The sequence below is a fragment of the Actinoplanes sp. NPDC089786 genome, assembly GCF_040684855.1.
Lineage (GTDB): Bacteria > Actinomycetota > Actinomycetes > Mycobacteriales > Micromonosporaceae > Actinoplanes.
Window position 1 is genome coordinate 283,846 of the sequence record NZ_JBFBGU010000001.1, and the last position, 114,489, is coordinate 398,334.

Genomic DNA, 114,489 nt, shown 5'->3' on the forward strand with positions numbered 1-114,489 from the left:
CCGGCATGGCCGCCCGCCTTGACCTGCGACGGCGCGTATCGGGCGGCAGTGGGCGCAACCAAACGCCCCGCCGGCATGGCCGCCCGCCTTGACCTACGACGGCGCGAATCCGGCGGCAGTGGGCGCAACCAGACGCTTGGCCGCCTGCTTTGGGCTTGCGACGGCGCGTTTCTGGCGGCAGCGGGCGCGACGAAACGCTTGGCCGCTTTCGCTCCTGACGGCGCGCGGCTGGCCGCCGTGGGGCGTAACTAAACGCCTGGCCGCCCCGCCGCAGCCTGCGACGGCGTGCGTCTGGCCGCAGCGGGCGCTACCAAAACCGGCGCATGGGCGACCTCGCGAGGAAAGCCCGACCCACCCGTTCCCCCGGATGCCGGCGCAACGGCCCGGCCCACCGACCAGCTCGCTGAGGCGGCGGCGACCATGTGCCCGGCGTACCCCTAAAGGTTTATGACCCGGCCGTGCGGAGGCGATTGAGCCAGGCTGAGCTGTCGGCGAAGTCGGCGTCGGTGAGGCCCGCCGTCGTGGGGAGGGGCTCGGCGGCCGCGGCCGAGGACCAGCGGTGGCGCGGGTAGCTGCCGAGGAAGCGGACGTCGGCGCAGATGCGGCGCAAGCCCTGGAGGGCCTCGCCCATGCGGGGCTCGGCGATGTGGCCGGTGCAGTCGAGGAAGAAGACGTAGGTGCCGAGTTGCTCGCCGGTGGGGCGGGACTCGATGCGGCTCAGGTTGATGCCGCGGACCGCCAGCTCGGTCAGGACGGCCAGGAGCGTGCCGACGCGGTCGTGGCTGATGGTCACGGCCAGGGAGGTGACGTCGTCGCCGGTTGGTGGTGCGGGCGCGGTGGGGCGGGTGAGCAGGGCGAAGCGGGTCACGGCGTCGGCCCGGTCGGCGATCTTGTCGGCCAGGACGGTCAGGTGGTTGCGGGGTACGCCGATGGGGGCGCAGATCGCCGCGTCGTGGTCGCCGGCGGCGGCGCTGATGGCGGCGGCCGCGTTGGACAGGACGTCGATGACCGTGGCGTCGGGCATGTTGGCCCGGAGCCAGTGGCGGCACTGGGCGGACGCCTGCGGGTGGGCGGCGACCGTGCGGATGTCGGACAGCGGGATCGGCCGGGGCGCGGCGAGCTGGAACTCGACCGGGATGACGACCTCGCGGGTGATCATCAGCGGGCTGCCGGCGGCGATCTCGTCGAGGGTGACCGTGACGGCGCCGCCGACCGAGTTCTCCAGCGGGACCAGGGCCGCGTCGGCCGTGCCGGTCCGCACCGCCTCCAGCGCCTCGGGCACGCTCCGGGCCGGTGTCCGCAGCCCGTGCTCGGCCGCGCTGATCGTCCGCAGGGCCTGCTCGGTGAAGGTGCCTTCGGGGCCGAGGTAGACGAAGCGGGTGGGAGGTGTGCCGGGCATGCCTGACAGCTTACGAGCCGCCGCAGGCCCGCGCCTTGATGCCCGTGGGGGCGCCGGTCTCGCTGCCGTCGCACACGTCGGCGCCGGCCGCCACGACGGTCAGGGACGACGCCTTGCCCTTGGTGAGCAGGAGCAGCGGGTCGACGTCGTCCTCGTCCTGGCCGACGATCCCGAGGATGGCGAACTGCCAGCTGTCGTCGCAGTAGGGGCCGTACCGCACCTCGAGCGGCTTGGTCGGGATGCCCGGTTTGCCCTTCACGGCCTTCAGGACCTGTTGCTTGCTCGGGGATCCGCCACACAATGGCGCCGGGGTGGGCGGTGGTGTGGTGGTCGGCGGCAGCGTCGTGGTGGGCGGGAAGGTGGGCTGGGTGGGGAAGGTGGGGTTCGTCGGGTACGGCGTCGTCGCGGGGAAGGACGGCACCGTCGCCGAGGAGGACGGGCCGCCGCTGTTACGCGTGGCCGGTGGGGCCGAGGGCAGCGGCTCGGGCGGCGCGCCGCAGGCATGAAGCAGCAGCGACCCGGCGGTCAGGGCCAGCAGCGCGTAAGCGGGACGCAACACGACGACCATGGTAGGGCGCGACGGCCGTCGATTGAATCATTCCGCGATGCGATGCCCGGCCCGGATGAGCGCGTTGCTGGCGTCGGCCAGCCGAACCGTGGGCACGAGCACATAATCGGTGTCGTAGGTCGAGAAGGTGACCACGCTGACCCGGGCCTCGGCCAGCGGCCCGACCAGCGACGCCAGCACCCCGACGAGCGCGAAGTCGAGCGGGCCGACCACGCGCAGGCAGCGCCACGGGGTCTCGGCGGACGCGTCCGGCGGCGCCAGGCCGGCCGGGCAGATGATCGAGGTCTCGTCCGGCGCCCAGGTCACCGAGACGACGCTCTTGTCGTTCGGCCCGCGGTTCAGCGAGGCGGGCAGCGGGGTTCCGGCGGGCAGCCGGCACACCGCGTACTCCCCGGGCAGCAGGTCAAGATCGAGCATTACCCGAGAGTACGGGCCGGGTCAGGGCAACGCGAACCAACTTCGGATCAATACCTGACCGGCGAGAAAAACGTGAGTGAGGCGACGACCTGGTCGTTGTCGACCAGCGGCGTCGCGATCGCGTCGACGGTGAGGTGGCCGTCGGCGCCGCCGGTCTGCACCCGCATCAGGCCGCGGGCCAGCCGCTTGCTCTTGATGGCCAGCAGCGGCGGGATCTTCTCGAGCTCGGGTTCGTCGAGCTCGCCGCCGCCCGCGGTGAAGTCGATCAGCCGCAGCGCCTCGCCGAGCAGGGCCCCGCCCACCGCGTCGGCCGGGCGACCCAGGCCGAGCAGCTCGGAGCACGAGGGCGAGAGGGCCCGGATGGTCTGCGCGACATCGATGACCAGGCACGGCTCTGCCGCGGTGGTGACCGTCGTGATCCAACGGTCGACATTGGCCATGAACTCGGACTCGGCCGGCGTACGCGCCTGCGGCACGAACGCCCCCGACAACGAGAGCTCGACGTGCGCCACCCGCACCTCCCTCACTCCACCGCCGTGGCGGCGGCCGGTGGAAAACCGGCCGCGCCGCGACTCGCAGCCCTACGGCTACGAACGGTACTCGGGAAGGAACGTTACCGGCGGCTCGCGCGCTTGTCAGCGGCGGTTTGTCCGTCGGGGTACCAGCGGTAGTCGCCGGCCGGGCGGTAGGGCGCGTTGGACCACGTCGCCGGGTGTTCGGCGACCGCGCGGAGCTTGGCCGCCGTGGCCGGCGAGATCCGTGAACCGCCGGCGATGAGCAGCCGGTCGAGCTCGCGGTGGGTCGCCACCAGGCAGTCCTTGGGCAGGCCGTGCACGCTGATCACACCGGAGCCGACGAACGCCAGCACCGGGGTGACCGGAATGGTCAGCCCGACGGCGGCGGACATCGCCCGGCCGGCGCGCTTGGCGTCACGGCGGGCCTCGGCCACGTAGGCCGGGCGCTTTCCGTTGATCTGCACCACGTCACCGGCGATCAGCACGCGGGCCCGGCCGTGATCGGCGACGGTCACCGCGTAGATGCCGCCCGGCCCGATGGCCAGGAAGCCCGCGCGGTCGTCGGCGGGGTCGGGCTCGTGGTAGCTCTGCGCGTAGTCGGTGCGCGGCCAGTCCACGATGTGCCACGTCGGACCGAGGCGATCGAGGCGGGTCAGCGCTCGCGCGCCGGCTGCTTCGATCCGGCGGGCTTCCTTGACCGCCCGACGGCGACGAGCCCACTCCACGGGGCTGGTGCGCTGCGGTTCGAGGCTGTTGGGGGGCGCCGACGTGGGTCTCTCGACCCGGGCGAGCGCCTTGGAAGGGGTGGTGACGGGCAACGCGGGACGTGCGGGGAAGACAGTCACTGGGACCTCCGGCAAAAGGTCTTTGGCTCTCTTCCAACTACCGTATGTGTCTGACCCCGTACGGAAGAAGACGTAGAGCCGTGAGGAAAGCGGAGTGAAGGGGGATGAATGCCACATTCACGCGCGGCCTCTTTGTGCGTATGGTGCATGCGCCCCTTGATCCTCCCAAGGCCGTCGGACGGGCCTCCACCAAGTTAGCCAAACCTTATCGTCGATGCACTACGCGCAGGTGATCTCTGCGCTAAGTCACAGTAGGGTTCGGGGCGTGGCGCCTTTTGTCGACAGTGAGGTCGGGCGGCTCGCGACGGTCATGCTGCACCGACCGGGTCCTGAGCTGGCCAGACTGACCCCGCGAAACAACGATTCCCTGCTCTTCGACGGCATCCCGTGGGTCGGCCGCGCGCAGGAGGAACACGACGCGTTCGCCGCGGCGCTGACCGGGCGCGGCGTCGAGGTGCTCTATCTCGGTCAGCTGCTGATCGAGACGCTGGCCGTGGCCCAGGCCCGCGACGAGCTGATCACCAGCGTGCTGCGCGACCGCCGGCTGGGCGACTCGCTGCGCGCCCGGGTGGCCGGGTACCTGGCCGATCAGGACGACGTGCGGCTGGCCGGCGTACTCATGTCGGGTCTGGCCCATGAGGAGATGAAACCCGGACCGGGTGGTCTGGTCTACCGGATGATGGACGCGCACGACTTCGTCATCGACCCGCTGCCCAACCTGCTCTTCACCCGCGACTCGTCGGTCTGGGTCCGCGACCAGGTCGCGGTGACCAGCCTGGCCATGCCCGCGCGGAACCGGGAGACCACGCTCACCCAGGCCATCTACCGTTACCACCCGCGCTTCGCCGGAACCCCACTGCTCTTCTCGCCCGAGCTGGAACACGTCGAGGGCGGCGACGTCCTGCTGATGGCGCCGGGCGTGCTGGCCGTCGGGGTGGGCGAACGGACCACTCCGGCCGGCGCCGAACGGCTGGCCCGGCGGGTGTTCGCGGCCGGGCTGGCGCACACCATCCTGGCCGTGCCGATCGCGCAGGAGCGCGCCACCATGCACCTGGACACCGTCTGCACGATGGTCGACGTGGACGCGGTGGTGATGTACCCGAACATCGCCAGCAGCCTGCAGGCGTGGACCGTGACGGTGAGCCCCGACGGCGAGCCCGACGTGACCGCGCCGCGGCCGTTCCTGACCGCGGCGGCCGAGGCGATGGGCATCGACGCGCTGCGGATCATCGACACCGGCCTCGACCCGGTCACCGCCGAACGGGAGCAGTGGGACGACGGGAACAACACGCTGGCGATCGCGCCGCGGCTCTGTGTGGCGTACGAGCGGAACGTGGAGACCAACGCTCAGCTCGAACGGGCCGGCATCGAGGTGATCGCGATCAGCGGTTCCGAGCTGGGCTCCGGGCGGGGCGGCCCGCGGTGCATGAGCTGCCCGATCGAGCGCGCTCCGCTCAGAGGGAATGCCCGATGACGTGGCTGACGATCAGCGCCGGCGTGTGGTCGGCCGGCCCGGGCTTGTCGGGAAAATCGAAAACCCCGAGTTCCAGCTGTACGGGGTAGTCCGGCGCTTGATCGACCCGGCGGACCTCGTCGCCATCCACGCTGAAGACCAGTGATCCGGGGCGCCAGTCGACCGCGTAGGTGTGGAACCCGGCGATGTCGATGCCCAGCTCCAGGGCCGACCACTCCTCGGTGAGGGCCGGGTCCCGGAACTTGTGCAGCCCGATGCCGATCGCGGTGGCGTCGCCGAACGCTTCCATCACGCAGATCTCGCCCGACCGGTGCGGCTCATCCTCGATGCCGGACATCCAGAACGCCACCATCGACCGCGGCGACACCTCGCCGCGCATCCGGATCTCGACGTGCCCGTAATGCGGGGTGTAGCCCCAGAACGTCGCCTGCTCCTCGGTTACCAACTGGTTGGTAACAAAGGGCTGGCCGCCGACCGTGCTGCCGACCGGGCCGGAGAAGTTCGCGGACTGGATGCAGGAGACGCGCAGCGGCGTCTCGTGGACGCCCTCGGCCCAGAGCCCCTGGGACGGCGGGATGCTCAGCCGCAGCTCGCCGTCGCGGACCTGGTAGGTCGCGGCCGAAGCCGCCCGGGAACTCCAGTGGGGCAGGTAGCAGGGTAGCCAGACCGACCGGTCCAGCTCCTCGCCCGCGAACTGCTCGTTCAGGTTCACCGCAGCGTCAGCTGACGCCCGATCAGGCCCTGCTTGGCGCGGCGGGACGCACTGTCCAGCGGACCGGTGTCGCCGAGCGTGTCGGCGTACCGCTTGGCGAAGTCGGCCAGCGGCGCCTCCCAGTCGGCCGCCTCGGGGTCGCGGGGCAGGTCCCAGACCGGCACCAGCACGCCGTGGGCCCGGAACATGCCGGCGAACTTGGTGCCCTCGCCGAGCAGCAGGTCACCGCTCGCGGAGAGCCGGGCCAGCGCGTCCAGCGCCGCGTCCTCGGGGTCGGCCAGCACCCAGCGGACGTGCGACTTCTCCGGCACCCGGCACCAGTACGCGGCATGCGCCGAGGTCATCCGCACGGTCGGGTAGATCGAGGCGTTGGCCCGCTCCAGCGACGCCTTCACGTTCGCGTCCTCGGCCTGGTCGGAGTCCAGCCAGTACTCGAAGCCGTCGTGCATGGTGACCTCGAGCGGGCCGTCGATCAGGATGTCCTGCAGCCGCGGGCCGGGGCCGGGCAGCGCCGGAACGGGCACGGTGTCGCCCGGTTCGGTTCGCAGCGCGCTGAGGATCGCCACGGCCAGGTCGCGGGAGACGTCACCGGACTGGACGTGGCGCTGGAGGCCGATGAACACCCGGCCGTCCTGGCGGGTCATCGCCGGCCAGGCCATCGGGAGCACCGTGGAGAGGGTGACCGGGCGGTCGCCGTACTCCTCGATGATCTCGGGTTTGAGCGTGAGCGGCGCGGACGCGGCCGGGACCAGCTCACGCAGCGCGATCCACTCGGCCTCGTCGGCGAGACCCTCGAACGGCCGCGCGACGAAGATGTCGCGAACCTTCTCGCGCTTCGGGCTGGTCTGCGGTGACTTCCGACGCTTGCTCATGGCAAGCCAGGGTAACGACCCGGTGGCCGGCCTCAGCCCCGGGGCAGTCGCACCTCGGCCACCGTGCCCCCGCCCCGGCGCGGGCGCAGCGAGACCCAGCCGTGCTGGCGCTCGACGATGCGGCGGACCAGGTAGAGGCCCAGGCCGGCGCCCGGGTGACGATGGCCCTGCTCGCGCACGTCGGCCTGCCAGTAGCGCTCGAAGGCCTGCTCGACGTGTTCGGGGCGGATGCCGGTGCCGCGGTCGGCCACCCGGAAGGTCACCGTCTCTTCGTCGGCCGAGGCGGCCAGCTCGATCGTGGAGCCGGGCGGGGCGTGCTTCTCGGCGTTGGTGGTCAGCTCGGTGAGGATGGTGGCCAGCGAGTCGCGGTCGCCGAACGCCTTGGGCAGCTCGGTCGGCAGCTCGCCGAGGACCACCCGGTCACGGAGCGAGCCGGGCAGCTCGTCGACCGCCGCCCGCAACGCCTCGACCAGGTCGAACGGGCCGGCCGGGTTGTCGCCCCCGGCACCGTCCTCACTGGTGGCGGAGAGCAGCCGGTCGACCAGGCGGGCGAGTTCGCCGGCCCGGGCCCCGATGATGCGTACGGCTTCCTGGCGCTCGCCCTCGGCCATCGAGCCCCAGTGGTTGGTCAGCGTGTCGGCATAACCCTTGATCACGGTCACCGGGGTGCGGAGCTCGTGGCTGGTCACCGCGACCCACAGGTCGCGGTCTTCCTGGCGCCCGTCGCCGTGCACCGGCAGCCCGGCGCGCAGGCTGTAGAGCCGGCCCACGTACGACGCCAGCAGCTCGAGCACCGCGTGGTGTTCCGGGGCGGGCTCGTGGTCGGCGCCGAAGTAGACGTGGAGCGACCCGATCACCGCGCCGGACGCCTCGCACCGGGCGCCGAGCATGTGGTGCAGGTCGCCGCCCTCGACCTGGCGGGCGAACTCGTCGTTCACGTCGGCCAGCGGGATCAGCAGGGTCCGGTCGCCGGTCTCGCGTTCCTCGCGTTGCACCCGGCGGCCCAGGGCATGAGCGCAGACGCCGGTGGCGGCGATCACCCGGCCGTGGTCGGCGGCGTATTCGGCGAAGCCGGCGCCCCGCCCGCCGAGCGCCTCCTCGGCCAGCCGCACGATCTGATGCAGCACGGGGAGGCCCGCCTCACCGGCACTGATCCGGTCGAGGACCGCGATCTGACCCCGGGTCAGCGCGGCGTAGTCGGGTCGTTCCGGCATGTCTGCGAGTCTGCCTCGCTTCCGTCTTTTTGGGCAGGGCGCTTCGGGCGGATCCCGGCGGGATTGCCCCGTCAGTGTCGGACGTCACACGTTCGTCGTTGTGAGATCACCCCAGGGCGGGACGATCCACGCCGAAAGTCCGTCAGATGACCCGGGACGGCTGTCCGTCCTCGCTTACCACCGGCTTACCGGTCGCGGCCCACATCTGCATGCCGCCGTCCAGGTTCCGGACGTTGTCGCGGCCGTTCTGGGCCAGGTAGGCCACCACGCGGGCGGAGCGGCCGCCGGACCGGCAGACCACCACGACGTCGCCGTCCGGCGGGATCTCGTCGAGCCGGGCCGGCACGTCCATCATCGGCAGGTGGTGGGCGCCGGGCGCGTGGCCGGCGATCCACTCGTCGTCCTCACGGACGTCGAGCAGGTAGGCGTCGTCAGGAACCTCGGCGGGAGAAACCTCGGGGATGTGCACGGGACAAGAGTATGCCTGGTTTCGGATTCGCTTCCGAGGCGCCGGAACCAGGTGGCGAATCGGGAACAGGCAACCTCACTTCTCGATCGCCACGACACCCGGGTGGTTGATGACGAACTGGCTGACCCGGTCCTGGCGTACCGCGGTGAACATCTGCTTGCTCAGCGGCGTGATCGTCTCCCGGCCGTTGGCGTTGCCGGCGAAGGTGCCGTTGTTGGTCCGCAGCAGCACCAGGTCCTCGGCGCCGATGCGACGCAGCGTGAAGACGAAGTCGGCCACCGGCACCCCCCCGGTGTCCAGCACGAACGCCTTGCCGGCCGCCTTGATCAGCCGGTTCACCTTCCTCGGGTTGGTCAGCACGCCGGCGCTCGCGGCCTTGGTCACGATCGCCTTGATCAGCTGCTGCTGGTGCCGCTGGCGGTCGTAGTCGCCGTTCTTCAGCCCGTACCGCTGCCGCGCGTAGTCGAGCGCCTGCCAGCCGGCCATCGTCCGGCACCCGACCGGGTAGATCACCGGCCGGGTGGCCCGGCCGGTCCGCCGGGCGTCGGCCCGGTACATCGGCTCCTTGCCCACCAGCACCATGTGCTTGCTGGTCACCCGCTGGTCGACGCACATGCGTACGCCGCCGAGCGCCTCGACCACGCCCTTGAAGCCGTGGAAGTCGATGATCGCGGCGCCGTCGAAGCTGATCCCGGTGGCCGCCTTCAGGGTCTGGGCCATCAGCTGGGCGCCGCCGGCATAGCCGCCGCCGTTCTGCGCGCCGTGGAAGAACGCCTCGGTCGCCTTGGCCTTGCCGCCCGGCCACCGGCTCTTGGCGAACGGCGGCACCGTCACCTCGGTGTCCCGTGGGATCGACAGCAGGTAGGCCTGGTCGTGGCGGGCCGGGATGTGCAGCACGATGATCGTGTCGGCGTGCAGGTCGTCGGGCGCCCACCGGGCCCGCGCGTCCACGCCCATCAGCAGCAGGTCGATCGGGCCCTTGAGGTCGTGCCCGCCCTCGGCGACCGTCTTCTTGGTCGTGCCGAGCAGGTTGGTCTGGGTCACCGCGGTCGTCGCGGTGCTGATCAGCGCCCGCCCGGCGGCCAGCCCCGCGCCGCTGGCCAGCACCAGCACCATGCCGACGGCCAGCGCCAGCCTGGCCCAGAGCGGCGAGCGGCGGCGAACGGTCATGGCACTCCTTCAGGACACGACGAAGCGGGCCGGTGAGTGAGTGCTCACCGGCCCGCCGCGCTGCTGTGTCGCTAGGAGATCAGCCGCCCGCCGAGTCCGATGACTTCTTGGGCTGGTTGGCCGTCATCCACTCAGTCATCTTGTCGGCAACAACGGCCTGGTACAAAGCCGCCTGCTGCTCTTTGTCCTGGACCACGACCGATTGTCCGGCGATGGTCTGGCTGCCCTTGTTCGGGCTGGTGATGAAGGTGAGGTTCTCGCCACGCACGTTGCGGAACTGCACGGCCATGTCGGTGAGCGAGAAGTTGTCGTCCACCGTGACCGCCGCCGTGACCGACTTGAGGAAGTCGTTCAGCTTGGTCGGGTTGGCCAGCGTGCCGCTGCTCGCCGCCTTGTCCATCAGCGCCCGGAGGAACTCCTGCTGGTGGCGCATCCGGTCGAAGTCGCCGCGGGGGAACTGCTTGCGCTGCCGGATCCAGTCCAGGGCCTGGGCGCCGTTCATGTGCATGGTGCCCTTCTTGAACTTGCGGAACGGCTTGTGGATCGAGGTGATCGCGTAGTCCACCGGCAGGTCGACGCCGCCGAGCGCGTCGGTGACCTCCTTGAAGCCGCCGAAGTCGATCGCCATCACGTTGTCGATGTGCACGTCGGTCAGGCACTCGACGGTACGGACGGCGCGGGGCAGGCCACCGAAGGCGAACGCCGCGTTGATCTTGTTGCGGGTGCCCGACTCGCACTTCGCGTTGTTCGCCGACGGGATCTGCACGTACAGGTCACGCGGGACCGAGATCAGCTGGGCGGATTTGTGGTCCTCGGGGATGTGCATGACGATCAGCGTGTCCGCCCGCCAGGAACTGGCCTTGCCGTCGTCGGTGTCCGGGTCACGCGAGTCGCTGCCCACGAGCAGGATGTTCAGCGCGCCCTCGACCTCCTTGGCCGGGCGGCCGTCGGTGATGTCCTCGAAGGCGTTGGTCCGCTTCAGGTCCTTGTCCAGGCCGGAGGCGTAGCCGTAGAGCGAGATGCCGGCGATCAGGCCGCCGATCACCACGACGGCGCCGACGACCAGGGCGATGCGGCCCCAGCGCGGCTTGCGGCGTCCCTTGTAGGGCGCGCCGGCCGGGCGTAGGGGCGGCGGACCGCCGGGGGCGCCGCCGGACGCGGTGCGCGGCGGCCAGTCATCGTTGTGCGCCTGCCCACGGCGGTAATCGCTGGGCACTCCGGCGCGACCGGCGGGCCGGTTGGCCTCACCCGGGCCGGGCACCGAGGCCCGACCGGAGGAGGACCGGCCGTACTTAGATGTGGGGGCAGACATGTACCCAGGTTACGTACCCGACTCCACGCAACGCTCGCATCGACACCGTGACGGCACGAAGGAAGGAGACATTACTCTCCGTGTTTCGTTCATCGCTGAGATGAATTGCTCAGGGTGCGGAAATACTCGATCGTCCGGCTCAGGCCGTCCTCCGGGCCGATCTGCGGCTCGTAGCCGAGCTTCTTGCGGGCCAGGGTGAGATCGGGGCGGCGCTTCTCCGGGTCGTCCGGCGCCCGCTCGACCAGCTCGATCGACGACTCGCTGCCGGCCAGCCGGACGATCAGCCGCGCGAGGTCGAGCATGGTGATCTCGTGCTCGGTGCCGCAGTTGATCGGGCCGGTCTCGGGCGAGTCGAGCAGCAGCAGGATGCCGCGGACGAGATCGTCGACGTACGTGATGGAACGGGTCTGTGAACCGGTCCCCTGGACGGTCAGCGGGGTGCCTCGGAGGGCCTGGTCGATGAAGGTGGGGATGGCCCGGCCGTCGTCCGGCCGCATGCGCGGGCCGTACGTGTTGAAGATGCGCACGATGGCCGTGTCGAGGCCGTGGAACCGGTGGTAGGCCATGGTGGCCGCCTCGGAGAACCGCTTCGATTCGTCGTAGACGCTGCGGATGCCGTTCGGGTTGACGTTGCCCCAGTACGACTCCGGCTGCGGGTGGACCAGCGGGTCGCCGTACGCCTCCGAGGTCGACGCCATCAGGAAGCGCGCCGCGTCCTCGACGGCCCGGTCGAGCAGGGCCATCGTGCCGATCGAGCCGACCTTGAGGATCTCCATCGGCAGCTTCGCGAAGTCGGTCGGGCTGGCCGGCGAGGCCATGTGCAGGATGGCGTCGAAGCGGCCGGGCAGCGCCGGCAAGCCCTCGGTCAGGTCGGCCTCGATCAGCGTGAACCGCGGCTCGTCGGCCAGGTGGGCGACGTTGTCGCGGGAGCCGGTGATGAAGTTGTCGATCGCCACGACCTCGCAACCGCGGGCGATAAGCGCATCAACCGTGTGTGACGGGACAAACCCGGCGCCTCCGCTGACCAGGATCCGATGTCCATCGCCGTACCGTTGCGTGACAACCATGGTGGTAACTCTACGAGAGAGGGACCGGGTGGCGGCCCGGTCCCTCTCCCTTCGGTGACGAGCTGGGGTCAGTGCGCCCCGTGACCGGTCAGTGACCGGACCTCGAGCTCGGCGTACTTCTTGACGTCGGTCTCCTTCGACACGATCGTGCCGATGAAGCCGCACAGGAAGCCGATCGGGATCGAGATGATGCCCGGGTTGGACAGCGGGAAGAAGTGCCAGTCGCTGTCCGGGAACATCGCCGTCGCCGAACCGGACACCACCGGCGAGAAGAACACCAGGAACACCGAGGCGATCAGGCCGCCGTAGATGGACCAGAGCGCGCCCGAGGTGTTGAACCGCTTCCAGAACAGGCTGTAGAGGATGGCCGGCAGGTTCGCCGACGCGGCCACCGCGAACGCCAGCGCCACCAGGAAGGCGACGTTCAGGCTCTGCGCGAAGATCGACAGGGCGATCGCGATGGCGCCGATGATCAGGGCCGCGATCCGGGCGACCCGGACCTCGTCCCGCTCCGAGGCGGCGCCGCGCTTGATCACGCTGGCGTAGAAGTCGTGCGCCACCGAGGACGACGACGCCAGGGTGAGCCCGGCCACCACCGCGAGGATGGTCGCGAAGGCCACCGCGGCGATCACCGCCAGCAGCACCGATCCGCCGGTGTCACCGCCGAAGAAGTCGACACCGAGCTTCTGCGCCAGCTGGGGCGCGGCGGTGTTGCCGGCCTTGTCCTGCGCGGTGATCGCCTTGCCGCCGACCAGCGCCGCCGCGCCGAAGCCCAGCGCCAGCGTGAACAGGTAGAACACGCCGATGATGCCGATCGCCCAGAGCACGCTCTTACGCGCAATCCGGCTGGTCGGGACGGTGTAGAAGCGGGTCAGGATGTGGGGCAGACCGGCCGTGCCGAGCACCAGCGCGATGCCCAGCGAGAGCAGGTCCATCTTGCTGTAGAACGTCTTGGCCGCGTCGCCCGCGGTTTCGACGCCGTACCGCAGCCCCGGATTGAGGAACGCGTCGCCCTTGCCGGACTGCGCGGCGGCGTCACCGAGCAGCGCGGACAGGTTGAACTTGTAGTGCGCCAGCACCAGGATCACCATCAGCAGCGCGCCGGTCATCAGCAGGAACGCCTTGACGATCTGGACGTACGTGGTGCCCTTCATGCCGCCGACCGTCACGTAGACGATCATCAGCGCCCCGACCAGGATGATCGTGGCGATCTTGGCGGTGTTCGCGTCCATGCCCAGGAACGTGGTGCCCGGCCCGATGCCGAGCAGCAGGCTGACCAGCGCGCCCGCGCCGACCATCTGGGCGATCAGGTAGAAGATCGAGACCACCACGGTGGAGACGCTGGCCGCGGTACGCACCGGGCGCTGCCGCATCCGGAAGGCCAGCACGTCGGCCATCGTGTACCGGCCCGAGTTGCGCAGGAACTCGGCGACCAGCAGCAGCGCCACCAGCCACGCGACCAGGAACCCGATGGAGTAGAGGAAGCCGTCGTAGCCGTTCAGCGCGATGATGCCGGCGATGCCCAGGAAGGACGCCGCGGACATGTAGTCGCCGCCGATCGCCATGCCGTTCTGGAAGCCGGTGAACGTCCGGCCGCCGGCGTAGAAGTCGGTGGCGGTCTTGGTCTGCCGGCTGGCCCAGATCGTGATGCCCAGCGTGATGGCGACGAAGATCAGGAACAGCGTGATGGTCAGCGTGCGCGAGGTCGAGGTCGACGCCTCGGCCGCGAGGTAGGACAGGCCGTGCGGTTTCATCTACTTCGACCCCCCTTCGTCGGTGAGCCGGGCGGCGATCTGGTCGGCGATCGGGTCCACCTTGCGGGCCGCGAATCGCGAGTAGAACCAGGCGATCAGGAACGTCGTAACGAACTGCAGGAGTCCGAAGAGGAGCGCGACGTTGATGTTGCCGATCAGCTTCACGCTCATGAAGCCACGTGCATATGCCGAGAGCAGGACGTACAGGGCGTACCAGAGGAAGAACGCGACGGTCATCGGGAAGATGAAGCCGCGCAGTGTCTTCCTCAGGCCCGCGAACTCCTCGGAGTTCTGCATGGCGAGATATCGCTCGGCGGAAGCCGCATCGGATGCGGCCGAGTCGGGCGCGTCTGTGGTCACCGGTTTCACCACCTTCATGGGGCAGGCAAGTCGGCCCGCTGGCGTGGCGGGCTTCCGGGGCACCGTACGAAGGGGTGAGGCGTGTCACTCCCCGGGTGGTCGGCGGGTGCGCCGAGCGGCCCGGTCAGTGCGCCAAGCGGTGGTAGCGGCCACGGTGGTGGAGCAGCGGCGGCGCGGGTTCGCCGAGGTGGACGGTCGCGATGGTGGCCTCGATGAGCAGGGCCCAGCCGTACGGGCGGTGGGCGTCGAGCGTGCAGCCGGCCCAGGTGGCCGCGCCCGCCGGGACCGGGCCGAACTCCGTCTCGGTCCACGCACCGGTCACGAACAGGCCGCCCGGCGCGGGCATCAGGCCGGCGAACCGGTCGGCCAGCTGCTGGTCGGCGTCGGTCAGCGCGGTCACGGCGAAACGTCCTTCCTCCGCGACGGCGTCCCAGAAGTCGCTCTCCTCGTCGATCAGCCCGAGCACCCGGCCGGGGTCGCCGTCGGCCACCAGCATCGAGCTGACCGTCAGGCCGGCCGGGCCCGGGGTCGTCCACAGGCTCACGGCCGCGCCGAACCGGCCCCGGAGCCGGCGGATCGGCGACTTCTCCGAGGCGACCGGCGCGAAGGGGTCGCCGGTGTGGATCTCGGCGCCCGGCTGGAAGGGGTTCACGGCGCCATTATCGCTGCGTGACGGCCGACAGCAGTTCGGGCATCCGCCGGTCGAGCAGGTTTCCGGCGAGGCGGGAGCCGACCACGTACGCGAGCCCGCCGTAGATCAGCCCGACCGGCAGGCCGAGCCACTGCCACACGTCGCCGATCAGGTAGCCGGCCAGCAGCATCGGCAGCGTCCCGACGATCGCGCCGAGCAGGACACCCATCGCGAGCAGGCCCTTGGCCGGACCGCCGCCGGACGACATCGCGAACGGGTTCGAGGTGCTCGGCAGCGCGTACGCGGCCCGGACCGAGACCGGAAGAACAACACCCAGCCCGATGCCGTACGCGGCCAGCAGCGTGCCGAGCCGGGCGGCGATGTCCTCCGGATGCCCGGCGGCCAGCGACACCACGGTCGCAACCATGATCAGCAGCGGCACCACGAACAGTGAGAACGCGGCCGCCCGGGACTGGATCTCGGTGCGGCCGGGCACCCCGGCCACGACGTTCGCGGCGTACGCGTTGCCCTCGAAGCCGAACTGGTTGGCCAGGCTGATCGCGCCCAGCGCGCCGACGAACAGCACGGTGAAGCCGCCGCCGCCGTTGATCGACATCGACACCGGCAGGAAGACGCCCACCACGCCGAGCGTGATCAGGCTGGCCCGCCGCCGCGTCTCCCGCCACCAGTAGCGCATCTCCCGGGACACCAGCGCCCCGAACCGGTTCTGGGGCAGCCCGCGCACCATCAGCCGGGCGACCGCCGACCGCGAGCCCGAGGCCTTGGCCGTCCGCTGCCCGCCCGACGCCGCGCCGAGCATCGCCCGCTCGACCGTCGACGACCACCAGGCCAGCAGGCCAGCGATCGAGGCCACGACGATCACCAGCTTGATCGGCACGGTCCAGGCCCGGCCCGCCGCGACATCGGTGCCCAGCGAGTACGCGGCACCGAGCGGCGTCCAGCCGATGACGGTCGCGACCTGGGCCACGCGGTCCCAGTCGGCCCGTTCCGCCCCGGCCAGGACGCCGAGCTGCAGCGGCCCGAGCAGCGCGGCGGTCACCGTGAGCAGGATGGTGGCCAGGTCACGCGCCCGCCGGGAGCGCAGCGCGGTGGAGAACGCGCTGGTCACGGCCCGGCTGACCGCGACGCAGAGGAGCAGGCCGAGGACCACGCCGACGAGTTGGACGACCGCGGCGACCGGCCCGCCGAGCAGGCCCGCCGACCACACCATGCCGCCGGTGGCCAGCAGCGTGGTGATCGCCGGGATGCCGGTGGTGGCCGCCGCGAACAGGCCGGTGATCAGCGTCCGCCGGCTCAGCGGCAGCAGCGCGAACCGGGCCGGGTCGAGCGACTCGTCCACGCCGAAGAAGATCAGTGGCAGGAACAGCCAGCCGAACAGCAGCAGCGCGCCGGCCAGCGGCAGCATGATCTCGGCGACCCGCCGGTCGTCGAGCAGGCCGGGCACCGCCAGCAGCAGGAACCCGCCGACGGCGCCGCCGACGCCGAACAGGATGCCGACCGCGAACAGCACCACCCGGCCGGTGCTGCCCCGCAGGCCGTTGCCCAGGATGCGGAGCTTGAGCCGGACGAAGGTGGCCGGCGAGACGGCCGGCGCGGTCGTCACAGCCACGCCAGTTCCGAGCCGGTCGACGTACGCCCGCCGACGACCTGCACGAAGACATCTTCCAGAGACCGGTCGCCGCGCACCTCGGCCAGCGTCCCGCCGACCCGGATCCGCCCGTCGGCCAGGATCGCGACGTGGCTGCAGAGCTTCTCCACGACCTCCATCACATGGCTGGAGAAGACCACGGTGCCGCCGCCGGTCACGTACCGCTGCAGGATGTCGCGGATCAGCGCGGCCGACACCGGGTCGACGGCCTCGAACGGCTCGTCCAGCACCAGCAGCCGCGGGCCGTGCAGCAGCGCGCAGGCCAGGCCGATCTTCTTCTTCATGCCGGCCGAGTAGTCGACCACCAGGGTGCGGTTGTCGACGCCCAGCTCGAGCACGTCGAGCAGCTCGCGGGCACGCTGGTCGATCACGTCCGGCGCCATGCCGCGCAGCAGCCCGTTGTAGGCCAGCAGCTCGGCCCCGTTCAGCCGGTCGAAGAGCCGGGTGCCGTCCGGCAGCACACCGAGGCGCGCCTTGGCCGCCGCCGGGTCGGCCCATACGTCGTACCCGAGGATGGTGGCCTGACCCGCGTCGGGCCGCAGCAGGCCGACGGCCATCGACAACGTCGTGGTCTTGCCGGCGCCGTTGGGGCCGAGCACCCCGTAGAACGACCCGGCCGGCACGTCGAGGTCGACGCCGGCCACGGCCACCTTGGTGTCGAAGCGTTTGACCAGCCCACGCAGGGACATCGCCACGTCGTCATCGGGGGTTCGCTGCAGCGGCACGGTCATCCGCAGAACCTACCCATAGAGAACGGCCCGGAACCAGGGCAGGCTGGTCCGGGCCGTCCACGAACAGTGGTAGCCCAAGGCGGTATCCGGGGCCCGAATACCGCTCGGGGCTACCACTGCCCCCGAGTGACCTATTTCAAATTCGCCCGCGGTTGAGGCGCCCCGAAAGCGAATCTGAAATAAGTCGTCAGCCCACCCGCTCGATCACGGCGCGGCGGATGAGGAACTTGCCGGGCTCGCGCACCTGCTCGAAGGCGGCGTTGTTGAGCAGCACGCAGCTGCCCGACGTGGTCTCCACCTTGACCGTGATGCTCTTGTTGTTGTCGAGGTTGGTGACCTTCAGCGTGGTGCCGAGCGGGAAGGTGCCGCTGGACGCGAACGCTTGGCCGCCCTCGCCGGAGAGGGTCACGGTCGAGCCCTTGCAGACGACCTCGCCGGTGCCGCCGGCCTCTTCCGCGGGCGGGGCTTCTTCCGCCGGCGGGGCTTCCTCGGCGGGCGGGGCTTCCTGCGCCGGAGGAGCCGCGGGCGGCTGGGCCGCCACGTCCCCGGTGCAGCCGGCGACGGCTCGGCGCTGGTTGATCAGGTCGACCACGGCCTGCCGGTTGGCGATCCGCGCGTCGGACAGCGCGTCGGGGTTGGCCTTCTGGCCGGCGATGAAGTCCAGGTTGTTCCGCAGAGCCTGATCCAGGCCGGCGCAGTTCTCACGGGGGGCCTCGGCGGCGCTGCTCAGCCCGGTGCCGAGAGCGATCGCGCCGCCGGTGACGGCCAGAGCGACCAGCCCGATGATGACCTTGCGCGCCTTCATGTATTGCTCCTCTTCGTCTGGCTTCCACCGCCGATGACTACGGGTGACGGAGGCCGAAGAGTTCACCGCTCAGGAAAGAAAGTTTAGAGACGGAGTGACTCCGGAGCGTGAAGGCGGAGCATGGTCGCGCCGACATCCCGGGGGATCCGCCGGCTGGTGGCGAGCGAGCCGACCACCATCACCGCGAACGCCAGCGGCACCGTCCAGGCGGCCGGCTGCCCGATCAGCTGCGCCGGCCAGCCGGTCAGCGGCGGGCCGAGCACGGTGACCAGCACGGCGGCCATCGCGGCGCCGCCACCGGCCAGCACGCCCGCGGCGGCGCCGACGTCGGTCAGCCCGCGCCACCAGATGCCCAGCACCAGCAGGGGGCAGAAGCTGGACGCGGCCACCGCGAAGGCCAGCCCGACCACCCGGGACACGTCCATGGTGGCGACCGAGACGGCCAGCACGATCGGCAGGGCGGCGGCCAGCACCGTGGCCACCCGGAAGTCGCGGACCGAACCGCCCCGCTCGGCCCGCAGCACGTCGGTGAAGACCACCCCGGCCACGCTGGTCAGGATGCCCGACGAGGTGGACAGGAACGCCGCCAGCGCGCCCGCCGCGACCAGCGCGCCGAGCAGCCGGCCCAGGTGGCCGCCGCCGAGCGCCGCCTCGGGCAGCACCAGCACGACCGCGTCGGTCTGCCCGGTCATCAGCAGATGGGGCGCCCAGATCCGGCCGAGCACGCCGTACAGCGTGGGGAACAGATAGAACAGCCCGACCAGGCCGAGCACGACCAGCGTGGTCCGCCGGGCGCTGGCGCCGTCCGGGTTGGTGTAGAAGCGGACCAGCACATGGGGCAGCCCCATGGTGCCCAGGAACGTGGCCAGGATCAGCGAGTACGTCGCGAACAGGCTCCCGTCGCCGCCCGGCAGCAGCCAGTCCGGGCCGCGCCGGTCGTCGACCGTGCTCACGTCGGGCACCGGCGCCCCGGCCGGATAGGTGCGTTCGGCGCCCGCCTCGACCTCGTCCACTGTCCCGTCCGGCAGGGTCAGCCGGGCCGCGTCGTCGAAGGTCACGGTGGTGGTCACCGGGAAGACCGGCCCGCTGGGTGGGTCGATCGCCGGTCGCCCGGCCGCCTGCCATTGCAGGGCCAGGAAGATGACGGGTACGGCCAGAGCCGTCAGCTTGAGCCAGTACTGGAACGCCTGCACGAAGGTGATCGCCCGCATCCCGCCCAGGGCCACGTTCGCGGTGACCACCAGACCCACGAGCAGGGCGCCCCACGCGTACGAGCCCCCGGCCACCGTGGTGAACGTCAGCCCGGCGCCCTGCAGCTGGGGCACCAGGTAGAGGCAGCCGATGAAGATCACGAAGATGGTGGCCAGCCGGCGCAGCAGCGGCGACCGCAGGCGTACCTCGCAGAAGTCGGGCAGCGTGAAGGCGCCCGAGCGACGCAGCGGCGCGGCCACGAAGAGCAGCAGCGCGAGGTAGCCGGCGGCGAACCCGACCGGATACCAGAGCACGTCCACGCCGTACCGCAGAATCAGGCCGGCCACCCCGAGGAAGCTCGCCGCCGACAGGTATTCGCCACTGATCGCGGCCGCGTTCCAGGCGGGGCTCACCGAGCGGGAGGCGACCAGGAAGTCCGAGGTGGTCCGGGCGAAACGCAGGCCGTACGCGCCGATCGCCACGGTCGCCAAGATCACGACGGCCAGGCTGGGTACGACGTAAGGGTTCACTCCGGCCGCCTGATCACGGCCGTGAAGTCCTGTTCGTTCCGCTCCGCCCAGCGCACGTAGACCCAACCGACCGCGAACAGGAACGGGAACGACAGCACCCCGAGCAGCAGCCACGGAAGGTTGACGCCGAGGATCCGGATCGAGCCGACCGCCGGGGCGACCGCGAACAGCAGCGGCAGCGCCCCCAGCCCGGTCACCACCACCAGGGCCATCCGCAGCGCCAGCGCCAGCTGGGCCCGGACCAGGCCGCGGACCAGCGCCTCGCCGACCGGCGTCTGCTCGGCCAGGTCGGCGCGCGCCGGATCGGCGGCGGTCCGACGCCCGGCGACCTCGCCGAGCACCACCCGGACCCGCCGGCCCTCCTCATTCGCGCCGCTCATGCCCGGGAGTCTTATGGGCTCCCGGGCAATGTCAAGCGAACCTACCCGTACGGACCTGCAGCCGGGCACCCGGAGGGAAACGCGATCGGGTCGGTGGCGAGCAGCCGCCGTGCCTCGGACTCGCCGTAGCTCCAGGTGCTCCAGGAGGTGTCGCCTTCCTTCAGCCGCTGCTGGATGAAGAAGAGCGTGCAGTCGCGCATCTTCCCGTCGAGCCGGTTGAGCGCGGGCACCGCGTCCGGCGACAGCGTCCCGAGGTATTCGCTGTCGATCCGGCCGGTCCGCTCGTACCGGGCCACGCCGCTGTCGGCGACCATCCGGTCCGGGTTGGCGATGGCCAGGCCCAGCAGGGTCAGCACGCCGGCCGCGATCGCCACCCGGGGCAGCCACGCCGCCCGCAGCCGGAGGCCGGCCGCCAGCACCAGCACGAAGACCAGGCCCAGCCAGGCCTCGCAGAGAAAGACCAGCAGGCGCAGGCGGGTCAGGCCGTACGTGTCGGCGTAGACGGTCATCCGGTGCAGCGCCGACGCCACGATCACCAGGGTCAGCACGGACAGCGCGCCCATGATGCCGCGGATCAGCATGCGGTCGAGCGGGTGGTCGCGGGGCGCCCAGCGGGCGGCGACACCGAGGACGGCCAGCGTCAGCCCGGTCACGATCAGCAGCTGCCAGAAACCGCCGCGGGCGTACTCGGCATAGGTCAGCCCCTCGGTGTCCAGCACGTGCGCGCTCCCTCCGAAGAGGACGGTGAGCTGCACGGCGACGAAGCCGAGGAACAGCAGTGCGAGCAGGCCCAGGGGTACGGCCCACTCCCAGCGATTCACCTTCCGCGCCGGTCCACCGTCCACAGTGGCAAGATCCGGCGGCGTGGCCCGCAGGTAGGCGGCGCCACCGAGCACGCCGCCGGCCACCACGAAGACGAAGACGGCCCGGAAGGTCGTACCGCCGTTGATCTCCGGAACCAGCGACTCCAGCAACCGCGCGAACGTGGCGTCGGCCGAGGCGAACAGCGCCCCGAACAGCAGGAGCAGGAACACACTGGTGATCACGGTCGCGGCGACCCGCATGCCGGAGCCCCCCGCGGCCCGGCGGCGGATCGAGGCCAGGCCGCGAGTCACCCACGGCAGCGCCCGGAACGGCGCCCCGAGAAACATCAGGTAGCCCATCGCCACCGCGCGGAACGACCGCCCGTTGCTCAGCGCCAGCGCGCCGGTCACCAGCGCGGTCAACGCGGCCAGCGCGAACAGCCACGGCGCGGACCGCAGCGTGCCGACACCCAGCAGGGCGACCGTGGCGGCGGCCCAGGCGTACCGGGCCGGATCGGCGGCGCGGCGGCGGACGGTCAGATCGGGCCAGGGCACCGTGGTGCCCGGCGCGGGCAGGCGCCGGATCCCGGCCAGGGCCGCGGTTCCGGCGACGCCGGCGACCAGCCAGCCGAGCCCGCCGCCGGTGATGCTGACCGAGGCCACCAGGGCGGCCAGGATCAGCACACCGGCCGTGGCCGGCGTGGCCGGACGGCCGGGACCCGGCCAGACGCCGCGGCCGAACATCCCGGTCCGCTGCCACGGCCCGGACACCAGCGCGATCACGGCCGGCGCCTGCTTCGGCACGCCGGCCGGCCGGTCCGGTCGATCGGGCTGGTCCGGCCGCGGCTGTCCGGCCGGCGGCGTCCACGGCTGCGGCGTCCGGGCCGGCGCCTTCGGTTCGGGTGTCACGTCTAGCTCATCTCCTCGGTCCTGAGTGCGGTGCCCCTGACGTGCCGTTCTCCGGTCCTTTGCTCTGCGCACCTATGGGCAACACTGGTCGTGCGCCTAGTGGTCGTGGTGTCTGCTCTGCGCACGTATGCGTACGTCTGGTCGTGCGCCTACTGGTCGTGGCGTCTGCTCTGCGCACCTATACGCACCACCCGGCGGTCAGGCGGAGGTCGTGGCCAAGGGCAGGGTGACGTGCACCTGGCAGCCCGGCGCCCCGGCCGGCGCCGGTTCGGCGATCGCGATCGTGCCCCGGTGCAGCTGGACCACCCAGCGGGCGATGGCCAGGCCCAGCCCGGTCCCGCCGCCGGTCGCCCGCTCGCCCCGGGTGAAGCGTTCGAACAGCCGCTCGCGGTCGGCCGCCGGGATGCCATCGCCGTCGTCGGCGACCACGATCAGCAGGTGGTCGCCCTGCTGCTCGGCGGTGACCCGGACGGTGCCGCCGGCCGGGCTGTGCCGGGTCGCGTTGTCCAGCAGGTTGGCGAAGACCTGGTGCAGGCGGCCGCGGTCGCCGGGCAGCACCACGTCGGCCGCGTCGAGCGAGAACGTGACGTCGTGGCCGGCGCCCTCGGCGGTCACCGTGGCCTCGCGGATCACGTCGTCGAGGAACGGGCGTACCCGGATCGGGACCTTGTCGAGGGTCAGCACGCCGGCGTCGACCCGGGACAGGTCGAGCAGCTCGGCGACCAGCCGGCCGAGGCGCTCGGTCTGGGCCAGGGCGGTCTTCATCACGTGCGGCTCGGCCTCGGCCACACCGTCGACGATGTTCTCCAGAACGGCCTGAAGAGCGGTGATCGGCGTACGCAACTCGTGCGAGACGTTGGCGATCAGCTCGCGCCGCTGCCGGTCGGCCGCCGCCAGGTCGGCCGCCATCATGTTGAACGCCACGGCCAGCTGGCCCACCTCGTCGCGGGAGGTGGCCCGGACCCGGCGGGTGTAGTCGCCCTGGGCCATCGCCTTGGCGGCCGCGGTCATCTCGCGCAAGGGCGAGGTGAGCCCGCGGGCCAGCAGCTGGAGGGCGCCGAGCGCGACGACGAAGGCGGTGACCGTGGTCCAGGGCGGCAGCCAGCCGATCCCGATGCGGAAGTAGGTCATGGCGGCGAGCAACGCGCCGAGCAGGATCAGCCCGATCTTGATCTTGATGGACCGGACCGGGTCGAGTGGGCGCGGCAGGGCCAGGTGGCGGAAGCTCAGCATCGCGGGGCCTCCAGCGCGTACCCGACGCCGTGCACCGTGCGGATCAGGTCGGCGCCCAGCTTGCGCCGCAGGCCCTTGATGTGGCTGTCCACGGTGCGGGTGCCGGAGGCGTCGGCCCAGCCCCAGACCTCGGCCAGCAGCCGTTCCCGGGGCAGCACCGCCCGCGGCCGCTCGGCCAGGTGGAGCAGCAGGTCGAACTCGGTCGGGGTGAGCTGAGCCTCGACCCCCGACCGGAGCACCCGGCGCTCGGCCCGGTTGATCTCCAGGTCGCCCACCCGGAGAAAGTCCTGGTCGGGGTCGACGGCGGCGGTTTTGGTGGCCCGCCGGACCAGGGCGTGCACCCGGGCGGCCAGCTCACGCATCGAGAACGGCTTGGTCAGGTAGTCGTCGGCGCCGACCGCGAGGCCGACCAGCATGTCGTTCTCGTCGTCGCGGGCGGTCAGCATGAGGATCGGCACCGGGCGCTCGGCCTGGAGCCGGCGGCACACCTCGAGGCCGTCGAAGCCGGGCAGCATGACGTCGAGCACGACCGCGTCCGGCGGCGTCCGGCGGGCGGCGGCCACCGCGGCCGGGCCGTCGCCGGCCAGTTCGACCACGAAACCCTCGGCGCGGAGCCGGGCCGCGACGGACTCGGCGATGGTCGGCTCGTCCTCGACCACGAGGACGCGCCGTTCGATGGCTGCGTTCACAACCCCATCTCCTATCTGACGAGCCGGGTCGGCGTCCCCCGTGAAGCGCCGATCTGGCCCACATCGGGGACCCTAACGAGCCCGCGTGCACGAGAAGGGGGCGGTTTGTGAAGGATCTGTGCAGATCCACCTGCCCTGTGGATAACTGTGTGGATAACGCGCCACGCCTGTGGACAACGCTGTGGATTCAGCGGGTCCAGTCGTGTTTGGCCGCGCGGATCAGCCGGTCCTTGAGCTCGCGGGTGTGCCGGCGGCTGACCGGCAGCTCGGCGCCGTCCACCGCGACCACGTAGCCCGACTGGGTCAGCCGCAGCTCGGAGACCAGGCGCAACTGCACCAGGTAGCTGCGGTGGATCCGGACGAACCCGGCGTCGGCCCAGCGGTCGGCCAGCGTGGCCAGCGAGACCCGGACCAGGTGCGAGGCGTCCGTGGTGTGCAGCCGGGCGTAGTCGCCCTGGGCCTCCACCCAGCGCACCGACGACCGGGGCAGCATCCGGGTGGTGCCGGCCAGCTCGACCGGGATGGCCGGTTCTTCCTCACGCTTGGTGGCCGGGGCCGGGGTGGCGCGCAGGCCGGCCACCCGGCGCAGCGACTCGGCCAGCCGCTCGGCCCGCACCGGTTTGCGGACGTAGTCGGTGACGCCCAGGTCGAAGGCGTCGACCGCGCCGTCGTCGTACGCGGTCACGAAGACGATGGCCGGCGGGTGCGCGAACCGGCGCAGGATCCGGGCCAGCTCCATGCCGTCCAGGCCGGGCATCCGGATGTCCAGGAAGACCGCGTCGACCTCGGTGTCGCGGAGCACGCGCAGCGCCTCGGTGGCGTCACCGGCCCGGTGCACGTGTGCAACCCGGTCGTCGGCGTTCAGCAGGTAGGCGAGCTCGTCCAGGGCCGGCGGCTCATCGTCGACCGCCAAGACCACCAACGCCGTGCTCACGCGCGTACCCCCGGATGGAATTTAGGCACTCGCATGCTCACCTTGGTCCCCTCGCCCGGGGCGGTCTCCACCACCAGCCCGAAGTGGTCGCCGAACACGCTGCGCAGCCGCTCGTCGACGTTCGTCAGGCCGACATGCTGGCCGTCGTCGGTCTCCGGCCGGCCCGGCGCGAACACCTCGGGATCCATGCCGACCCCGTCGTCCTCGACCGTGATGTGGCATTCGGCGCCCGCGTCGCGCGCCTCGATGCTCACCATACCGACGCCGGGCTTCCGGGACAGACCGTGCCGTACGGCGTTCTCCACCAGCGGCTGCAGGCACAGGAACGGCAGGCTGACCGGCAGCACCTCGGGCGCGATCTGCAGCCGCACCTGGAGCCGGTCGCCGAACCGGGCGCGCTCGATGGTCAGGTAGCGGTCGATCGAGCGCAGCTCCTCGGCCAGCGTGGTGAAGTCGCCGTGGGCGCGGAACGAGTAGCGGGTGAACTCGGCGAACTCCAGGATCAGCTCGCGGGCCCGCTCCGGGTCGGTGCGGACGAAGGATGCGATCGCGGTCAGCGCGTTGTAGATGAAGTGTGGGCTGATCTGGGCCCGGAGCGCCCGCACCTCGGCCCGGGCCAGCCGTTCCCGGGACGAGTCGAGCTCGGCCAGCGCCAGCTGCGACCCGGCCCAGCGCGCCGCCTCCTGGGTGGCCTGCACCAGCCCGGGCGCCGGTTGATCGTCGGCGATGGCCACCAGCGCCGCCGTGGCCAGCCCGTCCGCCCCGGTCAGCGGCACCACGACGGCCCCGCGCACAACACAGTCCATCCGATCACACGGCAGATCAGAGCCATTGAGTACGACGGGCCGGCTCGCCTGCACGGCCCGCTGCCCCGCCGCCGCGAACTGGCCGGCGTGGTGGCTGCCGCGCCCGTCGAAGGCCAGGCAGCGGTCGGCCTCGGCGATGGTCAGCCCGACCGCCCCGACCAGCGTGCGCAGGTGGCGGACGGCCTTGCCGGCCGAGCTCGGGGTGAGCCCGCCCCGCAACGGCTCGGCGGCCTGGGCCGCGGTGTGCAGCACGTCGTAGGTGGCCCGCTGCATGGCCGTGGCGATCCGGCGCCGGCCGCGCAGGCGCAGCACCGCGACGACCGCCCCGGCGAGCGCGGCCACCGCGGCCAGCACCGCCAGCACGGTCGGAAGATCGGGCCTCACCCGCGGCATCCTGCCATGCCCGGGTCGGGGCGACGCGTGGCCTAGTAGGCGCCCTTGCGCTTGAGGACGACCCAGATGGTGCGCCAGAGGATGCCAAGGTCGTAGGTCAGTGACCAGTTGTCGACGTAGTACAGGTCGAGCCGGACCGCCTCGTCCCAGGAGAGGTCGGAGCGGCCGCTGACCTGCCACAGGCCGGTGATGCCGGGGCGGACCAGCAGGCGGCGGCGGACGTCGCCCAGGTAGTCGCCGTCGTCGGCGGGCAGCGGGCGCGGGCCGACCAGCGACATCTCGCCCCGGAGCACGTTGATCAGCTGCGGCAGCTCGTCCAGCGAACTGCCCCGCAGCTTCTGGCCGAAGGAGAAGATCCGCGGGTCGTTCTTCATCTTGAAGAGCATCCCGTCGGAGTCGTTCAGCTCCTCCAGCGTGGCCTTGCGCTCCTCGGCGTCCACGTACATGGTCCGGAACTTCCAGACCCGGAAGGTACGGCCCTCGTGGCCGACCCGGGGCTGCCGGAAGAACACCGGGCCGGGGTCGGAGAGCCGGATGCCGATCGCGATCAGCAGCAGCAGCGGGCTGAGCGCGACCAGGCCGAGGAAGGCGGCGACCCGGTCGAGCAGGTTCTTGGCCAGCCAGGCCGGCCCGGAGAGGGTCGGCTCCTCGACATGCAGCAGGGGCAGGCCCTCGATCGGGCGGATGTGCACACGCGGGCCGGCGATGTCGGTGAGCTGGGGCGCGACCACCAGGTCGACGCCGGTGCCCTCGAGCTGCCAGGCCAGCCGGCGCAGCTCGCCCGGTTCGGCGCTGGCCGAGCCGCAGACCGCGATGGTGTCGGCCCCGACCTCGCGGACGAGGGACAGGACGTCGCGCCCGGCGTACACCGGGACCGGGGTTTCGATGCCCCGGACCGAGGCCAGGCCGTCGGTGATGTGGATCGCCACCGGGATCAGACCGGCGGCCGGGCTGCGGGTCACCGCGGTGTAGACCTCGAGCGCCTCGGGCAGCGTGCCGACCAGGACCATCCGGTGGGCGCCGTGCCCGGTGCGGCGGCGGGCGAAGTGCAGGACCTGCCGGGCGAAATAGCGGCCGAGCAGGATGAACACCAGGGCGCCGCCGGAGACCAGCGCGACCGTTCCCCGGGACAGCGAGACCTTGTTGGCGAACGCGGCCACGGAGACGCTGGCCACGATCACCACGAACGAGCGGAAGACCCGCTTGAACTCCTCGCTGCCCAGGCCCAGATAGCGCCGGTCGTAGCTGCCGCCGCTCCAGAGCACGAACACCCAGGCCACCGGCAGGGCGCCGTACGCCATCGCGGTGAAGATCTCGGGCTGGTTCTGGAAACCGGCGTTGGCCTGCTCCAGCGTCGAGGTGGCGATGTAACTGGCCAGCACGGCGGACAGGAAGTCGAGGACGATCAGAACCGCGGTGTACGGCCGGTGCCAACGGGAGACCCGGCGGTGACTGCGGGTCCACGCGCTTCGGGGTACGCCGTTGCTCGGCGGTGGTTCCTGCCACTCGAAGCTGTCGTACGGCATGTTGCTCCGGCTGTTACTGGTCGCCGGTCGCGAGAGGCTCGTGGTCACCTCGCCTACGTCCTCCCGCATTCCGACCGCCCGACGTTATTACGCACTGCCACGGCCAATGGTCACCGACGATGACTGCCGGTCTGCTTCGCGCCGTGGGCGAAGCGTGGGACCGGGCCACTATACCGATGGATCGGGGCGGGAGAAGCGGACGTTACGCCCGCAATGCCTCTCTACACCCCGCGTTACCTGATCAACTTGGAAAGCCGCCGGTCGGCAAGGGGTTTGCCGCCGGTCTGACAGGTCGGGCAGTACTGCAGGCTCTTGTCGGCGAAGGAGACCTCACGCACGGTGTCGCCGCAGACCGGACAGGGCAGTCCGGTGCGGGCGTGCACCCGCATGCCGGCCCGCTTCTCGCCCTTGAGCTCGGCCGCCTTCATGCCGACCGACCGGGCCACCGCGTCGGTCTCCACCTGGCGTGTCGCCTCGTAGAGCGCGGTCATCTGTTCCTCGGTGAGCTTCCCGGTCAGCGCGAAGGGCGAGATCTTGGCGGTGTGCAGGATCTCGTCGGAGTACGCGTTGCCGATGCCGGCCAGCACCTCCTGGTCGGTCAGCACGCCCTTGACCTGCCCGTTCCGGCCGCGGATCCGCTCGGCGAACTCGTCCCGCGTGACGGCCAGCGCGTCGGGGCCGAGTCGCGCCACGCCCGGCACCTCGCCCGGGTCGCGTACCAGGTAGGCGGCCAGGGACTTCTGGGTGCCGGCCTCGGTCAGATCAAACCCGGACCCGTCGTCCAGCCGTACGCGCACCGCGATCGGCCCGCTGCCCGGTTTGAGCGGCGTGGCCGATTTGAAGGCCTCCCGATAGTGCAGCCAGCCCGCCCGGGCCAGGTGCACGACCAGGTGGATCTGGTCCTTCTCCTCGCGGGGGCCGAGCCCGATGTCGAGGAACTTGCCGTGTCGCCCGGCGCTGGTGACCTCGAGGCCGGCGATGGCGGTGGGTGGCGGGTCGAAGGTCTTCAGCGCGCTGAAGGAGGACACCTCGAACCGTTCGACCGTGTGGCCGACCGCGCGCTCTCGCAGGTACGCACCGAGCGCCTCGACCTCGGGAAGTTCTGGCACAAGCTCCACGGTAGCCTCCCTGAGCGTGAAGGTCGTGGTTGCGCACAACCGTTATCGCGAGGCGATGCCCTCCGGGGAGAACGTCATCGTGGACACCGAGATCGCCCAGCTGGGAGCGGCCGGTGTCGACGTGGTGCCGTTCCAGCGCAGCTCGGACGACATCGGCGAGCTGCCGCTGGTCCAGAAGGCGCTGCTGCCGCTGTCGCCGATCTACGGCTTCTCGTCGCAGCGTGACCTGGCGGCGCTGCTGGCGGCGGAGCGGCCGGACGTCGTGCACCTGCACAACCCGTACCCGCTGATCTCGCCCTGGATCGTGCGAACGGCGCACAAGCACGGGGTGCCGGTGGTGCAGACCGTGCACAACTACCGGCAGGTGTGCTCGCCGGGGCTGTACTTCCGGGACGGGCACAACTGTTACGAATGCCGCGGCAAGCTGATCGGCTATCCCGCGGTCGTGCACAAGTGCTACCGCGGGTCGAGCGCGCAGAGCGCCCTGATGGCGACCACGCTCGCGGTCCATCGGCCGACGTGGCGCTCGGTCGACCGGTTCATCGCGCTGACCGACAGGATCGCCGAGCATCTGTCCTCGTACGGCATCCCCGACGACCGCATCGTGATCAAGCCCAACGGCCTGCCCGACCCGGGTACGCCGGCCCCGCTGGGTGACGGCTTCCTGTACGCCGCTCGGCTGTCCCCCGAGAAGGGACTGGCGCTGCTGCTGGACGCGTGGCAGCGGCATCCGGACGGGTCGCTGGGCATGCTGCGGATCGCCGGTGACGGTGAGTTGCGCCCGCTGGCCGAGGCCGCGGCGGCGTCCCGGTCGGACGTCGAGTACCTCGGGGTGCTGGACCGGGCCGGGATGGCCGCGGCACGGCGGGCCGCGTCGGTGGCGGTCGTCGTCCCGACCTGGGAAGACGTGCTGCCGACGGTCGTCCTGGAGGCGATCTCGCACGGGCGGCCGGTGCTGGGCACGGCGGTCGGCGGGATCCCGTACCTGCTGGGTGACGATGCCGGGTGGACGGTTCCACCGGACGCCGCGGCGCTGGCCGCGGCGCTGCCCACGGCTCGGGCCGGCGCCGGCGCACTGTCCGAATCGGCCAGAAAGCGGTGGGTGAGCCACTTTCATCCGGATGTGCTGACCGCTCGATTGATCGATGTCTACAACGACTTCACAGGAAAATCACATTCCTTGCCTAGGTAGATATCGATCCACTTGGGGAATGCTGGGTCGGGTGACGGAAACCCCCACCTCCAAGGTCAAGATCCCTCGCCGGAACCTGCTGCTCGGCGTCGGTGGTGGCGTCGTGCTCGCCGCCGCGGCCGGTGGCGCCGGCTACGCCATCGGACACTCCGGTGACGCCGAGCCCACCCAGCCCGCCGCCGACCCGGTGGCGGCCCAGCCGAAGTACCGTTCGCGCCCCGATCTGCGCACCCTGCCGGACGTGACGATCACCGTCCCGGCCAACGCGACCGCACCCGGGTACATCTTCCTGACACCGGCCTCCGGCGCCGGCCTGTGGGGACCGCTGATCGTCGACGACAAGGGCTCGCCGGTCTGGTTCCGCAAGGTCCCCGACCCGGCCACCGTCGCCATCGACTTCAAGGTCCAGCAGTACCGCAACAAGCCGGTCCTGACCTGGTGGGAGGGCACCATCGGCGGCACCGGCGGCCAGGGTGTCGGCCAGGGCGAGTTCGTCATCGCCGACGAGAACTACCGCGAGATCACCCGGGTCCGCGCGGCCGGCACCGAGCAGGCCGACCAGCACGACTTCGTGATCACCCCGCGCAACACCGCGCTGTTCTGGGTGTACGACCCGATCCCGATGGACCTGACGGCCATGGGCGGCCCGGCCGACGGCGTGCTGCACGACGGCGTCATCCAGGAGATCGACATCGCCACCGGCAAGCGCCTCTTCGAGTGGCGCGCCCGCGACCACGTCGACCTGGACGAGTCCCACGCCCCGCTGCCCCAGGGCGACTCGGCCCACCTGCCCTGGGACTACTTCCACCCCAACTCGGTCGGCCTGGACGCCGACGGTCACCTGATCATCTCGGCCCGGCACACCTGGACCTGCTACAAGATCAACAAGGAGACCGGCGAGGTGATCTGGCGCCTGGGCGGCAAGAAGAGCACCTTCATCATCGACGAGCAGACCAGGTTCTCCTGGCAGCACGACTTCCGTCGCCGCCGGGACGGCTCGTATGGCATGTTCGACAACGGCGCCGGCGTCACCAAGGAACGCCCCTACTCACGCGGCCTGATCCTCAAGCTGGACGAGGCGGCCAAGACCGCGACCTTCGTCCGCGAGTTCGTCCACCCCGACAAGATCTCCGCACCCACCCAGGGCAGCTTCCGCGAGCTGGCCGACGGCGGCAACTTCATCGGCTGGGGCCAGATGCCCCACTTCACCGAGTTCACCGCCGACGGCAAGGTGCGGCTCAACGGCCACCTCCCGCTGGACAACCAGTCCTACCGCGCCTACAAGGCCGAGTGGGCCGGCGCGCCCCTCGACCAGCCGGCCCTGGGCCTGTCCGTCGAGAACGGCGGCGTGACCGTCAGCGTCAGCTGGAACGGCAACACCAAGGTGGCCAAGTGGCGGGCCCGCTCGGGCAGTCAGCCCAAGGCGCTGACGGCCACCACGGCCGAGGTCGCCCGAACCGGTTTCGAGACCAGGCTGACCATTCAGGGCACCCCGGAATACGTGGTGGCCGACGCCCTGGACACCAACGGCAAGGTCCTGGGCACCAGCTCCGCCATTCCCGTCCGCGTCTGACCGAACGCCCGCCGAGTGTTTACTCTCTGCCTCAGGAAGGCGACTTCCGATCCCGCCTTGGGCCCCGCGCGAGCGGGGCCTTCGTGCGTCAGTCGGCGGTTCCGGCGGGGACCACCCACACGACCGGCTGGCCGGTGATGGCCGCGATCATGTCGAAGTCGCCGTCGTAATGCATCACGGTCGCGCCGTGGCGCTCGGCGGTCGCCGCGATCAGCAGGTCAGCCATGGAGAGGGCGCGATGGATCCCCTTACCCACGGCTTGGAGCTGGATGTCCGCCGCGCGGTCCCAGGTTTCGTCCGGCATCGCGAGCCAGTCGAAGCCGCGGAGGAGATACCGCGCCCGTTGAGCCTCTTCCGCGGTGCGGGCGCTGTGGACCACCTCGATCTCCACGGCGGTGCACACGGCCAGCAGCCCTCGATCGGAAAGCTCGTCGAGAACGGAAGCGACGGGCGGCTTCGGCCATCGAGCCATGGCCGACTTGTCCAGCAGGAAGCGGCGTTGTGTCACGTGGCGTCCGGAGCTCCGGTCAGATCGGGCAATCCGCCGGCCTTGAGCCAGTCGGCGAAATCACGCCTCTTCTCGCGGTTGACCAAGGCCTGAAGAGCCGCATTCACCGTTGCCCGCTTCGTCTTGGTGCCGAGGATCTCCGCTGCTTCGGAGAGCAGATCGTCGTCAACGTCGAGGATCGTTCGTGCCATCGTCTCGACCTCCTTCGCGAGAGTCCCGGCCGATGATATCAAAACTTCGATGAGTTGATATCAAGACTTCCGGCCCGAGATGATCACCGCCTGAGGGCCTCGCGGCCGGAGAAGGCGATGCTGGCGGCCAGGAACGCCCCGTTGACCAGGGTGAACAGCCCGACCAGCCAGATCGTCCACTGTGGCGCGACGGTGAGCACCGCCCCGGCCAGCGCCACCACGAACCCGTAGTCGCGGACCAGCTTCACCAGCCGCACCGGCATCGAGGTGCTGGGGACCATGCTGGCCGCGGACGGACCGGCCTGCATCACCGAGGTGACCAGGTTGACCATCCAGGTTCCGGCGAACGCCGCCAGGAGCCAGGCCGGCGTGGACGGCACCTGGGCCTCGGCCACCGAGGCCAGCGCGGCCACCAGCGCGATCTGCGCCGCCACGTCACAGAGCACATCGATGCGGGCGCCCGCCGCGCTGGTCTGGCCGGTCACCCGGGCCAGCTGGCCGTCGGAGCAGTCCAGCGCGTACGCGATCTGCCACCCGACCAGCGCGAGCAATCCGAACGGCCAGGCCCAGAAGCGCCCGTCGGCCACCGGCTCGGCCGTCGCCACCACCGCGACCGAGACCAGGCAGCCCAGCCCGAGGTTGGCCACCGTGAGCACGGTCGGCGCGATCCGATGCTTGTTCGCGAACACCGCGATGCGGGCGCCGACCTGCTGGGCGACCAGCTCGCTGAAGAGTCCTCCGCCGCGGTTGACCCGATAGAAGTCGGCCGCGGTCGGCTCAGCAGGCGGCGACGGCGGCGTCATACTCGGCCAGTTTCTCGGCGATCTCATGCGGCTTCATCTCGAGGTGTTCGAGGATGGTGTAGCGGTCCGGCCGGGTCCGCGGCGCGAACTCCACGACGCGCACGAACTGCTCCTCGTCAAGACCAACATCGGCCGGTGTACGCGGAAGCTGATGCCGGGACAGGCACGCGGACATCTCGGTGAAGCGGCGCGTGTCCCCGCGCAGGAACGTGCAGAACAGGGCGCCCAGCCCGGCCAGCTCGCCGTGGGACGCCGTGCCGGGGTAGAGCGCGTCGGTGGCGTGCATGATCTCGTGGCAGCCGCCACTGGACGGGCGGCTGCTCCCGCACACCGCCATGGCCAGCCCGCTGGAGATCAGCGCCTCGGCGAGGACCGTCAGGAACCCGTCGTCGTTCATGTCGCCGGGGTGCGTCAGGACCGCTTCCGCGCCCATCCGGGCGAGCGACGCCGCCAGGCCGTCGACCGGCTCGTTGCGGACCTGCCGGGCCAGCTCCCAGTCGGCCAGCGCGCTGATGTTGCTGATCACGTCGCCGATGCCGCCGCGGTTGACGCGTTCCGGGCCGTTCTCGACGAAGTCCAGGTCGACCACGACGGCGATCGGGATGTGTACGCCGTACGACCCCTTGATCCCGTCGTTGATCAGGCTGGCCACTGGGGACGCGACGCCGTCGTTGGCGAGGCTGGTGGCCACCGACACCATCGGGATGGCCCAGCGGGTGGCCGCGTACTTGGCGGTGTCGACCGTGGCGCCGCCGCCGATGCCGACCACCGCGTCGTAGTGCCGTGAACGCAGCTTCGCGGCCAGTTCGAGCGCGGCGTCGAGGGTGCCGCCGGAGGTGGTGTAGACGTCGGCCGCGCCCAGCTGCGGCCGGATCAGGTCGATGACCCGCTCGCCCAGCCCGGGCCCGACCACCACCGCCACGTCGCCGCCGGCCGAGATCCGCCCGTCGGACAGGATCCGGCCGAGGTTGGCCACGGCGCCCCGGCGCACCTCGATGTGCAGCGGCGCCTGGACCGTGCGTGCTAGTAGCGGCATGCGATCTCCCGCGCCTTGGCCAGGTCGTCGTGGTTGTCGACCTCGACCCAGGGCACGTCGCCGATCGCCGCCATCCGGATCTCGCCGCCTCGGTTCACGTACTCCTGGTACCCGTCCTCGTAGTAGAGATTCGGGTCGCGTTCCCAGGTCGTCCGGAGCGCGTCGGCCAGGTCGGCGGCCACCGAGGCCTCGATGACGGTCGCGCCGATGTACTCGCCGTGTGCCTCGGCCGGATCCATCAGTTTCGTGATCCTGGCCAACCGGCCATCCGGCGTGAACGTCGTCTTCATCTCCTCGTCACCCAGCTTCTTGAGGCTGTCGACGGCGAGCAGAATTTGGGGTCCACGGTTCGCCAGCAGGGTCTCCTCGACGCTGACCGGGTGCACGGTGTCGCCGTTGACCAGGAGCGCGCCCTGAGCGAAATGCTCACGGGCGAGCCACAGGGAGTAGGCGTTGTTCCACTCCTCGGCCTTGTCGTTGTGCACAAGGGTGAGGGTGACGCCGTACTTCTCCTCGAAAGTGGCTTTCCGCTGCTCGACGGCGGACGACTGGTAACCGACCACTACGGTTACGTCGTTGAGCCCAGCAGCGGCGAGGTTGCGCAGCGAGATGTCCATGATCGTCGTCTCGCCGTCGACCGGCACGAGTGCCTTGGGCAACGTGTCGGTGTAGGGGCGTAGCCGACGGCCGGCGCCGGCCGCCAGAATGAGACCGATCATGTGGGTCCTTCCGGGCAGAGGGGTGCCGTCCGAGAATAGCCGCGGCTCGTAAGCTTGTGAGCATGACCGCTGAGCAGCTGATCTCGTTCGCCCGTGGCGCCCCGTCCCTGGACATCATCGATGTGCAGGGCCTCAAGGACGCGGCTGCGCGCGCTTTCGACGCCGATCCGGCCGGCATGACCGCGTACGGCACCTCCGTCGGCTACGTTCCGCTGCGCAAGTGGATCGCCGAGAAGCACGGCGTCTCGCCCGACCAGGTGATCGTCACCAACGGCTCGCTCCAGGCCGACGCGTTCCTCTTCAACCACCTGGTGAAGCCGGGCGACGACGTGGTGGTGGAGAGCCCCACCTACGACCGCACCCTGCTGAGCCTGCAGAACCTGGGCGCCAAGGTGCACCAGGTGACGCTGGAGCCGGACGGCATCGACGTCGCCGAGCTGCGCGCGCTGCTGGAGTCCGGCGTACGCCCCAAGCTGGCGCACATCATCCCGAACTACCAGAACCCGGCCGGTGTCACGCTTTCCGCCGAAAAGCGCCGCGACCTGCTGGCTCTCGCCGCCCAGTACGAGTTCCTGATCTTCGAGGACGACCCGTACGTCGACATCCGCTTCCGCGGCGACGCCCTGCCGTCGATGCTGTCGCAGGACACCGGCAACGTGGTCGTGCACGCCTCCAGCTTCACCAAGACGGTCTGTCCGGGTGTCCGCGTCGGCTACCTGGTCGGCCCGGCGGCGCTGATCGACGCGATCGCCAAGAAGGCCACCAACCTCTACATCTCGCCCGGCATGGTGTCCGAGGCGATCGTGCACCAGTTCTGCGTCTCCGGTGACATCGACCGCTCGATCTCCACGGTCAGCAAGGCCCTCGGCGAGCGGGCCCGGGTCCTGGGCGAGGCGCTGCGCAAGCACATCCCCGGCGCCACCTTCGTCGAGCCGGACGGCGGCTACTTCCTCTGGGTCGACCTGCCCGACTCGGTCGATGTAGAGCTGCTGTTCCCGGCCGCGATGAAGAAGGGGGTGGCGATCGTGAAGGGCACCGACTTCTTCGTCGACGGCGGCCGGCACTCGATGCGGCTGGCGTTCTCGGCCGTGACGGTCGATCAGATCGAGGAGGGCGTACGCCGGATCGCGGTCGCGATGGAGGAACTGGCGGCCTGATACGTAAGTGTCGGGTTTCTGACACAGAGACGGTTTCCGCTGCGCGGCCGAAAAGGCAGACAATGCGCAGCGGACCTACCCCCCGCCCCGGCGGCGGGCGGGCCGACCGTGGCACTCCACCCCCTCCAGCCGCGGCCGGCCCGCCCGGCGCCACCACCTTGGGGAGGTCTTCATGAGCGAGAACAGCCTGAACCGCTCGCTGTCCCGCGCCTGGACGGCGCCGGTCCGAGCCATGAACCGCTTCCTCGGTACGTCCGACAGCCCGCGCCGCGCCCCGGCCCGCTCGGGCGAGTACGGCAGCTCGGTGATCGACTGCGGGCTCTACATCGACGGCAAGCGCGAGCCCGGCGAGTTCACCCCCGACGAGGCGCTGCGGGAGGCGTGCGAGCGGGACAACGCGTTCGTCTGGCTGGGTCTGCACGAGCCGTCCGAGGCCGAGATGATCGACATCGCACAGACGTACGGGCTGCACGAGCTGTCGGTCGAGGACGCCGTCAAGGCCGAGCAGCGGCCCAAGCTGGAGCAGTTCGGCGCGGTCCAGTTCCTGGTCCTGCGTACCGCCCGCTACGTGCCGCACAGCGAGCTGACCGAGACGTCCCAGGTGGTCGAGACCGGCCACATGATGATCTTCATCGGCGAGCGCTTCGTGATCACCGTCCGGCACGGCGACGCGTCCGAGCTCGCCCCGGTCCGCGCCAACCTCGAGACCGAACGTCCCCAGCTGCTCGAACAAGGGCCCTGGGCGGTCGCGTACGCCGTGACCGACCGCGTCGTCGACCTGTACGTCGAGGTGGCCGACCAGGTCGAGGTCGATCTCGACACGATCGAGGAGAGCGTGTTCTCGCGGGACAGCGGCTCCCGCATCCAGCACATCTACCAGATGAAGCGCGAGCTGGTGGAGTTCCGCCGGGCGGTGGTGCCGCTCCAGCGCCCGCTGGCCACCATCACCGCGCCCCAGAACCGCCTGGTGCCCAAGGAGATCCGGCGCTACTTCCGCGACGTTCAAGACCATCTGACGCGTACGGTCGAGCAGGTCTCCTCGTACGACGACCTGCTGAACTCGATCCTCCAGGCCCGCCTGGCCCAGGTGACCGTCGACCAGAACAACGACATGCGCAAGATCGCCGCCTGGGCCGGCATCTCGGCGGTATGGACCGCGATCGCCGGCGTCTACGGCATGAACTTCGCGCACATGCCCGAGACCCAGTGGCTCTACGGCTATCCGGTGATGCTGACGCTGATGGTGTCGATATCGGTGCTGCTCTACCGCGCTTTCCGCAAGAACGGCTGGCTGTAGCCCACCGGCGTGGGCGCCGCCCCCCATCGACCCATCGATACTTCTAGAGTGTCGGGGTGCCGTCGCGTCAGGACCAGCTCCACTCGTACCAGTACTCGCTTCAGCGGGTGGTGGCGGCGCTGGTCACCCACGACCCCGACCCACACCGCTCGCCCCTGCGCCGGGCCGGCACCACCGCGCTCGTCAGCCTGGTGATCGCCGCCCTCGCGGTCGGCGCCGCCGCCATCTACGGCCTGCTCACCGGCAACACCACCGCCAACATGAAGGACGAGTCGGTGGTGTACATGGAGAAGGGGTCCGGCGCCCGGTATGTCTACCTGGCCTCGGACAACAGGCTCCACCCGGTGCTCAACTACGCCTCCGGCCTGCTGGTCGCCAACGCGCAGGCGCCGCGAATGGTGACCGCTTCGCGTGAGCGGCTGGCCTCGGTCCCGCTCGGCGACCCGCTCGGCATCCCCGACGCGCCCGACTCCCTGCCGGTCAAGAAAGACCTGGTCACCGGCGACTGGACGGTCTGTTCGGCGCCGCCCGCGGTCACCTCCGGCGCGACCCAGCCGCAGAGCACGCTGATCATCGGCGCGCGGGCCACCGGGGGCACCATCCTGGCCGCCCCCGACGCGCCCAGGGGCCTGCTGGCCCGTGACACGGCCAAGCCCAACCGCACCTATCTGCTCTTCGGCAACCGCCGCTTCCCGATCCCGGCCAGCCGCGAGACGGCCAGCCTGCGGGCGCTGGGCTGGAACGCGCAGCAGCCGTACCCGGTCTCGGCCGGCTTCATCAACGCCGTGCCGGTCGGCCCCGACCTCCAGGCGCCCCGGATCGACAACCTGGGCGCCCCGTCCGGCGTGGCTGGTTTCCGGATCGGCCAGCTGCTCACCGACGGCAAGCAGTGGTCGGTGGCGGTCGCCGACGGCGCCGCCGCGCTGACCGACGTGCAGGCCCGGCTGCTCCAGGCCGACCGGCAGATCCCGCCGGCGATCAACCTGGGCACCGCCTTCAACAACGTGCAGGGGTCCAAGCTGCGGCTGGCCGGGGGTGAGGGGTTGCCGGCCACCGTTCCCGAGCTGACCGAGCCGCGCGAGCGGGCCTGCATGACCCTGCCGGTCGGCAAGGAATCCCAGGCCGGGCTGCGGATCGACCCGACAGTCCCGACCGGCGCGCAGATGCGCGGCGCGTCGGCCGCGCCGGGTGGGGTGCAGGCCGATTTTGTGTACGTCCCTCGCGGCAAGGGCGCGCTGGTGGTGGCCGCGGCCTCGCCGAACGCGCCGGCCGGGACCGGAACGGTGAGCATCGTCACCGACACCGCGACCCGGTACCCGATCGCCGGCCGTGACCTGCTCGGCCGCCTCGGCTACGGCGGCGTGAACCCGCAGCAGGTGTCCTCGCAGATGATCGCGATGCTGCCGCAGGGCCCGTCGCTCGACGCGGCGAAGGCCCGCCAGGCCGTCACGACCGGGTGACGCACATGCGCATATGGGCTCAGAGACGTCTCCGAGCCCATATGCGCATCAATGCTGTTACCGGGGTTCAGAGCTTCTGCCGGGCGACCGTCGGGTTGTCCGCGATCGTCGACGGGGCGGTCTCGGACGCCGGCGGCAGCGGCTCGAACGCCGCGTCGTCAGCACCCTCGGGCTCGGTCGTGACCGGGCTCGGGTCGTACTCGTCCCACTGCGCCTGCTGACGCCGGCGCAGCACGTACGCGGCGCCGACACCGACGGCCGCGCCGATCAGCGCGATGCCGAACAGCTTGCTCTTCCGCCCGGAGCTCTGCTGGCGGCCGAGCACCTTGTTGGCCCGCTTCTCCAGCTTGCGCGCCTTCTTCTTGCTGACCTTGGCCTGTTTGCGCCCGGTCTTCGCGGTCTCCCGCTTGGCCTGCAGCACGTTGTCCGCGACGGCCGTAGCCAGCGGCGTGATCGTCGCGACCGCGCTGCCCCAGCCGCTGCTGGCGGCGTCACGGGCCTGGCTGACGGCCGGTTGTACGCGATCCCGCGCGGCGTTGAGCTTGGGGCCCACCGTCGAGCTGGTCTCCTGCGCGGCGATCGTGGCCGCCCGCTTGAAGTGATCCACGCTCTGGCCGAGCTCGTTCTTCAACTTCGCGCTACGCCGCTTCCGGCGCATGGTTGCGAACACCAGTGCCCACCTCCCTGTGGTCTCTCCCACGTCATCGTGCCCTGCCGGGTACCCCCGCGCTGCCGGAATCAGGCACATGGGGGAGGATCCGAACTGTTATTGAACTTGTCTCCGATGACGGGAGTACCCGTGGCAGAGAAGCTTTACGCCACCCTGCACACCAATCACGGCCCGATCCGAGTGCAGCTCTTCCCGGATCACGCGCCCGCCACGGTGCGGAACTTCGTCGAACTGGCCGAGGGCACCAAGGAGTGGACCGACCCGCGGACCGGTCAGAAGGGCAGCGGGCCGTACTACGACAACACCATCTCGCACCGGGTGATCGCCGGGTTCATGGTCCAGATGGGCGACCCGACCGGCACCGGTCGCGGCGGCCCGGGCTTTCAGTTCGCCGACGAGTTCCACCCCGACCTCCAGTTCGACCGGCCGTACATCCTGGCCATGGCGAACGCCGGACCGGGCACCAACGGCTCGCAGTTCTTCATCACGGTCGGACCGACCCCGCACCTGAACCGCCGGCACACGATCTTCGGGTCCGTGGCCGACGACCAGAGCGCCAAGGTCGTCGACTCGATCGCCGCCACGCCGACCGGCCCGGGCGACCGCCCGCGTGAGGACGTCGTGATCCAGCGCGTCGAGATCGAGCGGGTCACCGAGTAATCAGGGACCGGCCTCCAGGTACCTTTGATTCATGAGTGAGTCTCCCGTGACGGTTCCGGTGTGCTATCGCCATCCGTCGAAGGAGACCTACATCAAGTGCACCCGCTGTGACCGGCCGATCTGCCCCGACTGCATGAACGAGGCGTCGGTCGGTCACCAGTGCCCCGAGTGCGTGGCCGAGGGCCGGAAGACCCAGCGGTCGGCCCGCACGGCGTTCGGCGGGTCGGTGGCCGGCCGCGTCGGCACGGTCACCCGCTGGCTGATCGGCATCAACGTCGCCGCGATGATCCTCTCGGTGGTCAGCGGCGGCATGGGCGCGCTGGCCGGCGGCGGCTGGGGCGGCCTGCTCGGCAACCAGACGCCGCTCACGCTGCGCGGCGGGGTGATCGCCCTCATCTCGTACGGTCCGGGCGGCGACGTGCACGGTGTCGCCGCCGGCGAGTGGTGGCGGCTGATCACCGCGATGTTCCTGCACTACGGCGTGCTCCACCTGCTGATGAACATGTACGCCCTGTGGATCCTGGGCCGCGAGCTCGAGGCGTCCCTGGGCCGGATCCGCTACATCGGGCTCTACCTGCTGGCCGGCCTCGGCGGCAACGTGGCGTCGTACCTGTTCGACCCGCAGAGCATCTCGGTCGGCGCGTCCACCGCGGTGTTCGGCCTGATGGCCGCGATCTTCGTGATCCTCAAGCGACTCAACCGCAGCGTGGCGCCGATCGCCCCGATCATCGTGATCAACCTGGTCTTCACCTTCGTGATCTCCAACGTGTCGGTCGCCGGGCACCTCGGCGGCCTGATCGTCGGCGCGCTGGCGGCCGGCGTCCTGGCCTACGCCCCGAAGCAGCGCCGCACCATGTTCCAGGCGATCGGCTGCGGCATCATCGTGGCCGTCCTGGTCGGCGCGGTGATCGTCCGGACGCTCGGCTACTACACCTAGGCCGCGTCCTCGTCCTGCTCCGCGGCCTTCGCGTTCTCGGCGCGTAGCTGCTCGAGCTCGGCCAGCACGTCATGCGGGTCGGCGCCCAGGTCGTGCATGGAATAGAGATACAGCGCCTCCTCGGCGTCGATCTCCAGCATCTCGGTGGTGAGCCCGAGGCGTTCGCGGCGATCCAGGCGTACCCGATCGATCTGGGCCCAGGGCAACCAGCGACGGCGCGCGAACCCGTCGATCACCGTGACCCCCTCGGCATCCGCCGCCAGGCGGATCGGCGCCACCAGATCGCGCAGCGCCCACAGCGCCAGCCCGATGGTGACCGCGCCGGCCAGCACCCACTGAACCGCGTCGTCCCGGCCGAAGGCGGTGACCAGCACCACCACGGCAACCGCACCCAGGCCCTTCGTCACCGGCAGGACCGGCTTGATCCGCCACGGCTGTCCAGACATGTGCCCACTATGGCAGGCACGCGTAACGTCGACAGCATGCGCGATGCGGTGATCGTCGGTGCGGTCCGGACCCCGGTCGGCAAGCGGAACGGTGGCCTCTCCGGCATCCACCCGGTCGACCTGTCCGCCCACGTGCTGCGGGCCCTGGCCGAGCGGTCCGGGTTCGCGCCGGCCCAGGTCGACGACGTGGTCTGGGGCACCGTGTCACAGACCGGCGAGCAGTCCTGGAACGTCGGCCGCAACGCGGTGCTGGCGGCCGGCTGGCCCGAGTCGGTGCCCGGCACCACGCTCGACCGGCAGTGCGGTTCCAGCCAGCAGGCGCTGCATTTCGCGGCCGCCACGGTGCTGTCCGGCCAGGCCGACCTGGTGGTGGCGGGCGGGGTCGAGTCGATGAGCCGGGTGCCGATGGGCTCGTCCGCGCAGGGCGCCGACCCGTACGGTTCGGCGATTCTCGCCCGATATGGGACCAATACCTTCAATCAGGGCGTCGGGGCCGAGATGATGGCGGCGCGGTGGGGCTTCTCGCGTACGCAGCTCGACGAGTACGCGCTGGCCAGCCACGCTAAGGCCGCCGCCGCGCAGGATGCCGGCGACTTCGAGCTGGAGATCGCCGACCTGCCCGACTGCGCCGAGGACGAGGGCATCCGCCGCGACACCACGCTGTCCGTCCTGGCCGGTCTGAAGACCCCGTTCCAGGCCGACGGCGTGGTCACGGCCGGTTCCGCGTCGCAGATCTCGGACGGCGCGGCGGCCCTCGCGGTCACCACGTCCCGCTGGGCGTCGGCGCACGGCCTGACCCCGCTCGCCCGGGTGCACACCGCGGTCCTCGCCGCCGCCGACCCGGTCATCATGCTGACCGCGCCCATCCCGGCCACCGCGAAGGCGCTGGCCAAGGCCGGGCTCAAGGTGGGCGACATCGGGGTGTACGAGGTGAATGAGGCGTTCGCCCCGGTACCCCTGGCGTGGCTGGCCGAAACCGGCGCCGAACCCGACCGGCTGAACCCGCGCGGCGGGGCGATCGCTCTGGGTCACCCGCTCGGGGCATCCGGGGCCCGCCTGATGACCACCATGCTTCACCACATGCGGGCCCGTGACCTGCGGTTCGGCCTCCAGGTGATGTGCGAGGGCGGCGGAATGGCCAACGCCACCATCGTCGAGTTGTTGTAATCCGATATTCACGGCGTCGTGGCCGATGCCTAGCCGTTCGGCCACCGTTAGTAGCCGTATGGACGTCTTCTCCCGTACGTTCCTCCCGGCGGCCGCCGAGGCCGGCATCCCCCTCCCCACCGTGAGCCGGCACCTGCCGGTCTTCCGCCGGTGCGTCGACGCCGACGACTCCACGGTGCTGGTGACCCGGGTCCGCCCGGCCTCCCACCTCGGCGGCGACTTCCTGCTGCTGCTCACCACCCGGCGCCTGGTCGTCACCCGTGAGACGAAGGTGCTGCACCGCCTCCAGCTGCACCTGAACGCCAACCTCCGGCACCTCAGCCACGTCACGTGGTGCACCGACCCCCGCGACTCGACGATGGAGATGTGCGCGACCGCGGTCGACGGGGTGCGCGAGTGTTTCCGCATGCGCGTGGACGACCCCGGCCACCGCGAGACCCTGCTGAAGAGCGTCTTCACCGACCGCCGCCGCAACGTCTCCCTGGCCGCCTGATCTCTTCAGTAACGTTCATGGCGTGGAGAACGCCGCGCAGACCCTGCACCGCCTGACGTCGTACGAGCCCGGTCGAGAGTGGACCGACCCGATCGCCGACCCGCGCATCGTCCAGGACTTCTCGCCCAACGACTTCTCCCGGCTGCCATGGTTCTTCAAGCGCTTCTCCCCCGAGCTGCCGCGCCTCCCGCTGCCGCCGTCCCTGCCGCCGACGTCATCGCCGGCCCTCGACGTCCTGGCCGGCGTCCCCGCTCCCGCCCTGCCCCTCGACCTGGCACAACTCGGCCGGATCCTCTTCCTGGCCGCCGGCGTGGTCCGGACCACGGAACGCCCGCCGCACGGCACCTGGTACTTCCGGGCGGCCGGCTCGGCCGGGGCGCGGTTCCCCCTGGAGCTCTACGTCGCGGTACCCGCCGGCTCAGGCTCCCTGCCCCCCGGCGTCCACTGGTACGACCCCGCCGCGCACGCCCTGGTCACCGTGGGCCCGCCACCAACCGGCGACGCCCCCGCGATCATCACCACCGGCGTCCCGTGGCGAACGGGCTGGCGCTACCGCGAACGCGGCTACCGCCACGTCTACTGGGACGCCGGCACGATGCTGTCCCAGCTGTTGACCGCCGCGGCGGCCGCCGGCCTTTCCGCCGACCTGTACACGACGTTCGCCGACCGCACGGTGGCGTCGCTGGTGGGCGCCGACGGGGTGCACGAGTGGCCGGTCGCGGTCGTCGCCCTGGGCGGCGCGCCCGCCCTGATCCCCGGCGCCCCCGCCGCGCCCGGCGACGTCGACGCCGCCCCCATGGAGTTCCCCCTGGTCACCGCCACTCAGCACGCCGGCGACGACCTGGTCCTGGGCGCCCCCTGGCCCTCTCCTTCGCCGTCACCTGTGCCGTCGACCGATTCCCGCACGATCGACGAAATCATCCTGGCCCGGGGTTCCACCCGTCGCATGAACCCGTCGTCCGGCGTCCCGCTGACCACCCTGACCACGTCGATGCAGCTGGCCCTGCGAGGCATCAACATCCCCCATTTCGTCGCCGCGCATGCCGTCGACGACCTGGCGCCGGCCCTGTACCGCTGGCCCGACCTGTCCACACCCATCCGCTCAGGCAGCCAGCGCGAGGATCTCTATCGCATAGCGTTGGATCAGGGCCTGGCCCGCGACGCCGCCTTCGTGGCGATCGCCGCCGCCGACCTCACGCAGCTGGGGCCGCATTCCTACCGAGAGGCCCAGTTGGCGTCCGGCCTGGTCGAGGGCCGCCTACACCTCCTGGCGTACGCCTTGGGCGCCGGCGCTTCCGGAATGACCTTCATGGACAGCGAGATCCCCACGTATCTGGCCGCGCCCCTCGAGGCCCTGATCTTCACCTGCGTGGGAATCCCCGACTACAAGCCGTCGGTCGGCGGCACGCCTGGCGCCCCCGTCGAAGTCCGCCGAGTAGCCCCGCGGGACTAGCTCTCCCCTCTGGTCGGGATGGCCGGGCGTCAGTCGTGGTTCCACATCCGCAAGCACGCCGGCGTCCTTCTCCTGCTGGCGTCGTTCATGCTGGCGTCGTTCATGCTGGTCGAGGCGGGCGCGGCGCGGGCCGCTGGTTCCCTGGACGGCCGCGACGAGAAGAGCTGGCTTCTCTGAAGCAGGCAGGTTTCCGCAGCGAAGACCTAATTCAGCAGGGGTGGCTGCGATGGTCGGCGAACGACAATGCGTTCTGCGTCGACAACGGATTCCTCGAGCCGAAGTCTGAGGTCCGCACGTTGCCTGCTAGACCCTGCTTGAATCGATGTTCAACTGCTGCTCGGCAATCGGAGTGGAAGACTCACAGAACTCGCAAGGACCGGTTCTATGACTTCGTCTTGCTGATCGCGAAGGACTATTTGCAACATTCGGCGCCGCGACAGGTGGTCCTGGCAGTCGTCGGACCACCTATCGCGGCAGGGATCAGATTCACTTGGCGAGCCGACGCGACCATGCCGCCGGGCCCTGTCTCAGGCCGTGGTCTGGCGGTGGCGGCGGTACTGCAGGACCAGGGCGACCGCGACGCCGATGGTGACGACGCCGATGATGACGCTGACGACCGTGAGGCCGGCGACCGAGGTGGCGCCGTTGGCGATGGCGAGGACCACGAGGGCGATCCAGAGGGCGGGGCGGATGTCGGACTTGCGGGTCTCGTTGTTTGTCATGCCTCAAATCTAGGAATCCGAAGCGTCCGCGACGATCCAGCGGGCTGCCCAGCCGGGGGTACAGCTAGCTGTACCTGTCTTCCGTGCCGGGAGATCGACGAGACCCGGCGCTGACCTTTTTGCGCAGGTTAACGCCGGTTTCCGTCGTTCGATCTGGCGAGGGCGTGGGGATTCGAACCCACGGAGACGCGGAACGCCTCACGTAAGTGAAGACGATCGCAAGAAAGCCCGTGACTAGCGACGCAGGAACCCCCCACCAATGGTGCTCGAAGCGTAACGACGCCACATGCAGCCCATGAATCCGGCACTTTGTTGCAAATTCCGGCAACGATCGGCAGGCGGGCGAGCTGCAGCGCCCCGGCGAGCCAGGCACTGACAATTGAGTGCCTGCCGTAGGAGCGGCACCCCTACTCTCGCTGGGTGAGCGATAGCGATGACTACGTGAGGCTGCGAGAAACCTTCAACGAGGACGCTGAACGGTATGACCGTGCGCGGCCCCGGTACCCGGCACAGATGTTCGATGATCTCGCTGCGGTCGGAGTAGCACCCGGTGCAAGGGTGTTGGAGATCGGCTGTGGCACTGGGCAGGCGACCGTGCCGCTGGCGGAACGGGGCTACCGGATCGTGGCCGTCGAGTTGGGCCCAGACATGGCTGCTGTGGCTCGGCGAAACCTTGCCGGCTCCGACTCGGTGGAGGTCGTGACGGCAGCGTTCGAGGAGTGGCCCTTGCCGGCGGAACCGTTCGACCTGGTCTTCTCCGCGACGGCGTTTCACTGGATCGATCCGGCCGTGCGGGTGTCGAAGTCTGCTGACGCCTTGCGTCCCGGTGGTCTGCTGGCCACCGTGGGAACCCACCACATCGCCGGTGGCACCTGGACCGAGGCGTTCTTCGTTGAGATTCAGAAGCTTTACGAGCGCTTCGATCCGTCGACCCCACCGGCCCTGCGTCTCGAAGGTGCTCAAGACATTCCGGAGGACGATCGGGAGCTGACCTCGTCGGAGCGGTTCGGGCCTGCGAGCTTCTACCGATACGAGTGGGAGTTGCCGTACTCGACAGCGGACTACCTGGATCTGCTGTTGACCTACTCCGGCCACCGTGCCTTGCCGGCCGCGCAGCAGAGCGCATTGCTGAACTCCATCGCGCGGCTCATAGACGTCAACTACGGGGGCCAAGTCGTCAAGCGCTACCTGACTGAGCTTAGGCTGGCCGAACTCGTCCGGTAATCGCTTCTATCGGCAGCGGTCGTCGGATTCAGCAGAGTGCACGTGCACTCGGCCGAGTCCTGTTTGAACGGCAACAAAGACGCACTCGGCGAAGGTAGGGGACAGGCTCAGATGCTGATCCAACCGCCCAACTCTGGGCCGCATCTGGGCAGCGGCGTCAGCCCGAGCGAGATCACGTGAGACCGAGTGAGATCGACACCGATTCGCCAAGATACCCCTCCGGCCAGCGTTCGCGCTGGTCAGAGGGGCCTTTCGCGTGCTTGGAGCGGAGGGCGTGGGATTCGAACCCACGGAGACGCGGAACGCCTCACCGGTTTTCAAGACCGGCGCCATCGGCCACTAGGCGAGCCCTCCCGGACAACCCGTTCAGTTTGCCAGACCGGGGCGGCTCGTCGGCAAACCGGGCGGCTGGACGCCCGGCGCGGCAGACTGGGCGGCATGCACGCCATTGTGATCGAGCCGCCGGATGGGCTTGCCTGGACCTCGGTGGATGAGCCCGTGGCCGGTGAGGGTGAGGTGATCGTCGATGTTGTGGCGGCCGCCGTCAATCGGGCGGATGTGATGCAGCGGCAGGGGCACTATCCGCCGCCGGCGGGAGCCCCTCCGTACCCGGGGCTGGAATGCTCGGGGGTGATCAGCGCGGTCGGCGCGGGGGTGCTGGACCACAACGTGGGGGAGCGGGTTTGTGCTCTTCTTGCTGGTGGCGGGTATGCCGAGCGGGTGGCGGTGCCGGCGGGGCAGCTGCTGCCGGTGCCGCAAGGGATGTCGGTGCAGCAGGCGGCGGCGTTGCCTGAGGTGGCGTGCACCGTGTTCTCCAACGTGGGGCGGTTGCGGCGGGACTCCGTTTTCCTCGTGCACGGGGGTGGGGGCGGGATCGGGACGTTCGCGGTGCAGTACGGCAAGGCGCTCGGCGCCACCGTTGTGGTCACCGCGCGGGCGGGCAAGCATGAGGCGCTGCGCAAGCTCGGCGCCGACCTGACCATTGACTACACGAGCGACGACTTTGTGGCCGCGACCAGGGACTTCACCGGTGGGCGGGGGGCCGATGTGATCCTCGACATCATCGGCGCGAAGTATCTCGAGCGGAATCTGGACGTGCTGGCCACCGGTGGGCGGCTGGCGGTGATCGGGCTGCAGGGCGGCCGCAAGGCCGAGATCGACCTCAACCAGCTCATGCGCAAGCGCGGGTCGATCTCGGCGACGACCTTGCGCGCGCGGCCGGTCGCCGAAAAGACCAAGATCGTTGCGGGGGTACGGGATCAGGTGTGGCCGCTCGTCGACGCCGGCCAGATCAAACCGATCGTCGACACCACGATGCCGATGTCCGAGGCGATCGAGGCGCACCGCCGCATGGAGGCCAGCGACCACCTCGGCAAGATTCTGCTACTCACGTAAGTCCTGATTCATGACCCGGCCAGGGCTGCGGCGTGGCCCAGAGCGCGCCGGACGGCAGCCGCGAAACACCGACATACAACACCGGTATGACGGCGCTCCGCGGCCGACGCCAGCCACACTCTGGACCGCGCCTCGCACTTGGCCGGGTCATGAATCAGGACTTAAGAGTTTTCTCGGTCCGGGGCCGTTCTGGGCGAGCTGGTCGGCGGGGTTGATGAGCTGGCAGCGCTTCAGCGAGAGGCAACCGCAGCCGATGCAGCCGGTCAGCTGGTCGCGGAGGCGTTCCATCAGGGCGATCCGGTCCTCCAGCCGGCGGCGCCAGCGGGCGGACAGGCGGGCCCAGTCGGCCTTGGTCGGCGTGCGGTTCTCGGGGAGCGCCGAGAGGGCGTCGCGGATCTCGTCGAGGGACACCCCGACCTGCTGCGCGATCTTGATGAAGGCCACCCGGCGCAACTCGCCGCGCTGGTAGCGGCGCTGGTTGCCGCCCGTACGCGTGGACCTGATCAGCCCTTCCTTCTCGTAGAAGCGCAGAGCCGAGGCGGCCACCCCGGCGCGGGCGGCGAAGTCACCGATCGTGAGCGAGTCCACATCCAGAGCCTTGCCTTGAAGTTCACTTTAACTTGCACTCTATCGGGCATGACCGGCTCACTTCTGACCAGAGTCACCGGCGACGAGAAGCACCTGCCGTCGGCCAACTCGACCTACGACGTGCTGTGGGTGCTGTATGACCGCATCCTGCGCATCACCCCGGAAACCGCCGACGCCCCGGACCGCGACCGGTTCCTGCTGTCCAAGGGGCACGGGCCGGCCGCCTACTACGCCGTGCTCGCCGCCAAGGGCTTCTTCCCGCCGGCCTGGCTGGACGGCATCGGCACCCGGATGAACCACCTCGGCGGCCACCCGGACCGCGTGCTGGTGCCCGGCGTCGAGGTCGGCACCGGCTCGCTCGGCCACGGCCTCGGCCTGGGTGTCGGCACCGCGCTCGGCCTGCGCGCGCAGGGCTTTCTCGACACCCGCGTGTTCGTCCTGCTCGGTGACGCGGAGCTCGACGAAGGATCAAACCATGAGGCCATCGCGTACGCCGCGGCGACGACGCTGCCGATGACGGCGATCGTCATCGACAACCAGTCGGCCTCGCACGGCTGGCTCGGCGGGATCGCCGCCCGGTTCATCGGTTGGACCACGTCCATCGTGGACGGCCGTGATCACGACGCCATCGAACTGGCCCTGGCCAACCGGGACCGCGACCGCCCGCACGTGGTCGTGGCGACGGTCGAGAAGAAGGAGTACTGACCGCCATGAGGGAGACCTTTGTTGCCACGACGACCGCTCTGCTGGAGGAGGACCCGCGCACCGCCGTCGTCCTCGCCGACATCTCGGCCGACGCGTTCCGGCCGGCCATGCGGCGCCACCCCGACCGGGTGTTGAACGTGGGCATCCGCGAGCAGCTGATGACCGGGGTGGCCGGCGGCCTGGCGCTGACCGGGATGCGGCCGTACGTGCACTCGTACGCGCCGTTCCTGATCGACCGCGCGTACGAGCAGATCAAGCTCGACCTGGGCCACCAGGACGCCGGCGCCGTCCTGGTCAGCATCGGCGCCTCCTACGACGCGTCGGTCGAGGGCTACACCCACCAGTCGCCCGGCGACGTCGAGCTGCTCGACACCCTCGACGGCTGGACCGTGCACGTGCCCGGCCACCCGGACGAGGTCCCGTCCCTGCTGCGGGCGGCGGCCCTCCACGACGACCGGGTGTACGTGCGGCTTTCGAGCCAGGAGAACAGCCGCGGGTACGACACCGGCCCGGTGTTGCAGGAGCTGCGGTCCGGCTGGGCCGGCGCTCCGGTGGTGGTGGCCGTCGGCCCGATGCTCGACCCGGTGCTGGAGGCGACGGCCGACCTGGACGTCACCGTGGCGTACACCCTGACGCCCCGCCCGCTGGACACGGCGGGCCTGCGCCGCCTGGTGAGCCGCGACGTGGTGATGGTCGAGCCCTACCTGCGGGGCACGTCGAGCCGCCAGGTGGCCGACGCCCTGCGCGACATCCCGCACCGCTCCCTGCACCTGGGCGTGGGGCGCACGGAGATCCGCCACTACGGCACCCCGGCCGACCACGCCCACACGCACGGGCTCGACGCGAAGAGCCTGCACGCCTCGATCACCCAGTTCCTGCGCGCCTGAGGAGCGCCTACGCTGCCCGGGTGGATCTCGACGGGCTGTGGAGCAGCGACCGGGCGCGCCAGAACACCGCCTACGAGCAGGTGATGGCCGCCACCGCGGAGCCGGTGCCGTGGGCCGGGGACGTCTGGGACGACGTGGTCGCCCATCTGGCCGGCACGGACAACCACGATCGGGCGATCGCCGCTCAGCTGCTCGGGAACCTCGCCGCTCACGACACCGGCGGGCGGATCGAGCGGGATCTGCCCGCCCTGATGGCCGTCACGCGTGACGAACGGTTCGTCACCGCTCGTCATGCGCTCAAGTCGGTGTGGCGGGCCGGGCTTTCCGGCGACAAGGCGCGGGCCACCGTCGTCGGGGCTCTGGCGGCCCGCTATCGCGAGGCGGAGGGCGAGAAGAACGGCACGCTCGTCCGCCATGACATTGTGGAGAGCCTGCGACATCTGCGCGACGCCACACAGGACGATGCGATCGAGGCCGTCGCCCGCGAGTTGATCGCGCTCGAGCCGGATCCCAAGTACCGCAAGAAGTATGCGCGGCACTGGCCGGTCAGCAGAGGCTGAAACCGTTGCCCGGGCGCACCCAGACGCAGGAGTCGACCGGGCGGCCGGCGGCGTTCCGCAGGCTGGCCGTGTCGCGGTCGTTGTTCCAGATGTAGGCCCGGGACTGCCAGTAACGATGCAGCGCGGTGGACGTGCCGGGTCCGGTGTGGACGATGATGCGGGTCCGGGCGGGCAGCGTGAAGGCGCCGAAGCTGTAGACGTGGGCGGCGTTGTCACGCAACGTCCAGCCCTTCAGGCTGATCGGCGCCTTCGTCGTGTTGGTCAGCTGGATGTACTCGGCGTTGAGGCTGGCCGCCGACCGGGTGTCGGCGCCGGGTGAGTCGTACTGGGCGCGGGTGATCTGCACCTGGGGCACGGCGGCGGCGTTGGCCACCGGGACGGTCAGGGCGACGACCGCGATGGCCGAGGCGGCGACGACGAGGGCGGCGGGGATACGCATGCCCGGTACAACCGATCGGCGGCCGTACGCGCACCGGGCCGAACAGCCAGACCGCTCCGTCCGGCCGGGCGAGCTTTCGTCCTGAAGGTGGGGGCGGGGCGAGCTATCGTCCTGAAGGTGGAGTCGGTGTGGGACTACCCGCGGCCGCCGCGGGTCGAGCGCAGCGCCCGGCGGGTGCGAATCGTGCACGCCGGCCTGACCGTGGCCGACACCGACCGCGCCCTGCGGGTGCTCGAGACCTCCCACCCGCCGGTGTACTACCTGCCGCGCGACACGGTGTGGGGCGTCGAGAGCGTCAGCGGGCGTTCGTTCTGCGAGTTCAAGGGGTACGCCGGCTACTGGGATCTGGTCATCGGCGACGTGCGGGTGTCCCGGGCGGCCTGGTCGTACGCGAAACCCAGCGCCGGATACGAAGAACTGACCGGAATGCTCGCGTTCTACCCGGGTCTGGTGGACGAGTGCACGCTCGACGGCGAGCGTGTCCGCGCTCAGCCGGGTGACTTCTACGGCGGCTGGATCACGGCCGACATCAGCGGGCCGTTCAAGGGCGGGCCGGGCACATCAGGCTGGTGAGCCGGAAGAATTTCGCGCGAATCGCCGGGTAGAAAATTCCGATCCGACACATGTGCAATGCAATTATGTGTTGGCATGGTCGACGGAATTACCCATATCGCCCGGGTTCCCATCGCCGTTTCGTTCGCGGGGCGGCAAAGGCAAAAATGGGATTCGCGTGAGTGCACCGGGCCAAGTACGGAGGCCGAACTGTCCCGTCCGTCCACGCGTCGCGCGTTGACCGCCGGCGCCATTGTGCTGGCCGTTATCGCGCCGGTTGCCGAGTCTGCCGACCGGCCCGCCGACGCCGGAGCCAACCCGCCCAGTGTCGCCCCGTCGACCCCGGCGGAAACGCCCGATTTCGACCCGACTGTCACGCTCGGCAAGCGGACGGAGCGCGCCTATACCCGTGAGGCGCGTCCCGCGCGTGCGTCCCGGGCCCGCCGGGTCGTGCCCAAGCGACCGGCCATCCGGCGAGTGCCCGCGCAACGGGCCCTGGTCAAGGCCAACGCGCAGGTCAAAGCCCAGGTCAGAGCCCATGTCAAGCCGCGCGTGGCCAAGGCCAAGCCGGTCCGCCGCGAGGCTCTGAAACTGAAGCCGCGCCGGATCAAGGCCCGCACTTTCTCGGTCATTCGCCCGGGCATGGGCGCGGTCATCGCGTTCGCCCGGTCGCAGGTCGGAAAGGGATATGCGAGCGGCGCCGAAGGGCCGAGCTACTTCGACTGCTCCGGTTTCACCAAGAGGGCATACGCCCGGGCCGGAATCAGCCTCCCGCATTCGTCCGGCGCTCAGGCGGCCCGGGCCCAGTCCATTCCACGGTCGGCCGCACGCCCGGGTGATCTGGTCGTCGGACCGGGGCACGTCGGCGTCTACATGGGCGGCGGCATGATGATCGACGCGGGCAACCGGCGCACCGGAGTGGTGTACCGCCGGCTCTACGCCGGATTACACGTCGAGCGCCTCTGAGGGGAGGAGCGCGGCGAAAGCGCGGCCAAGCGCGGTGAGGCGCGAAAGGCGAGAATCGAAGGCGAAACCCGCTCGCGGCCGTTCGCGTGGTCACGCGAGAATCGGGACATGCTGACCGACCATTGGCCGATAGCGGGCCTGCGCCTCACCACGCCGCGCCTGGAACTGCGGGTGCCCGATCTGGACGACCTGGCCGAGCTCGGCGACGTGGCCGCGGCCGGCGTCCACGATCCGGCGGTGCAGCCGTTCTCGACGCCGTGGACCGAGGCGGAGCCGGCGATGGTCGCGCTCGGCACGATCCAGTTCCAGTGGGGCGGCTGGGCCCGCTGGTCGCCGGACGACTGGAACCTGCAGTTCGTGGTGGTCGCGGACGGCCGGGTGATCGGCTCCCAGGCGATCAGCGGCAAGCAGTTCGCGGTGCTGCGTGAGGTCGCGAGCGGCTCGTGGCTGGGCCTCGAGTTCCAGCGGCGGGGGTACGGCACCGAGATGCGCGCCGCCGTCCTCGACCTCGCCTTCGCGGGGCTGGGCGCCGAGTTCGCCGTCTCGCAGGCGTTCGAGCACAACGCGGCGTCGTACGGGGTGTCGAAACGGCTCGGCTACGCCGACGACGGGATCGAGCGGCACGTGGTGCGGGGCAAGCCGATGGTGGGCCGGCGGGTGCGGCTCGACCGCCGGTCGTGGGCGGCCGCGCGCAGCGTACCCGTCGAGATCGTCGGTCTTGACCCTTGCCGAGCGCTGCTGGGGGTCAGCGAGGGAGCTTGACGCGGACCGTGGTGCCGAGGCCGGGCTCGCTGTGCACGCGGATGGTGCCGTGGTGCGCGTCGATGATCGAGCGGACGATGGCCAGCCCGAGGCCCGGACCCTGGGCGGCCATCTGGTCGGCCGCGGCGCTGCGGTAGAAGCGGTCGAAGACGTGTGGCAGGTCGTGGGGCGGGATGCCGACCCCGGTGTCGGTGATGATCAGCTCGGGTTCGTCGTCGGCCCGCGCGTCGACCGAGATCTCGCCGCCCTCGGCGGTGAACTTGATCGCGTTCACCACCAGGTGGTTGAGGGCGTGGCTGAGCCGCTTGGCGTCGCCGCGGGCCGGCACCGGGCTCTCGGTGCGGTCGGTCAGCTTGACCTCCTTGTGCTCGGCGAGCGGCCGGCAGCCGGAGGTGACGTGGTGGGCGATCTCGGCCAGGTCGACCTCGGCCAGGTCGAGTTCCAGGCCCTCGTCGGTGAGCCGGGCCACCAGCAGCAGGTCGTCGATCAGCCGGAGCAGGCGGTCGGAGTTGCGCTGCATGACGGAGAGGAAGCGCCGCGAGGTCTCCCCGTCGAACTCGTCCTCCAGCAACATCTCCAGATAGCCGCGGATCGAGGACAGCGGCGTACGCAGCTCGTGACTGACCGTGGCGAGGAACGAGTCCTTCATCCGGTCGAGCTGACGCAGCCGGTCGGCGATCGCGCCGGCGTGCCGGGCGTACCGGCGTAGCTCGAGCTGCACCGAGGCGTGCCGGGCCAGGCTGCGCAGGGCCCGGCGCTGGGCCGGGGTGAGTTCCCGGGGCACGTGGTCGACGACACAGACCGTGCCCACCGAGTGGGTGCCGTCGAGCACCACCGGCGCGCCCGCGTAGAACCGGATGCCGCCGTCTCCGAGCACCATGGGGTTGTCGGAGAACCGCTGGTCGTGGGTGGCGTCCGGGATCTCGAACAGCTCGTGCCCGTGGATCGCGTGCGCGCAGAACGACAGGTCGCGGTGGGTCTGCTCGATGGTCAGGCCGATCTTGGCCTTGAACCACTGCCGGTCGGTGTCGACCAGGCTGACCAGGCCGGCCGGGGTGCCGCAGATCTCCGAGGCGAGCAGCGCGATGTCGTCGAAGTCTTCCTCGGGGGCGGTGTCGAGCACCTGAGCGTCGTGGAGCGCCGCCAGCCGGGCGGGTTCGTCCTCGGGCAGAGGTGCTCTCACGAGTCGATGCTCTCTCGATCCTTCCCGGATCGGGCGCGAATGGGTGATGAGAGCGGACAGCAGTCGGCGCCCGTCCTGACGGAGCGGGCGCCGGCGTTGCTGACCACCGGAGTGGTCCATCGCCACCGGGCGCGGGGATCTCGGCCGCTCGCACCCGGTCGGATGTCTGACGATAGTGTCGCCGGGCCGCCGGAATGTGGCGCGCACCACGTGTGCGTCTCCGAGCTGGGGACACAAAAAAGCCCGGTGCCGCGTACGGCGCCGGGCTTCCTCGACGGACGGTGGTCACCGCGGGGTGCGGGCCACCACGAAGACCGACTGGCCGAACGGCGGCTTCATGACGCTCTCGGCCGCCTTGGTGACCGGCAGCACCACGCTGTCGTAGATCTTCACCATCGGCCCCTCCTTGGGGGCGAGCTTGAAGATGCTGGTGGCGCCGTAGTAGCCGATCAGGCCCAGCGCGTTGGCGTAGTGCAGCTTCTCGATCTCGAGGCCGGCCTCGGTCATCGCGGCCCGCATCGTCTTCTTCGTGTAGCGCCGGATGTGGCCGGTCGCGATGTCGACCTGGCTCATCGCGAACATGAAGGCCGGCACGATCAGGATGACGCGGCCGCCGGGGCGAACCAGATCGGCCATGCTGCGCAGGGCGCCGACGTGGTCCTCGATGTGCTCCAGCACGTTGTACGACACGGCGGCGCTGTATTCGCCGTTCGCCTCGGGGCTGGGCAGCAGCATCTGCCGCACGTCGATGTTGGGGTGGTCGGCCAGGCGCTCCTTGAGCTGCACCAGCCGATCGGGGTCGGCCTCGGTGGCGGTGAACCGCGGAAGGTGCTCCGACCACTCCAGCGCGTAGTCGCCGAGGCCGCTGCCGATCTCGATCGGGTTGTCGCCGAGGTACGGGAGAGCCAGCTCGACGAACCAGCGCCGGTGGTTCACGGCCGTCGCGAGGCCCTCGAGGACCTCGGACTGGATCCGCTGGTCTCCGGTGATGTCTGCCATAAGTAAAGTTCCCTCGTCTTGCCTATCCGAGCTGACAGCGGGACTGACCGAGTTAACCATCCGGCGTCCAGTGGCGAAAGTTGAGCGGGGGAGGGCCACTCATTTTTTGCCTGATTGAGACATTGCCTCGCGGGTACGCGGTGAGTTGGACGCGATGTCACATATCGGCTCGATCACGCATCGGCCGCCCGACACTGCAACGTTACCAACCTCGGTTAGGGTGGCCGATGCTATGACGATTACGGGTATTGACTCGAGCGGTCAGTCAGCCGGCGGGAGTGCCATGCGGCCCCGCGATGTTGCCGAGTCCGGCGACATCGATGTGGAACTCCGGAGCCTCGGCGTCGATGTGTCCGGTCCCACGATCGCGGTCATACCCGCAGCTGAGCCCGAGGCCGAGCCTGCGGCTCGCCCGCGCTTCTGGCGGACTCTCACCTGGCGGGACGTCCTCGCCATATGCAGTTTGGTTGGGGTAGCGCTCTTCATCACGGCGCCGTTGTGGCTCAATCTTGATCATCAGTTGCGTGATGATCCACAAGATCAAGCGTTCTTCGAGATGATGCTGGCGCACGGTGCTCGCGTCGTTACGGATGGCGCTTATCCGTTCTTCTCCGATCGCATGAATTACCCCGACGGGGTGAACATGATGGCCAACACCTCGGTGTTGGCCGTTTCGCTGCCGATGACGCCGATCACTCTTCTGTTCGGCCCACATGTGGCCTTCAACTTATTTCTTACGCTCGCGTTGGCAGTTACCGGCATCTCGTGGTATCTGGTGCTTTCGCGCGTGTTCGTGGCGTCCCGGCTGGCCGCCTGGGTGGGCGCGCTGTTCTGCACCTTCGCGCCGAGCATGATCTCGCACGCCGGCGGTCACCCGAACATCGTCTCGCAATTCCTGGTGCCCTTGATCATCTGGCGCTGCCTCGCGCTGCGGACGCCGGGCAAGGCCCTCCGCAACGGGTTGATCCTGGGCGGGCTGCTGATCTGGCAGGCGTTCATCAACCTCGAGATCCTCTTCATGACCGCGGTCGGCCTCGGCATCTTCAGCGCGGTGATGGCGATCTCCCGGCGGCGTACCCACCCCGGTGAGGTGGCCACCTTCCTGCGCGGGCTCGGCGTCACCGCGATCGTCACGCTGGGTGCGCTGGCCTACCCGTTGGCCGTGCAGTTCTTCGGGCCGCAGAGCTACCACGGCCTGCCGCAGTTCGTCCGCAACTTCGGCGCCGACCTCGGCTCGTTCACCTCGTACGCGACCCGGTCGGTGGCCGGCAACGAGCTGACCGCCGAGCGGCTGGCCCAGAACCCGGCCGAGGAGAACGCGTTCTTCGGCTGGGGCCTGGTCATCCTCTTCCTCGGCCTGCTGGTCTGGCTGCGGCGCAACGTCGCCGTGGTCGCCCTGGGCAGCATCGGCCTGCTGTTCGCGGCCATGTCGCTCGGCCCGCGGATCTACCTGAACGGCATCAACACCGGCGTCCCGGGCATCTGGGCCGTGCTGCACAGCGTCCCGGTGCTCAACTCGGCGGTGCCCACCCGCTGGGCGATGGCGATCGCCCCGGTGGTCGGCATCGTGCTGGCGATCGGCTGCCAGAAGGCGATCGACCTGGTCCGCTCCCAGCCGTCGGCGCGTGGCCCGGTCCGGGTGGCGATGATCACCTCGGTGGCGATGGCCCTGGTGCCGCTGGTGCCGACCCCGGTCCGCAGCGCCCCGATGACCCCGGTCCCCGAGTTCGTCACCTCCGGCGCCTGGAAGCAGTACGCCGACGACAACCACACCGTGGTGACGCTGCCGCTGCCCGACTCGGGCTACCCCGAGCCGCTGCGCTGGACCGCGTACACCGGCCTGGACATGCGCATCTCCGGCACCTACGCGCTGCTGCCCAACCAGAACCCGCTCGACCCGACCGACCGCACCGCGCTGTTCTCGCCGCCGTGGCGGCCGACCAGCGGCCTGATGGCCTCGATCCAGCAGGGCAACCCGACCCCCGAGATCACCGACACCCGGCGCGAGATGACGCTGGCCGACCTGCGCTACTGGAAGGCGGGCGTGATCGTCCTCCAGCCGCAGACGCGCGACGTCGAGATGCTGCGGGCGATGACCGACCTGCTCGGCTTCGAGCCGACCTGGCAGGGCGGCGTCTGGACCTGGAACGTGCGCAGCCTGGTGGACAACCCGAACGCGGTCCTGACCGGCCCGGTGATCAGCTAGCCACCGGTTCAGCCGGCCCGGTTCAGCCGGCCCGGTTCAGCCGGCGACGTTGCGGGCGGCCGACTTCACGCGGTACATCGCGGCGTCCGCCTCGCGCAGCAGATGGTCGGGGTCGGACGCGGTCGGCGTGGAGAGCGCGACCCCGATGCTGACCCCGACCTGCACGTCCCGGCCGTCGATCACGAACGGCTTGGTCAGGGCGGCGCGGATCGCGTCGCAGACGGCCTGCGGGCCGTCCGGCACGGTCACCCCGTCGAGGAGTACGACGAACTCGTCGCCGCCGAGCCGGGCCACCGTGTCCGACTCCCGGAGCAGCCCGGTGAGCCGGGTGGCCACCTCGACCAGCATCTGGTCGCCGGCCGCGTGCCCGAGTGAGTCGTTGACCGCCTTGAACCCGTCCAGGTCGAGCAGCAGCACCGCGAACCGGTGGCCGGCCTGCCGGGACACCCGCAGCCCGGCCTGCCGCAGCCGGTCGGCCAGCAGCACCCGGTTGGGCAACCCGGTCAGGTAGTCGTGCAGGGCGGCGTTACGCAGCCGCTCCTCCTGCTCGCGCAGCGCCTTGACCATCGTGACGTGGTCGAGCGCGGCGGCCAGCAGCGAGCCGGAGTGGTTCATCATCTCGCGGCCGGGCGGGGTGCTGGCCTGGATCCGGCCGACCGCCGAGAGCAGCCCCCAGTTGTGCGACTCGCTCTTCACCGGCACCACGAAGACGATGTCGCCGGCCGGGCCGTCGGCCAGGTCGAAGAGGCTCCGCGGCGGGAACTGGCTGACCGGCATCGAGGTGCCCACCACGCCGGCCGGCGCTCCACCGGCGCCGAGCCGGAATTCGCCGACCAGGTCCAGGTGGTCGCCGGCGGACCAGAATCCCAGCACGCCGCCGACCGCCGTGGTGCGGTCCAGCCAGGTGAGCGATCGGGGATCCCGCTCGCCGCGGGTGCCGAGCAGTTCGATGCTCAGCTCGTACTGGATATTGAGGGTGGTCTGAAGGTAGTGGACGTCGCCGAAGAGCTCACGGGTGTGCGGCTCGGAGACCGGTAGCCCGTCGCTGGGGCAGCCGCAGGAGTCGCGGCGGACGAACACGGTCGGCACCTCGCGCAGCTCACGAGGCTTGTCCGGATCGTCGGCGAGCTCCCGGGCGAGCGCGTGGGCGGCCGCGCCGACCTGGTCCAGCGGCTGCCGCACGGTCGACAGCGCCGGATAGAGGTACATCCCGTCCGGGATGTCGTCGAAGCCGATGACGGCCAGCTCACCGGGCAGCTCGTAGCCGGCGGCGGCCAGCCGGCGGAACAGCCCGATCGCGTTCCGGTCGGTGCCCAGCACGATCGCGGTGGCCGGCATCTCCGCCTGGATGAGCAGGTCGGCCACGTCCTCGCCGCCGGTCTCGTGGTTGTCCTGGAGGTCGAAGAGCAGGTCGGCGCGCGGCGTGAGCCCGTGCGCGAACAGGGCCTCGCGGTAGCCCTCGTGGCGTTCCCGCACGTCGAAGTGGCTGAGGTTGCCGGCGAAGGCGATCCGCTCATGGCCGTGGGTGATGAGGTGGGTGACGGCTTCGCGTACGCCGGACCGGTTGTCGGCCACCACCGACGAGCTGTCGCCGTCGATCTCGTGGCCGATCAGCACGACCGGCTTCCCGGCCCGGCGGGCGGCCAGCGCGTACTCGGTGTGCACCGCCCCCGGGAGGATGATCAGCCCGGCGACGTGATCCCAGGCCACCGGCCGGTGGAAATCGGGCAGCCCGCTGTGGTCGGCGCTGTGCGAGCCCGGGTCGAGCGTCTGGATGGCGATGACCGCGTCGCCCCGGGCGGCGGCGGCCGCGTTGACTCCCGCGATGATCGCGCCGTAGTAGTCGCCGCCGACGAAGGGCGAGAGGACCGCGAACGTACGCTCCGTCATTCGCGTGTCACTCCTTGTTCCCGTCGCCGCCCGAGTTGATCTACCGGTCCAGGGCAGCATAAGCAGATCAACGCCCGGTTCTCCGCCGCCTGCGCCCATCCGGCCCGCCTGACCGGTTCGGTGAATCCCTCCTGTAGTCGATTCGTCAGATTTTCGAGGGAGATGAGGGATCTTGCGGAACCGGAGTGGCGGGAACGTCAGATAGTGCACCGAAGAGTGACAGATGGTCCGAAGTAGAGCACGCTGCGTTGTCGGAGGTGGTGTACAGATGCGGCGAATCGGATGGATCAGCGTGCTCGTCGGCGTACTCCTCGGGGGTTCCGCCTGTTCTTCTGGTCAGAGCGCCGGGGAGGCCGCGCCGCCGGTCCATCAGCACTCCGGATCGGCCGCTCCGGCGGCGCCGCTCCGGGCCGGCGAGCGCTTCGTCGACGTCTCGATGCCGGCCGCCTACGCCCCGGCCGCGCCGCACGGGGGCACCGACGACTACCGCTGCTTCCTCGTCGACCCGGGCATCAGCGGCGAATCCTTCCTGACCGGCAGCCAGTTCCTGCCGCAGAACGCCGCCGTCGTACACCACGCGATCTTCTTCCGGATCACCCCCGACCAGGCCGCCGAGGCCGAGCAGATGGACGCGGGCACGCCGGGCGAGGGCTGGACCTGCTTCGGGAACGCGGGCATCGCCGAGACCGCGGCCTGGGTGGCGTCCTGGGCGCCGGGCGCGGACGAGACGCTGCTGCGGCCGGACATCGGCTACCCGATGGCCGCCGGGAGCAAGCTGGTCATGCAGGTGCACTACAACCTGCTGGTGGCCAAGCCGGGCGACACCGACCGCTCCGGCGTACGGCTGAGGCTCACCGACCGGGCCGGGACCACGCCACTGAGCACCTCGCTGCTGCCGGCGCCGATCGAGCTGGCCTGCGCGCCGGGCGAGAAGGGGGCGCTCTGCGACCGGTCGGCGGCGGTGAAGGACGTGGCCGCGCGCTTCGGCGACGACGCCCGGGGCCGGGTGGAGGCCCTGAACCAACGCTGCAACCAGGGCCGGGTGCCGGTCGCCTCGACCGAGACCCGCTGTGACTTCCCGGTGCCGTCGGCGGCCACGGTCTATGCGCTGGGCGGGCACATGCACCTGCTGGGCCGGTCGATCAAGGTCGAGCTCAACCCCGGTTCCGCTTCCGGGAAAACGCTGCTGGACGTCCCGTCGTACAACTTCGACGAGCAGGGGATCGAACCGCTGGCCGAGCCGGTCTCGGTGAAGCCGGGCGACACCCTGCGGGTCACCTGCACGCACGACGTGGGATTGCGGCAGAAGCTGCCCCAGCTGCGGAACCAGCCGCCGCGCTACGTGGTGTGGGGCGAGGGGACCAGCGACGAGATGTGCCTCGGTGTGGTGGTGTTGTCGCGCCAAGGCCTGACTACTTGATGCAGCAGCCCTTGCAGACCTTGGGCTGCGGGAGGGTGAAGGCCAGGCAGCAGGTCTTGCGCTGGACGTCGAGGGCGCCGTTGGGCCCGTCGACCAGCTCGATCAGGTCGTCGACGCCGAGCGCGGCCAGCAGCGTGTCGATCGTGTCGGTGGACCGGCCGGGCAGCACGTCGGCCGAGCGGAGAACCGCGTACGCGATGCCGGAGGCCAGCGAGCCGAGCAGCGTGCGGCGGCCCAGCCGGACACGGTCGTGGATGGCGTCGAGCAGCGGGTCGAGGTGATGGTCGAGCAGCGACGCGCGGAACTCGGCACGCAGCGCCGCCTCGTTCGGCACCACCTTGACCTGCGGCAGGCCGCTCAGCGCCAGCGGGTCGGTGGCCAGCACCGCGATCGGGATGTCGGCCCGCAGGCCCAGCGTGACCAGGGGACGCGGGTCGTCGAAGTGCATCAGGACGTTGCGCGCGGTGAGCAGCGGCACCCGCCGCGCCGAGGCGTACCCGAGGACCGCCGGAAGAGCGAGCCAATAGGTGTACGCCTTCCAGGCCAGCGCCGCGGCGGCATGGGGCTGGGCGTTCCACCGCCGGCGGGACGCCTCGAGCAGCGCGTCGAGGCTGGCGCCCTGCAGATCGGCGGTCGGCCGCCAGCCGGCCGGGTCGGTGACCAGCAGGTCGGGGGCGAGGCCGGGCAGCTGGGTGCTGGTGCCGAACATGGCCCGCAGGGTGTCGGTGACGGGCGCCAGAGGCTGGGGCATCGCGAGTGCTGCCGTCACGTATCCCTTGCCTCCCCGGATCGGCGTTGACCGTACCTTGTTAAGGCTAACCTAACCACGGTAACCCCGGATAACCCACACCGCCCCCCAACAGGTGTTATTCCTCCGAATACCTGACGCGACGGTGTCCTGACGGACCGTTGCCACGTTGCCGGATTCGTCAAGGTATCTGTCGGCAACGCGCTACTAGCCCCTTGTTGACACCGGGAGCCAGCGACACTGAATTTCCCGTCGCGAAGGGGACATCCGTGATGACCACCTCGCCCGTCGAGCGGGCTGCCGACCAGTTCGTCACGGCCCTTGCTCAATGGCGTTCCGAGCGGGGCATGACGAAGAAGCAGCTCGCCGCACGCATGGGCTTCGATCCGTCGTACGTCAGCCACGTGGAGGGTCGCCGGCACAAGCCCACCGAAGACTTCGCCCGGCGCGCCGAGGCCGTGCTTTCCGCGGGCGGTGCGATCTGGCAGAAATTCCAGGAGTACGACGAGCTTCGCCACGCCCGGGGCGCGGCGGCTCATCGTGACCCGCCGGTGCCGGCGCAGTGGATGCCGCCCGGCACCGGGCTGATCGTCGAGCGGGAGGACGCCGAGCTCCGGTACTCCGACGGCGCCTACCGATGCGTGATCCGCCGGGCGCTCTACAACGCGGGCAACGAGCCGGTCACCCGGTACCTGATGAAGATCTCGGTCGACCGCTACCCGAACGACCCCACCGGCTCCAACCAGCACCACCGGCAGCACCCGCTGACCTGGGAGGAACTGGACATCGAGGCGGTGGCCGGCGAGGGCGAGGCCGCCGAGCCCATGCAGCGGCGGCTCAAGCTCGACCGGGACGCGTCCAAGGAGGTGTGGTTGCTGTTCGCCAACGAGCATGGCCAGTTCCCCCTCTATCCCGGCGAACGGACCACCATCACCTACGGCTACACCGTCGGCGAGGAGAAGTGGGGCCAGTGGTTCCAGCGCGCCATGCGGCTGCCGACCCGGCACCTCACCGTGCGGCTCGACTTCCCGGTGCATTTCGATCCGCAGGTGTGGGGCCTGGAGACATCCCTTGCCGCTGAGGTACCCGTGCGGACGCCGGCCGAACGTCACAACGAGCACGGCCGGGCGGTTTTCGAGTGGTCCACCGACCAGCCGCTGCTCAACGCCCGGTACCGGCTGGAGTGGCGGTTCCGCGGGGCAGGCGCGCCGATCTACGAGGAGGTCGCCCCGATCAACGGCTCCGCCCTGCCGGCCATCGAGCCCCGCGCCTCACACCGGATGCGTGGCATCGGCATCGTCCAGCGTGGCGCCGACCTGTTGCGGCAGCGCTCCCGGCACTTCCAGCTGCCGCGGGAGGAGGGCGACGCCAAGGACGCGGTCACCGCCCTGCTCTCCGCGCTCCACCGCCTCGAGGCCCTGCACGACTTCAGCCGGGGCGTCGGACTGGCCGCGCCGCAGATCGGGCTGTCCGTGGCCGCGGCGGTGGTCAGGCCGCCGGAGCGCGACGCCGAGCCGGTGGTGCTGCTCAATCCGCGGGTGGTCGGCGAGTCGGGCGACCGCGACGAGCAGTACGAAGGCTGCCTGTCGTTCTTCGACTACCGCGGCCTGGTGGTGCGGCCGCTGCGGATCGAGGTGGAGCACGCCCGGTTCGACGGCACGCGGGTGATCACGTCGTTCGAGCAGGCGATGGCCCGGCTGGTCAACCACGAGATCGACCACCTCGACGGCAAGCTGTACGTCGACCGGATGGCGGCCGACGCCACGCTGGTTCCGGTGTCCGAGTACCAGCAGGCCGGGCGGCCGTTCAGTTGAACGCGTCGTACTTTATGCGGATCGACGGGACCTGCTGCTCGGCCAGCGTCTTCAGGGTGGCCTTGACCATGGCGCCGGAGCCGGACACGAAGAAGTCGTGCTCGTTCCAGGGCCCGTACCGGGCCACCACATCCGAGATGTTGCCCTGCTCTCCGGGGAACGTCGGGTCGTCACTGCAGGCGGTGACCACGGAGAGCCACGGATAGCGGGCGGCCAGGCGGTTGAGCTCGGCCAGGTCGTACAGGTCGTCGCGGGTACGCGCCCCGAAGAAGACGTGCACCCAGCGGGTCCGGTTGTAGCGGGTCAGCTCCTCCAGCATCGACTTGACCGGGGCCAGGCCGGTGCCGCCGGCCACGAACACCGCGTCCCGGGTGGAGCGGCGGTCCAGGCTCATCGAGCCCATCGGCGCGGCCAGCTTCACCATGTCGCCGACCTGCAGGCGCCGGACCAGCGCGGACGACACCCAGCCGGCGCCGACCGCGCGTACATGGAATTCCAGGGTGTTGTCCCGCCGCGGCGCGTTGGCGATCGAATACGTCCGCCAGAGGCGCGGCTGGGAGCGCGGGTACTCCAGGCTCACGTACTGCCCCGCGCGGAAGTCGAGCGGTTGCATCGGCAGCACGGTGAAGACGGCCATGTCCGTGGCCCGGCGCTCATGCGAGACCACTTCGCCGTACCAGTACGCCGGGAGGCTGTCCGCCTCGGCGCCGGCCAGCATCTTCGCCGCGATCGCCGCGTACGCGTCCGCCCAGGCCTGGTCGAACTCGACACTCCACTGCTCCCCGGCGTAGTGCCGCATCGCCTCGATCAGCGCCCCGCCCACCACCTCGTAGTGTTCTGGTTCCACGTGAAACTTGCGGTGGTCGCGCCCCAGGTCACGGAGGTACTGGTCGAACTTCTCCGGATCCTCCAGCGTCTGCACGGCGGTGACGAGCGCGTTGAGCAACCGCGATCGCTGGACGTCCATGTGCACCGGGAACAGATCCCGCAGGTCCGGGTGCGAGAGGAAGATCCGCGCGTAGAAGTAGCCGGCGACCTTGTCCTGATGCTCCTCGACGAGGCTCCAACTCTCCTTGAGCAAGCGCGCGAGGTCTCCCATGTGACTCAGGGTGGGCAGCGCAGTCGGATTTACGACGCACCATCAGTGCGATTGACCACCCTTATCGTTGTGCGGGTGACCAGCGACGTCGAACGCTCCAGCCGCACCTCGCCCGGGATCGAGATCCTTCTCGTCCTGCTGCTCTCCCTCGGCGCGAGCGCCGTCTATGCCGTGGTGTCCCTCATCGCCAAACTGACCGCCGGTCCGCTCTCCGCCTCGAAGGCCACGCTCAACCCCTCGCAGTCGCCGCGGCCGTACCTCGACCTGACGTACCAGCTGCTGGGGATCTTCTTCGCGCTGGTGCCGGTGCTGCTGGCGCTGTATCTGCTGGGGTCACGGCGCTCGTCGCTCGGCCAGCCGTTGGTGCGGCCCGGCTTCGACGGGGGCTGGGGGGTGGGGTTGGCCGCGCTGATCGGGATTCCCGGGCTTCTGCTGGTGTACGCCGCGGCGCAGCTCGGATTGAACGCCCAGATCGTGCCGGCCGCCCTGCAGCCGGTGTGGTGGGCGGTGCCGGTGCTGGTCCTGAAAGCCGTGGAGAACGCGGTGCTCGAGGAGGTGATCGTGGTCGGGTATCTGGTCACCCGGCTGCAGGGGCTTCAGTGGCGGCTGGTGGCGATCGTCGGGGCTTCGGCGGTGCTGCGCGGGTCGTACCACCTGTATCAGGGGTTCGGCGCCTTCGTGGGGAACGCGATCATGGGGGTCTTGTTCGCGCTGTTCTTCGTACGGTTCAAGCGGGTCATGCCGTTGATCGTGGCGCATTCGCTGCTGGATATTGTCGCGTTCGTCGGCTACACGCTGTTGCCAGAGTCTTGGTTGAGCTGGCTCTGAGCGGGCCGCCCACCTCTCCCCTGCCGCTTTTGTGATCACCGATTGCATCCGGGCCTGCCGCATACGCTGCGTCGCCTCGACCGCAACCGTCGGCCCGGCCGGCCGTTCGGTGAGCTGTTCAGCCGGCGCTGGACTCCTGGTTCAGGCGGCTGTAGAAGCGGGTTGCCCGGGCGCTGACCGTGCGGACGCCGGAGCGGCTGGTGATGATCGCGGAGAGCACGGTCACGCCTGGGAAGAGGCGGTTGATGCCCCGGACCAGGGCCCATGCGCCCGCCTGGGCGGAAGCCATCCGGGCCAGGCGCCAGACGGCGTCGGTAAGGCGGGTCTCCTCCTCGTAGGCCGGCTGCTCGGCCGAGGTCAGGGCGGCCTCGGCGTCCTCCGGGGTGGCGTGCACCTGGGTGAGGACGAGCAGGTCGACGGCGCGATCGCGATCGGTCGGGTCGATCCGGTAGGCGGCGGCCACGTGCAGAATCAGCTCCGCGTACGTCAGCGCGTTGGAACTGAGCAGGGCGACCGGGACGTAGGAGCCCGCGGCGGCGGCGAAGACACTGCCCACGCCGCCGAAGCGGATGAACTGGCGTTCGGCCAGTCGGGCCAGGCCGGCGTCGGTGGCGTGGGGGTAGCGCTCGCGCAGGCGGCGGGCCCAGTCGGCGGCCCGGGGGCCGATGGTCTGTACGGCCGCCAAGGCCAGCAGCTCGGGGGCATGACCTGGGTTGGCCACCAGTTGGGCCCAAGGTTCGGTGCGGGTCTTCGGGGCTTCGTGCTGTGCGGCCTCTGGCGTTGCGGGCTTCGGTGCCTGCAGCTCTGCCTTCGGGGCTGCGGGCACCGGGTCGGACGGTGACTTCTGGGACGGGGCGGCGGTGGTCACCGGAGGCGGGGTCTCCTTGGCGGGGGTTGGCTTGGTGCCTTCCGTGGCGGGGCCTTTGTCGATCGGCTCGCCGCCGGGGACTGCCGGTTTCGTTGATGGGGTTGCTTTGCTGGGGCGCTGGGTGGGGGCTGGTGGTTTGGCGGGTGTCCGCTCGGTGACCTTCGTGGGTTCGGCCGCTGAGCTGGGCACTGCCGGTTCGGTCGCCCTAGCCGACGCGGGTGCGGTTGCCTTAGTTGGCGCCGCGGCCGTTGGGGTGGTGAGGGCTGGAGTCGTGGGCTCGGCGGGGGCTGGTTGCGCTGGGGGTTTGGTGGTTTTGGCTCGGGGGGCTGACTTTGCGGCCTTGGCTGGGGTGGCCTTCTTGGCGGCCTTGGCGGGGGGCCTCTTCGCCGGGGTGGTTGCCCTGGGTGGGCGCTGGGCGGGAGGTGTGGAGGCCGGCGGTTGTCCGGTGGTCGCTTCGGGCTTGACAGGAGGTGTGGAGGCCGGCGGTTGCCCGGGGGGCGTCTCGGGTGCGGCGGGAGGTGGGGAAGCCTGGGGGTGGCCGGGGGTGGCTTTGGGCTCGGCGGGAGTTGGGGATTGCGTGGCCTTGCGGGCGGTGGACTTGCGGCGCCCAGCTGAAGGCGGCTGTGGGGCTGGGTTGCGAGCAGGTTCTGTGGGCGTACCCGAATCAGTTTTTGGGTCTTGATCTTCCGCCTGATTCGGGACGGGGCTCTTCGGGCGGCGGGGGCGCACGGTGGGCTCGGGCGTCGGCGGCTGGAACGTGACCTGCGGAGGGGCAGCCTTCTCCGCCCGACGACGACCCGATGGGGCCTGGTCGGGGGCGCTGAACTCCGCGTCGGCCGAGCGCTTACGAGGCTGCTCATCCTCCATCCGCGAGAGCCTAACCGGACCTCGCGGTTTTCACCCGGTACGAACCGCTCCCGCAACGCCCCATACCTCTTTGCTCGCCGCCAAGAGGGTCCGGTATCCTCGTCGTTCGACGGCTACGCGCCGTCGAGGAGACTTCGCCTAGTCTGGTCTATGGCGCCGCACTGCTAATGCGGTTGGGGTTTTATAGCCCCTCCCGGGTTCGAATCCCGGAGTCTCCGCTCGACGTCCAACGCCGGTGAGCTGCCCCGCAGCCACCGGCGTTCTGCGTCTGAACCGGGCGGATTCAGACGGTCGTAGCATTTGATCTTGGGGGTTCGGTGGGACAGGTTCCCGCCGTGCGTGTGATGCTGACGCTGCCGGAACGCGAAGAAATATCCCGCGGACTCGCGGAAGGCTTGCTGTATAGGGAGCCCTTTCCAACCTGATCTTGCAGGTCGGCGAGGGTAGGTGGGGGCGGAGGTCGATGCGGGAGAGGCTCCCGGTAAGACAGCAATCGACCTAAACCCGGTGCCGTCAGATCAGACCTTGGCGGTGCGGACCTCGCCGGAGCGGTGCAGCAGGAAGCCGGCGACCACACCGGCGGCCGTCAGCGCGGCGAACAGGACCACGGTCATCACGGCGGAGAGGTCGAGCAAGGCGATCAGCATGGCCAGCGGTGTGCCGGCACCCGGCCACAGCACCGCCCCGCGGACCCGGCCGCCCAGTTGGGCCTGCATGACCGCGGCGCTGAGCAGGTAGCCGGCGGTGGCGATGCCCAGCACCCACCGAGTCCCGGCCGTCAGGTGGTCGTCAGCGCCGTGCAGGACGGCGTGTTCCAGCCCGACCGCCACGGCCGCCAGCGAGATCGCCAGGGGCAGGTGGATGTAGACGTAGAAGTCGTGCACGCCGTGCTTGGTGACCTCGTCCCCCTCCTCCGTCAGGCGCCGCTTGGCCGCACCGCCGGAAAGGTCGAAGTAGATCCACCACAGCGCCGCCGCGACCACGAAGGCCGCCGTCGCGGTGACCACCACGGCCGGCTTCCACTCGCCGTCGTGCAGGCCGGTCACGACCGCCGCGACGGACTCACCGAGGACCAGGATGACGAACAGGCCGAAGCGCTCCGGCAGGTGTTCCAGGTGCAGCGGGACGGCGTCCTTGAGCCGGGCGGCCGCGGTGGGCCACATCAGGTCGACGAGTACGCCCGCACCCCACAGCCAGTACCGGGCCGGTTCCGCGACGGCCAGCGACACGAGCCAGACCACCGCGCCGAGCGAGTGGCCGATCAGGTACAGCCGGGCGGTCGCACGGGCGTCCGGCACGTGCCGCCAGGCGCGCACGTAGCCGGCGATCAGCGCCAGCCGGATGATCACGTAGCCGATGGCGAACCAGCGCCCTTCCGGCCCGTCGATCTTATCGACGCCGGCCGCCATCGCCACCACGCCGACCATGGCGACCAGGGTGAGCAGCCGAAAAATCGCGTCGTCGGTGTCGAACCGATTGGCGTAGAGAGTCGTGCTGGCCCAGGCCCACCAGCCGATAGTGAGAACGGCGCAGAACACCAGCGCGCCGTGCCACGTCTCGTCCTTCGCGAGCACGTCCGCGCAGCGCGCCACGAACAGCACGAAGGCCAAGTCGAAGAAGAGTTCCAGGCGGGTCGCGGACCGATCCGACTCCTGATTCAGGTCGGGCGGCCGGACCGCCTCGACCTGCTCCGCCTCTTCCTCGTCCAACCGTTCCTGGTCATTGGACACTTGCTCTCCCCGGCCGATGGTGCGGTGCTGCCGGTCAGCACTACCCCCGCAACCCAAGACCACACGGGAGAGCCACACCGGATCGGACGCCGCGCAGGGTGCCCCGGCAGGCCCATCGGTGAACGCCAGCAGGCTAACGAAGAGGATGCGGCCGCCACCGAGACCGCCCACCAACTAATTGCGCTGCGGCCTCGCTATAGAGATTGAGCGGTACCCCGATTCAACTGCCGGCATCCGGACTATCACCCGGTCGGGCGGCACATTCTCGTGCCGCGATCCGCGCGTCACGGATCGTCAACTCCAACGCCGCTAGCCGACGCACGCACAGCTGGCGCGATGTCTCGCCGAATCCCTGAGTTCGAAGTCAGATCGACGGGCCAGGGTAGAAGGAGCGTCGCGTGCGTAGGGTTGTTTCAGTTGAACTGGTCAGGCGTCGTCGTGGTTGATCTCGATCCGGCGAAGTGACGGCACGAGGGAAGCCAGGAGCATCACCGTTGCCGCAACTGTGCCACCGATGACGGCGACGGCTGTGGTGCCGAACGCCGCCGCGAGAAGCGGAGCGGACATTTGACCGAGTGGGAAGGACAGAGTCCCCCAGAACTCGTCGTGTGCGCCGACCCGGGAGAGCAGGCGCTCGGGGATGTGGGTGTAATTGACGGTCTCCCAGACCACGGTGAAGAACTCGGTGGCGACCCCGGTTAACAGTGCCGCCCCAGCGAGCCAGAACGTGTTCGCGCCGGCGCCGAGCAGAACGAGTGGGAGAGCCGCCAGCGCCATCAAGGACAAGGCCGGCATCATTGGCCGTCTCGTCAATGTCACCTTCACCAGCACCACGCTGGCGAGCAGTGCGCCGATGCCCTGGGCGCTCAGCACGAGGCCCCAGCCCGCGGCGCCGATGGTGTCGTTGGCTATCACGGGGCCGAGGATCTGCCAGACGCCCCTGTTGGTGGCATTGAAAATGGCGAAGGCCACGGTCACGGACCAGATCCACTGCTGAGATTTGAAGTATCTCCAGCCTTCCGCCATGTCGGCGAGCATCGTCGGGCTGTCCTTGGCGCGCGGTCGCCGATCGGGCAGTGAGATGCGGGCGAAGCAGGCGGCCGCCAGCAGGAACGAGGCGGCGTCCGCGGCGATCGCCCAACCGCCGCCGATCGATGCGGTCAGCAGACCGGCGGTGGCCGGGCCGAGGATCCGGTTGGTGTTTCTGGCGGAGGCCAACAGGGAGCTGGCCCGCTGAAGGCCGCGCCCAGCTACGAGGTTCGAGACGATGCCACGCAGCGCGGGAATGGTCAGTCCCTGGAAAACGCCGTTGGAGGCGGCTAAGGGCAGCAGCAGTACCGGGTGTTGATGGGTGAGAAGCAGGACTGCGACGCCGGCCTGGGTGAGCCCCGCGCCAAGACTGGTGAGGCTCAGCACGGCATCGCGGCGGTACCGGTCGGCGATACCGCCGCCGAACAGCATCGTCGCGGCCATCGCCACCATTGCAGTGGCGGTGACCGCGGACAGCCAGGCCGCGCTGTCGGTGATCTCCAGGACCCCGAAGGCCAGGGCGACGGGCGACATGAAACTGCCTGCCATGGAAATCGAACGGCCAGTGAAAACCACCGGAAGGCAGGAGAGCGGAGAGGCCCGCCAGAGGCAGGACCGGGTGTCGTTATCGCGTCGCTTATGGGCGCCTCAGAGCCCTGGTCCTGGAACAATTCCGGCTTGGGCGCGAGGCGTCACCCTGCCAGCGCAGACGCAATGCAACAAGTTCCTGCGCGAGGCGATTGCAGGCCATTGCCGCGACATCGTTCAGTCGGACCAGCCGTAAGCATGCCTCGTGGTGCGTCGCTCTTCTGCCGCGTCGAGGACGTTGGCGCTCTTTCCGGCGGTGACACACGCTGGTTGCGGGAAGTCCGCTGCTACCAGCCCTCGACCGTCTCACGCCGATTGTCAGTCGTGGTCGGCTTCTACCGGGTATGCGTCATCGACCAGTTCCGGGCCCACTCGCCGGCCGACTATGTGCGGCGCCCGCCCACGCCGACCGACTCACCCACGCTTGGGCTGGGCCATCTACAGTTCGAGGCCCTGCTCACGGCCGCACGGCTCTCGGCCAACCGCAACGACTTCGCGTTGATCGCGATGCTCGGCCTGATCGGCCTGCGGATCTTCGAAGCCTGCGGTGCGAACATCGCCGACCTCGGCGAGGAGCACGGCCATCGTGCCCTGAAGATTCGCGCCAAGGGCGACAAGACGGTGCTGGTCCCGCTGCCTCCTGCGGTTGCTCGGGCGATCGAGCATGCCACCGAGCGCCGCGAGCAGGGGCCGATCCTGCGCAACAGCCTCCGGTACCTGAACCGCCGAGGCCTGCCAGCTCCGGGATTACCCGGGCGGCGAAACGGCCCATCAGCGGCGCGACTGAGCCCGTACAAGGTATACGGGTCTGACCGACCACACGACCCGCAACGGGAACGCAACCAAGGCCGCGACCGCTTCGCACCCTGGCCCGTGGACTCTCGACAACGTCACTGATGTCGTGCGCCCAAAGGACAGAGGTTTGAGGATGACCGCCTCCGCGGTGACTGGAACCCCGGCGATCCAGCCGGGCAAGGCCGCGCCGACACCTCACCGACCCCTCTGGTCCGACCGGTGGTGCCGTTTCGCATTCGTCGCGGCCGGCGCGTGGCTGCTGTGCTACGCCGTTCTGACCTGGGCCGGTCAGGCCAACGAGGCCTTCGGTATGTTCGTGGGCGATGGTCTCTATCTTGTGCCCATCGTGGTGTCGGTCCCCGTCGCCTTCGCCGCGTCCCGGCGGGTGCCCGGTCGGCACGCGACCATGTGGCGCATCCTGACCGTGGCCCTGCTGGCGCAATTGGCGGGTGAGACCCTTTGGGCCGGCTACGACTACCTGACCCCGGACGGCGCGCCGTCGCCGTCATTCGCCGACCTCTTCTACCTCGTGGCTTCGGTGCTCACCGTGGTCGCCGTCGTGGTCGGCTTCGGCGACGCCGGCCTGCTCCGGCACCTGCGCGGATCGCTCGACACCGCGCTGATCGTCCTCAGCATCGGCGGTCTGGGCTGGCACGCGCTCATCACACCTCAGGCCAGTGTCAATACGAGCCCGGGCGACCTGGTCAACCTGAGCTATCCCCTGCTCGACGTCGTGACCCTGAGCAGCATCGTGATCGTCGGCATGGGCGGCTACCGGCGTCTGCCGGCTGCGATGCGTCTCGTGACCCTGGCCGTCGGACTCAATGTCGTCAGTGACATGGGCTACACCTATCTGACCATCTTCAGCTCCTACGACCCGGCCAGCTGGATCAACGTCGCGTTCCAGGCGGCCAACACGATCTTCCCCGTGGCGGCCGTCGTGGCGATGCGGCGCCGAGAACCACCGGCCCAGCGGCTCCTCTTCGACCGGGGACTGGCGCTGATGCCGATCGCACTGTCCATGACGGCCACCATCCTGCTCGTCGCCTTCGACAAGAACCACTCCGGCCAGGTCACCAACGCCACGTTGGCAGTCGGCGGCATGCTGTTCGCGATGGTTCTCCTGCGTCAGTACCTGTTCGTCAAGGATCGCGGGACCCTGGCCGAGGATCTGCACGCCGCGGTCCAGGAACAACGGCGCCTGGCCGTCACCGACGGACTCACCGGCCTCTACAACCGCAGGCATCTGACCGCCACGGTCGACGAGGCCGATGCCGAGAGCGTCGGCTCGAACTCGACGGCCTTCATGGTCATCGACATCGACCACTTCAAATCAATTAACGACACATACGGCCACCTCGCCGGCGATGACGTCCTCCGGGGCGTCGCCGCTCGGCTGTCCGCGGCGTCCCGCGAGCACGACCTGGTCGCCCGCTACGGCGGGGAGGAATTCGTCATCCTCCTGCCCGACACCGATGAACCGACGATCCGGAAGGTGGCCGAACGTCTGCGTCGTGCGATCGGCGACGAGCCGTTCCGCACTCCGTCCGGCCGGGCGATCACGGTCACCACCTCCATCGGGGTGGCGCTGGCAACAGGGCCGGATCGGCTGAACAACCTCATGGAACGCGCGGACCGCGCCCTGTACCAATCCAAGCGTGCCGGGCGTGACCGCGTGACCGGCCCGTGGACGCCCCCCGAGGCGGCGGAACGCTCGGAACCGGCCCTGAGCGCGCCGGCGGAGCACCTCCACCCCGGCTGAACATCTTGCTCGCCGGCCCGTTTCTCGGTCACAGATGCGCTTCAGGGAGGACGCACTCACGTGCCGCAGATCACGCGCGGTCCCTTACGGTGGGCAGCCGCTCCAAGTGAGGCCCGAAGCCCGTCCCCGCCATCCGCCGCACCTGGTTGTGTTCGACATGTTCCGCGACGCCTGCGGCAGGGAGCTGATCTCGTTGCCGCTGACCAGCCGCCGCCGGCGGCTGCGACGGCTGCTCGCCACCGCGCCACCGACCCTGACGCTTTGCCCGCAAACCGCCGCGCACCAGCGGCGCCGCCCGTGTTCACGATGCGGACTTTCACGACGGATCAGCGCCACGTCCGCGGCCGGGCCGGTCTGCGATACCTGCTACGCGATGGATCCCGCCCGGCGCGAGGTGTGCGTGACGTGTGGCAACCGCGAGAGGGTGGGCCACCGGCGACCCGACGGCACAGTCGTGTGCGGCGACTGCCACCGCAAGCCGGTACATCGGTGCACCGAATGCGACGTCGCATCGACCTCGCCGTACCGCAGCCTGAACGGTCCGGTGTGCACGGACTGCTGAGCTCGAGGATCTTGGGCTGTTCGGCGGTGATGTCGATGTCGGCCTCGGCCATGGCGGCGACCGCGACGGGGTTGATCGTCTCGGCGGGTTGCGGGTGCTTCGCCGAGGAATCGGTCAGCCGGCCCGGTAGATCGCCGCGCCGCTCGTCCGCGCAGGCCGCGTGGCCAAGGGGCGCAGGACCGGGTGAGGATTTGCACGCTTATTCGAGATGCCGGGACTACTCGCAGCACGTACCGTTGACGTCGGTGTGCCGGGAAGTCTGGTCGGCAATGTCTTTGCCGACCCCTTTTCGGAGGTTCCATGTCCGCGTCACCAAAGTCCTCGTTCCGCCTGCTCAGCCGAGGAAGCTGGCCAGAGGCCCGCCGGGTCGGTGATGTGCTGCGCACCGAGACGGTCGGCGGTGTGCTGCTGCTGGTGGCGGCGGTGCTGGCGATCGTCTGGGCGAACTCGCCTTGGGGTGAGGCGTACCGGTCGCTGGGTGCGGTGCGGGTGGGCCCGTCGGCGTGGCATCTGGACCTGAGCCTGGCGACGTGGGCGGCCGACGGGCTGCTGGCGATCTTCTTCTTCGTGGCCGGCCTGGAGCTCAAGCGGGAGTTCGTCGCCGGGGACCTTCGTGACGTGCGTCGGGCGGCGCCCGGTGAGCCGGGTGTGCCGGCTGTGCTGGGCTTGCCGATCCCGATGTACGTCCCGACCCGGGCCTTCCCGTGGCCGGGGCAGCAATTCGCCCCGTCGCTGCCGCGATTGTTCAACCGTGCCACGTTCGCGGGGATGAAGGCTCCGGCGGTCATGTTCGGCCGCACCGTCGACCGCTGGCGCGCGGGGCTGGGCCTGCCGCGACGCCGGGGCCGGCATGATCCTCTCCGGAGCCCGGACGGCGGGCGGGCGACGGTGCTGCACGGGATCAGCCCGTCGGTGCTGCCTCGGCCTGACGACTGGCCGGCCGCGGCGTGGATGACCGGGTACTGGTTCTTGGACTCGTCGGCCGGTGACTCGTCGCTCGCGCCTCAGGTCAGGGAGTTGCTCGTCGCGGATCCGGCGCCGGTGTACGTCGGATTCGGCAGCATGGCCGGTCCCGACCCGGCCGCCGCCACCGGTGTCGTGCTGGAGGCGCTGCGGCTGGCCGGGGTGCGGGCAGTCATCGGGACCGGCTGGGGCGGCTTGCCGGAGACCGCGGCGCAGGGCCATGTGTTCGCCTCGGAGTTGCCGCACGATGTGGTGTTCCCGCGTTGCTCGGTGATCGTGCATCACGGCGGCGCCGGGACGACCGCGGCGGCGGCGCGGGCCGGGCGGTCGCAGGTGATCTGCCCGTTTGTCGCCGATCAGCCGTTCTGGGGCCGACGTATGCAGCACCTCGGGGTAGCGCCGGCGCCGATCGATCAGCGGCGGCTCACTGCCGAGTCCTTGGCCGCGGCGATCCGGCGAGCCCTCACGCCGTCGATGGCCGGGACCGCGGGGCGGATCGGGGAGCGGATCCGGTCCGAGGACGGCATCACCACGGCGGCCACCGCACTGGAGGACATCGTCATCCGCTCCGGCCGCTGACGATGCCGCCGGGCGCGGCCACGGCCGAGGGACGACGCAGGAGCCAGACGGCGGTGACGGCCACCCAGCCGAAGCCGGCCAGCAGCGAGAGGTGCTCGAGCAGACCGGCCGGGGCGGGTTGCCACACGCCGAGGGTGTCGAGCCGGTAGGCGATGCCGGCGGCGAACGCGAACACGATGACCAGGATCCCGCCGGCCTTCAGCAGCCTCGCGTTGCGCCGGTTGGTCTCGGCGGCGCGCCGGGCCAGGATGAGTGCGGCTGCGCTGAGCCCGGCGAACAATGCCAGCCCGGCGACCTGGTGGACGCCTCCGGTGGCGGTGAGTCCTTCCGGCTCGCCGGGCGGATAACCGAGGGCGGGATCGGTGGGCACGAACCCGGCCACCAGCAGCCCTGCCGCCGCTGTGGCGGTCAGGATCGGTGCCCACCGGGCCGCGAGTCCTGGATGCAGCACCCGGCGAAGCCCGGCGGCGAACAAGGCCAGCAGGGTCCCGCCGAGGGCGAAGTTGATCGTCTGCAGCCAGCCACGGTCACCGGTGCCGAGCTGGCTGGCGCCGTGATGCCACAGGCTGTACCCGGCCCGGGTGGCCCCGTCGATCCACAACACCACCGGAACGAGGACACCGGCGGCGACCCCGGCGCGCAGCTGCCACGTAAAGGACATGGGAAGCCTCCGCTCTCCGCAGCGTCCGCCGCGGGCCGACCAGACTTCCCGGCTCACCCCTGATAGATACAGTGACTTTAGTACGACCTGAAATCTATGAAAAGAGGGGACCGTCGTGGGCCATGCCGAGGATGAAGGGCGGCTGGCGTGGGCCGAGCAGGTGGCCATGTACCTGGCCCGCGACGGCGTCCCACCGATCGCCGGACGCATCCTCGGCTGGCTGATGATCTGCGAGCCGGCCGAGCAGACCGCCGCGCAGATCAGCTCCGCCATCAAGGCCAGCCGGGCCTCGCTGACGATGAACCTGCGCCTGCTCACCGGCATGGGGTTTCTGACCTGGCGCACCAAGCCGGGTGAGCGCACCATGTACTACCGCATGGCTGACGACGCGTGGCAGGCCGTGGTCCGCAAGCAGATCGACGGCATCGCCGCGTTCCTCGAGATCACCGACCGCGGTGTTGCTCTGCTCGACGGCGACGCGGAGCGTGCCGGGCGCATCCGTCAGGCCCAGGCTGTCTTCACCTGGATGGCGACGGTGTTCCGCGACGCTCCACCGATCACGGAACAGCCCCTGCGGTCGTAGGGGCGTTCGGCGCGGTCCGGTGTGACGCGTTGAGAAATGGCCTTCCCTGCGGATGTCCGCGGGAGTACGGTGACGCCAGGTGTGCCGGGAAGTCTGGTCGGCGGTCATGTCCGCTTGCGACCAGAGAGGCATCCGCCATGGGCGACGTCGTGCTGCGCACCACTGGGCTCACCAAACGATTCCGGCGGCTGACCGCCGTCGATGACTTGACGCTCGAGGTCACGGCCGGTGAGGTGTTCGGGTTCCTCGGCCCGAACGGCGCCGGCAAGTCCACCACCATCCGCATGCTGCTGGGCCTGGCCAAACCCAGCGCCGGGCATGCCACCATCGCCGGCGTCGACGCCGCCGATGTGCGTCGCGCGCATCGATCGCTGGCCTATGTGCCCGCCGACGTCGCGTTGTGGCCCCAGCTGACCGGCGCCGAGATCCTGCACCTGCTCGCCCGCACCGGGTCCGGTGTGGACCTGGACTACCGCGAAGAGCTGGTCGATCGGTTCGCGCTCGACCTCTCGAAACCGGCTCGTACCTACTCGACCGGAAACCGGCAGAAAGTCGCTCTGGTCGCGGCGTTCGCCACCCGCGCCCCGGCACTGGTCCTGGACGAACCGACCAGCGGCCTGGACCCGCTGATGGAACGCGAGTTCCGCACTGCGGTGGCCGCCGCCCGCGAGCGAGGCCAGAGCGTCTTCCTCAGTTCCCATCAGCTCGCCGAGGTGGAGGCGATCTGCGACCGTGTGGGCATTCTGCGCGCCGGGCGGCTGGTCGATCTGGCCTCCATCGCGAAGCTGCGTACCCTGCACCGCACCGAGGTGACCGTCACCTGCACCGGCGCCCCACCCACCCTGGCCGATGTTCCCGGTGTGGACGCGGTGGAGATCCTTCCCGGCGACAGCGCGGGTGCGATGCGGATGAGGTTCGCGCTCAGCGGTCCGCCCGCCCCTGCGCTCAAAGCGCTCGCCGATGCTGATGTCGCTGCTCTGGTCGTGCGGGAGCCGAGCCTGGAGGAGATCTTCCTCGACTACTACGGCGCTGAGGCCGGCCGATGACCGCGACGCCGATCGCCGCTGACGCCGGGGCGCGGCGGGCCACGACCGGTCTGGCGGTGCGGCAGATCCGTCTCGGCGCGCTGCTGCTGCTGGCTGTCGCAGCGGGCGCGCCGGCGATGGTGGCCGGAACCTACGAGCGGGTGACCAGTGACCCGGCCGCGCTGGCCGGGCTCGGTGCGCTGGCCGGTAACGCCGCGATCCGTACGATCTTCGGCGAGCCGATTGCCCTCGACGAGGCCGGTGGGTTCACCGTGTGGCGTCTGGGCACCGTGCTCGGCGCGATCCTCGCCGTGTGGGCCGTGGTGGCCACCACCCGGGTCACTCGCGGCGAGGAGGACCACGGCCGCTGGGATGTTCTGCTGGCCGGCCGGCTGCCGTTGCGTCAGGTGCTGTTCCGCCATCTGATGGTGATCGCGTCCGTCCCGGTCGTGGCCGGCGCCGCGATCATGGTGGTGCTGCTGGTGTTCGGCGGATCGGATTCCGCCGGTGCGGTGGTGCACGGTGCCGGTATGGCTCTGCTCGGGCTGTTCGCCGCCGCCCTTGCCGCACTCACCGCCCAGATCTTCTCGGCCCGGACGGCCGCGACCGGTACGGCGATAGCCATTCTGGGTGCCGGGCTGCTCGCCCGGATGGCCGCTGACGGGGTTCCCGCGCTGGGCAGGCTGCGGTGGCTGTCGCCGTTCGGTCTGCTGGAGATCAGTTCCGCGTACGACCGTAACCGGGTTTCGCCGTTGCTGGTGCTGGCGGCCGCGACTGCCCTGCTCTATGTCGCGGTGGCCGTGGTGTGTGGCCGCCGCGATGTCGGTGGTGGCCTGCTGCCGGCTGCGGCCGGGCGCCGCCCCCGCCTCGGGCTGCTCGACACGGTGGAGGCTTTCGCGGTCCGCCGGCTGCTCGGGCCGCTGGCCGCCTGGTCCGCCGGGATCGGTGCCTACTTCCTGGTCATCGGGTTGACTTCGATGTCGCTGACCGGGTTCCTCTCCGACAACCGGGTGTTCGCCGACCGCGCTGCCCAAGCCGGGTTCGTCGGGCTGGCCACGGTGCAGGGGTTCGTCGCCGCCCTGTTCGCGCTGCTGGCGATGCCGGTGGGGGCGTTCACCGCGGTCCGGCTCGGCGCGTTCATGGCGGCCGAGTCCGACCGGCGGCTCACCCTTGTGGCCGCGCAGCCGCTGAGCCGGCTGCGGCTGCTCGGGGCCGAGACCGCGGCCACGCTCGCCGGTGCGATGCTGCTGCTGGCCGTCGCTGCGGTCGGCGCTTGGGCGGGCGTCAGCATCGTGGGCGGTGATCTCACCCTGACCGCGGCGCTGGCCGGAACCTTCAACGCGCTGCCGATCGTGCTGCTGTGCCTGGGTGCGGCACTGCTGGCCGCTGGCCTCAGACCTTCTGCGGTCATCCACATCGGCCCTGTCCCGGCGACCGGCGGGTTCCTGCTCAAGGTCATCGCCGACAGCAGTGGCGCACCGGCCTGGGTCAGTGATCTGTCCCCGTACCGGCACACGGCTGCGGTACCGCTGGTCGGTGCCGACTGGCCCGGCGTGCTGGTCATGGGCGCCGTGGCCGTGGTGTTGGCCACGGCCGGAACGTCCGCCTACCTGCGCCGGGACCTGACCGGCTGACAGCCGATCCGCCCGGTTCGGCATCACAAACCTTCCCCTTCCCGAGGACCATCGTCTTCAAGGAGTCCACATGGGCGCATCCCATCCGGCGGCGATCGAGGTCTCCGCCCTGACCAAGCACTTCGGCCGGGCCACGGCACTGGACGGTCTCGACCTCGAGGTGGCAGCCGGCGAGGTGCACGGCTTCCTCGGCCCTAACGGCAGTGGCAAGACCACCACCATCCGGGTGTTGCTGGGTCTGCTGCGGGCCGACTCCGGTACGGTCCGGCTGCTCGGCGGCGACCCGTGGAAGGACGCGGTCGCGCTGCACGCCCGGCTGGCGTACGTGCCGGGTGACGTCACCCTCTGGCCGGGCGTCACCGGGGGAGAGGTCATCGACCTGCTCAGCCGCATGCGCGGCAAACTCGACCGGCGCCGCCGCGACGACCTGCTCGAACGCTTCAACCTGGATCCCAGCAAGAAGGCCCGCACCTACTCCAAGGGCAACCGGCAGAAGGTCGCGTTGATCGCCGCGCTCGCCTCCGACGCCGAACTGCTGCTGCTCGACGAACCGACCTCGGGACTCGACCCGCTGATGGAATCGGTGTTCCAGCAGTGCATCACCGAGGTTCGCGGGCAGGGCCGCACCGTACTGCTGTCGAGCCACATCCTGGCCGAGGTCGAGGCTCTGTGCGACCGGGTCAGCATCATCCGTCAGGGCCGCACCGTAGAGTCGGGCACCCTGGCCGAGCTGCGTCACCTGACCCGCACCTCGATCACCGTCGAGACGGCCGCGCCGCTCAACGGCCTCGGCGCCCTGCCCGGAGTGCACGACCTGGTGGCCGGCGACCATCACGCCCGCTTCGACGTCGACGCCGCGCGGCTGGACGATGTGATCCGCTGGCTCGCCCCGCTCGGGGTGCGCAGCCTCACCAGCACCCCGCCGACGTTGGAGGACATGTTCCTGCGCCACTACGGCGACGACACCCCGGCCGGGAGCGTGGCGTCATGACCGGGACCGGGACCCTGCTGCGGTTCATGCTGCGCCGGGAACGCCGCGCCCTGCCCTGGTGGCTGCTCGGCACGGCGTTGCTGCTGCTCGTGCAGTCGGCCCAGAGCCAGAACCTGTACGACACTCCGCAGGACCTCGCCAACCTGCGGCAGACCATCGGCGGCAACACCGCGGTCATCGCCATGAGCGGGCCCACCGCGCTGCTGGAGAGCATCGGCGGGGAGGTCGTCTTCGAGATCCTCGGCTTTCTGGCGATCATTGTCGCGCTGATGAACATGTTCCTGGTCGGCCGGCAGACCCGCGCCGACGAGGAGACCGGACGCGCCGAGCTGATCCGGTCCGCCCGGGTCGGCCGCCGCGCCCCGCTGATCGCCGCGCTCGCACTGGCCGGGCTGGCCGACCTGACCGCCGGCGCGCTGGTGTTCGCCGTGGCCGCGGGGACCGGTCTGCCGATCGGTGGCTCGGCGCTGCTGGGCGCCGCGGTGACCGCGGTGGGTGTCACGTTCGCCGCGCTGACCGCGGTGGCGGCCCAGCTGTTCGAGAACGCCCGAGCCGTGTACGGCAGTGTTGGAACGGTCCTCGGGGCCGCCTACCTGCTGCGCGCCGCCGGAGACGCCGGCGACAACGGGTTGTCCTGGCTGTCACCGATCGGCTGGGCGCAGCAGACCCTGCCCTACGTCGCGAACCGGTGGTGGCCGCTGCTGGTGCCGCTGTGCCTGACCGTGGTGCTGCTGGCCGCCGCGACCGTGCTGCTGGACCGGCGGGACCTCGGCGCCGGACTGGTCCCGGCCCGGCCCGGCCGGCCCACCGCCTCCCGGGCGCTACGCGGCCCGTTCGGCCTGGCCTGGCGGCTGCAGCGCACCGCCCTGATCAGCTGGGTGGCCGGGCTCGCGCTGCTCGGCGCGGCCTACGGATCCCTGGGCAACAGCATCGAACAGTACGTGCGCGACAACCCAGAGATCGCCGACTTCCTGCCCGGCGGCGCGGCCGGCATCGCCGACGCGTACCTCGCCCTGACCGTCACGATGGCGGCGCTGCTCGCCGCCGCGTACGGCGTCACCAGCGTTCTGCGGGTGCGGGCCGAGGAGACCTCCGGCCACGCGGAACCGGTGCTGGCCACCGCGACCAGCCGGCTGACCTGGCTGGCCGGGCAGCTGAGCGTCACGCTGGCCGGGACGGCGATGGCCCTGCTGGCAATCGGACTCGGCGAAGGAGCGGCGTACGCGCTCACGGTCTCCGACCCCGGCCAGATCCCCCGGCTGACCGGCACCGCCCTCGCCTACCTTCCCGCAGTATGGGTGGTCGCCGCGGGCGCCGTGCTGGCCGTCGGCTGGCTACCGCGAACGGCGGCCGCGCTGGCCTGGACGCTGATGGGCTACTGCGCGGTCGTCGCGTTGTTCGCCGACTCCTTCGACCTGCCCGGCTGGGCCCAGCGAGCCTCGCCGCTGGCCCACACCCCACGGGTGCCGGCCGAGCAGCTCACCCTGACCCCTCTGATCACACTGGGCGCGATCGCCGCGACGCTGCTGGCACTGGGTTACACCGGACTGCGCCGCCGGGACATCAGCACCTGACGCGACAGCCGGAACTCGATCGAAAACGGCAAAGGACTCTCCCGTGATTCGACCGTAACGTCCCGTCGCCGAGTCGCTCGACGCCCGCAACGCGGCGCCCGGCGAATCAGATGCACTCTTGGGGTGAAGGTCGTGGTCTGGTGGCCTGGTGCTCCGATGGTGATCGGACGTCGGAGCACGGTGCAGCATCGTGCGACATCAACCGGCACGCAGGCCCCACTCGGTGGCATGCTAGAGTCGTTTCTCGCGGGTCCGGGAGTAACGAAACCCCTGGACCAGCGGATACGCAACCGCGACCCCGTGGACACATCAGCACGCGCGGTTACGGAGAGTGGTTGCGCAAGCGCCCGTAGCTCAATGGATAGAGCATCTGACTACGGATCAGAAGGTTAGGGGTTCGAGTCCCTTCGGGCGCGCCACCGAGCAGGGAATATAGCCAATTGGCTATATCCCCTTTTTGATGTGGGGTTACTGTGGGTCACGGCTGCGCCTCACGTTCGGGCCGTGTTTATGCAGCTCAGGCACCGTATTGCCAGTTGCTCCCCGCTCCGGACGATTGCGGAACGTAGGATCACCATCGGAGCACCACGATCCCGAGAAGTGGGATGCCTTCGCTCGAGGATGAGACGAGGACTGCAGCGCGACGGGCGTTTCCACAGTTCGGAGCTTTGACTGCTCCGGGCGGCGGAACGGATTCGAGCGCCCCGCCATCTGATTCGCATCAGATGCCCGGGTCCACATAAGACGTCGGTACCGCCGGGCATCCGGGCCTGAAGTTCGATCCCCTTCCGGGCGTGCGCGTTAAGCAGGGATATAGCCGAAGGGCTATATCAGGTGCTTTCGCGTGGGTCGTGTTCGCACAGCTCAACGGCCATGAGGTCAGCGATTCCCCGTTCCGGACGGTTACCGAACGGCGTATCACCATCGGAGCACCATGGTCCTGAAAGATGGGACACCTTCGTTCGAAGATGAGACGCAACAAGGGCGCGGTGGGAGCACGCCATCGCGAAAGCTCGCCGTCTCGCCGTCGAGGAGCACCGCAAGGCGACATTCGCCACCGCGTTGCAACAGTGGCGGAACGCCGCGGACATGCGGGCGTTCCGCGACGCCCTCGAACACGCCTCCGCCGCCGGTGAGACGGCCGGCACCGGCGAGTTCGCCGCCTGGTTGACCTGGGCACGCGCTCGCGCCGACAAGATCGATCCAACGGTCGGTACGCCTACGCTCACAAGTATCGACTTCACCATCGAGCCGAGCCCGGACGATCTACGCCCACACTTGAACGGATGGAGCCCGCACCGCCCTGCGAAGGAATAGCGTACGGCGTGCTGCGGTCGGCCGACACGGGACGGATGGCGTGGCCACCAGAGGACGGCGGACAGTTGGCGCATCTCGTGTGCAACAGATTGCATACGAGATGCAACGGAGGTACTGTTGGCGCGGAGGTGGTGACCATGGCGTCGCAGACTGTTGGCTTTGCGGTCGCGGATGAGGACCGTGAACGCCTGGATCGGCTCGTGGAGCACTTCGGCGGCGGAAACCGGTCGGCCTATCTGCGAGCAACATTGAAGGTCATGGAGTCGTTGCGCCGAGCTGGGCGTCTCCGGGAGCTCCAGGCAAGCAACCATCGTCGGCTTGCGGAGCAGGGGACTGCGGCCGAAGAGTTGCCTGAGCTCATCCGCCAGGCGTACAAGGAGTCGCAGGAGTGACCCTTCCGGGCCCTGTGGCCACTCCAGTCGTCTTCGACGTCAACGTGCTTGTGCAGGCGATCGCGACGGGAAATAGTCCGTACATTTCGTGGCCCTCGCCTCCACCGACGTCGGGCAACCCGTTCGCTGATTGTCTGGGGATCATCAACGATGCGGCAGAATTCGCGCTTTGGCTCTCGCCGCACATCCTCGACAACACGGTCCGCGTCCTTGGTGCCGTCGTCGGCACGCCCAAGGACGAGTCAGAGGACTACCGAGACATCCTGGTCGAGATGGCGGATGCCTCCGGGGGCGGGGTTCTGAGTCCGCCCCGCACCGTCCACGACTGCCGCGACCATGAGGACAATCTCGTCCTGGATCTGGCCTCGGAGGTCGGTGCCCTCCTGATCGTTTCGGAGGATGTCGATTTAACGGCGATGTCCCCGTGGCGCGGGGTACCGGTCCTGCGCGCCCGTGAGTTCACCGCTCGGGTAGACGGTATGCGCAGGCACAGCCGGCGGCGCTGAGGCGCCACGGCCAGATGTCAGGTATTGAGATCCGCTGGTTCCAGGCGTTTCAGCAGACTGGGCGCGCGGGCATGCGTAGCTCGGCCAGCTGTTGCCCGTACCCCTTCGGGTGAGACGGCCTTGCGGTTGATCACCCGGTCGCGGCGTGACGATGCGTCCGAGCGTACGGACGGTGCGGCGGAACTCCTACTCATGTTCGAGGGGTACGGCGAGGTAGTGGTCGCCGACGAGGCTCCAAAGGCGGCGGAGTTTCGGGTCGCGGGCGATGAGGGTTGCGAGTGGTGCGTCGGCGCATTCGATGAGCCGTACGGGGCCGTGATCGCGGATCTTGGTGGCTCGGGCGGTCACGTCGTCGACGAGAACGGTCAACGTCGCGGGGAGGTCGTGGGTTGCCCGGTCGGTGAGGAAGGTGACGAACTGGTTGAGTTGTCGCCCGGAGTCGACCGCGGCGAGCAATGTGTCGGCGCGTACGGTCCAGACCCGGTTGCTGGTGTTGGGCGTGGGCCTCAAGGACGAGCCGGTGAACTCGTAGTACTGGTATTCACCCGTCGTGGTCTACCGTCCTGCCCAGTGCCGGTAGGCGTCGATCCAGACCGCGCCGTCTGGTGGTGGGGTGGGTAGCGGTAGGTCGAGCAGGTCGATCCGCTGCCGGTCGCGGCCTCGGGCGCAGATCGCGACGATGCTGTCGCCGGTCAGGTCGACCTTCTTCACGGTGACTTCCCCGCCGAGCACGGTGGTGGTGAACGGCACGACAAGGTGCTCTTCGATCGTGGTGAACAGGCTGGTGAGCTGTTCGTCGTCGTTGTACGCGTCGACCGTGGCCTCTTCGATCATCGCCTCGAGCGCCGCATTCCGCTTCGCTGCCATCGACGGAGGATAGCGGACCCGTCCCGGCAGGTCCGAAGCCCGATACGCGAGGATGATCCGGTGGATGCGACGGCAGACTTCGCCGACCTGCGCCGCGAGGTACAGCGGCTGCAGGCCGAGAACGCCAGGCTGTCGCGGCTGCTGGAACTGCGTGGTCAGGACACTGCTGCGTCCCCGGAGCAACTGTCCGCCCCGGTTGCCGCGCCGGGCATGGTCACAATGGCTTCGCCGGTGGCCGACAAGCTGGCCTTGTTCACCGACCGGTTCCGGGCCCGCACCGACGTGTACGCCGTCCGCTGGGAAACACCCGTGCGGGAACATCCGGGTGGTCACCAGCCGTCGCCGGCGGCTGGCGCAAGGGCATGGATCGGCGCAGCGCCGTCCACCTTCCCCGCACACCGCAAGTCGTCGCCGCTCATCTGGTCGGCGATCTGTTCATGGGTCTCTACCCGCTGCTACCCAAGAACACGTGCCAGTTCGTCGTCGCCGACTTCGACGGTGCGACGGCGATGCTTGACGCGCTCGCCTACGTCAAGGCGGCGAGGGCCGCTGCTGTGCCGGCCGCGCTGGAGATTTCCCAGTCGGGCCGTGGGGCCCATGTATGGATCTTCTTCACTGACACGCTGCCTGCGGCGACGGCACGAGCGGTCGGTACTGCGCTGTTGCACGAGGCGATAGTGCTGCGCGGGTCGATGGACCTACGGTCGTATGACCGGCTGTTTCCCAATCAGGACGTCTTGCCCGACGGCGGGTTCGGCAACCTCATCGCCGCGCCGCTGTACGGCCGCCGCCGTAAAGAAGGCCTTACCACGTTCCTCGATCTCGGCACGTTGGAGCCGCACGAGGACCAGTGGGCGTTCCTCTCCACGCTGGACCGGCTCAGCCCCGGCGATGCGGAACGCCTCGCCCGCAACGCGAAACGCTCCACCACCGGAACCGACGTCGCTACGATCAGCCGGTCCGCCGCAACCCGGGTCCATCCCGCACTGCCACCGGTGGTCCACGCGGAACTCGGTGCCGGGCTCAGCATCGAGACCGCTCAACTCACGCCGGCCGCCCTGGCGACGTTCAAACACACTGCGGCGATGGCCAACCCGAAGTTCTACGAACTGCAACGCCTGCGGAAGTCGACCTGGGATACCCCGCGGTTCATCCGTGGCTACGACCTCACCCTCGACGACCGCCTGATCCTGCCGCGAGGGCTGCGCCACACTGTCGCCTCCATCGTCGACCGGGCCGGATCGCGGCTGGTCGTCGCCGATATGCGGAACTCTGGCCAGGAGATCGACGTCGCGTTCGCAGCCGAACTCACCACGAAACAGAGCGCCGCTGTCGGTGCTCTCCTCGCCCACGACGACGGGTTGCTCGTCGCCCCACCAGGCTCCGGCAAGACCGTCATGGGCTGCGCCGTGATCGCCGAGCGCGGCACCTCAACCCTGATCCTCGTCGACCGCAAAGCCCTCGCCGACCAGTGGCGCATGCGTGTCGAACAGTTCCTCGGCATCAAGCCCGGCCAACTCGGCGGCGGCCGGCGCAAGCTCACCGGCACCGTGGACATCGCACTACTGCCGTCGCTGGCCAGACGCGACGACATCGCCACCCTCACCCGCGAGTACGGGCACGTCCTCGTCGACGAGTGCCACCACCTCGGCGCCGCCGCGTACGAGCACTCTGTCAAAGCGATCGCCGCGCAGTTCTGGCTAGGCCCGACCGCCACACCCACTCGGCGTGACGGCCTCGGTCAACTCGTCACCTGGCAACTCGGCCCCGTGCGACACACGATGACCGACGAGGAACAGGGCACTCTCGCCGCCGCCATCCACGGCGAAGCCGGACCGCGACGCCTGCTGTTCCTGCACGACACCGAGTTCAAGGCCGGCGACGTCGACCTGGACGCGCCAGGAGCGCTGGCCGAGGTGCATCGGAGATTGGCCCTCGACGAGGCACGCAACACTCTGATTGCCAACGATGTCGCCGCGGCCCTGACGCGCGGTCGCAACTGTCTGGTCCTCACCCGACGGGTCGCCCACGTCGAGGCCCTCACCGCCATGCTCACCGTGCGAGGACACCAGCCGCTCGTGCTCCAAGGAGCGATGAGCACCACCAACCGCCGAGCCGTTGTCGAGCGACTCGACAACGCCAAGTCTGGCGACGGCCTGCTGGTCATCGGCACCACACCGTTCATCGGCGAAGGTTTCGACGCCCCGGCCCTCGACACCCTCTTTCTCGCCGGCCCGATCTCCTACGACGGCCTACTCATCCAGTGCGCTGGCCGCGTGATCCGATCCGCCCCCGGCAAGGATCTCGCCGAGGTCCACGACTACCACGACCACGCCACCCCCATCCTCGCCGCCTCGCTGCAGCGCCGCATGCCCGGATACCGGACACTCGGCTTCACTCCGGCATGAAGATGACCAAACTTCACGAGCTATGCCTCCGGTGAGCAGATGGCAGTGTCGTTGAGCCCGGCTTCGGTCCAGACGGCGGCATGGGTTACGGACTCATCGCTGTGGTACTCCGATGGCGTCGCTCTGGCCGATGTGGCACTCGGCCGGTGGGCCGGAGGCCACACGCGGGGCCTGTATGGCTTGCGTGCGTCGCCTTGATCGTCGCTATGAGTGGCGGGTTTACGTAGCGTGATGGTGCTCCGATGGTGATCGGACGTCGGAGCACGGTGCAGCACTACCGGACTTCAATTAGCACGGCCGACTGGAAGCCGCTGTTCCTCACGCTGCCTGGATCATGCACTCGGCCGTGACCAGCCGAAACACAAACCGTCCCTGACCTGGCAGAACGCCTTCGGAGCGAGGGAAGTAACAGAGTGTACCCGTGACCACTAGTCGTCTGACTGCGGATCAGAAGGTTAGGGGTTCGAGTCCCTTCGGGCGCGCCAAAGCATGCAGGGCCGTAAGCCGCGGAAACACGGTTGGCGGCCTCTTTTGTGGCCCGCATTTCAGCGCGATCATCCCGTCATGTGGCGCGCGGTGCTCCGCTGTCAAGAGCGGCCGCAGAGCACTTGACCCTGCCGCAGAGTGGAGCGACTGTTCGTGTACCCGGGCCACGGTCCGTCGACCGCGGCTCGGCACCATGGCGGCGCGAACCTCGCCGCCGCGGCAGCACGCTGGAGGCTAACCGCCGCCACGCTGGGAACCGCGGGGCCGCTGATGACCCCGCCAGAAAACAGCCCGGACCTGCAACTCGCAGGTCCGGGCCATTTCGATGTGAGGGCTAGTTCTTCCGCCGACTCAGAATGCGTGGCACAGCCCACCACACCAGAGCTCCGCCGATCGCCGCGAACGCGATGATAACGATGAGCGTATTTGTCCCGGTGAGGCTGAAGTAGAACCCCAGGAGGAACAGGAGGATCGTTACACCGGCGATCACTGTCAAGAGCTTTACTCCTGACGTGTGTTCTTCTCTACGCATGTAGGCCATCCCTTCGCCTGTCAATCCTCATCAGGCCACCAGTTGTTCTCCTCGAACACTCTTCCGGTGGCCCAGCCTGCCCCCGCGGCGGCACCGGCGACTCCGCCGATGACACCACCGACGAGTGCACCCGTACAACCCGCCGGGATGGTCACCGCGCAACCGATGGCGCCCCCTGCGATGGCGCCTACCCCACCAGCGTTCGCCGCGATGGAAAGGATGTACTCGCCGTCGCTTTCCTCGGGTGCCATACCGGTGGGGTCGGTGTAGTTGGTGGGGTTGTCTCCGGCATACGCATAACGGTTGCCGTGCTTCGGGTCGCCGATGAAGCTGAGGTTGTCCTGCTGGGTGAAGCGGCCCTGAACCGGGTTGTACCAGCGCTGGCCGTACTTGGTCAGCCCTGTGGCGGCGTCGTGGGTGCCGCTGGCGTAGCGGATGATGTTGGGCTGGCCGAGGCCGGTCTCCTGGCTGTCGGTCTGCGCCACGCCCCACGGGTCGTACTTGTACGAAGCGGCCACGGTGTTGTCACTACCCACTACGGCTACCACGGAACCGAGGCCGTCGAGCACGTAAGCGTAGTCCTTGGTGCCGATGCGCAGGCCCAGCGGCGTACCGATTCCGTCACGTTCGATATAGACGGTCGGGTTGACGCTGTTGGTCCAGGACTGCACCCACGGCATGCCGTGCTGGTCCTCATACCCGTAGTTGATGGCGATCGCGCCGGCCGTGGCCAGCTCCACCTGGTCGCCGCCGGCGTAGGTATAGCTCGTGGAACCGCCAAGGCCGCTGGACGTGGTCATCTGGTTGGCGGTGTTGTAGCCGAGCGCGCCGATCACCGGAGCGGTGACTTTGGTCTGGTTACCGCGGTTGTCGTACGTGTTGTCGGCCGTGGTGACCTGGTTCGCCGAGTTGAACGCCAGCGTCTGCGTGGTGGCCGAGTCGACCTTGACGGTCTTGCGGTTGCCGCGCGCGTCGTACTCGTACTCGTAGGTCTTGCCGTTGAAGTTGGTGGCCTTGGTCAGGCGGTCGCCCTTGTCGAAGGTGTATTGGCTGACCCCGCCGCTGATTTCGTCCTTCTGCCACTGCCGGATGCCGGTGTCATCGCCCGACGCGGTGGAGCAGCCCTCGCCGGAAACGTACTTGGCGTAGCAGTAGCTCACGTCGAAGACCTTGACCGGGGACGCCGAGTTTCGGGTCGAGGTAATCCGCTTGGGGCGATCCGACTTGTCGTACGAGGTCGCGGTGTGCAGCGCCCATGTGCTGTTGGTCTCGTTGGCGGCGAAGTACTCGTGGGTGCGGTTGCCGTCCTTGTCGTACGTGAAGTTGTAACGAGTGCCGCCTGCGGTGTCCAGTCGGACCAGCCAGTTGCGGGTGTTGTAGTAATACCGCGTGGTGCCGCGGCCGTCGGTGAGCCGCTCGAGGTTGCCGGCCGGGTCCGGCACGTAGGTCTGCGGCAGGGCGCCCGGCGCGGTGCGGGTACGCAGCCGGTTGAGCTGGTCGTAGACGTAGGTCGTCTTGCCGGTGGCGTCGTTGCGCTCGATCAGGTTGCCGGTCAGGCCGTAGTCGTAGTCCACCGTGGTGGTGCTCGGGCAGCCGCTCCCCGAGTAGGCGGTGCTCATCAGCCGGTCCTCGGCGCTGTACTCGTACGTGGTGACGCACGCGCCGTGGGTGGAGGTCTTGAGCCGGCCGAACGAGTCGTAGGTGAAGTTCTTCGTGGTCAGGCCGTTGCCGGTCGGCGGTGTCATCTTGGTCAGCTGCTTGTTGCTGTCGTAGGTGTAGGTGGTGCCGTTGGTGTCATTGCCCGGATCGGTGGACTTCTTCACCGTGCCGTCGTCGTTGTAGTCCACCGACGCCTCGGCGGCCAGCGCGTCCTTCGTGGACGTCTTGTTGCCGGCGCCGTTGTAGGCGTACGTGGAGCTGTTGCCCTGGGTGTCGATCGACGACGACGGCTGGAAATTGGCCGTCGGGTTCGTCTCGGTCGCGGCGTTCGCGTACGCCGCCGACGCGCTCGCCCCGGTGGGAGACGCGGACTTGGTCAGTGACTCGCCGGCGTTGGCGCCGAAGGTGTTGGTGACCGACCCGCCCTCCGGCGACACCGAGCTCGCGACGTCGCTGAACGGTGTGTAGGTCTTGCTGCGCTCATTGCCCGCCGGGTCCGTGGTTTTGGTGACCCGCTCGTTGTCGTTGAGCTCGTACGTGGTGTGCGGCACCGAAGCCACCGGCAGCGACAGGTCCTGCCGGGGATCCGCGACCTCGGTCTTCGACGAGGTCGGATAGGCGAACCGGGTAACCGATCCCTGCCCGGATGTGTTGTCCGTGACCTGGTTGACCGACGTGACCCGGTGCTGCCCGTCGTAGGTGATCAGCACGTAGGTGTCAGGCTTGGTGGTGATCTTGGTGAGGTCGCCGGCGCTGTTGTACTCAAACGACACGTTTCGCGGGGTCGCGCTCTGGATGCTCTGTAGCCGGCCGCTGCTGTTGTAGGCGTAGGTCGCCTGCCGCGCCGAGCCGTCGGCACCGACCTGCCGGTACTTGCTGATCTTGTTGTCGGTGTACGAGACCGCGACGGTCTTGCCCGAGCCGACGCCCTTGTCCGAGGTGACGCTGGTCCACTGCGCGCCGCTGTAGGCGTAGTCGGTGACGTTGCCGTTGCGGTCCTCGGTCTTGTCCAGCACCCCGCCCGAGGTGAAGAACAGCTCCTTGCCGGAGCCGTGCTCGGTCAGCTTCCAGCCTGACCCGTCACGCTCCAGCTTCGCCTTGAACTCGCCCGGCGTCCGATAACCGGAACCGGAGACGGTGAACTTGCCGATCACGCCGTCCGCCGCGACGTAGGTCACCGAGTCGTCGTCCGCCTCGTGCAGCCGCACGTCGGCGCCGCTGCGGCTGCGCCACCCCGGCCCGAGCGACCCGACCGGCAGATCTGTGCCCAGCGTCAGGCTGTTGAAGACCGCGCCCAGCGTCACGTTGCCAGCGATGCCCGGCAGCGTCATCTCGGTGCTGGTCAGCAGCAGGTTCCCCGATCCGACGTTGACCCTCATCGCCAGGCGGTCGGTAAGCGAGAAGCTGAGTTGTGTCGCGTTGCGCACCGGGCCGGTGCCGTTCGGCACCGACGGCGGATCCGCGGCAGCGGCCCTGACCGGCGACCGGTAAAGCCACACTCGATCAGTCGATTGCGGTGAGAACACCGGCTCGACCGACGGCTCGATCGCTCCCGCCATGGCAGGCGTGCCTGATGTCGCTACCAGCGAAGAGGTCGCCAGCAGCGCCGTCATCGCCATTGTTACGACGCGTTTCCGTGTCATCCAAACTCCTTTTCCGCGTACATAGGCAGCCGGAAACCGCGTCCCTTCTGAGGACGCGTTTTTCCACACGGAGATGGAGGGGTGGAAACGATCAACGACCTGCTGCGCGCTTAAGATCAGCCCCCGCGTGAACGCTGCGCATATCGATGGGAAGCAATCTATGTTTGTCCACATGCAACAGTCAAGGTTGGTTACAACCTGCTAGAACGATAGCCTCAGGGCCGACCATAACGACCGTCTGGTGACTGTCCGTCAAGACGAACGTGACAACCGGTAGAAGGGTCAGGTCGGACTGGCCTTTCAACGGATGTCGCCTGAGAGCGAGATGAGGTGACTTCCGGTGGCTGGGTCGACGCGGCACCGAAGAGCCGGGCAAGTGTCCCGCGACCTACGTCAGATGATCTACACATCGCCACCGCAGAACCGTGGGGCCGCCGCGCTGTGACGCATTCCTTGTCGCATCCGGGAGCCTCTCAACCGCTCCGACTCAGCGAAATAGATGCTCTGGGTCTCCGCCCGTCAAGACGGACAAGACCGGCGCAAATAAAGACCGCCTGGGTAGCGGCGCCGAACGGCTCTCCCAGCCCAGCACCGAGGTTGCGGCGTTGAACGCCGTCACCATGGCAGCGCCGCCGCGGTTCCAAGCGGATCGCGGCGCGTGGCTCTTCGATCGGTTCTGGTGCGGCTCGACTCCCCTCGACCAGCTGCTTACCACTGTTCCCAACATCGGGATAAGGCGGTGGGTCTCGAGATGGGTATCCTCGGCGCCGGCGAGGTGGACATCACGGGCAGGGCTCCGGCAAAGTCGGGCCGCTAAACTCCGCGCATGCTGCACTGTCCACATTCCTCCACAAGACGCACCGCTATCGGGGCGCTACTGCTGGTCTTGGCCATGGCCGGCTGCGGCTCCAAGGCGGAATCGTCCTCCGGTGCCACGTGGTCTAGCCCTGACACCGCCCCCACCGCGACCGTCTCCCGCGCTTCTTCCGCCCCAAGTTCCCGTGCGGCCGAACCTTCCGCATCTTCTTCCTCCCCCATCGTGGACAAGTCGCGGGAGGTGAAGACGGCACCAAAGCCCAAGGCGCCGAAGAAGACGGAGGCGCCGAGCGGGGGCGGCACCAAATACACGGAGTGTGCCGACGGCGACTGCAAAGTGTCCTTCTCCGGTTCGGTCACATTCCCCCTCCGCAAGTGGACGGTGTCGGCTTCCGTGGAGGATGGCGGTGTCAGGGTGCGACTGACCAAACCCAATGGTCTGGGCGGCGGTGGCGCCCACTTGGCAGGACCCGGATGCGCTGTGGAGCTACACGCCGACGGCGGCGGGCGAGTCGGATGCGACAAGCCTCAAGCCAAGGCTGAACCGGGAGGGTACGTCGTGCACCTGCTGAAGCTGGACGGGGACACCGCGGTCATCCGAGCGATCGTGGGCTGACTGTGAGCACATGCCGGTCCGCGGTCGCTGACCACCACCAGCCCGGGAAGTGTTCGAGTCCCATTGGGCGCGCCAATCATGTAGGCGGTGAGCTGCGGAAACGCAGAGCGCGACCTTCTTTGTATCCCGTATTCGGCTCAACGGTCCCATCTGGTCGGTGGTGCTCTGATGGTGTTCGGTCGTTCGGACCAGGGCAAGCGCAAGCTACTCGTCACGTTGGATGATTCGGCCTGAGATGGCGGCGGACGACGAGAAACATCGTTACGAGACCAGCCCGGGCCATCGTGCTGTTGGTCGCGGCCGCTGGTCAGTCCCGACCATGCCCCACGCTTGGCGCGGTCGAGGTGGCCGGGAAGGTCGAACTCGTACATGCCGTCGAAGCCGCAGCCGGTGATCCCCGCGCGGTTGTCGACTGGTCATCAAACGGCGAAGTACGCCAAGCAGGGATACGTGCTACTGGCTCCACGGAGCTCGATCGCGGCACGAGGCTGCACCGGCGCGCTCGACGCCGCCGACGGGCGCGAGCCGAAAGCGGACGGCTCAAGGCCTCTCACCTGGCGTCTTGTCGCAATCCCCAGCGCTCCTTAATCCGGGTCGCCCGTGAAAGCACGCCGCTGGGTTTGCGGGGTTTTGTCAATAGCGGTACGTCGTTGGCGCAAGCTTGCTGATCTGCGCGGTACCCATCGGCGGTTGGAAGAAAAACAGTGACGGATGCATGATCACGCCGGCTGCTCCTCTAGGCCGTGATGAATGAACTCGAGGCTCTCTAGTGCCAGCTCTTCTTCCACGTCGCCGAACCACTTACGGCGGAACGCGGAATCTTCGGCCATAAGGATCTCCAACGCCGCACGCGCCAGCTTGATCAGCTGCGGCGTCGGTTCGATGCCGTCATTGACAGCGAGGACCACTGCGGCGTAGGGCGTCGTCGAAGCGGGCTTTCCGGTCGCCGTTTGGTAGACGATCGCCGCCGCGGCGAACACCTCCGAGGCGGTAGCTGCGGTGACCTCGACTGAGCGGGAGACGGCACCGGACAGCGCCGCCTCGACGAAGGTCGCGCGCAGCGCTGGATCCGTGGAACGAAGCCGGTCGCACCACTCAGCAGCGTCGTCGTTGTCAAACGGACCAACGTTCCAGGTGGCCATCTCACTCCTTGTTAGCGGTGACGCGAACCGGTCAACGCCTGTCGTGGGAGCCAAGCCGATCGATCGTCAATGTAGCGGTGAGCCGCGTCGGCTCACCGAGTCTCCTCGACTTCGTCACACGAAGACAAGCTCGAAGCGATTCGGAGTGTCAGTGTTCAAGATCGACAACTCCGCGGTATGCTTTTGCGATGCTTGAGCCGCAGGTAGAAGAAGGTAGGGATAGAACCTCGGTTGAGCTGTTCGCCGGTGGCGGCGGCTTGGCTATGGGGGTTCATCAAGCAGGCTTCCGACCTTTGCTGGTCAACGAGATCGTCAAGTGGGCTTGCCAGACCTTGATGGACAATGAGGCCGAGCTTCGCGGTGACGAGGAGTGGGTACCCCGACCCGGCGAGAAGTGGCCATTGGTTCCGGGCGACGTTGTCGAGGTGAAGTTCCGTTACCTTTGGGACAAAGTGGACCTACTTGCGGGAGGGCCACCATGTCAGCCATTCAGCCTCGGTGGCGTCGCCAAGGGGGACGAGGACAAGCGCAACATGTTCCCCCAGATGTTTCGCGCTATTCGAGAAATTCAACCAAGAGCGGTAATTTGTGAAAATGTTCAAGGATTGCTGCGTCCCTCGTTCCGGCCTTACTTCGAGTATATCGAACGAGAACTAAGCCTTCCGTTCGAGGAGCGCGAAGAGGGGACGGATTGGCGCGAACACGACAAGATTCTTCAGGAGCGCCTATCTAGAGATCCGGCCGACCCTAAGAAGAGGTATCAGGTCGTAACGTCCAAGGTTAACGCCGCCGACTACGGCGTTCCTCAGATCCGTAACCGGATAATCATCGTGGCCTTTCGCAGCGATTTGGGCGTCAACATCGAGCAGTTCAAAAAGTCGATCGCTGCAACGCACTCTGAGGCCGCCTTGACTCGGTCGATCAGGAACGGTTCCTATTGGAAGCGCCACAAGGTTGATGCCCGAGTCAGGGCACACGTTGAGGCTCGTCTGCCGAGGGAAGACGTTTTTGACGACGGAAAGCAGCCGTGGCGGACATTACGTGACGCGTTGATGTACGACCTGGCCGCGCACGGTGACGAGAGTAAGCGTCCGTTGCCAGATGTGTCATGGGAGCAGCTCGATCGGATCAGTGCCGCTGGCGGGGTTCCCTATCACATTGGCTGGCCGGACGCGCGCATTTATCCGGGGCACACACCGAACGTGCTGGACAGACCCGCAAAAACCGTGAAGGCTGGGGTTCACGGTGTGCCCGGAGGAGAGTCTGTACTGCTCACCGATGACGTTCTCATCGATGAGGTCGGCGGAGGGCTGCCGACCTTCCGGCATCGGTACATGACGGTTCGTGAGACGGCACGCGTCATGACGTTCCCCGATACATGGAAGTTGGCCGGGCCTCGCGGCGAGCAGATGCGCCAGTTAGGAAATGCGGTGCCTGTATTGCTGGCCCGATTCTTCGCCAACGCCGTCGCGGAGGCGCTGAACGAGGCTGACAAGCGGCGATGACTAAATTCGGGACTGCGGGTGAGCGTGCATGGGCTTCCACTTGCCCTACGGATACCGCTTGGCGCGGCCGCCAGGGACGCAGCCGGCGAGCTCTCGCGGCCGAGCAGGATCGCGCCGCAGGCGGCGCCGACCGCCGCTGGGTCAACCTCGACGACGGCCGCCAAGCCCGCGCTTCTGTGGCACTCAAGCTACTACCGCGAACGCGACGGATACGAGCGTATCTCCGTTGGTCCGATCGCGGCCGGTCCCCGACGCGGTACCTCGGTGAAGTCGGGTTCCCCACTCGCGCCAAGAATTTGGAGGAAGGCTGGCGCCTAGCCCATGAGAAGGGACTCATCGCGCCGCCCGCCCTGGGAGCAGGGTCATGGGCACAGAGCCGGGCGGTTCAATCTTCGATGCGTGGTAACAGGAGCCGGGACACGGGCCCTGAGCGTCAGCTCCGCGCCGTGCTCCACGAACGCGGGCTTCGCTATCGAATCAATGCGCGGCCTCTGACGGGCGTGCGACGTACAGCTGACGTGGTCTTTCCTCGCCTACAGATCGCAGTTTTTGTCGACGGCTGTTACTGGCATGGCTGCCCAGATCACTATCGTCCATCCCGAGCCAATCAACAGTTCTGGCAAACGAAGATCGAGGGCAACAAAGCGCGTGACGCGGAGACCGACCGGCTACTGGCGGATGCCGGCTGGGCGTCGATCCGAGTTTGGGAGCACGAGGTGCCGCAGCCGGCGGCGGACCGCGTCGAAACGGCAGTCAGGGGCACTCCTGAGGTAGAAACCTCAGCTGAATAGATCAGCCGGCTCGCCAGGATCGACGTCTCCGGCGTCGAAGCGTTGCGGACCCTGCGTCTCGCGAATCGTTCCATCGACTTCGCGATGCCACCTCAACAGAGCGCTGTCATACGAGGTGTCTTCCTTGTACAGGATCACATAGCCGGGAAGCGCGGTGGCCTGCCATCCTGAGGGAAGAGCCGCGATGATTGAAGCGAGCGCCTCTCGCGCCGTAACTTTGCCGTCCGGCAACTCAACGCGCGCGCGTTTGAGTAACGCGCGGTTCGCCGTAGTCGTATCGTATCGCAGGAGGTAGGGAAGGTCTCGTTTGAGCCTCTCCAACAGGTCTGCCGCGGACCAGCCGGTGACTCTTAGATTCAGGTGGTAACTCAAATCGATCGGGAAGAGGGCGTCGAAGTGCTTGGCCTTTACGAGGCTCTTGTCACGGTTTCGTCCGGGGTCCTTGTTGCCGAAGCCGTTTGTGTTCCATGGGATCGTGCCGCTCTCTCGGTACTTTTTAATCAGTAACTTTTCCGGCGCGGCGGCGTCCAAGTCTTCATCTACGTAGACGCAAGCGAATTGGACCCTCTTCAGGGCGATGCCGGAGCGACCGGAGAGTTTTCGGTGATGCTGGTCCAGGCGTGCGCGTAGGCTGGCCGCCGCCTTTCCCACGTACACACGCTCGCCATCGATGAATAGAACGTAGACACCTGGACGCGCCTCGACCATATTCAGAGTCGCCTGAGTTAATGTGACTGGTGTAAGCGGCTCGAGTGTGGTGGCTAATTGATCTGCCAGCGCCCGCGTGATGCTTAGACGGAACTCGGCGATCCATGTGACCATCCTGAAGACCTCCCTCGTAACGTTCCAACGTTGCCGACGATGCCGCAGGCTCGTCGAGACCATCGGAACCAAGGCGATCACCTTACACTTTGAAGCATCGATCCGACACGCGGTCGACGCTCGGTAGTCCAGTGGAGATCGCCTAAATGTGATGTGCCGCCGGCGGTGGCGGAGTTTGCGTGGTGTTGGTGACGTGGGCACCCGCTGGGAGCAGGTCGGCGAGAGCGCACCAGCTAGTCCAGCGGCCCTGGAATTCTATGGTTGACGTGTGGTCTGTCAGCAAATATTGAGCTCGACGAATATAAGCAGGCGGCGACCATATCTAGATGGTGGGGCCTCGTGCAGGCCCGCTCGTCGAGGACATGATCTGGCCTCGATATCGCCTGCGAGACGCACCTCGGACACATTAGCGGCCATGCGGGTGGTAAGGATCGGGGTCTATCCCGACTGGCTACGGCTTGATGGTTATCGAGGGCGGGCGCTTGTGGGACACCCTTCGGCTCGGAATGGTTTGCGGGGATCTTCGGGCGGCACTACCGGCAGGTTTATGCCTATACGGTCAGCCGGGCTGGGCGGGAGCTTGCGGACGACACTTTGAGTGACACCTTTCTGGTGGCTTGGCGGCGGTTGGACGCCGTACTGAGAATGCACTTTCCTGGGTGCATGAGCGGCATCGGGAGGCGGCTCGGCATGTGCGGCTGCTGGGGCGGGTTTCGACTTCGGTTGAAGGGGACTTTTGCCGAAGCGGTGGCTGAGCGGGCGGTGACTCTCGCGGCTCTGGACGCGGGGGCTGACCTGGAGGTTCTTACGCTGGTCGGGTGACATGGTCCGACTGCCGGAGAGGCCGCTTGGGTGGTGAGCTGTTCCACGGCCACTTTTCTGGTGCGGCTGCATCGCGCCCGGCGGCGCTTCAAGCGCGCTCTTGCAGAAACTGAGCCATTTTCATCGTGACGGTGCAGGTCACGGACAGTGCGGGAGGCGGGTGTCCATGTAGGACGAGGCTCCCGGTAGGACAGCAATCGACCAAGATCAGATGCCCCAACCGGGAGCCTCGCTGTGCTGTCTTACCCTGCCGCGATTCCGTTGTCCACCCGCAGCCTGAACCACCTCGCCGCCCTCATCCGGACCCGTCGTCAGCAGCGCCGATCCCGGTGGCGGCGCCTTGACCCCGGCCGGCAGGCCCTGCTCGCCCTGGCCCACCTGCGTAACGGCGACACCTGACCCGCCTGGCCGCCGGCTTCGAGATCGGAGTCACGACGGCCTGGCGTTACGTCCGCGAGGCCATCGACCTGCTCGCCGCGACCGGTAACGACCTGGACACCGTCATGAACCGGATCCGGCTGCTCGCCTACGCCATCCTGGACGGCACCCTGATCCCGATCGACCGGGTCGCCGACCAGAAGCCGTACTACTCCGGAAAGCACAAGCGCCACGGCGTGAACGTGCAGGTCATCGCCGACGCGGCCGGGCGTCTGGTCTGGACCTCGGCTGCGTTGCCCGGCTCGACGCACGACCTGAGCGCGGCCCGCACCCACGGTATCATCGACGCCCTGACCAGCGCCGATGTGATGACCTTCGCGGACAAGGGATATCAAGGCGCCGGCGGCAGCGTGCGGACACCGTTCAAACGGCGTCGTTACCGGGCCGAAGCTGTCACGCCGGCAGAAGGCCGTCAACCGGGCGAACGCGAAGATCCGCGCCCGCGGCGAACGCGCGATCGCCACGCTCAAGACCTGGAAAGTCCTGGTCAAGCTGCGCTGTTGCCCGCGCCGCGCGACCGCGATCGTGCAGGCCATCCTCGTCCTGCACCACGTCGAGGCCAACCGCTACGCAGGATGAAAAGGCTCACTGAGCAGACGGCCGTCGTCTTTCCGTCACCCTCAACAGAGGAGATTCGCGATGAACGGCCCTGATACCCGTGCGATGCAGATGGTTGCTGAGGCGCGTCCGACGGTGCTTGACGATGCGCCTGACCGGCCTGTTCCCGTCCTTTCCGGACGTGCCGACGCCGACGCCAGCGCCGACGGCGGCACGGAACAGGGTGGGGCGCCGACTGCTCTGGGCGGGGCTGGTGCCGACGGCAGCCGCGGGGCCCGCCGACTTCGCGGACCCTGCCCGCTCCGAGGGGTGAGCGGGCCCGAATCATCTTGGCTGCGCCATGCCCGCATGATGTCTCGGTCGATGTGACGGCGGCTTTGCCCTCGGCGGTATGCCTCTCACGTACGCCCAGATCAAAGCCCTTGCCCACCGACCCGGACTGGCTGAAGGCGTACCTCATCGCGCTGGACGACGCGACGGGACCTGGACGTCGGAGCAGCTTGAGCGGTGGCATGTGGAGATGCTCTTCACGCACTCGTGGACGCTGCTCACCGAGCTGCCGGTACCGCTAGCGGTGCGCGTCACCACCCTCCGGATGGTGGCCGACCTGCTGGGGCTCACGTCCAAGGGCACGCTGCGGGACGCGAAGGGCCGGGCCGGCGCGGGGACCGTAATACCTACCAGGTGAACGATTTGCTTGGTCGAGACGACGCTGATGTCGACCCCAAGACGGGGTCGCTGCTGGAGCAGGAGGAAGAGCACGAAGCGTCGATCCTGCTGGACGCGCGCTTCTCCGACGCCGCGCCGCCCCGCGCCGTCGGCTGATGAGAACTCGATCCGGGGCTGAGGGAGATACAGGTACGTCAGAGGTCGCCGGGCGAGCGAAGGAACCGGTGCAAGTGACGGAGCGGGTGAGCCGGACCGATGGCGTGATGATCGAGGCGTCGCGGCGGGGCCGGCCACGGCTCGGGTGGCGGATCGCCAGCGCGGGGCTGGCCGTCGCGGTGGCCGCGGTGCTGACCGTCGCCGTGGTCGGCCGGGCCGGCGAGCTGCCCGCCGGAGAGAAGAGCGAGATGAGACGCAGATCAACAGCGGCCGACGCGTACGCCGAAGTAGGTTGACGCTGTGTCGTTGAGAGCTGATCTGAGCAGTGCCGACCTTGATGAGATCCGGCAGTCCGCGCTGGGCGCCGCCGACCCCCTGGGCGTTGCGGCTGAGCTGGCCGAGGCCGCGGAGTCGGGGCGGCTGGCCGATGAGGAAGACGCCGGGTACGCGCTGGCGCTCGCCGGTGAGATCGCTGAGAGTCGTGCGAAACATGATGCGGCGTTGCGTTACGTCGACCGGGCGCTCGAGGCGTACGGCAAACGGGACGACAGCCGGGTCGGCGCCGCTCGGGGACTGCGGGCCCGGATCCTGTTCCGGGTCGGCCGCGAGGACGAGGCCGTGGCCGAGCTCGAGCCGCTGCGTCCGCTGCTCACCCAGTACGGGGACGCGGCGGCCTACGTCAGTGCGGCGCTGGCCGTCGGCGGGCGCCACCGGGTGGCCGAGGAATGGCTGACCGAGGCGGTGAAGACCGCGCTGGCCGGGCGTGACGGTGAGCCGGCCAGCGCCGACGACGCGGGGTTGCTGTTCTTCCTGCTTCAGCAGCGGCACCGGGTACGTCATGTGCTCGGGCTGCCGCACGACACGCATGACAACCTGGCCGAGCGGCTCGAGACCAAGCTGGCCAACACCTCCGCCCAGGCCGCCGCCACGCCGGCCGATGACCTGCTGTTCTTTCCGCGGGCCGAGTTCGACCAGGTGATCGCCGAGTGGCCGGCGCTGGCCGAGGTGTACGGCGGCGACTGGGACGAGCACCGGGCGCGGCTCGAGCGGGAACTCGTCCGGCTGGCCGGCGTCGGCCGCACGGGACTCGCCCTGCTGCGGGGCTCGGCGGCGGGGCTGAAGCGCCAGGAGGGTGACCGGGCCGCCTATGCGAAGCAGCTGACCGGGGAGATCTCCTGGCCACCCGAGCGGAACGCACCCTGCTGGTGCGGCTCCGGCAGCAAGTACAAGAAGTGCTGCCGCCCCCGGGTTTAGGCGAGGCCTGAGTGGCTAAGTGCTGTGCTGGCGCCGGGTCGGCCGGCGTCCGCGTACGGAAGGAAAAGCACTTATGGCTATCTCCGTGAACCTTGACGCTGTGCTGGACAAGGCCTACGAGTCGAAGACCCTGGCCGAGCTCGCCGACGCCCCGGTGTCCGCGCTGTCCGGGGTGAGCGACGCGGACGGGGAGGCGCTGCAGACGGCGTTCAACATCAAGACGATCGGTGATCTCGCCGACAGCAAGTACGTGAAGGCGGCTCAGGCCATCGCCGAACTCGGCCGCATCGCCAAGTAGCAGGAGTTTAAATCCGCCGAACGGGGCATCCCATTCGGATGAGCCGGTTGCAGACAATCCGTGAGCGGGCGCGGGAACGAATCGCTAGGGCGGCGACCCGTAACCCGCCGCCCTATGTGCCCCCCGACGACGCCGAACCAGTCCGGGTTGTGGAGCAGCCGCCGGGCACGGACGACGTGCTGCCGCGCGGCGTCCGGACGGCCGGCGCCTGGGCCTGGCGGTTCATCCTCTTCTGTGTCGCCGCCTACCTGGCGCTGCGGCTGATCTCGCTGCTGCGCGTGGTGATCATCCCGGTCGTTGTCGCCCTCCTGCTCGCCGCGATGTTCCAGCCGGTCGCCGCGTTGCTGGTCAAGCGGGGGATGAAGCGGTCGCTGGCGGCGGGCCTGGTGCTGATCGCGGCCCTGGTCGTGGTCTTCGGTGGGCTCAGCCTGATCATCCGGACCTTCATCAACCAGCTCGACTCGCTCTCGACCCAGGTCGGCGACGGGATCAACGAGGTGCAGAAGTGGCTGTCCCAGGGGCCGCTGCACATCTCCAACGCCCAGCTGGGTCAGTACGTCGACCGGATCCGCGACGCGATCACCCAGAACCAGGGCACGCTGACCAGCGGCGCCCTGAGCACCGCGACCACGCTCGGTGAGCTGGTCACCGGGTTCTTCCTGGTGCTGTTCACGCTGTTCTTCTTCCTGCGGGACGGCGGGCAGATCTGGAACTTCCTGTGCCGGCTGCTGCCCCAGGACGCCCGGCGGGCCACCGCGCGGGCCGGGCACTACTCGTGGCACACGCTGGTCTCGTACGTGCATGCCACGGTGCTGGTCGCCTTCGTCGACGCGCTCGGCATCGGCATCGGGTTGCTGATTCTGCGCGTACCCCTGGCCGTGCCGTTGGCCGCCCTGGTCTTCCTCGGCGCGTTCATCCCGGTCGTCGGCGCCACCCTGTCGGGCGTGGTCGCCATCCTGGTCGCGCTGGTCACGAACGGACCGTTCAGCGCGCTGATCGTGCTGATCATCGTGATCGCGGTGCAGCAGCTCGAGGGCCACATCCTGCAGCCGCTGATCATGGGGCGGGCGGTGGCGCTGCATCCGCTGGCGGTGATCCTGGCGATCGCCTCGGGCATCGTGGTCGCCGGCATCGTCGGCGGGCTCATCGCCGTACCCCTGCTCGCGGTCCTGAACACGGCGATCCGCTATCTGGTGCGGCACCCCAGCGGGGAACCCACACCGGACCACGAACCGCCGGGAACGGATGAGACTGAGGTCGGGCAGGACAAGGACGTGGCGACGGTGCCGTGACTCAGGGCGGCCCGTCGCCGTCGAGGCCGCCGGTGTAGCGTTCGGGGCTCTCGGTCTCGCCGTCGTCACCGTCCTGCTCGGCGGTCGCCACCTCGGTCTGCTCGTGCTCCTCGGCGAAGTCGCCGGTTTCCTCGTCAGGATCTCCGATCGGTTCCATGTACGGCCGGATACCCGCCGACCGGGACGGTATGCGGCCGAGGATTCGCCTATGATCTTCCCGCCATCACGGGGGAAGGTCCACAATGCACATTGCGGTTGCGCTGGCGACGATTGCGGCCATCACCACCGGTGTTCAGCCGGTCGATCCCGTGCCCACCGATCTCGAGACCGCGGGCCAGAGCTGCGACACCGCGGCGCCCGGCCCGTACCTGCGGCAACAGATCGTGAGCCGCACCGGATCGCTGGCCGAACCGGGCGACGGCGCCGAGGCGGAGTTCGAGCAGTGGGACGTCGCGCACCCCGACGACCGTGAGCAGAAGCTCGCGAGTATCGCCGGTCGCGAGGTCTACTCCCAGGTCGAGTCGCACACCGACGGTGTCACCCACGCCTGGCGGGTGCGGGTCAAGCGCGGCGACGCGGCCTCGGCCTGGACCGACACCTGCCACTACACGATCGACCGTACGGCCGGAGAGCCGCCGGTCATCGTCTCGTCGGTGTATCTGCCCGCGGAGCGGCACAACGTCGGTGGCATCGGGGTCACCGGCACGTTCACGGTGACGCCAGCGAGCGACGACATCGTGCGCTACCGGTACCGCTTCGAGTCGGACGGCTCGGACGGCGAGTGGACCACGACCGACGCGGAGACACTGAGTGCCCCGCTGAGTTTCACCTGGGCGCCGGCCATCGGGGGCTCACACAGCATCCTGGTCGAGGCGATCGACCGGGCCGGCAACACGGCGCGGGTGTCGGAGGAGTTCTACGTTCGCGAGAGCCGGCCGACCGTCACCTCGTACGCCTACCCCGACGAGGTCGTCCAGTCGCCGCACCTGGAGTACAACGTCGGCGTACCCGGCGATTTCCGGTTCGACTCGCACGTGGCCGACGGCGTCGCGGTGGAGTGGTGGATCGACGAGGGCGGCCCGTCCGGTTCGGCGCCGTTGGCCGGCATCGGCAGTGCTCACGTGATGATCGCGCCGACCCGGGCCGGGCGGCAGACCCTCCACGCGCGGAGCGTCACCGCGGACGGCACCAAGCATGCCACCCGGGCGTACACCTTCATCGTCGACAACGGCCCGGCCCTCGAGCTCGACCCGAGTTCGCTCAGCCGGAACGGCACCCTGGTCGTCGGGACGCCCGCGGTGTTCCACCTCGCTCCCCGCAGCCCGGACGTGGCCGAATACCTCTACACCTTCACCGATCTGTACGACCGGACGATCGCCACCGGCACGATCCCGGCCGCCACCCCCACGCTGGTGCGGAACCTGACCGTCGCCGACGACGACATCGAGTGGCTGACCGTGCGGAGCCGCGGCGCCGACGGCACCCTCTCCACGGTGCGGTTGCTCGGGCTCAACGTGGACGTGGCCGCGCCCGACGTGATCCACAAGGGCGGCAACGGGATCGGCGACGAGTACACGTTCACCGCGCGAACCCTGATGGACCGCGTCGTCGACTACGTGGTGACGTTCAACGACGACCCGGCCACCGAGCGCGTCGTCCCCGCCGCGGCCGACGGGACGGCCACGTTCCGCTACACGCCGACCCGCGCCGGCGAACACGAGCTGACCATCTACGCCCGCAACGCGCACGGCCGCACGGCCGACGGTTCCGACGGCTGGACGGTCACCGACGCGCCCCGGATCAGCTCGGCCGAGTTCCCCGAGGGCGGGACCGGCCGGCTCGCCCCGGGCACCTTCACGTTCCGCTCGCGCCAGCCCGGGACGGTCCGGTACGAGTACGCGATCGACTTCGGCGCCTGGCTGCCGCTGACCGCCGGCGCCGACGGCTCGGCGACCACCCCGGCCTGGACGCCGGCCACGTCCGACCGGCACACGGTCACCGTCCGCGGTTACACCGCCGACGGCAAGCGGTCGGCGACCAACTCCTCCACGTTCGAGACCGAGCCCGCCGACGTGGTGGTCACCGAGGTCGGCCCGTCGTCCGTGCCGGCCGGCGCCGTGCGGGCGCTCACCGTCTTCGGGCGGGCGCTGCACGCGAAGGACGTGGTCGAGGTGACGCCGACCGGGGGCCGGGCGCTGCCGGGCACGGTCACGGCGGTCTCCTCGTCCGGCGTCCAGATGACGGTCGAGGTGAACCTGCTGTCGGCGTCGGCCGGGCCGGCCACGGTGACCCTGCGTCCGTACGGCGCGAACCAGCCGACCGTGGTGCGTACCGCCGCCTTCACGATCGGGGCGCCGCCCGCGATCTCCCCGACCAAGGCCCCGGCCATCACCGGAACGCTCGCCGTGGGCAACGTGCTCCGGGCCACCGGCGGGCTCTGGTCGCCGACGCCGGCCGCGTCCTCCTACCAGTGGAGCGCGAACGGCGTCGCGATCAAGGGCGCGATGGGTACGTCATACACGGTGCCCGCCGCGCTGGCCGGCAAGCGTCTCGCGGTGACCGTGACCGTCTCCCGGCCCGGCTACGTCTCCGCCCGCTCGGTCTCCGCGATGACCGCGCCGATCGCCAAGGGCCGGGCCCCGGTCGCCACGGCCCGGCCCAAGATCACCGGTACGGCCCGGGTCGGCCGGACGCTGACCGGCTCCACCGGCTCGTGGTCGACCCGCGTCGACTCGTTCCGGTACGAGTGGCAGCTCAACGGCGTCCGCATCCGTGGCGCCGCCGGCCGGACCCTGAAGCTGACGTCGTCGATGGCCGGCAAGCGCATCACCTTCACCGTGTACGCGGTGAAGGCCGGATACCACGACGGCCGGACCATCAGCTACACGGTGACCGTGCGCCGATGACCCGGCCGTCGTTGTCGACGAAGGACTGATCAGCCCCGGAAGCCGGCGAAGATCTTGCTGAACTCGAACGGCGACTGAGCCACGTTCGTGCACTGGAACAGGGCCCCGGTGCAGGCGTTCTTGTCGCGGTTGAGCTCCCAGAACGAGACGAAGCCGAGGTGGTTCTCGTTGGCGAAGGCGACCAGGTCGCGGGCGTCGTCCTGGGTGAACCGGCCGTTGTCGTCGTTCTGGCCGAGCATCGGGGTGACGCCGACCATCTTGAAGGCGGCCGCGTCGCTGTTCCCGTACACCTGCTTGATCTGGTCCTTGGTCGACCGGACGGCCTGGATGGCCAGGTCACCGTAGTCCTGGCCGGCCCGCCCGTAGTCCATCGCCATGATGTTGACCAGGTCGACGTCGACCCCCGCGTCCTTGGCCGAGCGCACCACGTTCAGGCCGTCGTTGGTCAGACCCTCCGGGAGTACGGGCAGCGTCAGCGAGATCTTCAGTCCCGGGTTGGCCTTCTGCAGCGCGGCCAGGGCGGTCGACCGGCGCGCGATCGAGGCGGCGTCGGCGGACGCGGCGCCCTCGATGTCCAGGTCGATGTAGTTCAGGTCGTAGGCGTCGACGACGGCCTGGTACTCGGCCTGGAGCGCGCCCACGTTCGTGCAGGCCTGGGCCAGCTCGATGCCGGTGGCGCCGCCGAACGACACCTTCACGTCGCCGCCGCCCGACCGCAGCGCGGCGATCTGGTCGGCGAACTGCTTCTGCCGCGGGTCGAACGCTCCGAACCAGCTGGCCTTGCAGCCCGCGCCGGTCACGAAGGCCAGCGAGAACGAGTCGACGTTGCCGCTGCTCGCGAGCTGGCTCAGCGTCGTGGCGCCGTTCGAGAGCAGACCCATGTCGACGTACGGTGCGGCCAGCACGCCGCCCGCTGTGGGTGTCGTCGGGTCTTCCGCCGGCTCTTCCGCGGGCGGGGTCGTCGGGTCCTCGGCCGGTGGTGTCGCCGGGTCTTCCGCCGGCTCCTCCGCCGGTGGTGGCGTTGTCCCGCCGCCGCAGTCGGCGCCGTTGATGGTGCAGCTGGTCGGGTCGCCGCTGCCGACCACCACGAAGCCGAACTCGGCGGCGCCACCGGCCGGGATGGTCGCGTTGTAGCCCTTGTTCGAGGCGGTGGCCGTACCACCGGAAACCGCGACCGAGGCATCCCAGAAGGTGCCCACCTTGGCCGAGCCCGGCAGCCCGAAGGCCAGCTTCCAGCCCTCGACGGCCTCGCCGCCGGTGTTCCTGATCGTGTACTTGGCCTGGTAGCCCGAGCCCCAATCGGAATCCTTGCTGAAGCTGGCGGTCAACGTCGCGCCGCCGTTGGTCCCGGCGACCGCGGCGATGGCGCCACCGCCGGCGGCCAACACTGCCGCTCCCGCATAGATGGCCAGCCGTAGCCGCTTGCGTCCCATGTGACAACTCCGATCAAGGGGGCTTTCCGAACCGCCCCGATCGTGGTCGCACACCCCTTAACAAGCCTTGCCAGTTTCCTTAAGTCCGCTTAAAGGCCCGGTCGTCGGTGATCACGCGACCGGAGGACTGCCGGTACGCCCGGTGATGCTGGAGGCTGGAAGCAGGGGGTGGCCATGTCCTCACGCGCCAGTGACCACGCTCGCTATGCCGGCGGCTACCGGTCGGTGACCATCCTCGACTCGGCTCTTCTGCGGTCCTGATCGGTCAGTCGCCCGGCACCGCGTAGCGGGCGGTGCGGCGGTCGATCTCCTCGTCCAGGTCCTGGTCGTGCTGCTCCTGGACGGCTCGGGTGCGCTCGTCGATCTGGTGGATGGTCTGCTGGACCGAGGCCTCGACGGTGTGGTCGACCACGCTCAGCCGGTGGCCGAAGAACCGCAGCCCGGCCTGGAGCTTCGCGTTGACCAGGCGGTCGTAGGACGTCGTGCCCCCGAGGATCTTGGCCAGGACCGGGAGGCTGTCGACCATGATGAGGAGCATGCGGACCAGCCACTGAGCCGCGGTGACGAAGGGGCTCTCGTCGGACAGCCGCTCCAGGCCCCGCGCCTCGTCGATGATGTCGATCTTGCCGAAGCTCCCCGCGAAGGCGTCGACCTTGGTCTTGATCCCCTGCGCCACCACGTCGCTGTGCGACTTCTGCTGGCCGGCCAGGGTGCCGGTCTGCGCGTTGATCTGCGTGTCGAGCTCGGTGATGCGCGCCCGCTTGGCGGGCAGGTCGATCTCCCGCTGGAACCGGTCGGCCACCTGCGTCGCCCGGTCGCAGCGGAAGCCCTTGCCGGCCCGGCCGGACGTGCCGTCCCGCTTCACCCCGGCGCACTCGTCCTGCGCGAACTTCTGCTTCACGTCGAGCTCGTCGTTCAGCCGGGTCACGTCACCGGACAGCTTGTCCCGCTCGGCGCTCAGGTTCACCAGACTTCCTTGTGCGGCCGCCGTTCCGTCCACGCCGAGCTGATAGTCGTGGCATTCCGGCACGGCCGCCGTGCTGCCGCCGGTGGCCGGGTTGCACCGGGCCCAGAGGCCGGCCTCGGTCCGGATCTGCTCCTGGCGATCGTGCTCGACGTTCGCGTGGATCGCCGGGTGGAAGATCCACAGGACCAGCGGCTCGGCGATGACGCTGCCGAGCAGGACCGCCATGATCAGCCGGGGCACGAACATCAGCCAGCGCTTGTGTCCGGTCGAGCCGTGCGTGCTGGACACCATCCAGCTGTCGATCGCCAGCACCAGGACGCCCCAGAACAGCGCCATCGGGACGATCACCGGCCAGGGCACGTCGAGCACCCGCTGCACCGCGACGAACAGCGAGATCGCCGCCATCAGACCGGTGTTGACCAGGATCAGCCCGAGCCGCGTGTAGCGCGGCCGTTCCTCCGGGACCCAGTCCAGGATGTCCTCACGAATGCCGATCAGCCGCCGTGGCAGCACGGCGACGCTCGGGTCCGGCTCGACCGGGCGCCGGTCGGCGACGGTCGGCTGGGTGGTGGCCCGGCCCAGGTCCTCGGGGGACAGCCGGATCCGGGGCAGTTCGACCGTGTCAGTCGTCATCTTCATCCCGCACTTCCACGTCCACGTCGATGGCCTCGTCGTCGGAGTCCGACGGGTCCCGGTCGGTCCGGCCGGCCTCGATCGGGGTGGCGGCGCCGCCCGGCAGCTCCGCGCTCCCGGCGGCGAGCCCGGTGCCGGAGATGTCGGCGACCAACTGCTCCACCTTCAGGTTGACCATGTCGAGGTGGCCGTTCTTGGCCAGCTCACGCAGCACGTCCAGCTTGATCTCCAGTTGCCGGTTGCGGTCGGCGCGGTCCTCGGCCCGCCGGGCCCGCTTGTCCTCGCGTTTGGCCCGTTGGGCCTCCAGCCAGGCCTCCCGCTCGAACCGCTCGCGTTCCATCCGTTCCTCGCGGGACTCGTGCCGGCGCGCGGTGGCGTCCTGCTGTTGCCAGTCCAGCGCCTTGCGCTCGTCCTCGCGGTCCAGCTGCCGTTGCTCGCGGGCGTAGAGGTCCTGCTCGCGGCGGTCGGAGATCATGGACTCGGCGACGTCCTTGGCGTCGACCTGGCCACGGGCCTCGGCGTACAGCATCGCCCGCCGCGGATCCTCGCCGAACGCCTCGAAGGCGAACTCCGCCTCCTGCCGTGCGAACTGCAGGGCCCGCGCCCGCTGACCCTGATCGTGGTCCTGGTCCTCCCGTTCGGTCGCGTGCTTGCCCTTCCGGCGTTGCCCGGCCAGGACCTGCTCGTGCCGGTCCTCCTCGAGCTGCTCGCGGCGGCGGAACTGGTTGCCGTCCTTGCGGAGCTGGTCGTCCCACCCGGCGTCGCGGCGTTTGCGGTGGAAGTCGGCGACCTCCTGCGGGGTGGGGATCTCCACGCCGACGAAACTGAGCATCAGGCCGTGAATGACCGGCGGCTTCACTTCCGCGTACGCCCGGATCCGTGCGGCCACGTCGTTGCGGACCTGGGTCAGGTCGTCCATCCGGTAGTTCAGCGCCAGGTGACCCAGCTTCGAGTCCCGGCGGAGGTAGGCCAGGATGGCCGCCTTGGCGTCCAGGTTGTCGCGCACCACGCGAGCCGGATCGAGCACGGTGCAGCTGAACGACACCCGCAGCGCGAACTCCGTGCCGTCGGCCGACGGGATGGTCAGATCCACCGTGACCACCACCCCGTCGCCGCGGTCGACCAGGCACACCAGGTCGGCCCGCACCACGTCGTCGTCCCGTGGCGACAACTCACCGTGGTTGACCACGTAGCGTCCGTCCACCCGGTACACCCAGACCTCGTGCGCGCCGGCCTTGGGCAGGTCGCTGTGTTCCCGGCGTTTGCGGCCCAGGCCGAACGGGCCGCGCCGGGCGGCCGGATCGAGATGCTCACTGCGGACGATCGGATATGCGCTCATCACGTGCCTTCTCAACTGGCCTTGCGGCGGTAGTAACGGCTGACCACGTCGAGCAGGACCAGGGCCGGCCGGTTGCTCTGCTTGGTCTTGTTCTTGCTGCCCAGGCGTCGCCGGTGGCCGGCCGTCCGGAGGTCGTCGTAGAAGTCGTCGACCTCGTCGGCCGGCAGCGCCCGCACGAGCGCCTCGCCCAGCTGGGTGGCCAGCCGGATCGGGTCCTCGGCGACGTGGTCCAGGCGACTGAGCCCCTGCCACAGCGCGTCCAGCACCTCGGCCCGGTAGGGCCGGCACCGGATGCCGTCCGCCCACAGGCGGGACACGAGCGCGATGCGTTCGAGCCGGGCGGCCGCCGGATCCGGTTCGTCCTCGAGGGCCTGCTCCACGTAGAGCAGCGTCACCGGGACGTGATGCTGGTTCTCGCGCAGCGCGAGCAGCTCGGCCAGCACGTGCCGCGCGCGTTCGACGAGCACCCGGTGTTCCCGGCGTTCCGGAACGCGGTGCACCTGCCGGACCAGGGTGGAGAGCACCTTGCGGGCGTCGGCGGTGCCGATCAGCGTGCCGAACAGCACCGCCATCGCGAAACAGGCCTGCTCGTACCCGCTCCCCGAGCTGGAGATCAGCTGCCACAGCTGCTTGATCGCCTGGGCCGGCTCGCGCGACCCCACCTCGCCGCTGTAGGCCATGGCGGCGGTCCATCGCTGCTCGCCGTCGCCGTGGTTGGCCCAGTGCTTGGCCACCTTCAGCGCGATCGGCATGGTCTCTTCCTTGAAGCACATCACCCAGAGGACGTAGACCGCGAGCACCTGCCCGTGCGGCCCGATCTCGCCCTTCGACCACGGCGTCAGGTAGCAGAGCTCGACCTCGTCGAAGTCGGCGGCCGCGAGCAGGCCCAGACCGATGGCGACCTCGGCCACCGGGCCGTGGGCGATGACGATGCCGGCCAGCCACTCGGCGGTGGCGTTCCAGAACGGCATCTCGAACCGGCGGGCGAGCTCGGCCAGCGCGTGCTCACGGTAGGTCTCGGTCCGGAAATCCAGCACCTTCCGTACGCTCGTCCGGCTGACCACCTGCCGCTCCACGAGCAGGCCGTCGTCGCTGGTCCGCCGGTGCCGCCGGTTCAGGTCGCCGGGCTCGGCCGCCTCCTTCTTCCGGCCGGCCGCCGGTTTGATCACGCCGTGGCGGCGCATGGCCGCCTCGAGCCCGGCCCGCTGTGCCTCGAACTCGCGGTGGGTCACCTCGCCGAGCATCGCCATCGCGGCGACGTCCAGGACCATGGCCAGGTCCTTCTCCGTGGTGTGCGCGTCGAACCAGTCCCGCACCCGCCGGGCCGACGTCTCGGCGAGGCTGTCGAGCACCGCCTCGACCGTTTCGCCGTCCCGGATCCGGATCAGCGCACCGGCGATCTCGGTCATCGGGAGCTCGGCGCCGAGGCGTTCGACGATGCGGGTGATCTCGTCGGCGGGCAGATCCCGTTCCGCCAGGTAGGCCTTGGCCATGGTGGTGCTGTCCGGGTGCCGCCAGGCGAGCTGACGAACCGCCTGCACCTGCGGGTCGACCTCGGCCAGCGTGGTCACCACCAGGAAGGCGCCGGCGTCGCGAACCTGACCGCGCACCGTACGCCAGGCGAAGTCGGCCTCCGAGCCCTTGTCGCCCTCGCTGCGGTTGACGATCAGGTAGCCGCTGCCCCGGTCGTACGACCGGGTGGAGAGCTGCTTGAAGTCGCTGACCGCGGAGAGCACGACCAGCTGCCCGCCGGTGACCTCACGCAGCAGGCTGACGGCGCCGGCCCGTTTGCCGAGGCCGGCCGGTCCACAGAGGGCGACGACGTGGTCGCGGGTCAGCCTCTCGATGGCGTCGTCGTAGGCGTCCGGCCGGCAGTAGTGGCGAAGATCCCGGCGGATCTCCTCGTCGTCGAGCCGGCCGGTGGCGGCTCGACGACCGCCGCGGGCATCGCCCCCGGCCCCGCCGGACTTGCCGATGGTCCCGGCGTGCACCTGTCCCTGGAAGAAGTTGATGACCTCGGCGATCTTCTTCGCGTCCCGGTTGCCGCCGCCACCGGGCTCCCTGGGCGGCTTCGCCTTCTCACCGGGCGGCTTGGTCTGGTCGCCGTCGCCCGCCTCGGTGGTGGACGCCGACGTCTCGTCGTCGGGCTCAGCCATGGACGTCACCGTTGTGGACGCCGATCACCCCGGCGTTGACGGTCCCCTTGAAGACGTTGACGATGTCGGCCCGGTTGCGCGGCGTCCGGCGCGGCGAACCATCGGCCGGCTTGCGGTTGCGGGGCTTGCCGGGGGCTTTCTCGCCCGCTTCAGCCGTCGGCGAGCCGGTGCGGTCGAGATCCAGCTGGTGCACGTCGAACCCGGGAACGTAGAGCCAGGCGTCCTCGCTGAACTCCTTGTTCGTCACCACGACCCGGCGGAACCGGCCGGGCCGCAACGCGGTGTGGCCCTGGGCCACGGTGTCCACGAACACCGGGTTGGACAGGATCACCACCAGATCGGCCCGCGGCGCGGCGACCTGGGCCGCGCGGGTGGCCGGGGCGTCGACCAGCCGGCTGACGACGACCGCGCCGGCGCCGGCGTAACCGTTCGCCGCGGGCTCCACCACGCCGTGGTGGATGGCCAGCCGCAGCCGGAGCCGCGCGTCGTCGCGACGGTCCTCGTTGAAATCGGCCAGCTGGTCGGCCAGTTCCCGGGGGAAGTCGTCGATCAGCACGTTCTCCGGCTCATCGGCCGGCAGGACGGCCAGTTCGCCGTCCCCGCCCTGCTGACAGTCCCACTCGGCCCGGCGGAGTCCCGCCGCCTCGGCGCTCGCCGCCAGCATGTCCGTGAGTCCCACTTGCCACGCGACCTGCCGCCGGCCGGTCGCCGAGCCGTAGCCCTTCGCATCAACCGACACCAGCGGCCGGCGTCCCATCGCCACACGTCCCGCCACCGTATTCTCCTGCCTCTGATCATCTTTAGCGGCGCTCAGCGAACTACATATGCGAGAGCGCGAAAACCGCAAATGACGGAATCGGCGTCCTGATCGTCGAGCGTGACCGAAAAGTGACAGCCGGACCGTTCGCCGGAGAAATTGTCGGTGCGGTCCGGGACGCTGATCAACCGTCCGATCGTCTCGGTCGAAAAGCTGGCTGAACAGGGTGAACAATGCTCGGTACGGGTTTTCTGGACGAACGCACGACCCCGATAGAAAGAATGCGTCATTGGTGTTGTGACGATTGGCGTGCCGGTGATACCACTGCGGGCGTGAGCGTAGAGTCACGAACCCGTCGTCCGGCTGTCACCGACCCCCGCCTGAATCTGGACATCGCCTGGCGCAGCCACGCGGCGCAGGAGAGCTGGACCGGCAAGGCCGACGCCAAGGCCTCGATCTTCCTGGCCATGGACGGCGCGGTGCTGGCCGGCGTCCTGACCGCCCGCGCCCAGAAAGGCAGTTATCTCCATGGGCTCGGCGGTTGGCCGGCGGCCATTCTGATCATCGCGTTGATTCTTTGTGCGGCCGGCGCGCTATTGGCCGCCACGGCCACCTTTCCGCTCTTGGGTGACCCGCGGCGGCGAGGCCACCGGCCGGGAACGATCTTTTTCGGCGATCTCCGCGTACGGCAGAATGATGATCTTTCCCAACAGCTCGCCGCGCTCACCATTGACGAGCAATTCTCACAGGTCGCTCACCAGCTGATCGCGATGTCCCGGGCGAGCTGGATCAAACATCGCTTGATGCAGGCCGCTCTGGCCGTGGCCATTCTCGGCTATCTGCTGATCTTCATCGTGCTGGTCGGCTGATCACCGGTCAGGCGCGCCCACCCGCACGTCGTTCACTTTAGAGTGTGACCGTGCTGACCCTGGGTGTAGATCTGGCCGCCGCCGACGAGCGGACCGCGGTCGCGCTGGTCGAGTGGGCGGACGGCCGGGCGACGCTGCGTGAGCTGGCCCTCGGCGTCACGGACGAACGGATCGCGGCCGACATCGGGCGGGTCGGCAAGGCCGGGATCGACTGCCCGCTGGGCTGGCCGGCGGCATTCGTCTCGTTCGTCGCCGACCATCAAACGGGACGTGTGACGGCGCCCGTCCCGCCGCGGCGCGACCTCGCCTACCGGGTCACCGACCAGCTGCTCCGCGACCGCCCCGGCCCCAACCCGCTCAGCGTGTCGGCCGACCTCATCGCCCACGTCGCCTTCCGCTGCGCCGGCCTGCTGGCCCGGCTCGGCCCGGTCGACCGCACCGGCGACGGCGTGATCGTCGAGGTCTATCCGGCGGCCGCGCTGCACCGGTGGGGCCTGCCGCACAGCGGCTACAAGAAGGCCGGCCAGGGCAGCCTCCTCGACCACCTCGTCGCGGCGGCGCCGTGGCTCGACCTCGGCGACTTCGAGCCACTGTGCCGGCGCAGCCACGACGCCTTCGACGCGGTGGTCGCCGCGCTGGCCGCCCGGGCCGCCGCCCTCGGCCGGACCCTTGCACCGGACGAGCCCCAGCGCGCCGCCGCGCGTACCGAAGGCTGGATCGCCGTGCCCACCTGCGACCTGGACGAACTCAGCTGAGCAGGTCGTCGAGCCACGGGTTGCGGAACTTGCCGGTCGGGTCGTAGGACGCGGCCAGCTCGGTGAAGTCGGCGAACCGGTCGTAGCGGCCGCGGATGGTCTCGGCCGGCATGGTGAAGACCTTGCCCCAGTGTGGCCGAGGGGACAGGTCGGCCAGCGCCTCCTCGAGCGCGCGCACCGCGGGCAGCACCGCCTCGGTGTCGGCGATCCAGGTGAAGTGCAGGCCCAG

The 114,489-nt window shown here is 69.5% G+C and carries 107 protein-coding genes, 3 tRNA genes and 1 pseudogene (1 of these 111 only partly in view); 50 read left to right on the forward strand and 61 right to left on the reverse strand.

Annotated elements, in window-relative coordinates:
• Positions 1-252 (forward strand): hypothetical protein (locus AB0O15_RS01325; RefSeq protein ID WP_364312445.1); only part of this gene is annotated, 252 nt, incomplete at its 5' end.
• Between the two features lie 193 nt (positions 253-445).
• Here AB0O15_RS01325 and pheA read toward each other — a convergent pair.
• The 5 genes from pheA to AB0O15_RS01350 all read right to left on the reverse strand — a co-directional run bounded on the left by pheA (position 446) and on the right by AB0O15_RS01350 (position 3,624).
• The gene (pheA, locus tag AB0O15_RS01330) at positions 446-1,399 is read right to left on the reverse strand and encodes a prephenate dehydratase (protein WP_364312447.1); all 954 of its coding nucleotides are present in this window, start codon (positions 1,397-1,399) and stop codon (positions 446-448) included.
• Between the two features lie 10 nt (positions 1,400-1,409).
• Positions 1,410-1,958: a hypothetical protein gene (locus tag AB0O15_RS01335; protein WP_364312450.1), complete on the reverse strand. Its 549-nt coding sequence runs from the start codon at positions 1,956-1,958 to the stop codon at positions 1,410-1,412.
• A gap of 36 nt (positions 1,959-1,994) precedes the next feature.
• Positions 1,995-2,384, reverse strand: a complete 390-nt coding sequence (locus AB0O15_RS01340; RefSeq protein ID WP_364312452.1) for an ACT domain-containing protein — start codon at positions 2,382-2,384, stop codon at positions 1,995-1,997.
• Between the two features lie 47 nt (positions 2,385-2,431).
• Positions 2,432-2,896, reverse strand: coding sequence for a hypothetical protein (locus AB0O15_RS01345; protein ID WP_364312454.1), 465 nt, complete (start codon positions 2,894-2,896; stop codon positions 2,432-2,434).
• 101 nt (positions 2,897-2,997) lie between these two features.
• Positions 2,998-3,624 (reverse strand): hypothetical protein, encoded by a 627-nt coding sequence (locus AB0O15_RS01350; protein WP_364316941.1) that lies wholly within the window; start codon positions 3,622-3,624, stop codon positions 2,998-3,000.
• A gap of 385 nt (positions 3,625-4,009) precedes the next feature.
• Here AB0O15_RS01350 and AB0O15_RS01355 point away from each other — a divergent pair, with 385 nt between their 5' ends.
• Complete coding sequence (locus tag AB0O15_RS01355) at positions 4,010-5,218, forward strand: arginine deiminase (protein ID WP_364312456.1); 1,209 nt, start codon at positions 4,010-4,012, stop codon at positions 5,216-5,218.
• On the opposite strand, the gene AB0O15_RS01360 is transcribed toward AB0O15_RS01355, so the two are convergent.
• The 22 genes from AB0O15_RS01360 to AB0O15_RS01465 all read right to left on the reverse strand — a co-directional run bounded on the left by AB0O15_RS01360 (position 5,199) and on the right by AB0O15_RS01465 (position 28,487).
• The gene (locus AB0O15_RS01360) at positions 5,199-5,930 is read right to left on the reverse strand and encodes a glycoside hydrolase family 16 protein (RefSeq protein WP_364312459.1); all 732 of its coding nucleotides are present in this window, start codon (positions 5,928-5,930) and stop codon (positions 5,199-5,201) included. The genes AB0O15_RS01355 and AB0O15_RS01360 overlap by 20 nt on opposite strands.
• On the reverse strand, positions 5,927-6,802 hold the full coding sequence (locus AB0O15_RS01365; RefSeq protein WP_364312462.1) for a DUF5926 family protein: 876 nt from the start codon (positions 6,800-6,802) through the stop codon (positions 5,927-5,929). The genes AB0O15_RS01360 and AB0O15_RS01365 overlap by 4 nt, the downstream gene beginning before the upstream one ends.
• Positions 6,803-6,834: 32 nt before the next feature.
• Positions 6,835-8,016 (reverse strand): HAMP domain-containing sensor histidine kinase, encoded by a 1,182-nt coding sequence (locus AB0O15_RS01370; RefSeq protein ID WP_364312465.1) that lies wholly within the window; start codon positions 8,014-8,016, stop codon positions 6,835-6,837.
• 142 nt (positions 8,017-8,158) lie between these two features.
• The gene (locus AB0O15_RS01375; RefSeq protein ID WP_364312468.1) at positions 8,159-8,485 is read right to left on the reverse strand and encodes a rhodanese-like domain-containing protein; all 327 of its coding nucleotides are present in this window, start codon (positions 8,483-8,485) and stop codon (positions 8,159-8,161) included.
• Positions 8,486-8,560: 75 nt separating this feature from the next.
• Positions 8,561-9,655: an LCP family protein gene (locus AB0O15_RS01380; RefSeq protein WP_364312470.1), complete on the reverse strand. Its 1,095-nt coding sequence runs from the start codon at positions 9,653-9,655 to the stop codon at positions 8,561-8,563.
• 79 nt (positions 9,656-9,734) lie between these two features.
• On the reverse strand, positions 9,735-10,967 hold the full coding sequence (locus AB0O15_RS01385) for an LCP family protein (protein ID WP_364312472.1): 1,233 nt from the start codon (positions 10,965-10,967) through the stop codon (positions 9,735-9,737).
• A gap of 89 nt (positions 10,968-11,056) precedes the next feature.
• On the reverse strand, positions 11,057-12,034 hold the full coding sequence (locus AB0O15_RS01390; protein WP_364312475.1) for an NAD-dependent epimerase/dehydratase family protein: 978 nt from the start codon (positions 12,032-12,034) through the stop codon (positions 11,057-11,059).
• A 68-nt stretch (positions 12,035-12,102) separates the two neighbouring features.
• On the reverse strand, positions 12,103-13,788 hold the full coding sequence (locus tag AB0O15_RS01395; RefSeq protein WP_364312478.1) for a cation acetate symporter: 1,686 nt from the start codon (positions 13,786-13,788) through the stop codon (positions 12,103-12,105).
• On the reverse strand, positions 13,789-14,148 hold the full coding sequence (locus tag AB0O15_RS01400; protein WP_364312480.1) for a DUF485 domain-containing protein: 360 nt from the start codon (positions 14,146-14,148) through the stop codon (positions 13,789-13,791).
• A 124-nt stretch (positions 14,149-14,272) separates the two neighbouring features.
• On the reverse strand, positions 14,273-14,800 hold the full coding sequence (locus AB0O15_RS01405) for a flavin reductase family protein (RefSeq protein WP_364312483.1): 528 nt from the start codon (positions 14,798-14,800) through the stop codon (positions 14,273-14,275).
• 7 nt (positions 14,801-14,807) lie between these two features.
• On the reverse strand, positions 14,808-16,409 hold the full coding sequence (locus AB0O15_RS01410) for an ABC transporter permease (RefSeq protein WP_364312486.1): 1,602 nt from the start codon (positions 16,407-16,409) through the stop codon (positions 14,808-14,810).
• Complete coding sequence (locus tag AB0O15_RS01415) at positions 16,400-17,179, reverse strand: ABC transporter ATP-binding protein (RefSeq protein WP_364312489.1); 780 nt, start codon at positions 17,177-17,179, stop codon at positions 16,400-16,402. Before AB0O15_RS01415 ends, AB0O15_RS01410 begins: the two co-directional genes overlap by 10 nt.
• Before the next feature lie 187 nt (positions 17,180-17,366).
• Positions 17,367-17,984 carry a hypothetical protein gene (locus AB0O15_RS01420; RefSeq protein ID WP_364312491.1) on the reverse strand — a complete coding sequence of 206 codons (618 nt, stop codon included), beginning with the start codon at positions 17,982-17,984 and terminating at the stop codon, positions 17,367-17,369.
• Between the two features lie 83 nt (positions 17,985-18,067).
• Positions 18,068-19,705 carry a cation acetate symporter gene (locus AB0O15_RS01425; RefSeq protein ID WP_364312494.1) on the reverse strand — a complete coding sequence of 546 codons (1,638 nt, stop codon included), beginning with the start codon at positions 19,703-19,705 and terminating at the stop codon, positions 18,068-18,070.
• Positions 19,702-20,085 (reverse strand): DUF485 domain-containing protein, encoded by a 384-nt coding sequence (locus AB0O15_RS01430; protein WP_364312496.1) that lies wholly within the window; start codon positions 20,083-20,085, stop codon positions 19,702-19,704. The genes AB0O15_RS01425 and AB0O15_RS01430 overlap by 4 nt, the downstream gene beginning before the upstream one ends.
• Before the next feature lie 41 nt (positions 20,086-20,126).
• Complete coding sequence (locus AB0O15_RS01435) at positions 20,127-21,797, reverse strand: DUF4173 domain-containing protein (protein WP_364312499.1); 1,671 nt, start codon at positions 21,795-21,797, stop codon at positions 20,127-20,129.
• Positions 21,798-21,995: 198 nt separating this feature from the next.
• Positions 21,996-23,030, reverse strand: coding sequence for an ATP-binding protein (locus AB0O15_RS01440; protein ID WP_364312502.1), 1,035 nt, complete (start codon positions 23,028-23,030; stop codon positions 21,996-21,998).
• Positions 23,024-23,719, reverse strand: a complete 696-nt coding sequence (locus tag AB0O15_RS01445; RefSeq protein WP_364312505.1) for a response regulator transcription factor — start codon at positions 23,717-23,719, stop codon at positions 23,024-23,026. Before AB0O15_RS01445 ends, AB0O15_RS01440 begins: the two co-directional genes overlap by 7 nt.
• Positions 23,720-23,906: 187 nt before the next feature.
• Positions 23,907-24,653: a LytTR family DNA-binding domain-containing protein gene (locus AB0O15_RS01450; protein WP_364312508.1), complete on the reverse strand. Its 747-nt coding sequence runs from the start codon at positions 24,651-24,653 to the stop codon at positions 23,907-23,909.
• On the reverse strand, positions 24,650-25,843 hold the full coding sequence (locus tag AB0O15_RS01455) for a histidine kinase (RefSeq protein WP_364312510.1): 1,194 nt from the start codon (positions 25,841-25,843) through the stop codon (positions 24,650-24,652). The genes AB0O15_RS01450 and AB0O15_RS01455 overlap by 4 nt, the downstream gene beginning before the upstream one ends.
• Before the next feature lie 41 nt (positions 25,844-25,884).
• Positions 25,885-27,378 carry a sugar transferase gene (locus tag AB0O15_RS01460; protein WP_364316943.1) on the reverse strand — a complete coding sequence of 498 codons (1,494 nt, stop codon included), beginning with the start codon at positions 27,376-27,378 and terminating at the stop codon, positions 25,885-25,887.
• A gap of 233 nt (positions 27,379-27,611) precedes the next feature.
• Positions 27,612-28,487, reverse strand: a complete 876-nt coding sequence (locus AB0O15_RS01465) for a DNA-formamidopyrimidine glycosylase family protein (protein WP_364316946.1) — start codon at positions 28,485-28,487, stop codon at positions 27,612-27,614.
• Between the two features lie 25 nt (positions 28,488-28,512).
• Here AB0O15_RS01465 and AB0O15_RS01470 point away from each other — a divergent pair, with 25 nt between their 5' ends.
• The gene (locus AB0O15_RS01470; protein ID WP_364312512.1) at positions 28,513-29,688 is read left to right on the forward strand and encodes a glycosyltransferase family 4 protein; all 1,176 of its coding nucleotides are present in this window, start codon (positions 28,513-28,515) and stop codon (positions 29,686-29,688) included.
• Positions 29,689-29,719: 31 nt separating this feature from the next.
• Positions 29,720-31,261, forward strand: a complete 1,542-nt coding sequence (locus AB0O15_RS01475; RefSeq protein ID WP_364312515.1) for an arylsulfotransferase family protein — start codon at positions 29,720-29,722, stop codon at positions 31,259-31,261.
• Positions 31,262-31,349: 88 nt separating this feature from the next.
• Here the strand turns inward: AB0O15_RS01475 and AB0O15_RS01480 are convergent, their stop codons facing one another.
• The 5 genes from AB0O15_RS01480 to AB0O15_RS01500 form a co-directional block, all read right to left on the reverse strand.
• A complete protein-coding gene (locus AB0O15_RS01480; protein WP_364312518.1) occupies positions 31,350-31,769 on the reverse strand; it encodes a PIN domain nuclease in 420 nt (139 codons plus the stop codon).
• The gene (locus tag AB0O15_RS01485) at positions 31,766-31,960 is read right to left on the reverse strand and encodes a type II toxin-antitoxin system VapB family antitoxin (protein WP_364312520.1); all 195 of its coding nucleotides are present in this window, start codon (positions 31,958-31,960) and stop codon (positions 31,766-31,768) included. The genes AB0O15_RS01480 and AB0O15_RS01485 overlap by 4 nt, the downstream gene beginning before the upstream one ends.
• Positions 31,961-32,043: 83 nt before the next feature.
• Positions 32,044-32,763, reverse strand: a complete 720-nt coding sequence (locus AB0O15_RS01490; protein WP_364312523.1) for a CDP-alcohol phosphatidyltransferase family protein — start codon at positions 32,761-32,763, stop codon at positions 32,044-32,046.
• On the reverse strand, positions 32,738-33,799 hold the full coding sequence (locus AB0O15_RS01495; RefSeq protein WP_364312525.1) for an iron-containing alcohol dehydrogenase family protein: 1,062 nt from the start codon (positions 33,797-33,799) through the stop codon (positions 32,738-32,740). Before AB0O15_RS01495 ends, AB0O15_RS01490 begins: the two co-directional genes overlap by 26 nt.
• The gene (locus AB0O15_RS01500) at positions 33,787-34,518 is read right to left on the reverse strand and encodes a phosphocholine cytidylyltransferase family protein (protein ID WP_364312527.1); all 732 of its coding nucleotides are present in this window, start codon (positions 34,516-34,518) and stop codon (positions 33,787-33,789) included. Before AB0O15_RS01500 ends, AB0O15_RS01495 begins: the two co-directional genes overlap by 13 nt.
• A gap of 62 nt (positions 34,519-34,580) precedes the next feature.
• Here AB0O15_RS01500 and AB0O15_RS01505 point away from each other — a divergent pair, with 62 nt between their 5' ends.
• The 3 genes from AB0O15_RS01505 (at position 34,581) to eccB (ending at position 38,432) form a co-directional block, all read left to right on the forward strand.
• Positions 34,581-35,675 (forward strand): PLP-dependent aminotransferase family protein, encoded by a 1,095-nt coding sequence (locus AB0O15_RS01505; RefSeq protein WP_364312529.1) that lies wholly within the window; start codon positions 34,581-34,583, stop codon positions 35,673-35,675.
• Between the two features lie 172 nt (positions 35,676-35,847).
• Positions 35,848-36,972, forward strand: a complete 1,125-nt coding sequence (gene corA / locus AB0O15_RS01510; protein ID WP_364312532.1) for a magnesium/cobalt transporter CorA — start codon at positions 35,848-35,850, stop codon at positions 36,970-36,972.
• A 56-nt stretch (positions 36,973-37,028) separates the two neighbouring features.
• A complete protein-coding gene (eccB, locus tag AB0O15_RS01515) occupies positions 37,029-38,432 on the forward strand; it encodes a type VII secretion protein EccB (RefSeq protein WP_364312536.1) in 1,404 nt (467 codons plus the stop codon).
• A 67-nt stretch (positions 38,433-38,499) separates the two neighbouring features.
• Here the strand turns inward: eccB and AB0O15_RS01520 are convergent, their stop codons facing one another.
• Positions 38,500-39,102: a hypothetical protein gene (locus AB0O15_RS01520; RefSeq protein ID WP_364312539.1), complete on the reverse strand. Its 603-nt coding sequence runs from the start codon at positions 39,100-39,102 to the stop codon at positions 38,500-38,502.
• Positions 39,103-39,231: 129 nt separating this feature from the next.
• Here AB0O15_RS01520 and AB0O15_RS01525 point away from each other — a divergent pair, with 129 nt between their 5' ends.
• Together AB0O15_RS01525 and AB0O15_RS01530 are read left to right on the forward strand one after the other, a co-directional pair.
• Entirely contained in the window at positions 39,232-39,762 is a 531-nt protein-coding gene (locus AB0O15_RS01525; protein ID WP_364312541.1) for a peptidylprolyl isomerase, read from the forward strand.
• 31 nt (positions 39,763-39,793) lie between these two features.
• Positions 39,794-40,699, forward strand: coding sequence for a rhomboid family intramembrane serine protease (locus AB0O15_RS01530; protein WP_364312544.1), 906 nt, complete (start codon positions 39,794-39,796; stop codon positions 40,697-40,699).
• On the opposite strand, the gene AB0O15_RS01535 is transcribed toward AB0O15_RS01530, so the two are convergent.
• On the reverse strand, positions 40,696-41,145 hold the full coding sequence (locus AB0O15_RS01535; RefSeq protein WP_364312547.1) for a PH domain-containing protein: 450 nt from the start codon (positions 41,143-41,145) through the stop codon (positions 40,696-40,698). The two genes, AB0O15_RS01530 and AB0O15_RS01535, sit on opposite strands and share 4 nt — an antisense overlap.
• Positions 41,146-41,181: 36 nt before the next feature.
• Between AB0O15_RS01535 and AB0O15_RS01540 the strand changes: the two genes are divergently transcribed.
• Genes AB0O15_RS01540 through AB0O15_RS01555 form a run of 4 tightly spaced genes read left to right on the forward strand, consistent with a single transcriptional unit; the run spans position 41,182 to position 44,435 of the window.
• Positions 41,182-42,312, forward strand: coding sequence for an acetyl-CoA C-acyltransferase (locus tag AB0O15_RS01540; protein ID WP_364312549.1), 1,131 nt, complete (start codon positions 41,182-41,184; stop codon positions 42,310-42,312).
• A gap of 58 nt (positions 42,313-42,370) precedes the next feature.
• Entirely contained in the window at positions 42,371-42,805 is a 435-nt protein-coding gene (locus tag AB0O15_RS01545; protein ID WP_364312552.1) for a hypothetical protein, read from the forward strand.
• Between the two features lie 22 nt (positions 42,806-42,827).
• Complete coding sequence (locus tag AB0O15_RS01550) at positions 42,828-44,258, forward strand: nitroreductase family protein (RefSeq protein ID WP_364312555.1); 1,431 nt, start codon at positions 42,828-42,830, stop codon at positions 44,256-44,258.
• An 18-nt stretch (positions 44,259-44,276) separates the two neighbouring features.
• A complete protein-coding gene (locus tag AB0O15_RS01555) occupies positions 44,277-44,435 on the forward strand; it encodes a hypothetical protein (protein WP_364312557.1) in 159 nt (52 codons plus the stop codon).
• A gap of 350 nt (positions 44,436-44,785) precedes the next feature.
• Here the strand turns inward: AB0O15_RS01555 and AB0O15_RS01560 are convergent, their stop codons facing one another.
• Complete coding sequence (locus AB0O15_RS01560; RefSeq protein ID WP_364312560.1) at positions 44,786-44,980, reverse strand: hypothetical protein; 195 nt, start codon at positions 44,978-44,980, stop codon at positions 44,786-44,788.
• Between the two features lie 420 nt (positions 44,981-45,400).
• Between AB0O15_RS01560 and AB0O15_RS01565 the strand changes: the two genes are divergently transcribed.
• A complete protein-coding gene (locus tag AB0O15_RS01565; RefSeq protein WP_364312563.1) occupies positions 45,401-46,204 on the forward strand; it encodes a class I SAM-dependent methyltransferase in 804 nt (267 codons plus the stop codon).
• A 266-nt stretch (positions 46,205-46,470) separates the two neighbouring features.
• Here the strand turns inward: AB0O15_RS01565 and AB0O15_RS01570 are convergent.
• Positions 46,471-46,558: transfer RNA gene (locus tag AB0O15_RS01570), tRNA-Ser, on the reverse strand.
• Positions 46,559-46,642: 84 nt separating this feature from the next.
• Here AB0O15_RS01570 and AB0O15_RS01575 point away from each other — a divergent pair.
• Positions 46,643-47,599 carry an NAD(P)H-quinone oxidoreductase gene (locus AB0O15_RS01575; protein WP_364312565.1) on the forward strand — a complete coding sequence of 319 codons (957 nt, stop codon included), beginning with the start codon at positions 46,643-46,645 and terminating at the stop codon, positions 47,597-47,599.
• 147 nt (positions 47,600-47,746) lie between these two features.
• Here the strand turns inward: AB0O15_RS01575 and soxR are convergent, their stop codons facing one another.
• A complete protein-coding gene (gene soxR, locus AB0O15_RS01580; protein ID WP_364312568.1) occupies positions 47,747-48,187 on the reverse strand; it encodes a redox-sensitive transcriptional activator SoxR in 441 nt (146 codons plus the stop codon).
• Positions 48,188-48,235: 48 nt separating this feature from the next.
• Between soxR and AB0O15_RS01585 the strand changes: the two genes are divergently transcribed.
• From AB0O15_RS01585 to AB0O15_RS01595, 3 genes are read left to right on the forward strand one after another with little or no spacing between them, the layout of a single operon-like run.
• Positions 48,236-48,892 (forward strand): thiamine pyrophosphate-dependent enzyme, encoded by a 657-nt coding sequence (locus AB0O15_RS01585; RefSeq protein ID WP_364312571.1) that lies wholly within the window; start codon positions 48,236-48,238, stop codon positions 48,890-48,892.
• 5 nt (positions 48,893-48,897) lie between these two features.
• Positions 48,898-49,779, forward strand: a complete 882-nt coding sequence (locus AB0O15_RS01590; protein WP_364312574.1) for a transketolase — start codon at positions 48,898-48,900, stop codon at positions 49,777-49,779.
• 20 nt (positions 49,780-49,799) lie between these two features.
• Entirely contained in the window at positions 49,800-50,339 is a 540-nt protein-coding gene (locus AB0O15_RS01595; RefSeq protein ID WP_364312578.1) for a hypothetical protein, read from the forward strand.
• On the opposite strand, the gene AB0O15_RS01600 is transcribed toward AB0O15_RS01595, so the two are convergent.
• Complete coding sequence (locus AB0O15_RS01600) at positions 50,326-50,778, reverse strand: lamin tail domain-containing protein (RefSeq protein WP_364312581.1); 453 nt, start codon at positions 50,776-50,778, stop codon at positions 50,326-50,328. The two genes, AB0O15_RS01595 and AB0O15_RS01600, sit on opposite strands and share 14 nt — an antisense overlap.
• A gap of 117 nt (positions 50,779-50,895) precedes the next feature.
• Between AB0O15_RS01600 and AB0O15_RS01605 the strand changes: the two genes are divergently transcribed.
• From AB0O15_RS01605 to AB0O15_RS01615, 3 genes are all read left to right on the forward strand, one after another.
• On the forward strand, positions 50,896-51,351 hold the full coding sequence (locus AB0O15_RS01605) for a DUF427 domain-containing protein (protein WP_364312583.1): 456 nt from the start codon (positions 50,896-50,898) through the stop codon (positions 51,349-51,351).
• Positions 51,352-51,426: 75 nt separating this feature from the next.
• Positions 51,427-52,296, forward strand: coding sequence for an NlpC/P60 family protein (locus AB0O15_RS01610; protein ID WP_364312586.1), 870 nt, complete (start codon positions 51,427-51,429; stop codon positions 52,294-52,296).
• A 108-nt stretch (positions 52,297-52,404) separates the two neighbouring features.
• Positions 52,405-53,058, forward strand: a complete 654-nt coding sequence (locus AB0O15_RS01615) for a GNAT family protein (RefSeq protein ID WP_364312588.1) — start codon at positions 52,405-52,407, stop codon at positions 53,056-53,058.
• On the opposite strand, the gene AB0O15_RS01620 is transcribed toward AB0O15_RS01615, so the two are convergent.
• From AB0O15_RS01620 to AB0O15_RS01630, 3 genes are all read right to left on the reverse strand, one after another.
• Complete coding sequence (locus AB0O15_RS01620) at positions 53,042-54,241, reverse strand: ATP-binding protein (RefSeq protein ID WP_364312591.1); 1,200 nt, start codon at positions 54,239-54,241, stop codon at positions 53,042-53,044. The genes AB0O15_RS01615 and AB0O15_RS01620 overlap by 17 nt on opposite strands.
• 285 nt (positions 54,242-54,526) lie before the next feature.
• A complete protein-coding gene (locus AB0O15_RS01625) occupies positions 54,527-55,240 on the reverse strand; it encodes a class I SAM-dependent methyltransferase (RefSeq protein ID WP_364312593.1) in 714 nt (237 codons plus the stop codon).
• Positions 55,241-55,505: 265 nt separating this feature from the next.
• A complete protein-coding gene (locus AB0O15_RS01630; protein WP_364312595.1) occupies positions 55,506-55,955 on the reverse strand; it encodes a hypothetical protein in 450 nt (149 codons plus the stop codon).
• Between the two features lie 60 nt (positions 55,956-56,015).
• On the opposite strand from AB0O15_RS01630, the gene AB0O15_RS01635 reads away from it, so the two are divergent.
• Positions 56,016-57,446, forward strand: coding sequence for a hypothetical protein (locus AB0O15_RS01635; RefSeq protein ID WP_364312597.1), 1,431 nt, complete (start codon positions 56,016-56,018; stop codon positions 57,444-57,446).
• 36 nt (positions 57,447-57,482) lie between these two features.
• Here AB0O15_RS01635 and AB0O15_RS01640 read toward each other — a convergent pair whose 3' ends face one another.
• Positions 57,483-59,336, reverse strand: a complete 1,854-nt coding sequence (locus AB0O15_RS01640; protein ID WP_364312600.1) for a GGDEF domain-containing protein — start codon at positions 59,334-59,336, stop codon at positions 57,483-57,485.
• 268 nt (positions 59,337-59,604) lie between these two features.
• On the opposite strand from AB0O15_RS01640, the gene AB0O15_RS01645 reads away from it, so the two are divergent.
• The gene (locus AB0O15_RS01645) at positions 59,605-60,756 is read left to right on the forward strand and encodes a monooxygenase (RefSeq protein ID WP_364312602.1); all 1,152 of its coding nucleotides are present in this window, start codon (positions 59,605-59,607) and stop codon (positions 60,754-60,756) included.
• Here the strand turns inward: AB0O15_RS01645 and AB0O15_RS01650 are convergent.
• The gene (locus tag AB0O15_RS01650; RefSeq protein WP_364316948.1) at positions 60,749-61,507 is read right to left on the reverse strand and encodes an IucA/IucC family C-terminal-domain containing protein; all 759 of its coding nucleotides are present in this window, start codon (positions 61,505-61,507) and stop codon (positions 60,749-60,751) included. The genes AB0O15_RS01645 and AB0O15_RS01650 overlap by 8 nt on opposite strands.
• 269 nt (positions 61,508-61,776) lie before the next feature.
• Here AB0O15_RS01650 and AB0O15_RS01655 point away from each other — a divergent pair, with 269 nt between their 5' ends.
• Positions 61,777-63,318: a peptide deformylase gene (locus AB0O15_RS01655; protein WP_364312605.1), complete on the forward strand. Its 1,542-nt coding sequence runs from the start codon at positions 61,777-61,779 to the stop codon at positions 63,316-63,318.
• Here the strand turns inward: AB0O15_RS01655 and AB0O15_RS01660 are convergent.
• Positions 63,311-64,417 (reverse strand): globin domain-containing protein, encoded by a 1,107-nt coding sequence (locus AB0O15_RS01660; protein WP_364312608.1) that lies wholly within the window; start codon positions 64,415-64,417, stop codon positions 63,311-63,313. The genes AB0O15_RS01655 and AB0O15_RS01660 overlap by 8 nt on opposite strands.
• 75 nt (positions 64,418-64,492) lie before the next feature.
• Between AB0O15_RS01660 and AB0O15_RS01665 the strand changes: the two genes are divergently transcribed.
• Positions 64,493-65,245 (forward strand): CPBP family intramembrane glutamic endopeptidase, encoded by a 753-nt coding sequence (locus tag AB0O15_RS01665; protein ID WP_364312610.1) that lies wholly within the window; start codon positions 64,493-64,495, stop codon positions 65,243-65,245.
• Positions 65,246-65,363: 118 nt separating this feature from the next.
• On the opposite strand, the gene AB0O15_RS01670 is transcribed toward AB0O15_RS01665, so the two are convergent.
• Positions 65,364-66,113, reverse strand: coding sequence for a hypothetical protein (locus AB0O15_RS01670; protein ID WP_364312612.1), 750 nt, complete (start codon positions 66,111-66,113; stop codon positions 65,364-65,366).
• 994 nt (positions 66,114-67,107) lie between these two features.
• Between AB0O15_RS01670 and AB0O15_RS01675 the strand changes: the two genes are divergently transcribed.
• Positions 67,108-67,198, forward strand: a tRNA-Ser gene (locus AB0O15_RS01675).
• Between the two features lie 300 nt (positions 67,199-67,498).
• Here the strand turns inward: AB0O15_RS01675 and AB0O15_RS01680 are convergent.
• Together AB0O15_RS01680 and AB0O15_RS01685 are read right to left on the reverse strand one after the other, a co-directional pair.
• A complete protein-coding gene (locus tag AB0O15_RS01680) occupies positions 67,499-68,710 on the reverse strand; it encodes a low temperature requirement protein A (protein WP_364312615.1) in 1,212 nt (403 codons plus the stop codon).
• A gap of 426 nt (positions 68,711-69,136) precedes the next feature.
• Positions 69,137-70,315, reverse strand: coding sequence for an MFS transporter (locus AB0O15_RS01685; protein ID WP_364312618.1), 1,179 nt, complete (start codon positions 70,313-70,315; stop codon positions 69,137-69,139).
• 336 nt (positions 70,316-70,651) lie between these two features.
• Here AB0O15_RS01685 and AB0O15_RS01690 point away from each other — a divergent pair, with 336 nt between their 5' ends.
• From AB0O15_RS01690 to AB0O15_RS01700, 3 genes are all read left to right on the forward strand, one after another.
• On the forward strand, positions 70,652-71,224 hold the full coding sequence (locus tag AB0O15_RS01690; protein ID WP_364312620.1) for a hypothetical protein: 573 nt from the start codon (positions 70,652-70,654) through the stop codon (positions 71,222-71,224).
• A 31-nt stretch (positions 71,225-71,255) separates the two neighbouring features.
• Positions 71,256-72,884, forward strand: coding sequence for a GGDEF domain-containing protein (locus tag AB0O15_RS01695; RefSeq protein WP_364312622.1), 1,629 nt, complete (start codon positions 71,256-71,258; stop codon positions 72,882-72,884).
• 862 nt (positions 72,885-73,746) lie between these two features.
• On the forward strand, positions 73,747-74,988 hold the full coding sequence (locus AB0O15_RS01700; RefSeq protein ID WP_364312625.1) for a Na+/H+ antiporter NhaA: 1,242 nt from the start codon (positions 73,747-73,749) through the stop codon (positions 74,986-74,988).
• On the opposite strand, the gene AB0O15_RS01705 is transcribed toward AB0O15_RS01700, so the two are convergent.
• Entirely contained in the window at positions 74,969-75,649 is a 681-nt protein-coding gene (locus AB0O15_RS01705; protein ID WP_364312627.1) for a DUF998 domain-containing protein, read from the reverse strand. The genes AB0O15_RS01700 and AB0O15_RS01705 overlap by 20 nt on opposite strands.
• Positions 75,650-75,764: 115 nt before the next feature.
• On the opposite strand from AB0O15_RS01705, the gene AB0O15_RS01710 reads away from it, so the two are divergent.
• The 8 genes from AB0O15_RS01710 (at position 75,765) to AB0O15_RS01745 (ending at position 83,671) form a co-directional block, all read left to right on the forward strand.
• On the forward strand, positions 75,765-76,232 hold the full coding sequence (locus AB0O15_RS01710) for a hypothetical protein (RefSeq protein ID WP_364312628.1): 468 nt from the start codon (positions 75,765-75,767) through the stop codon (positions 76,230-76,232).
• A 137-nt stretch (positions 76,233-76,369) separates the two neighbouring features.
• The gene (locus tag AB0O15_RS01715; RefSeq protein ID WP_364312631.1) at positions 76,370-77,278 is read left to right on the forward strand and encodes an ABC transporter ATP-binding protein; all 909 of its coding nucleotides are present in this window, start codon (positions 76,370-76,372) and stop codon (positions 77,276-77,278) included.
• Positions 77,275-78,891, forward strand: coding sequence for a hypothetical protein (locus AB0O15_RS01720; RefSeq protein WP_364312633.1), 1,617 nt, complete (start codon positions 77,275-77,277; stop codon positions 78,889-78,891). Before AB0O15_RS01715 ends, AB0O15_RS01720 begins: the two co-directional genes overlap by 4 nt.
• Positions 78,892-78,961: 70 nt before the next feature.
• On the forward strand, positions 78,962-79,882 hold the full coding sequence (locus tag AB0O15_RS01725; protein ID WP_364312635.1) for an ABC transporter ATP-binding protein: 921 nt from the start codon (positions 78,962-78,964) through the stop codon (positions 79,880-79,882).
• On the forward strand, positions 79,879-81,456 hold the full coding sequence (locus AB0O15_RS01730; protein ID WP_364312637.1) for an ABC transporter permease: 1,578 nt from the start codon (positions 79,879-79,881) through the stop codon (positions 81,454-81,456). The genes AB0O15_RS01725 and AB0O15_RS01730 overlap by 4 nt, the downstream gene beginning before the upstream one ends.
• Before the next feature lie 343 nt (positions 81,457-81,799).
• Positions 81,800-81,875: transfer RNA gene (locus AB0O15_RS01735), tRNA-Arg, on the forward strand.
• 1,035 nt (positions 81,876-82,910) lie between these two features.
• A complete protein-coding gene (locus tag AB0O15_RS01740) occupies positions 82,911-83,165 on the forward strand; it encodes a hypothetical protein (RefSeq protein WP_364312639.1) in 255 nt (84 codons plus the stop codon).
• Positions 83,162-83,671, forward strand: coding sequence for a PIN domain-containing protein (locus tag AB0O15_RS01745; RefSeq protein WP_364312641.1), 510 nt, complete (start codon positions 83,162-83,164; stop codon positions 83,669-83,671). Before AB0O15_RS01740 ends, AB0O15_RS01745 begins: the two co-directional genes overlap by 4 nt.
• Positions 83,672-83,857: 186 nt before the next feature.
• Here the strand turns inward: AB0O15_RS01745 and AB0O15_RS01750 are convergent, their stop codons facing one another.
• Positions 83,858-84,181 (reverse strand): helicase-associated domain-containing protein, encoded by a 324-nt coding sequence (locus tag AB0O15_RS01750; RefSeq protein ID WP_364312643.1) that lies wholly within the window; start codon positions 84,179-84,181, stop codon positions 83,858-83,860.
• Positions 84,182-84,226: 45 nt separating this feature from the next.
• Positions 84,227-84,538, reverse strand: coding sequence for a hypothetical protein (locus AB0O15_RS01755; RefSeq protein ID WP_364316951.1), 312 nt, complete (start codon positions 84,536-84,538; stop codon positions 84,227-84,229).
• Between the two features lie 362 nt (positions 84,539-84,900).
• Between AB0O15_RS01755 and AB0O15_RS01760 the strand changes: the two genes are divergently transcribed.
• Positions 84,901-86,946, forward strand: a complete 2,046-nt coding sequence (locus AB0O15_RS01760) for a DEAD/DEAH box helicase family protein (protein ID WP_364312646.1) — start codon at positions 84,901-84,903, stop codon at positions 86,944-86,946.
• Positions 86,947-87,984: 1,038 nt separating this feature from the next.
• On the opposite strand, the gene AB0O15_RS01765 is transcribed toward AB0O15_RS01760, so the two are convergent.
• The 3 genes from AB0O15_RS01765 to AB0O15_RS01775 form a co-directional block, all read right to left on the reverse strand.
• Positions 87,985-91,071, reverse strand: coding sequence for an RHS repeat-associated core domain-containing protein (locus tag AB0O15_RS01765; protein WP_364312649.1), 3,087 nt, complete (start codon positions 91,069-91,071; stop codon positions 87,985-87,987).
• Between the two features lie 1,008 nt (positions 91,072-92,079).
• On the reverse strand, positions 92,080-92,442 hold the full coding sequence (locus AB0O15_RS01770; RefSeq protein ID WP_364312651.1) for a hypothetical protein: 363 nt from the start codon (positions 92,440-92,442) through the stop codon (positions 92,080-92,082).
• A 975-nt stretch (positions 92,443-93,417) separates the two neighbouring features.
• Positions 93,418-93,840, reverse strand: coding sequence for a DUF4259 domain-containing protein (locus AB0O15_RS01775; protein ID WP_364312653.1), 423 nt, complete (start codon positions 93,838-93,840; stop codon positions 93,418-93,420).
• Between the two features lie 188 nt (positions 93,841-94,028).
• Here AB0O15_RS01775 and AB0O15_RS01780 point away from each other — a divergent pair, with 188 nt between their 5' ends.
• Both AB0O15_RS01780 and AB0O15_RS01785 read left to right on the forward strand, forming a co-directional pair.
• Positions 94,029-95,345: a DNA cytosine methyltransferase gene (locus tag AB0O15_RS01780; RefSeq protein ID WP_364312656.1), complete on the forward strand. Its 1,317-nt coding sequence runs from the start codon at positions 94,029-94,031 to the stop codon at positions 95,343-95,345.
• A 395-nt stretch (positions 95,346-95,740) separates the two neighbouring features.
• On the forward strand, positions 95,741-96,136 hold the full coding sequence (locus tag AB0O15_RS01785) for a very short patch repair endonuclease (protein WP_364312659.1): 396 nt from the start codon (positions 95,741-95,743) through the stop codon (positions 96,134-96,136).
• Here AB0O15_RS01785 and AB0O15_RS01790 read toward each other — a convergent pair.
• Positions 96,125-96,958, reverse strand: coding sequence for a GIY-YIG nuclease family protein (locus tag AB0O15_RS01790; RefSeq protein ID WP_364312662.1), 834 nt, complete (start codon positions 96,956-96,958; stop codon positions 96,125-96,127). The genes AB0O15_RS01785 and AB0O15_RS01790 overlap by 12 nt on opposite strands.
• Positions 96,959-98,014: 1,056 nt before the next feature.
• On the opposite strand from AB0O15_RS01790, the pseudogene AB0O15_RS01795 reads away from it, so the two are divergent.
• The 7 genes and pseudogenes from AB0O15_RS01795 to AB0O15_RS01825 all read left to right on the forward strand — a co-directional run bounded on the left by AB0O15_RS01795 (position 98,015) and on the right by AB0O15_RS01825 (position 102,445).
• Positions 98,015-98,797 (forward strand): annotated as a pseudogene (locus AB0O15_RS01795) (transposase family protein).
• A 499-nt stretch (positions 98,798-99,296) separates the two neighbouring features.
• Positions 99,297-99,464 carry a hypothetical protein gene (locus AB0O15_RS01800; protein ID WP_364312665.1) on the forward strand — a complete coding sequence of 56 codons (168 nt, stop codon included), beginning with the start codon at positions 99,297-99,299 and terminating at the stop codon, positions 99,462-99,464.
• A complete protein-coding gene (locus tag AB0O15_RS01805; RefSeq protein ID WP_364312668.1) occupies positions 99,461-99,601 on the forward strand; it encodes a hypothetical protein in 141 nt (46 codons plus the stop codon). Before AB0O15_RS01800 ends, AB0O15_RS01805 begins: the two co-directional genes overlap by 4 nt.
• Positions 99,602-99,687: 86 nt before the next feature.
• Positions 99,688-99,897: a hypothetical protein gene (locus AB0O15_RS01810; RefSeq protein WP_364312671.1), complete on the forward strand. Its 210-nt coding sequence runs from the start codon at positions 99,688-99,690 to the stop codon at positions 99,895-99,897.
• Positions 99,898-99,901: 4 nt separating this feature from the next.
• Entirely contained in the window at positions 99,902-100,855 is a 954-nt protein-coding gene (locus AB0O15_RS01815; RefSeq protein WP_364312673.1) for an SEC-C domain-containing protein, read from the forward strand.
• Positions 100,856-100,928: 73 nt separating this feature from the next.
• Positions 100,929-101,153, forward strand: coding sequence for a hypothetical protein (locus AB0O15_RS01820; RefSeq protein WP_364312675.1), 225 nt, complete (start codon positions 100,929-100,931; stop codon positions 101,151-101,153).
• 38 nt (positions 101,154-101,191) lie between these two features.
• Positions 101,192-102,445 (forward strand): AI-2E family transporter, encoded by a 1,254-nt coding sequence (locus AB0O15_RS01825; RefSeq protein ID WP_364312678.1) that lies wholly within the window; start codon positions 101,192-101,194, stop codon positions 102,443-102,445.
• Between the two features lies 1 nt (position 102,446).
• On the opposite strand, the gene AB0O15_RS01830 is transcribed toward AB0O15_RS01825, so the two are convergent.
• Positions 102,447-102,602: a hypothetical protein gene (locus tag AB0O15_RS01830; RefSeq protein ID WP_364312681.1), complete on the reverse strand. Its 156-nt coding sequence runs from the start codon at positions 102,600-102,602 to the stop codon at positions 102,447-102,449.
• A gap of 85 nt (positions 102,603-102,687) precedes the next feature.
• Between AB0O15_RS01830 and AB0O15_RS01835 the strand changes: the two genes are divergently transcribed.
• Positions 102,688-105,351: a hypothetical protein gene (locus AB0O15_RS01835; RefSeq protein ID WP_364312684.1), complete on the forward strand. Its 2,664-nt coding sequence runs from the start codon at positions 102,688-102,690 to the stop codon at positions 105,349-105,351.
• A 29-nt stretch (positions 105,352-105,380) separates the two neighbouring features.
• Here AB0O15_RS01835 and AB0O15_RS01840 read toward each other — a convergent pair whose 3' ends face one another.
• The 5 genes from AB0O15_RS01840 to AB0O15_RS01860 all read right to left on the reverse strand — a co-directional run bounded on the left by AB0O15_RS01840 (position 105,381) and on the right by AB0O15_RS01860 (position 112,654).
• Positions 105,381-106,784: a cellulose binding domain-containing protein gene (locus tag AB0O15_RS01840; protein WP_364312687.1), complete on the reverse strand. Its 1,404-nt coding sequence runs from the start codon at positions 106,782-106,784 to the stop codon at positions 105,381-105,383.
• Positions 106,785-107,049: 265 nt separating this feature from the next.
• Entirely contained in the window at positions 107,050-108,390 is a 1,341-nt protein-coding gene (locus tag AB0O15_RS01845) for a DUF4407 domain-containing protein (RefSeq protein WP_364312690.1), read from the reverse strand.
• Positions 108,374-109,723, reverse strand: coding sequence for a hypothetical protein (locus AB0O15_RS01850; protein ID WP_364312692.1), 1,350 nt, complete (start codon positions 109,721-109,723; stop codon positions 108,374-108,376). Before AB0O15_RS01850 ends, AB0O15_RS01845 begins: the two co-directional genes overlap by 17 nt.
• A gap of 11 nt (positions 109,724-109,734) precedes the next feature.
• Positions 109,735-111,879 carry a hypothetical protein gene (locus AB0O15_RS01855; protein WP_364312695.1) on the reverse strand — a complete coding sequence of 715 codons (2,145 nt, stop codon included), beginning with the start codon at positions 111,877-111,879 and terminating at the stop codon, positions 109,735-109,737.
• The gene (locus AB0O15_RS01860) at positions 111,872-112,654 is read right to left on the reverse strand and encodes a hypothetical protein (protein ID WP_364312698.1); all 783 of its coding nucleotides are present in this window, start codon (positions 112,652-112,654) and stop codon (positions 111,872-111,874) included. Before AB0O15_RS01860 ends, AB0O15_RS01855 begins: the two co-directional genes overlap by 8 nt.
• A gap of 314 nt (positions 112,655-112,968) precedes the next feature.
• On the opposite strand from AB0O15_RS01860, the gene AB0O15_RS01865 reads away from it, so the two are divergent.
• Positions 112,969-113,505 (forward strand): Pycsar system effector family protein, encoded by a 537-nt coding sequence (locus AB0O15_RS01865; RefSeq protein WP_364312700.1) that lies wholly within the window; start codon positions 112,969-112,971, stop codon positions 113,503-113,505.
• 44 nt (positions 113,506-113,549) lie between these two features.
• Complete coding sequence (locus tag AB0O15_RS01870; protein WP_364312702.1) at positions 113,550-114,260, forward strand: DUF429 domain-containing protein; 711 nt, start codon at positions 113,550-113,552, stop codon at positions 114,258-114,260.
• Here AB0O15_RS01870 and AB0O15_RS01875 read toward each other — a convergent pair.
• On the reverse strand, positions 114,253-114,489 hold the 3' portion of the coding sequence (locus AB0O15_RS01875) for a D-arabinono-1,4-lactone oxidase (protein WP_364312704.1). 1,008 nt of this gene lie beyond the right edge of the window; only the last 237 of its 1,245 coding nucleotides appear in the window; its start codon lies beyond the right edge, outside the window; the stop codon is at positions 114,253-114,255. The genes AB0O15_RS01870 and AB0O15_RS01875 overlap by 8 nt on opposite strands.

Bases quoted from the DNA above. Each gene is read 5' to 3' on its own strand.
- pheA (WP_364312447.1), bottom strand. From the start codon at position 1,399: ATGCCCGGCACACCTCCCACCCGCTTCGTCTACCTCGGCCCCGAAGGC.
- AB0O15_RS01340 (WP_364312452.1), bottom strand. From the start codon at position 2,384: ATGCTCGATCTTGACCTGCTGCCCGGGGAGTACGCGGTGTGCCGGCTG.
- AB0O15_RS01365 (WP_364312462.1), bottom strand. From the start codon at position 6,802: ATGAGCAAGCGTCGGAAGTCACCGCAGACCAGCCCGAAGCGCGAGAAG.
- AB0O15_RS01370 (WP_364312465.1), bottom strand. From the start codon at position 8,016: ATGCCGGAACGACCCGACTACGCCGCGCTGACCCGGGGTCAGATCGCG.
- AB0O15_RS01380 (WP_364312470.1), bottom strand. From the start codon at position 9,655: ATGACCGTTCGCCGCCGCTCGCCGCTCTGGGCCAGGCTGGCGCTGGCC.
- AB0O15_RS01385 (WP_364312472.1), bottom strand. From the start codon at position 10,967: ATGTCTGCCCCCACATCTAAGTACGGCCGGTCCTCCTCCGGTCGGGCC.
- AB0O15_RS01390 (WP_364312475.1), bottom strand. From the start codon at position 12,034: ATGGTTGTCACGCAACGGTACGGCGATGGACATCGGATCCTGGTCAGC.
- AB0O15_RS01395 (WP_364312478.1), bottom strand. From the start codon at position 13,788: ATGAAACCGCACGGCCTGTCCTACCTCGCGGCCGAGGCGTCGACCTCG.
- AB0O15_RS01415 (WP_364312489.1), bottom strand. From the start codon at position 17,179: ATGACCGTGCCGCTGCAGCGAACCCCCGATGACGACGTGGCGATGTCC.
- AB0O15_RS01420 (WP_364312491.1), bottom strand. From the start codon at position 17,984: ATGAAGGCGCGCAAGGTCATCATCGGGCTGGTCGCTCTGGCCGTCACC.
- AB0O15_RS01430 (WP_364312496.1), bottom strand. From the start codon at position 20,085: ATGAGCGGCGCGAATGAGGAGGGCCGGCGGGTCCGGGTGGTGCTCGGC.
- AB0O15_RS01440 (WP_364312502.1), bottom strand. From the start codon at position 23,030: ATGCTGAGCTTCCGCCACCTGGCCCTGCCGCGCCCACTCGACCCGGTC.
- AB0O15_RS01460 (WP_364316943.1), bottom strand. From the start codon at position 27,378: ATGCCGTACGACAGCTTCGAGTGGCAGGAACCACCGCCGAGCAACGGC.
- AB0O15_RS01485 (WP_364312520.1), bottom strand. From the start codon at position 31,960: ATGGCACGAACGATCCTCGACGTTGACGACGATCTGCTCTCCGAAGCA.
- AB0O15_RS01490 (WP_364312523.1), bottom strand. From the start codon at position 32,763: ATGACGCCGCCGTCGCCGCCTGCTGAGCCGACCGCGGCCGACTTCTAT.
- AB0O15_RS01495 (WP_364312525.1), bottom strand. From the start codon at position 33,799: ATGCCGCTACTAGCACGCACGGTCCAGGCGCCGCTGCACATCGAGGTG.
- AB0O15_RS01500 (WP_364312527.1), bottom strand. From the start codon at position 34,518: ATGATCGGTCTCATTCTGGCGGCCGGCGCCGGCCGTCGGCTACGCCCC.
- AB0O15_RS01505 (WP_364312529.1), top strand. From the start codon at position 34,581: ATGACCGCTGAGCAGCTGATCTCGTTCGCCCGTGGCGCCCCGTCCCTG.
- corA (WP_364312532.1), top strand. From the start codon at position 35,848: ATGAGCGAGAACAGCCTGAACCGCTCGCTGTCCCGCGCCTGGACGGCG.
- AB0O15_RS01530 (WP_364312544.1), top strand. From the start codon at position 39,794: ATGAGTGAGTCTCCCGTGACGGTTCCGGTGTGCTATCGCCATCCGTCG.
- AB0O15_RS01535 (WP_364312547.1), bottom strand. From the start codon at position 41,145: ATGTCTGGACAGCCGTGGCGGATCAAGCCGGTCCTGCCGGTGACGAAG.
- AB0O15_RS01540 (WP_364312549.1), top strand. From the start codon at position 41,182: ATGCGCGATGCGGTGATCGTCGGTGCGGTCCGGACCCCGGTCGGCAAG.
- AB0O15_RS01545 (WP_364312552.1), top strand. From the start codon at position 42,371: ATGGACGTCTTCTCCCGTACGTTCCTCCCGGCGGCCGCCGAGGCCGGC.
- AB0O15_RS01555 (WP_364312557.1), top strand. From the start codon at position 44,277: ATGGCCGGGCGTCAGTCGTGGTTCCACATCCGCAAGCACGCCGGCGTC.
- AB0O15_RS01560 (WP_364312560.1), bottom strand. From the start codon at position 44,980: ATGACAAACAACGAGACCCGCAAGTCCGACATCCGCCCCGCCCTCTGG.
- AB0O15_RS01575 (WP_364312565.1), top strand. From the start codon at position 46,643: ATGCACGCCATTGTGATCGAGCCGCCGGATGGGCTTGCCTGGACCTCG.
- AB0O15_RS01585 (WP_364312571.1), top strand. From the start codon at position 48,236: ATGACCGGCTCACTTCTGACCAGAGTCACCGGCGACGAGAAGCACCTG.
- AB0O15_RS01590 (WP_364312574.1), top strand. From the start codon at position 48,898: ATGAGGGAGACCTTTGTTGCCACGACGACCGCTCTGCTGGAGGAGGAC.
- AB0O15_RS01600 (WP_364312581.1), bottom strand. From the start codon at position 50,778: ATGCGTATCCCCGCCGCCCTCGTCGTCGCCGCCTCGGCCATCGCGGTC.
- AB0O15_RS01610 (WP_364312586.1), top strand. From the start codon at position 51,427: ATGGTCGACGGAATTACCCATATCGCCCGGGTTCCCATCGCCGTTTCG.
- AB0O15_RS01615 (WP_364312588.1), top strand. From the start codon at position 52,405: ATGCTGACCGACCATTGGCCGATAGCGGGCCTGCGCCTCACCACGCCG.
- AB0O15_RS01625 (WP_364312593.1), bottom strand. From the start codon at position 55,240: ATGGCAGACATCACCGGAGACCAGCGGATCCAGTCCGAGGTCCTCGAG.
- AB0O15_RS01630 (WP_364312595.1), bottom strand. From the start codon at position 55,955: ATGTGGGCCGAACAGAAGAGTGATCGGCGTCATCGGCAGCGAAACGGC.
- AB0O15_RS01640 (WP_364312600.1), bottom strand. From the start codon at position 59,336: ATGACGGAGCGTACGTTCGCGGTCCTCTCGCCCTTCGTCGGCGGCGAC.
- AB0O15_RS01645 (WP_364312602.1), top strand. From the start codon at position 59,605: ATGCGGCGAATCGGATGGATCAGCGTGCTCGTCGGCGTACTCCTCGGG.
- AB0O15_RS01650 (WP_364316948.1), bottom strand. From the start codon at position 61,507: ATGCCCCAGCCTCTGGCGCCCGTCACCGACACCCTGCGGGCCATGTTC.
- AB0O15_RS01655 (WP_364312605.1), top strand. From the start codon at position 61,777: ATGACCACCTCGCCCGTCGAGCGGGCTGCCGACCAGTTCGTCACGGCC.
- AB0O15_RS01660 (WP_364312608.1), bottom strand. From the start codon at position 64,417: ATGGGAGACCTCGCGCGCTTGCTCAAGGAGAGTTGGAGCCTCGTCGAG.
- AB0O15_RS01695 (WP_364312622.1), top strand. From the start codon at position 71,256: ATGACCGCCTCCGCGGTGACTGGAACCCCGGCGATCCAGCCGGGCAAG.
- AB0O15_RS01700 (WP_364312625.1), top strand. From the start codon at position 73,747: ATGTCCGCGTCACCAAAGTCCTCGTTCCGCCTGCTCAGCCGAGGAAGC.
- AB0O15_RS01705 (WP_364312627.1), bottom strand. From the start codon at position 75,649: ATGTCCTTTACGTGGCAGCTGCGCGCCGGGGTCGCCGCCGGTGTCCTC.
- AB0O15_RS01715 (WP_364312631.1), top strand. From the start codon at position 76,370: ATGGGCGACGTCGTGCTGCGCACCACTGGGCTCACCAAACGATTCCGG.
- AB0O15_RS01720 (WP_364312633.1), top strand. From the start codon at position 77,275: ATGACCGCGACGCCGATCGCCGCTGACGCCGGGGCGCGGCGGGCCACG.
- AB0O15_RS01725 (WP_364312635.1), top strand. From the start codon at position 78,962: ATGGGCGCATCCCATCCGGCGGCGATCGAGGTCTCCGCCCTGACCAAG.
- AB0O15_RS01730 (WP_364312637.1), top strand. From the start codon at position 79,879: ATGACCGGGACCGGGACCCTGCTGCGGTTCATGCTGCGCCGGGAACGC.
- AB0O15_RS01740 (WP_364312639.1), top strand. From the start codon at position 82,911: ATGGCGTCGCAGACTGTTGGCTTTGCGGTCGCGGATGAGGACCGTGAA.
- AB0O15_RS01755 (WP_364316951.1), bottom strand. From the start codon at position 84,538: ATGGCAGCGAAGCGGAATGCGGCGCTCGAGGCGATGATCGAAGAGGCC.
- AB0O15_RS01760 (WP_364312646.1), top strand. From the start codon at position 84,901: ATGGATCGGCGCAGCGCCGTCCACCTTCCCCGCACACCGCAAGTCGTC.
- AB0O15_RS01775 (WP_364312653.1), bottom strand. From the start codon at position 93,840: ATGGCCACCTGGAACGTTGGTCCGTTTGACAACGACGACGCTGCTGAG.
- AB0O15_RS01780 (WP_364312656.1), top strand. From the start codon at position 94,029: ATGCTTGAGCCGCAGGTAGAAGAAGGTAGGGATAGAACCTCGGTTGAG.
- AB0O15_RS01785 (WP_364312659.1), top strand. From the start codon at position 95,741: ATGCGTGGTAACAGGAGCCGGGACACGGGCCCTGAGCGTCAGCTCCGC.
- AB0O15_RS01790 (WP_364312662.1), bottom strand. From the start codon at position 96,958: ATGGTCACATGGATCGCCGAGTTCCGTCTAAGCATCACGCGGGCGCTG.
- AB0O15_RS01800 (WP_364312665.1), top strand. From the start codon at position 99,297: ATGCTCTTCACGCACTCGTGGACGCTGCTCACCGAGCTGCCGGTACCG.
- AB0O15_RS01820 (WP_364312675.1), top strand. From the start codon at position 100,929: ATGGCTATCTCCGTGAACCTTGACGCTGTGCTGGACAAGGCCTACGAG.
- AB0O15_RS01825 (WP_364312678.1), top strand. From the start codon at position 101,192: ATGAGCCGGTTGCAGACAATCCGTGAGCGGGCGCGGGAACGAATCGCT.
- AB0O15_RS01830 (WP_364312681.1), bottom strand. From the start codon at position 102,602: ATGGAACCGATCGGAGATCCTGACGAGGAAACCGGCGACTTCGCCGAG.
- AB0O15_RS01835 (WP_364312684.1), top strand. From the start codon at position 102,688: ATGCACATTGCGGTTGCGCTGGCGACGATTGCGGCCATCACCACCGGT.
- AB0O15_RS01840 (WP_364312687.1), bottom strand. From the start codon at position 106,784: ATGGGACGCAAGCGGCTACGGCTGGCCATCTATGCGGGAGCGGCAGTG.
- AB0O15_RS01845 (WP_364312690.1), bottom strand. From the start codon at position 108,390: ATGAAGATGACGACTGACACGGTCGAACTGCCCCGGATCCGGCTGTCC.
- AB0O15_RS01850 (WP_364312692.1), bottom strand. From the start codon at position 109,723: ATGAGCGCATATCCGATCGTCCGCAGTGAGCATCTCGATCCGGCCGCC.
- AB0O15_RS01855 (WP_364312695.1), bottom strand. From the start codon at position 111,879: ATGGCTGAGCCCGACGACGAGACGTCGGCGTCCACCACCGAGGCGGGC.